Source organism: Streptomyces albiflavescens, assembly GCF_014645835.1.
GTDB lineage: Bacteria > Actinomycetota > Actinomycetes > Streptomycetales > Streptomycetaceae > Streptomyces > Streptomyces albiflavescens.
Map to the genome: position 1 here is coordinate 341,967 of NZ_BMMM01000003.1, position 111,261 is coordinate 453,227.

At 69.6% G+C, this 111,261-nt stretch carries 112 protein-coding genes, 2 tRNA genes and 6 pseudogenes (2 of these 120 running past the window's edge); 55 read left to right on the top strand and 65 right to left on the bottom strand.

Features of this window, described 5'->3' with window-relative positions; translation table 11 throughout:
* The 7 genes from IEY95_RS10845 to IEY95_RS10875 form a co-directional block, all read right to left on the bottom strand.
* Positions 1-137 carry the start of a TcmI family type II polyketide cyclase gene (locus IEY95_RS10845; protein ID WP_189185726.1) on the bottom strand. It extends 196 nt beyond the left edge of the window, so only the first 137 of its 333 coding nucleotides appear in the window; its start codon is at positions 135-137; its stop codon lies beyond the left edge, outside the window.
* 24 nt (positions 138-161) lie between these two features.
* Positions 162-641, bottom strand: a complete 480-nt coding sequence (locus IEY95_RS10850) for an SRPBCC family protein (RefSeq protein ID WP_189185727.1) — start codon at positions 639-641, stop codon at positions 162-164.
* A 1-nt stretch (position 642) separates the two neighbouring features.
* Positions 643-900, bottom strand: a complete 258-nt coding sequence (locus IEY95_RS10855; RefSeq protein ID WP_189185728.1) for a phosphopantetheine-binding protein — start codon at positions 898-900, stop codon at positions 643-645.
* A gap of 23 nt (positions 901-923) precedes the next feature.
* On the bottom strand, positions 924-2,171 hold the full coding sequence (locus tag IEY95_RS10860) for a ketosynthase chain-length factor (RefSeq protein WP_189185729.1): 1,248 nt from the start codon (positions 2,169-2,171) through the stop codon (positions 924-926).
* Positions 2,168-3,436: a beta-ketoacyl-[acyl-carrier-protein] synthase family protein gene (locus IEY95_RS10865; RefSeq protein ID WP_189185730.1), complete on the bottom strand. Its 1,269-nt coding sequence runs from the start codon at positions 3,434-3,436 to the stop codon at positions 2,168-2,170. Before IEY95_RS10865 ends, IEY95_RS10860 begins: the two co-directional genes overlap by 4 nt.
* Positions 3,433-3,915 (bottom strand): cupin domain-containing protein, encoded by a 483-nt coding sequence (locus tag IEY95_RS10870; protein ID WP_189185731.1) that lies wholly within the window; start codon positions 3,913-3,915, stop codon positions 3,433-3,435. Before IEY95_RS10870 ends, IEY95_RS10865 begins: the two co-directional genes overlap by 4 nt.
* Before the next feature lie 71 nt (positions 3,916-3,986).
* Entirely contained in the window at positions 3,987-5,111 is a 1,125-nt protein-coding gene (locus IEY95_RS10875) for a SchA/CurD-like domain-containing protein (RefSeq protein ID WP_189185732.1), read from the bottom strand.
* A 234-nt stretch (positions 5,112-5,345) separates the two neighbouring features.
* Between IEY95_RS10875 and IEY95_RS10880 the strand changes: the two genes are divergently transcribed.
* On the top strand, positions 5,346-7,055 hold the full coding sequence (locus tag IEY95_RS10880; RefSeq protein ID WP_189185733.1) for an FAD-dependent oxidoreductase: 1,710 nt from the start codon (positions 5,346-5,348) through the stop codon (positions 7,053-7,055).
* 369 nt (positions 7,056-7,424) lie between these two features.
* Here IEY95_RS10880 and IEY95_RS10885 read toward each other — a convergent pair whose 3' ends face one another.
* The 3 genes and pseudogenes from IEY95_RS10885 to IEY95_RS10895 form a co-directional block, all read right to left on the bottom strand.
* Entirely contained in the window at positions 7,425-7,904 is a 480-nt protein-coding gene (locus tag IEY95_RS10885; RefSeq protein WP_189185734.1) for a pyridoxamine 5'-phosphate oxidase family protein, read from the bottom strand.
* A gap of 1 nt (position 7,905) precedes the next feature.
* Positions 7,906-8,364, bottom strand: a complete 459-nt coding sequence (locus IEY95_RS10890) for a hypothetical protein (protein ID WP_189185735.1) — start codon at positions 8,362-8,364, stop codon at positions 7,906-7,908.
* A 26-nt stretch (positions 8,365-8,390) separates the two neighbouring features.
* Positions 8,391-8,630, bottom strand: a pseudogene (locus IEY95_RS10895) (hypothetical protein); the annotation flags it as partial.
* Between the two features lie 125 nt (positions 8,631-8,755).
* Between IEY95_RS10895 and IEY95_RS10900 the strand changes: the two are divergent.
* The 3 genes from IEY95_RS10900 to IEY95_RS10915 all read left to right on the top strand — a co-directional run bounded on the left by IEY95_RS10900 (position 8,756) and on the right by IEY95_RS10915 (position 11,624).
* Positions 8,756-9,553, top strand: a complete 798-nt coding sequence (locus tag IEY95_RS10900; protein WP_189185736.1) for a GntR family transcriptional regulator — start codon at positions 8,756-8,758, stop codon at positions 9,551-9,553.
* 9 nt (positions 9,554-9,562) lie between these two features.
* Positions 9,563-10,849, top strand: coding sequence for an MFS transporter (locus tag IEY95_RS10905; protein ID WP_189185737.1), 1,287 nt, complete (start codon positions 9,563-9,565; stop codon positions 10,847-10,849).
* Between the two features lie 298 nt (positions 10,850-11,147).
* The gene (locus IEY95_RS10915; protein WP_189185738.1) at positions 11,148-11,624 is read left to right on the top strand and encodes an SRPBCC family protein; all 477 of its coding nucleotides are present in this window, start codon (positions 11,148-11,150) and stop codon (positions 11,622-11,624) included.
* Here the strand turns inward: IEY95_RS10915 and IEY95_RS51035 are convergent.
* From IEY95_RS51035 to IEY95_RS10925, 3 genes and pseudogenes are all read right to left on the bottom strand, one after another.
* On the bottom strand, positions 11,591-11,977 hold the full coding sequence (locus IEY95_RS51035; protein WP_444544762.1) for a 2-oxoadipate dioxygenase/decarboxylase family protein: 387 nt from the start codon (positions 11,975-11,977) through the stop codon (positions 11,591-11,593). The genes IEY95_RS10915 and IEY95_RS51035 overlap by 34 nt on opposite strands.
* 16 nt (positions 11,978-11,993) lie before the next feature.
* Positions 11,994-12,247 (bottom strand): annotated as a pseudogene (locus IEY95_RS51040) (2-oxoadipate dioxygenase/decarboxylase family protein).
* 22 nt (positions 12,248-12,269) lie between these two features.
* Positions 12,270-13,442, bottom strand: coding sequence for an NAD(P)/FAD-dependent oxidoreductase (locus tag IEY95_RS10925; RefSeq protein ID WP_229702809.1), 1,173 nt, complete (start codon positions 13,440-13,442; stop codon positions 12,270-12,272).
* A 769-nt stretch (positions 13,443-14,211) separates the two neighbouring features.
* On the opposite strand from IEY95_RS10925, the gene IEY95_RS10930 reads away from it, so the two are divergent.
* A complete protein-coding gene (locus IEY95_RS10930; RefSeq protein ID WP_189185740.1) occupies positions 14,212-15,216 on the top strand; it encodes a substrate-binding domain-containing protein in 1,005 nt (334 codons plus the stop codon).
* A 19-nt stretch (positions 15,217-15,235) separates the two neighbouring features.
* Here IEY95_RS10930 and IEY95_RS10935 read toward each other — a convergent pair whose 3' ends face one another.
* Entirely contained in the window at positions 15,236-16,237 is a 1,002-nt protein-coding gene (locus IEY95_RS10935) for a LacI family DNA-binding transcriptional regulator (protein WP_189186010.1), read from the bottom strand.
* 402 nt (positions 16,238-16,639) lie between these two features.
* Here IEY95_RS10935 and IEY95_RS10940 point away from each other — a divergent pair, with 402 nt between their 5' ends.
* Genes IEY95_RS10940 through IEY95_RS10955 form a run of 4 tightly spaced genes read left to right on the top strand, consistent with a single transcriptional unit; the run spans position 16,640 to position 20,942 of the window.
* Positions 16,640-17,590: a TIM barrel protein gene (locus IEY95_RS10940; RefSeq protein WP_189185741.1), complete on the top strand. Its 951-nt coding sequence runs from the start codon at positions 16,640-16,642 to the stop codon at positions 17,588-17,590.
* 9 nt (positions 17,591-17,599) lie between these two features.
* Positions 17,600-19,033: a sugar porter family MFS transporter gene (locus tag IEY95_RS10945; RefSeq protein WP_189185742.1), complete on the top strand. Its 1,434-nt coding sequence runs from the start codon at positions 17,600-17,602 to the stop codon at positions 19,031-19,033.
* Positions 19,034-19,056: 23 nt separating this feature from the next.
* Positions 19,057-20,076 (top strand): Gfo/Idh/MocA family oxidoreductase, encoded by a 1,020-nt coding sequence (locus IEY95_RS10950; protein ID WP_189185743.1) that lies wholly within the window; start codon positions 19,057-19,059, stop codon positions 20,074-20,076.
* Positions 20,073-20,942, top strand: a complete 870-nt coding sequence (locus tag IEY95_RS10955; RefSeq protein WP_189185744.1) for a sugar phosphate isomerase/epimerase family protein — start codon at positions 20,073-20,075, stop codon at positions 20,940-20,942. Before IEY95_RS10950 ends, IEY95_RS10955 begins: the two co-directional genes overlap by 4 nt.
* A gap of 179 nt (positions 20,943-21,121) precedes the next feature.
* Here the strand turns inward: IEY95_RS10955 and IEY95_RS10960 are convergent.
* The 3 genes from IEY95_RS10960 to IEY95_RS10970 all read right to left on the bottom strand — a co-directional run bounded on the left by IEY95_RS10960 (position 21,122) and on the right by IEY95_RS10970 (position 23,944).
* Positions 21,122-21,195 (bottom strand) — tRNA-Pro (locus IEY95_RS10960).
* A 289-nt stretch (positions 21,196-21,484) separates the two neighbouring features.
* Entirely contained in the window at positions 21,485-22,252 is a 768-nt protein-coding gene (locus IEY95_RS10965; RefSeq protein WP_189185745.1) for an NPP1 family protein, read from the bottom strand.
* A 258-nt stretch (positions 22,253-22,510) separates the two neighbouring features.
* Entirely contained in the window at positions 22,511-23,944 is a 1,434-nt protein-coding gene (locus tag IEY95_RS10970; RefSeq protein WP_373294460.1) for a hypothetical protein, read from the bottom strand.
* 264 nt (positions 23,945-24,208) lie between these two features.
* Here IEY95_RS10970 and IEY95_RS10975 point away from each other — a divergent pair, with 264 nt between their 5' ends.
* Positions 24,209-24,958, top strand: a complete 750-nt coding sequence (locus IEY95_RS10975; protein ID WP_189185746.1) for a hypothetical protein — start codon at positions 24,209-24,211, stop codon at positions 24,956-24,958.
* A 78-nt stretch (positions 24,959-25,036) separates the two neighbouring features.
* On the opposite strand, the gene IEY95_RS10980 is transcribed toward IEY95_RS10975, so the two are convergent.
* From IEY95_RS10980 to IEY95_RS11000, 5 genes are all read right to left on the bottom strand, one after another.
* Positions 25,037-26,119: a maleylacetate reductase gene (locus IEY95_RS10980; protein ID WP_189185747.1), complete on the bottom strand. Its 1,083-nt coding sequence runs from the start codon at positions 26,117-26,119 to the stop codon at positions 25,037-25,039.
* The gene (locus IEY95_RS10985; protein ID WP_189185748.1) at positions 26,116-26,979 is read right to left on the bottom strand and encodes an intradiol ring-cleavage dioxygenase; all 864 of its coding nucleotides are present in this window, start codon (positions 26,977-26,979) and stop codon (positions 26,116-26,118) included. The genes IEY95_RS10980 and IEY95_RS10985 overlap by 4 nt, the downstream gene beginning before the upstream one ends.
* 66 nt (positions 26,980-27,045) lie before the next feature.
* Positions 27,046-28,086, bottom strand: a complete 1,041-nt coding sequence (locus IEY95_RS10990; protein WP_189185749.1) for a ComEC/Rec2 family competence protein — start codon at positions 28,084-28,086, stop codon at positions 27,046-27,048.
* Positions 28,087-28,194: 108 nt separating this feature from the next.
* Positions 28,195-29,496 carry a hypothetical protein gene (locus tag IEY95_RS10995; protein WP_189185750.1) on the bottom strand — a complete coding sequence of 434 codons (1,302 nt, stop codon included), beginning with the start codon at positions 29,494-29,496 and terminating at the stop codon, positions 28,195-28,197.
* Positions 29,493-30,665, bottom strand: coding sequence for a caspase family protein (locus IEY95_RS11000; protein ID WP_189185751.1), 1,173 nt, complete (start codon positions 30,663-30,665; stop codon positions 29,493-29,495). Before IEY95_RS11000 ends, IEY95_RS10995 begins: the two co-directional genes overlap by 4 nt.
* Before the next feature lie 127 nt (positions 30,666-30,792).
* Between IEY95_RS11000 and IEY95_RS11005 the strand changes: the two genes are divergently transcribed.
* The 3 genes from IEY95_RS11005 to IEY95_RS11015 all read left to right on the top strand — a co-directional run bounded on the left by IEY95_RS11005 (position 30,793) and on the right by IEY95_RS11015 (position 33,548).
* Positions 30,793-31,917, top strand: coding sequence for a T6SS phospholipase effector Tle1-like catalytic domain-containing protein (locus tag IEY95_RS11005; protein ID WP_189185752.1), 1,125 nt, complete (start codon positions 30,793-30,795; stop codon positions 31,915-31,917).
* Between the two features lie 24 nt (positions 31,918-31,941).
* On the top strand, positions 31,942-32,469 hold the full coding sequence (locus tag IEY95_RS11010; protein ID WP_189186012.1) for an NUDIX hydrolase family protein: 528 nt from the start codon (positions 31,942-31,944) through the stop codon (positions 32,467-32,469).
* Positions 32,470-32,756: 287 nt separating this feature from the next.
* Positions 32,757-33,548, top strand: a complete 792-nt coding sequence (locus tag IEY95_RS11015; RefSeq protein ID WP_189185753.1) for a DUF6445 family protein — start codon at positions 32,757-32,759, stop codon at positions 33,546-33,548.
* Here the strand turns inward: IEY95_RS11015 and IEY95_RS11020 are convergent.
* Positions 33,544-33,984, bottom strand: a pseudogene (locus IEY95_RS11020) (NF041680 family putative transposase); the annotation flags it as partial. The gene IEY95_RS11015 and the pseudogene IEY95_RS11020 sit on opposite strands and share 5 nt — an antisense overlap.
* Positions 33,985-33,996: 12 nt before the next feature.
* Here IEY95_RS11020 and IEY95_RS11025 point away from each other — a divergent pair.
* Positions 33,997-34,470, top strand: a pseudogene (locus tag IEY95_RS11025) (sugar nucleotide-binding protein); the annotation flags it as partial.
* 251 nt (positions 34,471-34,721) lie between these two features.
* Here the strand turns inward: IEY95_RS11025 and IEY95_RS11030 are convergent.
* A complete protein-coding gene (locus tag IEY95_RS11030; RefSeq protein WP_189185754.1) occupies positions 34,722-35,159 on the bottom strand; it encodes a DUF6325 family protein in 438 nt (145 codons plus the stop codon).
* 345 nt (positions 35,160-35,504) lie between these two features.
* Between IEY95_RS11030 and IEY95_RS11035 the strand changes: the two genes are divergently transcribed.
* Positions 35,505-35,969, top strand: coding sequence for a nitroreductase/quinone reductase family protein (locus IEY95_RS11035; protein WP_189185755.1), 465 nt, complete (start codon positions 35,505-35,507; stop codon positions 35,967-35,969).
* A 57-nt stretch (positions 35,970-36,026) separates the two neighbouring features.
* Here the strand turns inward: IEY95_RS11035 and IEY95_RS11040 are convergent, their stop codons facing one another.
* Genes IEY95_RS11040 through IEY95_RS11065 form a run of 6 tightly spaced genes read right to left on the bottom strand, consistent with a single transcriptional unit; the run spans position 36,027 to position 41,219 of the window.
* Positions 36,027-37,475: an aldehyde dehydrogenase gene (locus IEY95_RS11040; protein WP_189185756.1), complete on the bottom strand. Its 1,449-nt coding sequence runs from the start codon at positions 37,473-37,475 to the stop codon at positions 36,027-36,029.
* Positions 37,475-37,696 carry a tautomerase family protein gene (locus IEY95_RS11045; protein WP_189185757.1) on the bottom strand — a complete coding sequence of 74 codons (222 nt, stop codon included), beginning with the start codon at positions 37,694-37,696 and terminating at the stop codon, positions 37,475-37,477. The genes IEY95_RS11040 and IEY95_RS11045 overlap by 1 nt, the downstream gene beginning before the upstream one ends.
* Before the next feature lies 1 nt (position 37,697).
* On the bottom strand, positions 37,698-38,477 hold the full coding sequence (locus tag IEY95_RS11050) for a 2-keto-4-pentenoate hydratase (RefSeq protein WP_189185758.1): 780 nt from the start codon (positions 38,475-38,477) through the stop codon (positions 37,698-37,700).
* A complete protein-coding gene (gene dmpG, locus IEY95_RS11055) occupies positions 38,474-39,526 on the bottom strand; it encodes a 4-hydroxy-2-oxovalerate aldolase (RefSeq protein ID WP_189185759.1) in 1,053 nt (350 codons plus the stop codon). Before dmpG ends, IEY95_RS11050 begins: the two co-directional genes overlap by 4 nt.
* Positions 39,523-40,428, bottom strand: coding sequence for an acetaldehyde dehydrogenase (acetylating) (locus tag IEY95_RS11060; RefSeq protein ID WP_189185760.1), 906 nt, complete (start codon positions 40,426-40,428; stop codon positions 39,523-39,525). The genes dmpG and IEY95_RS11060 overlap by 4 nt, the downstream gene beginning before the upstream one ends.
* On the bottom strand, positions 40,425-41,219 hold the full coding sequence (locus tag IEY95_RS11065) for a 2-keto-4-pentenoate hydratase (RefSeq protein WP_189185761.1): 795 nt from the start codon (positions 41,217-41,219) through the stop codon (positions 40,425-40,427). Before IEY95_RS11065 ends, IEY95_RS11060 begins: the two co-directional genes overlap by 4 nt.
* A 271-nt stretch (positions 41,220-41,490) precedes the next feature.
* Between IEY95_RS11065 and IEY95_RS11070 the strand changes: the two genes are divergently transcribed.
* From IEY95_RS11070 to IEY95_RS11135, 14 genes are all read left to right on the top strand, one after another.
* Positions 41,491-42,441 (top strand): fumarylacetoacetate hydrolase family protein, encoded by a 951-nt coding sequence (locus IEY95_RS11070; RefSeq protein WP_189185762.1) that lies wholly within the window; start codon positions 41,491-41,493, stop codon positions 42,439-42,441.
* The gene (locus IEY95_RS11075) at positions 42,438-43,634 is read left to right on the top strand and encodes an oxidoreductase (RefSeq protein WP_189185763.1); all 1,197 of its coding nucleotides are present in this window, start codon (positions 42,438-42,440) and stop codon (positions 43,632-43,634) included. Before IEY95_RS11070 ends, IEY95_RS11075 begins: the two co-directional genes overlap by 4 nt.
* Positions 43,631-44,530, top strand: coding sequence for a VOC family protein (locus IEY95_RS11080; protein ID WP_189185764.1), 900 nt, complete (start codon positions 43,631-43,633; stop codon positions 44,528-44,530). The genes IEY95_RS11075 and IEY95_RS11080 overlap by 4 nt, the downstream gene beginning before the upstream one ends.
* A gap of 62 nt (positions 44,531-44,592) precedes the next feature.
* Entirely contained in the window at positions 44,593-45,054 is a 462-nt protein-coding gene (locus tag IEY95_RS11085; protein ID WP_189185765.1) for an SRPBCC family protein, read from the top strand.
* Between the two features lie 110 nt (positions 45,055-45,164).
* Positions 45,165-45,596, top strand: coding sequence for a nuclear transport factor 2 family protein (locus tag IEY95_RS11090; protein WP_189185766.1), 432 nt, complete (start codon positions 45,165-45,167; stop codon positions 45,594-45,596).
* Complete coding sequence (locus IEY95_RS11095; protein ID WP_189185767.1) at positions 45,593-46,336, top strand: SDR family NAD(P)-dependent oxidoreductase; 744 nt, start codon at positions 45,593-45,595, stop codon at positions 46,334-46,336. The genes IEY95_RS11090 and IEY95_RS11095 overlap by 4 nt, the downstream gene beginning before the upstream one ends.
* Entirely contained in the window at positions 46,333-47,025 is a 693-nt protein-coding gene (locus IEY95_RS11100) for a class II aldolase/adducin family protein (protein ID WP_189185768.1), read from the top strand. The genes IEY95_RS11095 and IEY95_RS11100 overlap by 4 nt, the downstream gene beginning before the upstream one ends.
* An 88-nt stretch (positions 47,026-47,113) precedes the next feature.
* Positions 47,114-48,019: a VOC family protein gene (locus tag IEY95_RS11105; RefSeq protein WP_189185769.1), complete on the top strand. Its 906-nt coding sequence runs from the start codon at positions 47,114-47,116 to the stop codon at positions 48,017-48,019.
* A 206-nt stretch (positions 48,020-48,225) separates the two neighbouring features.
* Positions 48,226-48,981 (top strand): SDR family NAD(P)-dependent oxidoreductase, encoded by a 756-nt coding sequence (locus IEY95_RS11110; RefSeq protein ID WP_189185770.1) that lies wholly within the window; start codon positions 48,226-48,228, stop codon positions 48,979-48,981.
* A gap of 55 nt (positions 48,982-49,036) precedes the next feature.
* Positions 49,037-49,480 (top strand): nuclear transport factor 2 family protein, encoded by a 444-nt coding sequence (locus IEY95_RS11115; RefSeq protein ID WP_189185771.1) that lies wholly within the window; start codon positions 49,037-49,039, stop codon positions 49,478-49,480.
* A 100-nt stretch (positions 49,481-49,580) separates the two neighbouring features.
* On the top strand, positions 49,581-50,162 hold the full coding sequence (locus tag IEY95_RS11120; RefSeq protein WP_189185772.1) for an SRPBCC domain-containing protein: 582 nt from the start codon (positions 49,581-49,583) through the stop codon (positions 50,160-50,162).
* A gap of 129 nt (positions 50,163-50,291) precedes the next feature.
* Complete coding sequence (locus tag IEY95_RS11125) at positions 50,292-51,059, top strand: SDR family NAD(P)-dependent oxidoreductase (protein ID WP_189185773.1); 768 nt, start codon at positions 50,292-50,294, stop codon at positions 51,057-51,059.
* A gap of 111 nt (positions 51,060-51,170) precedes the next feature.
* Entirely contained in the window at positions 51,171-51,572 is a 402-nt protein-coding gene (locus IEY95_RS11130; protein WP_189185774.1) for a nuclear transport factor 2 family protein, read from the top strand.
* A gap of 482 nt (positions 51,573-52,054) precedes the next feature.
* On the top strand, positions 52,055-52,504 hold the full coding sequence (locus IEY95_RS11135; RefSeq protein WP_229702842.1) for a MarR family winged helix-turn-helix transcriptional regulator: 450 nt from the start codon (positions 52,055-52,057) through the stop codon (positions 52,502-52,504).
* A gap of 34 nt (positions 52,505-52,538) precedes the next feature.
* Here IEY95_RS11135 and IEY95_RS11140 read toward each other — a convergent pair whose 3' ends face one another.
* From IEY95_RS11140 to IEY95_RS11165, 6 genes are all read right to left on the bottom strand, one after another.
* Entirely contained in the window at positions 52,539-52,682 is a 144-nt protein-coding gene (locus tag IEY95_RS11140; protein WP_189185776.1) for a hypothetical protein, read from the bottom strand.
* Between the two features lie 25 nt (positions 52,683-52,707).
* Positions 52,708-53,469, bottom strand: a complete 762-nt coding sequence (locus tag IEY95_RS11145) for a GntR family transcriptional regulator (protein ID WP_189185777.1) — start codon at positions 53,467-53,469, stop codon at positions 52,708-52,710.
* 201 nt (positions 53,470-53,670) lie between these two features.
* Positions 53,671-54,312, bottom strand: coding sequence for an FMN reductase (locus tag IEY95_RS11150; RefSeq protein WP_189185778.1), 642 nt, complete (start codon positions 54,310-54,312; stop codon positions 53,671-53,673).
* Positions 54,309-55,427, bottom strand: coding sequence for a CE1758 family FMN-dependent luciferase-like monooxygenase (locus IEY95_RS11155; RefSeq protein ID WP_189185779.1), 1,119 nt, complete (start codon positions 55,425-55,427; stop codon positions 54,309-54,311). Before IEY95_RS11155 ends, IEY95_RS11150 begins: the two co-directional genes overlap by 4 nt.
* Before the next feature lie 112 nt (positions 55,428-55,539).
* Complete coding sequence (locus tag IEY95_RS11160) at positions 55,540-56,127, bottom strand: isochorismatase family protein (RefSeq protein WP_189185780.1); 588 nt, start codon at positions 56,125-56,127, stop codon at positions 55,540-55,542.
* A 195-nt stretch (positions 56,128-56,322) separates the two neighbouring features.
* Entirely contained in the window at positions 56,323-57,198 is an 876-nt protein-coding gene (locus IEY95_RS11165) for an LLM class flavin-dependent oxidoreductase (RefSeq protein ID WP_189185781.1), read from the bottom strand.
* Between the two features lie 122 nt (positions 57,199-57,320).
* Between IEY95_RS11165 and IEY95_RS11170 the strand changes: the two genes are divergently transcribed.
* A complete protein-coding gene (locus tag IEY95_RS11170) occupies positions 57,321-57,827 on the top strand; it encodes a MarR family winged helix-turn-helix transcriptional regulator (protein WP_189185782.1) in 507 nt (168 codons plus the stop codon).
* A gap of 106 nt (positions 57,828-57,933) precedes the next feature.
* On the opposite strand, the pseudogene IEY95_RS48870 reads toward IEY95_RS11170, so the two are convergent.
* From IEY95_RS48870 to IEY95_RS11180, 3 genes and pseudogenes are all read right to left on the bottom strand, one after another.
* A pseudogene (locus IEY95_RS48870) lies at positions 57,934-58,047 on the bottom strand (Gfo/Idh/MocA family protein); the annotation flags it as partial.
* 105 nt (positions 58,048-58,152) lie between these two features.
* On the bottom strand, positions 58,153-59,283 hold the full coding sequence (locus tag IEY95_RS11175; RefSeq protein WP_189185783.1) for an ABC transporter permease: 1,131 nt from the start codon (positions 59,281-59,283) through the stop codon (positions 58,153-58,155).
* A 121-nt stretch (positions 59,284-59,404) separates the two neighbouring features.
* A pseudogene (locus tag IEY95_RS11180) lies at positions 59,405-60,060 on the bottom strand (SDR family NAD(P)-dependent oxidoreductase).
* Positions 60,061-60,315: 255 nt separating this feature from the next.
* On the opposite strand from IEY95_RS11180, the gene IEY95_RS11185 reads away from it, so the two are divergent.
* Both IEY95_RS11185 and IEY95_RS11190 read left to right on the top strand, forming a co-directional pair.
* Positions 60,316-60,981 (top strand): TetR/AcrR family transcriptional regulator, encoded by a 666-nt coding sequence (locus IEY95_RS11185; protein WP_189185784.1) that lies wholly within the window; start codon positions 60,316-60,318, stop codon positions 60,979-60,981.
* Between the two features lie 298 nt (positions 60,982-61,279).
* A complete protein-coding gene (locus IEY95_RS11190) occupies positions 61,280-62,353 on the top strand; it encodes an alkene reductase (protein ID WP_189185785.1) in 1,074 nt (357 codons plus the stop codon).
* Between the two features lie 203 nt (positions 62,354-62,556).
* Here IEY95_RS11190 and IEY95_RS11195 read toward each other — a convergent pair whose 3' ends face one another.
* Positions 62,557-62,748, bottom strand: coding sequence for a hypothetical protein (locus IEY95_RS11195; RefSeq protein ID WP_189185786.1), 192 nt, complete (start codon positions 62,746-62,748; stop codon positions 62,557-62,559).
* 200 nt (positions 62,749-62,948) lie between these two features.
* On the opposite strand from IEY95_RS11195, the gene IEY95_RS11200 reads away from it, so the two are divergent.
* The 8 genes from IEY95_RS11200 (at position 62,949) to IEY95_RS11235 (ending at position 70,753) form a co-directional block, all read left to right on the top strand.
* Positions 62,949-64,739, top strand: coding sequence for a glycoside hydrolase family 43 protein (locus IEY95_RS11200; protein ID WP_189185787.1), 1,791 nt, complete (start codon positions 62,949-62,951; stop codon positions 64,737-64,739).
* A 211-nt stretch (positions 64,740-64,950) separates the two neighbouring features.
* The gene (locus tag IEY95_RS11205; protein ID WP_189185788.1) at positions 64,951-65,571 is read left to right on the top strand and encodes a TetR/AcrR family transcriptional regulator; all 621 of its coding nucleotides are present in this window, start codon (positions 64,951-64,953) and stop codon (positions 65,569-65,571) included.
* 752 nt (positions 65,572-66,323) lie between these two features.
* Positions 66,324-66,935 carry an NAD(P)H:quinone oxidoreductase gene (gene wrbA / locus IEY95_RS11210; RefSeq protein ID WP_189186013.1) on the top strand — a complete coding sequence of 204 codons (612 nt, stop codon included), beginning with the start codon at positions 66,324-66,326 and terminating at the stop codon, positions 66,933-66,935.
* A 305-nt stretch (positions 66,936-67,240) separates the two neighbouring features.
* Positions 67,241-67,543 (top strand): muconolactone Delta-isomerase family protein, encoded by a 303-nt coding sequence (locus IEY95_RS11215; protein ID WP_189185789.1) that lies wholly within the window; start codon positions 67,241-67,243, stop codon positions 67,541-67,543.
* 168 nt (positions 67,544-67,711) lie between these two features.
* Positions 67,712-68,083 (top strand): YybH family protein, encoded by a 372-nt coding sequence (locus IEY95_RS11220; RefSeq protein WP_189185790.1) that lies wholly within the window; start codon positions 67,712-67,714, stop codon positions 68,081-68,083.
* Positions 68,084-68,455: 372 nt separating this feature from the next.
* Entirely contained in the window at positions 68,456-69,169 is a 714-nt protein-coding gene (locus IEY95_RS11225) for an SDR family NAD(P)-dependent oxidoreductase (RefSeq protein ID WP_189185791.1), read from the top strand.
* A gap of 82 nt (positions 69,170-69,251) precedes the next feature.
* Positions 69,252-70,112: an oxidoreductase gene (locus tag IEY95_RS11230; RefSeq protein WP_189185792.1), complete on the top strand. Its 861-nt coding sequence runs from the start codon at positions 69,252-69,254 to the stop codon at positions 70,110-70,112.
* Positions 70,109-70,753 (top strand): mycothiol-dependent nitroreductase Rv2466c family protein, encoded by a 645-nt coding sequence (locus IEY95_RS11235; protein WP_189185793.1) that lies wholly within the window; start codon positions 70,109-70,111, stop codon positions 70,751-70,753. The genes IEY95_RS11230 and IEY95_RS11235 overlap by 4 nt, the downstream gene beginning before the upstream one ends.
* A 286-nt stretch (positions 70,754-71,039) precedes the next feature.
* Here IEY95_RS11235 and IEY95_RS11240 read toward each other — a convergent pair.
* Positions 71,040-71,113: transfer RNA gene (locus IEY95_RS11240), tRNA-Pro, on the bottom strand.
* 100 nt (positions 71,114-71,213) lie between these two features.
* On the opposite strand from IEY95_RS11240, the gene IEY95_RS11245 reads away from it, so the two are divergent.
* Both IEY95_RS11245 and cobF read left to right on the top strand, forming a co-directional pair.
* A complete protein-coding gene (locus IEY95_RS11245) occupies positions 71,214-71,738 on the top strand; it encodes a DUF309 domain-containing protein (RefSeq protein WP_189185794.1) in 525 nt (174 codons plus the stop codon).
* A 79-nt stretch (positions 71,739-71,817) separates the two neighbouring features.
* Positions 71,818-72,588, top strand: a complete 771-nt coding sequence (gene cobF / locus IEY95_RS11250) for a precorrin-6A synthase (deacetylating) (protein WP_189185795.1) — start codon at positions 71,818-71,820, stop codon at positions 72,586-72,588.
* Between the two features lie 27 nt (positions 72,589-72,615).
* Here the strand turns inward: cobF and IEY95_RS11255 are convergent, their stop codons facing one another.
* Entirely contained in the window at positions 72,616-73,362 is a 747-nt protein-coding gene (locus IEY95_RS11255; RefSeq protein WP_189185796.1) for a cobalt-precorrin-6A reductase, read from the bottom strand.
* 237 nt (positions 73,363-73,599) lie between these two features.
* Here IEY95_RS11255 and IEY95_RS11260 point away from each other — a divergent pair, with 237 nt between their 5' ends.
* Positions 73,600-74,466 (top strand): HAD-IIA family hydrolase, encoded by an 867-nt coding sequence (locus IEY95_RS11260; RefSeq protein WP_189185797.1) that lies wholly within the window; start codon positions 73,600-73,602, stop codon positions 74,464-74,466.
* Positions 74,467-74,469: 3 nt separating this feature from the next.
* On the opposite strand, the gene IEY95_RS11265 is transcribed toward IEY95_RS11260, so the two are convergent.
* From IEY95_RS11265 to IEY95_RS11275, 3 genes are all read right to left on the bottom strand, one after another.
* Positions 74,470-75,243 (bottom strand): sulfite exporter TauE/SafE family protein, encoded by a 774-nt coding sequence (locus IEY95_RS11265; RefSeq protein ID WP_189185798.1) that lies wholly within the window; start codon positions 75,241-75,243, stop codon positions 74,470-74,472.
* Between the two features lie 97 nt (positions 75,244-75,340).
* Positions 75,341-76,849, bottom strand: coding sequence for a long-chain-fatty-acid--CoA ligase (locus tag IEY95_RS11270; RefSeq protein WP_189185799.1), 1,509 nt, complete (start codon positions 76,847-76,849; stop codon positions 75,341-75,343).
* Between the two features lie 193 nt (positions 76,850-77,042).
* A complete protein-coding gene (locus IEY95_RS11275) occupies positions 77,043-78,230 on the bottom strand; it encodes a thiolase family protein (protein ID WP_189185800.1) in 1,188 nt (395 codons plus the stop codon).
* A 258-nt stretch (positions 78,231-78,488) separates the two neighbouring features.
* On the opposite strand from IEY95_RS11275, the gene IEY95_RS11280 reads away from it, so the two are divergent.
* From IEY95_RS11280 to IEY95_RS11295, 4 genes are all read left to right on the top strand, one after another.
* Positions 78,489-78,752, top strand: a complete 264-nt coding sequence (locus tag IEY95_RS11280; RefSeq protein WP_189185801.1) for a WhiB family transcriptional regulator — start codon at positions 78,489-78,491, stop codon at positions 78,750-78,752.
* A 30-nt stretch (positions 78,753-78,782) separates the two neighbouring features.
* A complete protein-coding gene (locus IEY95_RS11285) occupies positions 78,783-79,595 on the top strand; it encodes an SAM-dependent methyltransferase (RefSeq protein ID WP_189185802.1) in 813 nt (270 codons plus the stop codon).
* A 113-nt stretch (positions 79,596-79,708) separates the two neighbouring features.
* On the top strand, positions 79,709-80,077 hold the full coding sequence (locus IEY95_RS11290) for a thioesterase family protein (RefSeq protein WP_189185803.1): 369 nt from the start codon (positions 79,709-79,711) through the stop codon (positions 80,075-80,077).
* A gap of 338 nt (positions 80,078-80,415) precedes the next feature.
* Positions 80,416-81,750, top strand: a complete 1,335-nt coding sequence (locus IEY95_RS11295) for a S28 family serine protease (RefSeq protein WP_189185804.1) — start codon at positions 80,416-80,418, stop codon at positions 81,748-81,750.
* Between the two features lie 128 nt (positions 81,751-81,878).
* Here the strand turns inward: IEY95_RS11295 and IEY95_RS11300 are convergent, their stop codons facing one another.
* Together IEY95_RS11300 and IEY95_RS11305 are read right to left on the bottom strand one after the other, a co-directional pair.
* Positions 81,879-82,784 carry an NAD(P)-dependent oxidoreductase gene (locus tag IEY95_RS11300; RefSeq protein WP_229702811.1) on the bottom strand — a complete coding sequence of 302 codons (906 nt, stop codon included), beginning with the start codon at positions 82,782-82,784 and terminating at the stop codon, positions 81,879-81,881.
* Entirely contained in the window at positions 82,781-83,470 is a 690-nt protein-coding gene (locus IEY95_RS11305; protein ID WP_189185806.1) for an SDR family NAD(P)-dependent oxidoreductase, read from the bottom strand. Before IEY95_RS11305 ends, IEY95_RS11300 begins: the two co-directional genes overlap by 4 nt.
* Before the next feature lie 227 nt (positions 83,471-83,697).
* On the opposite strand from IEY95_RS11305, the gene IEY95_RS11310 reads away from it, so the two are divergent.
* On the top strand, positions 83,698-84,927 hold the full coding sequence (locus tag IEY95_RS11310; RefSeq protein ID WP_189185807.1) for an RNA-guided endonuclease InsQ/TnpB family protein: 1,230 nt from the start codon (positions 83,698-83,700) through the stop codon (positions 84,925-84,927).
* Between the two features lie 60 nt (positions 84,928-84,987).
* On the opposite strand, the gene IEY95_RS11315 is transcribed toward IEY95_RS11310, so the two are convergent.
* From IEY95_RS11315 to IEY95_RS11345, 7 genes are all read right to left on the bottom strand, one after another.
* Positions 84,988-85,869: a cupin domain-containing protein gene (locus tag IEY95_RS11315; protein ID WP_189185808.1), complete on the bottom strand. Its 882-nt coding sequence runs from the start codon at positions 85,867-85,869 to the stop codon at positions 84,988-84,990.
* On the bottom strand, positions 85,866-87,218 hold the full coding sequence (locus IEY95_RS11320) for an amidohydrolase family protein (protein WP_189185809.1): 1,353 nt from the start codon (positions 87,216-87,218) through the stop codon (positions 85,866-85,868). The genes IEY95_RS11315 and IEY95_RS11320 overlap by 4 nt, the downstream gene beginning before the upstream one ends.
* A 22-nt stretch (positions 87,219-87,240) precedes the next feature.
* Entirely contained in the window at positions 87,241-88,251 is a 1,011-nt protein-coding gene (locus IEY95_RS11325) for an alpha-ketoacid dehydrogenase subunit beta (RefSeq protein WP_189185810.1), read from the bottom strand.
* Positions 88,239-89,207, bottom strand: coding sequence for a thiamine pyrophosphate-dependent dehydrogenase E1 component subunit alpha (locus IEY95_RS11330; RefSeq protein ID WP_189185811.1), 969 nt, complete (start codon positions 89,205-89,207; stop codon positions 88,239-88,241). Before IEY95_RS11330 ends, IEY95_RS11325 begins: the two co-directional genes overlap by 13 nt.
* Positions 89,207-90,544, bottom strand: coding sequence for a M24 family metallopeptidase (locus tag IEY95_RS11335; protein ID WP_189185812.1), 1,338 nt, complete (start codon positions 90,542-90,544; stop codon positions 89,207-89,209). Before IEY95_RS11335 ends, IEY95_RS11330 begins: the two co-directional genes overlap by 1 nt.
* Positions 90,545-90,591: 47 nt before the next feature.
* Positions 90,592-91,269 carry a helix-turn-helix domain-containing protein gene (locus IEY95_RS11340; RefSeq protein WP_189185813.1) on the bottom strand — a complete coding sequence of 226 codons (678 nt, stop codon included), beginning with the start codon at positions 91,267-91,269 and terminating at the stop codon, positions 90,592-90,594.
* An 85-nt stretch (positions 91,270-91,354) separates the two neighbouring features.
* A complete protein-coding gene (locus IEY95_RS11345; protein WP_189185814.1) occupies positions 91,355-92,266 on the bottom strand; it encodes a LysR family transcriptional regulator in 912 nt (303 codons plus the stop codon).
* A 143-nt stretch (positions 92,267-92,409) separates the two neighbouring features.
* On the opposite strand from IEY95_RS11345, the gene IEY95_RS11350 reads away from it, so the two are divergent.
* Positions 92,410-93,345, top strand: coding sequence for a DMT family transporter (locus IEY95_RS11350; protein ID WP_189185815.1), 936 nt, complete (start codon positions 92,410-92,412; stop codon positions 93,343-93,345).
* Between the two features lie 9 nt (positions 93,346-93,354).
* On the opposite strand, the gene IEY95_RS11355 is transcribed toward IEY95_RS11350, so the two are convergent.
* Positions 93,355-93,885 carry a MarR family winged helix-turn-helix transcriptional regulator gene (locus IEY95_RS11355; RefSeq protein WP_189185816.1) on the bottom strand — a complete coding sequence of 177 codons (531 nt, stop codon included), beginning with the start codon at positions 93,883-93,885 and terminating at the stop codon, positions 93,355-93,357.
* Between the two features lie 231 nt (positions 93,886-94,116).
* Here IEY95_RS11355 and IEY95_RS11360 point away from each other — a divergent pair, with 231 nt between their 5' ends.
* Positions 94,117-94,668 carry a YceI family protein gene (locus IEY95_RS11360; RefSeq protein WP_189185817.1) on the top strand — a complete coding sequence of 184 codons (552 nt, stop codon included), beginning with the start codon at positions 94,117-94,119 and terminating at the stop codon, positions 94,666-94,668.
* A gap of 557 nt (positions 94,669-95,225) precedes the next feature.
* Complete coding sequence (locus IEY95_RS11365) at positions 95,226-95,798, top strand: MarR family winged helix-turn-helix transcriptional regulator (protein ID WP_189185818.1); 573 nt, start codon at positions 95,226-95,228, stop codon at positions 95,796-95,798.
* 122 nt (positions 95,799-95,920) lie between these two features.
* Here the strand turns inward: IEY95_RS11365 and IEY95_RS11370 are convergent, their stop codons facing one another.
* Both IEY95_RS11370 and IEY95_RS11375 read right to left on the bottom strand, forming a co-directional pair.
* Positions 95,921-96,646 (bottom strand): gamma-glutamyl-gamma-aminobutyrate hydrolase family protein, encoded by a 726-nt coding sequence (locus tag IEY95_RS11370; RefSeq protein ID WP_229702813.1) that lies wholly within the window; start codon positions 96,644-96,646, stop codon positions 95,921-95,923.
* Entirely contained in the window at positions 96,643-98,133 is a 1,491-nt protein-coding gene (locus IEY95_RS11375) for an aldehyde dehydrogenase (RefSeq protein ID WP_189185819.1), read from the bottom strand. The genes IEY95_RS11370 and IEY95_RS11375 overlap by 4 nt, the downstream gene beginning before the upstream one ends.
* 123 nt (positions 98,134-98,256) lie before the next feature.
* Here IEY95_RS11375 and IEY95_RS11380 point away from each other — a divergent pair, with 123 nt between their 5' ends.
* Positions 98,257-98,967: a type 1 glutamine amidotransferase gene (locus IEY95_RS11380; RefSeq protein ID WP_189185820.1), complete on the top strand. Its 711-nt coding sequence runs from the start codon at positions 98,257-98,259 to the stop codon at positions 98,965-98,967.
* Positions 98,968-99,105: 138 nt separating this feature from the next.
* Here IEY95_RS11380 and IEY95_RS11385 read toward each other — a convergent pair whose 3' ends face one another.
* From IEY95_RS11385 to IEY95_RS11420, 8 genes are all read right to left on the bottom strand, one after another.
* On the bottom strand, positions 99,106-100,563 hold the full coding sequence (locus tag IEY95_RS11385; protein WP_189185821.1) for an APC family permease: 1,458 nt from the start codon (positions 100,561-100,563) through the stop codon (positions 99,106-99,108).
* 219 nt (positions 100,564-100,782) lie between these two features.
* Complete coding sequence (locus IEY95_RS11390) at positions 100,783-101,448, bottom strand: TetR/AcrR family transcriptional regulator (protein ID WP_189185822.1); 666 nt, start codon at positions 101,446-101,448, stop codon at positions 100,783-100,785.
* Positions 101,449-101,542: 94 nt separating this feature from the next.
* Positions 101,543-102,388, bottom strand: a complete 846-nt coding sequence (locus tag IEY95_RS11395; protein WP_189185823.1) for a fumarylacetoacetate hydrolase family protein — start codon at positions 102,386-102,388, stop codon at positions 101,543-101,545.
* 10 nt (positions 102,389-102,398) lie between these two features.
* Positions 102,399-103,334, bottom strand: a complete 936-nt coding sequence (locus IEY95_RS11400) for a 3,4-dihydroxyphenylacetate 2,3-dioxygenase (RefSeq protein WP_189185824.1) — start codon at positions 103,332-103,334, stop codon at positions 102,399-102,401.
* The gene (locus IEY95_RS11405) at positions 103,327-104,796 is read right to left on the bottom strand and encodes an aldehyde dehydrogenase (protein WP_189185825.1); all 1,470 of its coding nucleotides are present in this window, start codon (positions 104,794-104,796) and stop codon (positions 103,327-103,329) included. Before IEY95_RS11405 ends, IEY95_RS11400 begins: the two co-directional genes overlap by 8 nt.
* Positions 104,797-104,920: 124 nt before the next feature.
* A complete protein-coding gene (locus IEY95_RS11410; protein ID WP_189185826.1) occupies positions 104,921-105,733 on the bottom strand; it encodes an acetoacetate decarboxylase family protein in 813 nt (270 codons plus the stop codon).
* A gap of 11 nt (positions 105,734-105,744) precedes the next feature.
* Entirely contained in the window at positions 105,745-106,953 is a 1,209-nt protein-coding gene (locus IEY95_RS11415) for an NAD(P)/FAD-dependent oxidoreductase (RefSeq protein WP_189185827.1), read from the bottom strand.
* A gap of 5 nt (positions 106,954-106,958) precedes the next feature.
* Entirely contained in the window at positions 106,959-107,147 is a 189-nt protein-coding gene (locus tag IEY95_RS11420) for a ferredoxin (protein ID WP_138044410.1), read from the bottom strand.
* A gap of 358 nt (positions 107,148-107,505) precedes the next feature.
* Between IEY95_RS11420 and IEY95_RS11425 the strand changes: the two genes are divergently transcribed.
* The 3 genes from IEY95_RS11425 to IEY95_RS11435 form a co-directional block, all read left to right on the top strand.
* Positions 107,506-108,861, top strand: a complete 1,356-nt coding sequence (locus tag IEY95_RS11425; RefSeq protein ID WP_189185828.1) for a glutamine synthetase family protein — start codon at positions 107,506-107,508, stop codon at positions 108,859-108,861.
* Positions 108,862-108,881: 20 nt separating this feature from the next.
* Positions 108,882-110,180, top strand: coding sequence for a cytochrome P450 (locus IEY95_RS11430; protein ID WP_189185829.1), 1,299 nt, complete (start codon positions 108,882-108,884; stop codon positions 110,178-110,180).
* 203 nt (positions 110,181-110,383) lie between these two features.
* On the top strand, positions 110,384-111,261 hold the 5' portion of the coding sequence (locus IEY95_RS11435; protein ID WP_189185830.1) for a hypothetical protein. The gene runs 424 nt beyond the window's last position; 878 of the gene's 1,302 nt are visible here — the first part of the coding sequence; it begins with the start codon at positions 110,384-110,386; the stop codon falls past the right edge of the window.

A 111,261-nucleotide genomic window follows, 5' to 3' on the forward strand; every position in this document is an offset into this window, starting at 1 on the left:
TCGCCGAACTGGAACAGGCTGCGCCGGTTGACACCGATCAGGTGCGGGAGTTCGCCGCGGTCGGACGCGGCGAAGACGTCGGCGATCGCCGGCGCCGAATCCGGCGCCATGCGGGCGACGATCAGGGCCTGGTGCATCGGGTGTCCTTCCTGGAACGGCGATCAGCTGGGCATGACGGGGGCGGTCTGGCGGTCACGGGCGGCCTGCTCGATCCGGTCCCGGATGAGGGCCATCTGGACGCGCGAGTTGCGGTTGATGTTGTCCGTCATCCACGCGTCGTCGACCGGGGCCTCGGGCTTCATCGCGAAGTCCTGCACCCAGCGCATGTGGGTGCCCTGCGGGGTCTCCTTGTACTCCCACAGGATGTTCATGTGGGCGAAGGGGCCGGTCTCGACGCGGCGGGCCCGGACGGTGTGCTTGGCGCGGTCCATGGTCCGCTCCGAGACCCAGCTCCAGACCTTCCCGTTCTCGTCCGGGTGCATGGTCAGGCGGAACGTCGTCGTGTCGCCTTCGCGTGAGAGCACCTCCAGGGACGCGTATTCGCTGAAGAGCTGGGGCCAGTTCTCGATGTCGTTGGTCATGTCCCAGACGAAGTCGAGAGGGGCGTCGATGGTGATGCTGTTCTCGGTGTGTCCTACCACTTCAGGCTCCAGCCTTGAGGGTCGTGTTGACGAGGTCGAGGAATTCACGGGGGGTCTTGCAACGCTCCGCGTCGGGGGGCAGCGGCTTGCTGTACCGGTTCTCCAGCTCCCCGACGATGCCGAGCAGGCCGAGCGAGTCGAGGCCGAGGGTGCCGAAGGGCGAATCCGACGAGTGGGCGAGGTCCGTGGGGTCGACGCTGACGCCGGCCGCCTTCTTCATCAGCTTGGCCAGTTCGTCGACAGTCACTTCGATGATCATGTTGTTCTCCTTCCCGCCCGGTCCTACCGGGCGGAGTCGCCGCCGCGGCGCACGACCAGCGCCGCGTTGGAGCCCATCAGTCCCCTGCTGAGGACCAGGGCCGTGTGCAGTTCGGCGGGACGAGCGCGCGACATCACCAGGTCGAGGTCGTGGCAGATGTCGAACACGTTCGGAGTGGGGGGTACTTGGCCGTGTTCCATGGCGAGCACCGCGGCCGCGGTGTCCAGCACGGGCGCCCCGCAGTAGGCCCGCCCCATCCCGGTCTTGGGTGCCGTGACGGGTACGCGGGTACCGTGCGCCCCCAGCGCGTCGGCGATGGCCAGCGCTTCGGCGCGGTCCGCCTCCGGTACGCCCAGGGCGTCGGCGAACACCACGTCGATCTCCTCCGGGGCGCAGCCGGCCTCGTCGAGGGCGCCCCGGATCGCGTGGGCGAGCCCCTCTCTGGACCGCTCCCATCGGGAGGCACCCGTGAACGTGGCGGAATGGCCGGCCACCATGGCCCGGACGGCCGCTCCGCGGTCGCGGGCACGGTTCTCGTCCTCCACGACGAGCATGGCACCGCCCTCTGCGGGCACGAAGCCGCAGGCTCCCGCGGTGAACGGGCGGTAGGCGCGATCGGGCTCCTCGACGGTGCTCAGCTCGGGGTAGCCGAGCTGACACACCATCGAGTACGGGGCGAGGGGCGCCTCGGCGGCTCCGACGAGCAGCGCGCCGGTTCCGCGCCGTACTCCCCGGGCCGCGTGCGCGATGGCGTCGAGGCCACCCGCCTCGTCACTGGCGACCACTCCGCACGGCCCCTTGAAGCCGCCCCGAATGGAGATCTGTCCGGTGCTGGCGGCGTAGAACCAGGCGATGGACTGGTACGGGCCGACGAAGCGGGATCCCTGTCCCCAGAGCTTCTGCAGTTCCCGCTGCCCGAACTCGCCGCCGCCGGATCCGGCGGCGGTGACCACTCCGATGTCGTAGGGCTCCGCGGGGTCACCGCTGCCGAGCCCGGCGTCGTCGAGGGCGAGGACGGTCGCCGCCATCGCGAAGTGGCTGAAACGGTCGGTCTGGACGAGGAAGCGCTCCTCGATGAGATCGGCGGCGTCGAAGGCCCGGACCTCGCCCGCGACACGGAGCGGCAGATGATCGCATCCCTCACGGGTGATCCGGTCCAGAACGCCGAGACCTTCTTTGACGGACTTCCAGTAGGCGTCGGCGCGCAATCCATTGGGCGCGATCACACCGATTCCGGTGATGGCCGCGCGCCGGGGGCGCTGAGTGCTCATCGTGTCCTCCCATCCGGCCCGGTCAGGAGCACCGCGGACTGGAAACCGCCGAATCCGCTGCCGACGGACAGCACGTTCCTCAGCTTCCGCGGGCGTGCGGTGCGCGGCACGTAGTCCAGGTCGCACTCGGGGTCGGGAGTCTCGTAGTTCGCCGTCGGCGGCACCACTTGGTGCTGCAGGGCGAGGACGCAGGCGACGACCTCGATCGCGCCGATCGCGCCCAGCGAGTGCCCCACCATGGATTTGATGGAGCTCATGGGCGTCTCGTAGGCATGGTCACCCAGGGACCGCTTGACCGCGGCCGTCTCGTGCCGGTCGTTCTGCCGGGTGCCCGAGCCGTGCGCGTTGACGTAGTCGATCAGTGTGGGGTCGAGGCGGGCCTGGTCGAGCGTGGTGTCGATCGCCCTGGCCATCTCCAGCCCCTCGCTGGTCAGACCGGTCATGTGGTACGCGTTGCCGTAGGTCGCGTACCCGCTGATCTCGCAGTAGATCTCCGCGCCACGGGCTCGGGCGTGCTCGTACTCCTCGAGGACCAGCACCGCCGCGCCCTCGCCCATGACGAAGCCGTTGCGGTTGGCGTCGAACGGCCGGGAGGCGTGCTCGGGATCGTCGTTGTTGGGCGACGTCGCCTTGATGGCGTCGAAGCAGGCCATGGTGATCGGGGATATCGGCGAGTCCGAGGCCCCGGCTATGCAGACGTCGGCCCGGCCCTCTTCGATGGTTTGGAAGGCGTAGCCGACCGCGTCGAGTCCGGAGGTGCAGCCGGTGGAGACGGTCTGCACCGGGCCCTGGGCGCCGAACTGCTCGGCGACCACCGAGGCGAGCGTGCTGGGCGCGAACGCCAGGTGCAGTTTCGGATCGGCCGCGCGGTGGTCCACGTCCCACCGCCGACCGTGCTCACTGACCTGGACGTAGTCGTGTTCCAGGCGGGTGGTGCCGCCGACCGCGCTGCCCAGCGAGACTGCGACGCGCCAGGGGTCTTCCCGGCCGGAGTCGAGGCCTGAGTCGCGTACGGCTTCTCCGGCGGCGACCACGGCGAACTGTATGTACCGGTCGGCGTGGTCGCGCAGCTCGGGGTCCAGACCGTGCGCGAGCGGGTCGAAATCGCATTCGGCGGCTATCCGCGAGCGCAGGCCCGCCGGATCGAACAGCGTGATGCCGCGGGTCGCGGTGCGGCCATTGGAGAGCAAGTCCCAGAACGCCGTCGCCCCGGTGCCGCCCGGAGCGACCACACCGATACCGGTGACGGCCACCCGCCGGGTCACTTTATGGCCCCACTTCGCTCGGACGGCTGTCCGTGGTCCGGCGCGGACAGGTCCGACCCCGCGGTGGCGAACTCACGGCTCGGTACGGCGTCGTCGTTGCCCTCCGTGTCCACGTGGCCGAGGCTCGGACGCGGGGCGAGCGGGCCCAGGTGGAAGACCATGCGGGCTTCCGTGTCGCCGACATTGCGGAAACGGTGCCGCATGTTGATCGGGATCAAGAGACCCTGATCGGGCTTGAGCGCGTGCGGTTCGTCGTCCAGGTCGACCTCGAGCGCGCCCGCGACGACGTACACGAACTCCTCGGAGTACGGGTGGTAGTGCTCGCCGATGCGCTCGCCGGGCTGGATGATGGCCAGGCCCATGAAGCCGCTGGTGGAACCCGCCGTGGCGGGCGTGAGCATGGCCCGGATGTCACCTCCGCGCCTGCGGTTGGGTTCCGTCTCGCTCAGGTCCACGATGCGTGGATGCTGCTTGATCATGGTTGATACCTCCGGGTGTGGCAGTGACGTCCGGGTGGAGCGGCCGCGGGCCGGGGCCCGCGGCCGTTCCGTCAGGAACCCGCCGAGCTGCGGTCGGTGATGGGCATCATGTCGGCGTGCGACAGGAGGCGGTTGATGTTGCGTTCCGTCTCCAGGGAGCCCTCGACGCCGATCGCGGCACCGTCGAGCAGGCGCTCCAGCTCCGCGGCCTTCTTGGGACCCTTGAGGCCCAGCGAGGCGACGGGGTCCGCGTCGAGTTCGCCCACCATGTCGACGAGGCGCACCACGGTGTCGTCGCGCTGGAAGACGGTGCTTCCGTACACCGGGCTCTTCGGGTCGTCGGCCGCGGCCTCGTCCTGGTGGGCGAGCAGCCGGGCCAGCTCCATCCCGCAGCCCCGCTTGGCCGGGTAGTACAGCGCGTGCCGCCGCAGGTCGGCCGGTTCCGGCCGACCGGCCACCACGTGGTGCACGGCCGGCAGCGCCGCCCGGGTGAAGAAGACCCGCGCGGAACCGTCGTCGGTCAGGTCCCGCTCCTGCTCCAGGTACGGGTTGATGGCCTCCTCGACCGCTCGCACCTCGGGCTGACGCGCGACGTGGCGCAGCGCCGCGAGCAGGTCGCCCTCCACCTCCACCGCCCGCACGACGCGGTTGCCGTGCATGAACAGCGAAGTACGGCGAAGCCGCGTGGTGTCGTCCACCTGGGCCTGGGGTGACCTGTACCCGGCCAGGATCTCGGCGACCTTCGACTCGGAGCCCGGCTTGACGGTGAAAGTGAGAGCGTGGCGTGCCACACCGTCACCCACGCGGGCCTCCACCTGCCTGCTCGCCTTCGCCGACTCCGACGTGTGCGGCTGAGCCGGGCTGGTCTCCCGGAGGATGCTGTAGCGCATCGACCGAGTGTCCCGGACACAGTCGTGCATCGGCCGGACCGTCTCAACGTGCTCTTCGCTGTTCACCCAGGCCAGGAAGGGCGGAGCGCTCTCCCACTCGCTGGTGATGAGCCACTGCGAAGGGTTCTCGATCGACTGGCAGAGCTGGTCACTGAGGTGACCGGGAACCGACGCGACCTGATTGCGCATGTGCTCATACGCGTCGAGGAACTGCTGCTGGGCTCCTTCGTACAGATCGAGCAGCAGGATCACCCGCAGTCTGGAACCGTCGAACGCCGACTGCGATATACGTCCCGTGGTGGTCATCCGGCACACCTCTCCTCTTCATTACGGAAGGTCAGGAACGACCGCCGTGTCCCGAAAGGCCGGGGTCGCCATGAGCCGATCGTTGACGGGACCTCCCAAGTGCGCGAGCCCCACGGTGCGGACGAGTGAACCGCGTGCCATCCGGGTGCCCCGAGCGAGCGAACCGGTCAGCACAGGGCATGGAAACTGCATCCCATCCCTGACTCACCTCGCAGGTGACGCTGGAGGCATTCAATGAACCGATCGGAAGAGGCCGGCGAGGTCGGTCACCACACGCCCGTCCTCATCGTCGGCGGCTCTCTGGTGGGCCTGTCCACCTCTCTGTTCCTGGGACGTCTCGGCGTGCCGCACATCCTCGTCGAGCGTCACTCGGGTACGTCGATCCATCCGCGCGGACGTGGAAACAACGTGCGCACCATGGAGTTGTTCCGGGTGGCGGGGGCTCAGCAGCGCATCCAGGAGGCCGCTTCGATCCTGGCGGAAAACCACGGCATCATGCAGACGCCCACCCTGGTGGGCGATGCCGGCGAGTGGCTCTTCAAGGAGATCGACCCCGGTGGCGGGCTCGCGCGCTTCAGCCCCAGCGCGTGGTGTCTGTGCAGCCAGAACGACCTCGAGCCGGTGCTGCTGGAGTGCGCGCGGGAGCTGGGCGGCGATCTGCGCTTCTCCACGGAGCTGTTGTCGTTCGATCAGGATGCCGACGGGGTGACCGCACAGGTCAAGAGCCGCGACACCGGCGAGCACACCACCATCCGCGCGGACTATCTCGTCGCCGCGGACGGTCCGCGCAGCCCCATCCGCGAGCGGCTCGGCATCGGGCAGACCGGACCGGGCGACCTGTTCCACAACGTGAGCCTCACGTTCACCTCCCGCGGCCTCGCGGACGTCGTCGGTGACCGGCGCTTCATCTGCTGCTACCTGACCAATCCGGAGGCCGACGGGGCGCTCCTGCCGGTCGACAACAAGAAGCACTGGGTGTTCCACGCCCCCTGGCACCCCGAACACGGCGAGGCCCTGGAGGAGTTCACCGACGAGCGGTGCGTGGAGCACATCCGGCGGGCCGTGGGAGTGCCGGATCTCGATGTGGAGATCACCGGCAGAGCTGCCTGGCACGCCGCCGAGCGGGTAGCCGAACGGTACGCGGACGGCAGGGTGTTCCTCGCCGGGGACTCGGCCCACGAGATGTCCCCCACCGGGGCGTTCGGCTCCAACACCGGTATCCAGGACGGGCACAACCTCGCCTGGAAGCTGGCCGCCGTGCTGGGCGGCTGGGCCGGTCCCGGGTTGCTGAGGTCCTACGACGCCGAGCGTCGGCCGGTCGCGGAGGCGACCAGCGCCCGCGCTTCCTCACGTTCGGTCGAGCACAGCCACCCCGGGTACACCCCCGGCCCCGGCGTCGGTGGGCCTGGCGGCCGCGGCGGTCCCGGCGGTCCTGGCGGCCGCGGCGGCCCCGGCGGTCCCGGCGGGAAGAACGGAGTCCTCAACGTGGCGCTGTGCTACCGCTATCCGCGGGGCGCGGTCCTGGGCGCCGACCAGACGATGCCCCTCGTGCCGGAGGGCATGCGGCTGATCGGCGAGCCCGGGAGCAGGGCGCCCCACATGTGGCTGAACCGCTCCGGCACCCGGGTCTCCACCCTCGACCTGTACGAGCGGTCCATGGTGCTCCTGAGTTCCGCGGACGGCGCCGGTGGGTGGCACTCCGCGGCGAAGGGCGTCGCGCAACAGCTGGCCATGCCCCTCGACTCGTACCGGATCGGCAGCGGGCCTGACGCGGAGCTGTCCCCCGCGAGCGACACGGACTGGGCGGAGGTCCACGGCGTCACCGCGGACGGTGCGGTGCTGGTCCGCCCCGACGGGTTCGTCGCGTGGCGGTCGGAAGGGCCGTCGGCGGACCCGAAAACGGCCTTGGAACAGGCCCTCATGGCGGTCCTGGACCGGGGCTGACCACCCGAGCCGGGCCCTGAAGCGGCGGACTCCCGGCGCCCCGTGCCGAGCGCGCCGGCGCCGGGTCCGTCGCCTGGCGATGATCTGCGCCAGGCGCGGCGGGAAGGTGCGGGTGGCCGCGCTCCGGCCCTCGGGCAGCCGCACCTCGCGAACGGCAGTCGAGCACGTCCGCCCCGCCGAAGCGCGAGTTCGGCCGCCCTCACATCGCGGAAGACGCCGCCGTAGCCGCCGACGGGGGTACGCAGGGGTTCGCAGATCAACGCGTCGCACGGGACAGCGGAACATCCTCGCGGAGAAAGTGCTGGGTCTGCCGCGCGAACCCGGGGTGACAGCCGGGTAGGCCGACCCGGACGGCCCGTACTGGCGGCGTCAGGTGAGCTCGACCGGGATGCGGTGATCCGGCCGGCCGTCCTTGGCCAGGATCGAGTGGCCTTCAGGCACCGCACGATACAGGCGGAGTCCGGAGACGCCTCGCACATCGTCAGCTGTCCACACCCGACCGCCGTGTGTGACCGAGCGACGGGAGAAGACTGCGATGGCGTGCGCCATCCCCGGGTCGTCCACTGGTGCGGCGACGGCGGGCATGTACACACCTTGTCCGGTGCCGATCAGTACCGACGAGTCGAAGACCACGATGCCCACCTGGGGTCGCAGCGCGATGTTGCGCGAATGTGCGGCCTCCGGCGAGGAGACCCAGAAGAACTCGCGACACTCCAGGTGAGCGAAGTAGACCGGAGAACTCCACGGGCGTCCGCTTCGGTCGGCCGTGGCGAGCACCATGTACAGGCTCGCGTCGACGATGCCGCGAGCGATTTCGGCAGCTGATCCGGATGATCCACCGGGGTTCATCTCACCGGCTCCTGCGGTAGGTGAGGGTGAAGTCCTGGTCCCACGTGCTCGATCCGTCGTGCGAGATCTCCCAGATGCCATGGATGGTGTTGCCGTCGTCGCTGAGCCGCCCGGTGAACCGCTGCCGGAACGCCAGTGGCGAAAAGTCCGGTTTCTCGCGCAGCAACCGCCACACCCCGTCGGTGAAGCTCATCGCGTACAGCCGGACGACGCCCCGCGAGTCGAAGTAGTGCTGTGTGTACTCGCCCGTCTCCGGGTCGACCGCGACGATCGCCAGGCTGTCCGGGGCCTCGACGATCGGGACCTCGCTGCGCTGGACCAGGAATTGTCCGTCCAGGCTCCACTCGAACACGCTGCGTGCGACGGGCGCGGCCAGACCGGGAAAGTCTGCCTCCACCACCCACTCTCCGACCAGAACGTCCAACCTCTCCCGGGCTTCCTGCCGTGCCGGTGCATCCATCGCGGGTACCTCCTCGTCGTCCACCATCACCCCTTGTCGGAGTGAGGACGACAGCGGCAAGGGAAACTCATCGATCCCGCCACGACGTTCGAGAACAGGTGCTCAGCTTGTAACGCTTCGTGGATGTCCGCTCGGCGTTCCCATCGGATGCTCAGGAGCTGGAAGCCGTGCAACCAGGCGAAGGTCCGTTCGAGCATTCAGCGGTAGGTGCCCAGCCCGGTTCCGTGCCGGGTGCCGCGGCGGGCGATCGCGGGCACGCTGCCGCGAACCTCTGTGGGCGCACGAGCGCCGAGCGTATTTCTACTCCAGCAGCTTTCACCTGGTGCAGTAGCTTGCCAACGCCGCCTGGAATCAGCGGCTGCCGTACAGCAGAACAACCGGAGAGTCGCCCATGCCCCGAGAGGCGCCGTACCTTGCAGTAGCCGACGCGCTGCGCGCACGGATTCTCGCGGGAGAGTGGGAGATCGGGGACCGCCTGCCGTCCCGGGCGCGGCTCGCCGAGGAGTACGGGGTCGGGCGCAACGTCCTGCAGAGGGCCATGGACCGTTTGATCATCGACGGTCTCCTCGAAGGGCGCGCCGGCTCGGGCACCTTTGTCCGCATGCCGCGCGAGCGCCTGCGGCTGATCCGCTCGCGGCACCGTGAACGCCGGGGTGGCTCTCCCTCCCGCGCCGGTATGAGGGAACGGGGCAAAGCCGACGCCTGGGATTCGCACAGTCGGGCACGCGTCCCCGCCCGTGAGGAAATCGCCGAGCGGCTCGCCATCAGCCCCGGAGACCTCTGCGTCAACACGCACTACGAGTTCCTCGCCGACGGGCAACCCGTCCAGCTTTCCGACTCCTGGGAGCCGATGGCCATCACGGATGGAACGCCGATCGTGCTGCCCGAGATGGGACCCCTGGCGGGAAAGGGGGTGGTCGAGCGCATGCGCTCGATCGGCGTGGTCATCGAGACCGTCGTCGAGCTGCCGCGCCCGGCTCGTGCCACCCAGGCACAGGCGAACCTCCTGGGGATCAGCGTCGGTGACCTCGTGCTCCAGATCGAGCGGACCATCTACGACACCGACGAACGGCCGGTGGAAACCGCCGACATCGTCATTCCGGACGTGCGGCGGGAAGTGGTCTACGAGTTCGGGGTCGACATTCCGCAACCGTTGACATCAACAGAGCGACCTTCCAACCGACAGTAGGTGACTCGAGTGTCAGCACCCTCCCGGCTCGGACTCTCACGCGATCCGGACTTCGGGCGTTTGTTTGCCGCCACCGCGCTCGGCCAGCTGGGCGATCGCATCATCTTTCTGGCGTTGCCCCTGGTCGCGATCGTGGCATTGAATGCTGACGAGTTTCAGGTCGGACTACTGACCGCGATGACCACGGGGGGCTCGCTCCTGGTCGGGCTACCGGCGGGCGCGTGGGTGGACCGCATGCGGAAGCGATCGGTGATGATAAGTACCGATCTTGTGCGGGCATTTGTCCTCTTGACCATACCGACGGCATGGTGGGCGGACCTTCTGACGATCTGGTGGCTTTACGCAGTCGCATTGGTCCACGGAGTGCTGACCGTCTTCTTCGATGTGGCGTACGTCAGCTATCTGCCGCACGTGGTGGGACGCGGCAACCTTGTTGAAGGAAACTCAAAGCTCTCGGCAATACGCTCGGTGACCAGCATCAGCGGGCCGGCGGCAGCAGGGCCACTGATCGGTCTGGTCGGCGCCCCTGCAACGCTTTTGGCGAGTTCGGTCGGGATGGCTGCATCGGGTCTGCTCGCGATCAGTATCCGCAAACGCGAACAGAAGCCAGAGCCGAGTGAGCGCCCTCAACTGGGTCGAGAGATCAAGGAGGGATTGACGTTCGTTCTCAAGCATTCCGCCCTACGCGCCATCATGCTGGGCGATGCGATATTCAACCTCTTCCTGGTCATGTACCAAACCATGTTGCTGGTCTTCTTGGAGAGGGAGATAGGCCTCCAGTCCTTCGGTATCGGCCTCGTTCTGTCCGGAATGGGCTGTGGTGCCTTGCTGGGCGCGCTGTCGGCAACCAGGGTCTCGAAGCGGGTCGGACAAGGCCCGGTCATCTGGCTCGCGCCACTTGTCACCTGCCCGCTGACAGTCCTGATGCCGTTGGCGCGACCGGGTTGGAGCGTGAATGTGGCCGCGATCGGACTCGCGGCTCTCTCACTGGGTGGAGTGGTCCGCTTTGTGACTCAGGCAAGCTTCCAACAGGCCCTCACACCGGATCGACTCCTGGGCCGGATGAGTGCGACAGCCCGATTCGTGTCCTGGGGTGGCATTCCTCTGGGCGGGCTTTTGGGTGGAGCCTCGGGCTCTGTTTTTGGAGCAACAGTCACCTTGTGGATCGGTGCAGTCGGCATGACGCTGAGCGTCCTCCCAAACTTCCTGTCACCACTTCGAACCATGCGCGAATTACCCAAGGAAAAGGACCCCGAGCCCGAACACAGTAATCACGAGATCGTGTCTTCGGAATGAGGCCGGACACTCCGCGAAACCGTTCCTGGATCGCCCGGTTGTATCCGGCGGCGACACCGAGCCCGACCAGGCCGTCGAAGGCCGGGGTGATCAGCGGGCACTCGGCAGGTCCACGGCGACGCGGGCCAGGCGGCCCGCGGCTGACCGGGGTGGCGAGTACGGTCGCCGTCCTCATCCGATCGGACGAGCAGGCGGATGCTCGACGGGTACCGCGTGGCTAGTGTCGAAGAGCACGATGCGCAGCTCACGAGGCGTTCCGTGCCTGACACCGTGCTCGTCCGGAAGGAGCGTGGTCGGCGTGGCCCGGAACCGCCGTCTGATCCTGAGCTCGCCGTCCGAGGTCTGGAGCCTGCTGGCCGACGGTCACCGCTACGGGGAATGGGTGACGGGAACCCAGCAGGTTCTCGCCGCGGACCCGCACTGGCCAGACGTGGGCGCCCGTCTGCGCGTCCGAGTCGGCGTCGGCCCCCTGGCCCTGGACGACACCTGCGTGGTCCGCATCTGCGATCCGCAGCGCCGTCTGGAACTTGAGGCGAAGGCGGACCCCTTCGGCGCGGCCCGGATCGCCATGACCCTGATCCCCTGGGGCGAGAACACTCTCTTCGTCCTCGACTGGCACCCCCTCCGGGGCCCTGGCACCCGGATGCACGGACTGCCCGTCGACTACTTCGTCGCGATCCGCAACGGCATGATGCTGACGAAGCTGGCCCGGATCGCGGTGCGCGAGCATGGCGCAAGCCCTCACGGCACCCCACAGGACACCCGGAGCGGGTGAGTGCACGTCGGACCACACGCTCGGTCGGATGCCGAGTCGGTGCAGCAGTCGCTCGTGATGGACGGCCCGGCCTCCGAGTAGCAGTAGAGCGCGAAGGGATCCAGTACGTCGCGGCCGATGGCGCCCGATAGCCAGGCGGCGTCGTAGGCGGTGCCCTCCTGGTCGTTGTGGCGGGTGCCCTCGCCGCTCAGGTTGGACTGGAAGATGCCGGCGGCGGAGCGGGGCAGGAAGTCCTCGTAGACGATGGGCTCGACGCGCACCCAGCCCTGCCGTACCAGTTCGCTGATGGTGGTGGGCGGCCTGCTGCCGTCGCGCTTCCGGCCGGGGCTGGGCCGGTAGGTGAAGTAGGCCAGGCCGTCGGTGGCGAGTTCAGGCCGCGAAGACGCGGGCGACCTGCTCCAGTTCCTGAGGTGTGCCGACGCGGATGGCTCCGTGCCGCTCGGCGGTCACCCGGCTGATGGACCCAGCCGTTCGGCATCGGCTCCTTGATCGCGCAGGGCGTCCTCGTTGACCTCGCGCGAGACGTCCACGAGCGTGCGGTAGGCGGGAACCTCCTGTCCGTACATCTCCGACAGCCGCGCCGCGAACGCGGTTCGCAACTGCCACTGACTGATCGTCGACATGGTCCGGCCTTTCGATCTGGGTTCACACCACGTGGGCTTCGGGACGGATCGCGGCGCCGTGGTGGAACCGTTCGGCGCTGAGCGGGGAGATGTCGGTGAACGGCTCGCGCTCCAGGTACAGGTCGCGCACGACTTCGCCGACCGCGGGCGCCTGGAGGAAGCCGTGGCCGGAAAACCCGGCGGCGTACAGGAAGTTGGGCAGCTCGCCGGAACGGCCGATCAACGCGTTGTGGTCCGGTGTGACCTCGTACAGGCCGGCCCATCCGCCGACGGTCTTCATGTCAGCCAGTGCGGGGGCACGATGGCGAGCGACGGTGCGGAACCGCTCCAGCCATTCCGGGGTCCAGGTGACATCGAAACCGTCTTCCTGGTCGGGGTCGGCCAGCCCGAACAGCAGCCCGTCGTCGCTGTTGTGGAAGTAGGCGGTCGAGGAGAAATCGATGGTGAACGGGATGCGTGGCGCGGGGGGCGTGAGCGGCTCCGTGAACGCCAGCTGCCGCTTCACGGGCCGGACGGGAAGGTGGACGCCGGCCATGTCGCCGATCTGTGCCGACCAGGCTCCTGCCGTGCAGATGACGGTGCCGCACGCGATGCGGCCGTGGCTGGTGTGCACACCGGTGACGCGGTCCCCGGCCGTGTCGATGCCGGAGACCGCGGTGTGCGTGGCGATGGTGACGCCGGCCCGAGCCGCCGCCTGCGCATAACCCTGCACGACCAGTGCGGGGCGGGCATGCCCGTCGGCCGGGGAGTACGCGGCGGCCACGAGGCCGTCGGTGCCGATGTAGGGACACAGACGCCGGGCCTCGGAGGGGCTGATCATCCGGCTCGGCACGTCCAGGCTGTTCTGGACGCCGACGCTGGTCTCGAAGTCGCTCGCCTGCCGTTCGCTGTCGAGCAGGAAGAGGTAGCCGACGGTGTCCAGCTTGATGTCGGCGCCGGGCCGGTGGGGGAACTCCTGGTAGGCGCGCAGGCTGCGGCTACCGAGTTCGATGTTGAGCGGATCGGAGAACTGGGCGCGCACGCCGCCGATCGGCTTGCCCGAGCTGCCGCGGCCGAGGTCGCCGCGCTCGACGACGACGATGTTCGTCACCCCGGCCTCGGCGAGGTGGAAAGCGGCGCTCGCACCCATCACGCCGCCACCGATGATCACAACATCGGCACAGGCCGGAACGGTGCGGAAGGCGGAGGAGGACAACGGGCCACTCCCTTCCAGAGGCCACCCCGCCGGATGTTGACGGGTCCTCCCCACTCGCGGCTCGGCTCGAGCGGGGGGGACCCCCATCCAGGGGACGGCGGGGCTGTCAGTACAGAGCGCTGCCGATCATCTGTCTGTGCGTCATCGTGCAGCATCCCAACCGTTGACGTCCATCAGCGGCCTCCGCAGGCCGACGCCCGCCGAGCCCGGCCCAGACATGAGCAGGAGGGCGGGAGCGGGCTCCTGACCCTGGCGGCCAGGGCAAGAAGTGGCATCAGCGCGCTCCGGAGAAGGGGGCCGGATCTCCGTCCCGCGCCGGAGGCAGAGGCACCCGACCCGGCCGAGCAGCCGCCGTTCGACGACCCGGAGCCGTGCCCGATCGGCCGACGGGCCGACCACCCCGAACTTTGTTGGAACGTCCTGACAAACCGATTGACATCCCTTGAGGGCGGCCGCATAGTACGTGCTACTAGAGCGCGCTAATAAAGCGCTCTAGAAGAGGAACCCGCCAAGCGGTCGGCACCCATGACCGCCTTCACGGAGCTCCGTCCATCCGCGCAGGGCACCGGTCGGCCGCCGGCCCGCCTCGCCGGAACCAGCACGCCTTCACCCTCCGTCGCCAGGGGCCTCACGCCACGGTGACGACGCGGTGCGGCATCCCGGTACACCGCCGGAGCCACGACATCGGCGGCAACGGTGCGATCCCCTGCATCCGACCGCCCCCTCCCCCTGACACGAACCCCGACGAGCACAGCGAGGTGCAAGGGACATGCACATTCACCACCGAGCCGTCAGAGTGGCCGCCACCGTCCTGGTGGGCACCCTGTTCGCCGCCGGCTGCTCCAGCAGCTCCGGCGGCAAGAAGTCCGAGGAAGGCGGCACGAATGCCTCGGCCGGCAAGGCGAGCACGCCCCGGATGACCGTGGCCCTCATCACCCACGCCGCCCCCGGCGACACCTTCTGGGACCTGATCCGCAAGGGCGCCCAGGCCGCCGCCGCCAAGGACAACGTCAAGCTCGTCTACTCCAGCGACCCCAACGCCGGCAACCAGGCCAACCTCGTGCAGAACGCCATCGACCAGAAGGTCGACGGCATCGCGCTCACCGCGGCCAAGCCCGACGCCATGAAGGCGGTGGCGGCCAAGGCCAAGGCAGCCGGCATCCCGGTCGTCGGCTTCAACTCCGGCCTGGACGACTGGAAGCGGCTCGGGATGCTCGAGTACTTCGGCCAGGACGAGAACATCGCCGGCCAGGCCTTCGGCCGCCGGCTCAACGATCTCGGCGCCAAGCACGCTCTCTGCGTCGTCCAAGAGCAGGGCCAGGTCGCGCTTCAGGCCCGCTGCGCGGGCCTGAAGAAGGGCTTCAACGGCAAGACGGACACGCTCTACGTCAACGGCACCGACATGCCCTCCGTGAAGTCGACACTGACCGCCAAGCTCCAGCAGGACTCCACCATCGACCAGGTGGTCACCCTAGGCGCGCCGTTCGCCCTGACCGCGGTGCAGTCGGTGAAGGACGCGAGCAGCAAGGCCAAGGTCGCCACCTTCGACCTCAGCAAGGACCTCGTGAACGCCGTCCAGGACGGGTCGGTGGAGTTCGCGGTCGACCAGCAGCCCTACCTCCAGGGCTACCTCGCCGTCGACGCCCTGTGGCTGTACAGGACCAACGGGAACTTCAGCGGCGGCGGTAGCGCCCCGGTGCTCACCGGCCCGGCGTTCGTCACCAAGGACAACGTCGACACCGTCGCCAAGTTCGCCGCCAACGGCACCCGCTGACGGCGAGGACCGCCCTCGCTCAGGCCGCCCCCACCGGGGGCGGCCCGCTCGTCCCCCGCACCACCAGCTTCGGGTCCAACACGGCTTCCCTGGGCTCAAGTCCCGGGTTCTCCAACCGCTCCACGGCGAACCGCACCGCATGCTCCGCCATGAGCCCCGCGTCCTGGCGGACGGTGGTGAGGCCGATCGGCATCAGATGGGAGAGATGGCTGTCGTCGTAGCCGACGACGGACAGATCGCGCGGCACCTCGACTCCCGCCCTCGTCATGGCTATCAACACGCCCATGGCGCAACGGTCGTTGCCCGCGAGGACCGCCGTCGGCAGCGGCCGGCCCCGATCGCGCTCCGCCAGCAGCAGCCGGCCGGTCTCGATGCCCGACTGCTCCGCGTGCTCGCCGGGAATGACCCGCACCTCGGCGTCCAGGCCGTGTCGGCGCATCGCAGCCCGGTAGGAGCGCCTGCGGTCGGCCGAGCCGGGGCCCCGGCCGCCGTCGATGTGCACGATCCGCCGGTGGCCCAGCTCCACCAGGTAGTCCATCGCCTGCCGTACACCCTTGCCCTCGGCGCTGTGCACGAAGTCCACGCGGGCTCGCGGCACGCGGCGGCCGACCGAGACGGTGACCGTCCGCTGTCCGAGCTCGTCGAGGTACGCGGGCTCCGCGTCGGGGCCGAGCAGGATCAGCGCCTCGCAGCGGTGCCCGAGGAGCGCCTCGACGGCCTTGGCCTCGCTGCGCCCCTGGGACGCCGCGGACAGCAGCACGTCGTAGCCGAGCCGCTCGGCCTCGGGGTAGATCCCTTCGATGAGGTCCGTGTGGAAGGTCTGGTGCACGGTGAACATCACGCCGAGCGTGCGACTGCGGCCGCGCGCGAGCAGCCGAGCCGCGCTGTCCGGGCGGTAGCCGATCTCGTCGGCGACCCTCAGCACCCGCCGCCGGGTCTCCTCGCTGGCCCCCGGCTGGTTGCGGAACACGATCGAGACAAGCGCCCGGGAGACGCCCGCCTTCTCGGCGACGTCCGCCATCGTGGGCCGCTGCCTGCCCGATCCGTCCACCTGTGAACCCACCCTCCAACGGCGGCCACCTTAGCGGGCGGTCGCGAAATCTCCCGGCAACAAGCTATTGACATGACATTTGGACAGGGGTCATCGTACTCCTACTAGAGCGCGCTAGTAGTGCGCGACAGCGAGTCTTCCGTGACGGCTCCCCGGCGGCGCGCTCCGACGCGATGCCGACGGAGGCCGAAGTGACCGCGAGGCTCATGGCCGCCCACCCCGACGACTTCCAGCGAGAGGTGTGACGACGTGCCGTCCGACATCGTGAGCCGGACCCTGGCCGTCCGGGTCGACGCCCCCGGCGCCCTTGCGGTCGCCGCACGCCGCATGAAAGCCACTTCGCCCCTGTCCCCTCTCCCCCAAGGACACGCCATGGCAACGGCGCCATCCTCACTCCGCACCACCGCGGGCAACCTCTGCCTGGGCTCCGCCCCCGATTCCTGGGGCGTCTGGTTCCCCGAGGACGAGCACCAGGTCCCGCACACCCGCTTCCTCGATGAGCTGGTCGCGGCCGGCTACCAGTGGCTCGAACTCGGCCCGTACGGCTATCTCCCCACCGACCCGCAGCGGCTCAAGGAGGAGCTGGGGTCTCGTGGGCTCCAGGTCTCCGGCGGCACCGCCTTCGGCGCCCTGCACCGCCCCGAGGCCTGGGACGAGATGCTCGCCCACGTCCGGCAGGTGGCCGAGCTGACCGCCGCCACAGGCGCCCATCACCTCGTCCTCATACCGCCCATGTACCGGGACGAGAAGACCGGCGCCTTCACCGAGTCGCCCGAGCTGACCGCCGAGCAGTGGGCGGGCTTCGGCCGGGCAGCCGACCGGCTCGGCAAGCTGCTCCTCGACGAGTACGACGTGCGTCTGGTGATCCATCCGCACGCCGACAGCCACCTCCAGACCCAGCCGGAGATCGAGCGGCTGCTCAACGAGTCCGACAGCCGCTACACCAACCTCTGCCTGGACACCGGGCATGTGGCGTACGGCGGCGGCGACAACGTCGACCTGATCCGCCGCTTCGGCGAGCGCGTCGGCTACGTCCACATCAAGCAGATGGACCCCTCCGTGCTCGCCCAAGTCGCCGCCGAGAACCTGTCGTTCGGTGAGGCAGTCAAGCGCGGGGTGTGCGTCTCCCCACCCGCGGGCGTGCCGAACCCGGCCGCCGTGGTGTCCGAACTCGCCAAGCTGGACGCCGAGTTGTTCGTGATCGTCGAGCAAGACCTGTACCCGTGCCCTCCCGACGTGCCGCTCCCCATCGCCGTACGCACGCGTGAGCACCTGGCCGGCTGCGGCCTGACCGGAACCCGACGCCCGAACCACAACCGGTAGGAGGCGGCCATGGACGTCAGGGACGACGCGGTACGGGCACGCACCACCGCTTCCACGCTCATCGACGACGCTCCCCCGGCGGTGTCGCGGCGGCTGCGGCGCATCACCGTCATCGCCACCTTCGGCGGACTCCTCTTCGGCTACGACACCGGTGTCATCAACGGCGCCCTGCCGTACATGACCGACGACCTCGGCCTGACCCCGGTCACGGAAGGCATGGTCACCAGCTCGCTCCTGCTGGGGGCCGCGCTCGGCGCGGTCACCGGCGGCCGGATCTCCGATGCGCGTGGAAGGCGACGCAACATCCTCCTGCTGGCCGTGCTGTTCTTCATCGGCGCGGTCGGCTGCACGCTCGCACCCACCACCGCGGTGATGGTGGTGGCGCGGTTCGTGCTCGGCCTCGCGGTCGGCGGTGCATCGGTGACGGTGCCGGTGTACCTCGCGGAGATCTCGCCCCCAGAACGGCGCGGCGCGCTGGTCACTCGTAACGAACTCATGATCGTCAGCGGGCAGTTGCTGGCCTTCACCTCCAACGCGATCATCGCCGACGTGGGCGCCGAGTCCGGCGGCGTCTGGCGCTACATGCTGGTGATCGCGACGATTCCGGCCGTCGTACTGTGGTTCGGCATGCTGGTGATGCCGGAGAGCCCGCGCTGGCTGGCCTCTCAGAGCCGCTTCGGCGAAGCCTTCGAGGTGCTCAAGCAGGTCAGGTCCGAGGCCCGCGCGCAGGCCGAACTCAGCGAGGTGAGCGCGCTCGCCGTCAAGGACGAGCAGGAGAAGCTCGGCGGCTGGAGGGACATGCGGGCCACGCCCTGGGTGCGCAAACTGATGGTCGTCGGCTTCGGCATCGCCATCGTGCAGCAGATCACCGGCGTCAACACGATCATGTACTACGGCACCCAGATCCTCACCGACGCCGGCTTCGCCGCCGACAGCGCCCTCACCGCGAACATCGCCAACGGCGTGATCTCGGTACTGGCCACCTTCGTCGGCATCTGGCTGCTCGGCCGCGTCAGCCGCCGCCCGATGCTGATGACCGGTCAGATCGGCACTACCGTAGCCCTGTTGCTGATCGGCGTCTTCTCCCTGGCCCTGCCCTCGGGTGACGCCCGGGCCTACGCGGTACTCGCCATGACCATCAGTTTCCTCGCCTTCCAGCAGGGCGCGATCTCGCCGGTGACCTGGCTGATGCTCTCGGAGATCTTCCCGATGCGGATGCGCGGCTTCGGCATGGGCGTCGCGGCCGTCGTGCTGTGGCTGACCAACTTTGTGATCGGCCTGGTCTTCCCGTCCCTGGTTTCCGGGATCGGGATCTCCAACACCTTCTTCCTCTTCGTGGTGGCGGGGATCTTCTCCCTCACCTTCGTCAAGCTCTACGTCCCCGAGACCAAGGGCCGCACCCTCGAAACCCTCGAAGCCGAACTCCGGGCGCGTTTCTCCTGATCAGCTCTCTCAAGGAATCGACCATGACCGTACGTGTAGGTGTCATCGGCGCCGGAATGATCGGCCAGGACCACATACGACGACTCACCGAGGTCGTCACCGGGGCCGCCGTCACCGCGGTGACCGACATCGACGCGGCCCGTGCGGCGGAGGTGGCAGCCCGCGTCGGCGCCACCGCCCTGCCGACCGGCGCCGACCTGATCAACTCCCCCGACGTGGACGCCGTCCTCGTCACCTCCTGGGGTCCCACCCACGCCGAGCACGTCCTGAACGCCGTCGCGGCCGGCAAGCCCGTGTTCTGCGAGAAGCCCCTCGCCACCACCGCCGAGGACTGCCTGCGCATCGTCGAGGCCGAACGCGCTCACGGACGCCGCCTCGTCCAGGTTGGCTTCATGCGCCGCTTCGACGCCGGCTACCGGCAGATGAAGGAGGTCATCGCCTCCGGCTCCCTCGGAGCCCCGCTGATCGTGCACTGCGCCCACCGCAACCCCACCGTCCCGGACGGCTACACCTCCGCCATGGCCGCCCAGGACACGGCCGTGCACGAGATCGACGTCCTGCGCTGGCTGCTCGACGACGAGATCGTCACGGCCCAGGTGATCACACCGTGCGCGACCAGCAAGCGGTTCGAGCACCTCAAGGACCCTCAGATCATGTACTTCGAGACCGCGAACGGCGTCCGTATCGACCTCGAGGTCTTCGTCAACTGCCAGTACGGCTACGACATCCAGTGCGAGACCGTGGGCGAGGAGGGCCTCGTCCGGCTGCCCGACCCGGCCGCCGTCGGCGTCCGCACCGCCGGGCGGCACGGCACCGCCGTACTCCAGGACTGGAAGGGCCGTTTCGTGGACGCCTTCGACACCGAGTTCCGCGAGTGGATCAACGCCATCGCCTCCGGCACCGGGCCCACCGGCCCGTCCGCCTGGGACGGATACGCCGCCACCGTCATCACCGACGCCGCCGTCCGCTCCCTGGAGTCCGACGGCACCGTCGTCACCGTCGACATGAAGCCCCGACCGGCCTGCTACGGAGGCACCGCATGAAGATCGCCCTCGACCCGTACATGTTCCGCGCCCTGCCGATCGACGACATGGTGCGCACGGTCTCCGAACTCGGCTACGAATACATCGAGTTGTCGCCCCGCGACGACTTCATGCCCTTCTTCCTCCACCCGCGGGCGGACGACGAGCGCATCGGCGAGCTGAAGAAGTCCCTGCGCACACATGGCGTCCGGCTGTCCTCCGTGCTCCCGCTGTACAAGTGGTCCTCGCCCGACGAGACCGAGCGGCAGGCCGCCGTCCGCTACTGGAAGCGCATGATCGAGATCACCGCCGACCTCGAATGCCCGCTGATGAACTCGGAGTTCAACGGACGCCCCGAGCACGCCGCCGAGAGCGAGGCCGCCTTCTGGCGCTCGCTCGAGGAACTGCTGCCGCTGTTCGAGCGCGAGGGCATCGCGCTCAATCTGGAGGCCCACCCGGACGACTTCTGCGAGGAGAACACCCCCGCGGTCGACCTCGTCCGCGCCATCAACAAAACCTGGGTGAACTACCTCTACTGCGCCCCGCACAGCTTCCACCTCTCCGGGCCCTCGGAGGTCGGTGCGGACATCGCGGCCATGATGCGCTACGCGGGCGACAAGCTCCGGCACGTGCACATCGCGGACTCCTTCAACCACAAGGGTTCCAGCGGCCTGCGGTACATCCTCAACCCGCCCGGCACCCCGGCCCGTATCCACCAGCACCTGGACATCGGCCAGGGCGAGGTCGACTGGGACGCCTTCTTCGGCACCCTGCGCGAGATGGACTTCGACGGCGTCGCCACCGCCTGCGTCTTCGCCTGGGAGGAGCGGGCCCGAGAGTCCTCGGCGTTCATGCTCGACCGAATCCGCAAGGAACTCGCCTCGTAGCAGCGGGTTTCCGCCCGGCTCATGGGTCTGGCTGGAGCGCACTGCCGAGGACCGGCCACTCGTCATCGCCGGCCTCGGAGGACAGGAGCCAATGAGCGGCATGCTCAACCCGAAGCCGGAAACACCCACACAGAAAAAGGGCCCTCACAGGCTCTCGCCTGCGAAGACCCTTCGCACCGTCGGGACGACAGGATTTGAACCTGCGACCCCTTGACCCCCAGTCAAGTGCGCTACCAAGCTGCGCCACGTCCCGATGCGTCCGAACCGCGGTGACCCGCGTGATCGTGCAGGTAAACCCTACCTCACGCAGATGGATGGCCGTGCACGGGCAGTCATCGTCCGCGTGTACGAGCGACGCCGTTCCTCGGGGCCGCCGTGTCGCGCCCTGGCAGGAGGGCAGGCTGCCGCGCCACCAGGAACGGCGGTTCGCCCGGCAGGCAGGGCGGGCGAGGCACTTACGGGTCGACCCACCCCGGGTGGGGACTCACGGGTCGACCCGGGGTGGGTGAGACTCACGGGCCACCCACCCCCGGCCGCACCGATCAGGCGTTGGGGTCGAAGGAGATACCGGCCGGCTTGGCCTTCTCCAGGTGGTAGTTGAAGTTGCCGTCCTTGAGGCCGAAGACGGCGCTGCCGAAGTCGTACGCGCTCAGCTTGTCGCGCAGCCCCGCCGGGTAGCCGTTCCAGCCGACCAGGGTGGGGAACTGCCACGTGTGGTAGTGGTTCTCCGGGGGTTCGTCGTTGGAGTTGGCCGGGCGGAAGCAGTGCGTGCTGATGCCGTCCTTGTGGTAGACGACCTTGGGGTGCGTGCCGTCCCAGCGGATCTGGTCACGGCCGTAGATGTTGAAGTTGCCGTGGGCCGAAGTGGACACGTACTTGGCCTCGTTGTCCTGCACCCACACCACGACGTGTTCCCAGTCGTTCCGGTGTCCGCCCAGGCCACTGCCGGCGACGGCCTGGTCCTTCTCGAAGTAGAGGCCGTACATGATGGCGCACCAGCCGTTGTTGCACTTCTCGCGCGAGTAGCCGTTGGTGTTGTCCAGGTCCCAGGAGTCGTGGCACTGGCCGTTGAGAGCGCCGGACGGCTTGAGGCCGCCGTTGACGGTGCCGTCGGGGCCGATGGCGGGAGTGGGGTAGCAGCCGTCCGTGTCGTAGTCGTAGGCGGGCTGGAACGTCTGCTCCAGCCCGTCCGCGTTCGCGGGCAAGGCCTTCGGCGGGTCGGCGAGAGCGCTGCCGGGGAAGGCGACGACGAGCGCGACGGCGCCCCCGAGGATGAGCGAGACCCTGCGGATCCGCGAGCTTTTCTTCACTGCGTCCTCCTGATCGACCGCGGCGTGGGGGCAGGGCAGACCAGGCGGTCGTGTTGGCATGCCCAGCTCAGCTTTCCCGGCCGTTGTCGAGAACACCAGCGTCTGGAGGTGTCAGAGCGATGAAGGATCAACCAATTGGCGGAACGGGGTTGCCCGTTGGGCGTCGAGGGCACGCTCGCCGCCCAACTTCCGGGCCCGGAGGGCTGGTTGCCACTGGGCCCGGAAGGGTGACGCGACGGGGCGCGCCCGCTCGGGCGGCTACACCTTGCCGTCGGCGAGCTTCCACTCGCGGTGCAACGTGCCCAGCGGGATGCTGTGTTGGAGAACGGGTGTACCGAAGATGGACAGCTGAATGCGCAGGGTGCCGGTCAGGTCGACGCCGCCGTAGACGGCCCAGGCACCTGACGCTCCCGCACCGGTCTTCGCCGTGGCACCGGTCGTGGACGTGGCGTCGAGCGAGCCCGCCGCCTCACCGCGGAGATACGGGGCCAGGTCCGCGGTGACGCCGACGGTGCCGTACAGACCGACGGTGGCCTCCGCACCGAGGGACGCCTTCACGCCCCCGGCCGCGGTGACGGCGGTGCGCACCGGGGAGCTCGTCATGTGCGACTCGTTGACCGGCGTCCAGCCCTTGGCCGGGCCGAAGGTGCCACCGGCCTTGAAGTCACCCTTGAGGTCCTGCTCGATGTCGACGGTCACGCTTCCGTCGGCACTGATCTGGAAGTAGCAGGTCAGATCGAGGTTCACCACAACGGGAATCGGGCCGACCTGAAGCACGGGGTCGGCGTGCAGCTTCGCGAACGGCACCCGCACAGGCTGGGCCGAGGCCGCCGCACGCCCCTTGACCGCCCACCGCGAGGTCCAGTCGCCGGACACGCCGAGGTACGCCGCCCCCGGTCCGGAGCCGGCCGAGTCGCCGCCGTAGGAGAAGTCGACCTCGGGCGCGACCTGGACGAAGCCGGAGACGGACGCCGTCGCCGAGGCCGGTGCTCCCGCCGCCGTGCCGACCTTCGCCCCGACATCGACCCGCAGGCTCCCGAGCGGGACCTTCGTACCCTCGGGTCCGGAGTGGATGTCTCCCGTCTTCGCCCAGGAGACCTTCACGTCGGGCAGCAGCCGCTCGACGTCGAAGGAGGCGGGATCGACGGGGACGGAGCCCTTCGCGTCGTCGTCACCGAGCAGCGTGTCCAGGGTCGTCGGCGCCGTCTGGACCTCGGTGCCGTCGCCACTCTCGCCGATCACCTTGGTGACCTTGGCGAGGAGTCCGTCCGGGGCGCCGGGCGCGGGGGCGCTGGCGATGACGTCGCCCACCGCGGTGCCGTGCGGCTTCGCGGTGTTCCCGGGGGACGGTGCCGCGGTCCTCGTCTCTCCGGAAGTCCCTTTGCTGGTAGGTGATATGACGGCACGTCGGGTATGGCTGTCGTACGACTTCACCTTCAGCGCGGTCTTCCGTGCCTTGCCGCCCGCCGCGCCCGGCCGTGCGACGGCGGTCGAGGTGGCTGCCGCCTCGGGGGCGGCGGCGACGGCGAGCGGTTGGCCGGCGTCGGTGGTGCCGGAGGTGGCTTCGGCGTCCTGAGCCCGAGTGGCGGTGGAGGAAGAGTGCGCCTCGGGCCCCGCGGAACAACCGGCGGCGAGGAAGAGGGCGGATGCGGCGAGCGCGGGCATGACGGCGCGCAAGGGCCGCTTGCGGATACGCAAGGTCAGTCCTGAGGGGGGTGGGGGTGGCAAGGGATTACCAGCGGGTAACCGGGAGTGAGCCTGTCATGAACCTGTGAAACCTCGCTCCACATTCCCGCACAGTCCGAGCGTGATGTGCGCCACGCGCACGAGTGAGGAGCGATTCGAGGTTCTTCTCCAACTCCCCCGGGAAACAACACAACTGATGGCCCATCGGTGTGCCGCGGGTTGACGAGCATGCCCAGGCTTCCAGGCTGCTACAGGCGGAGGTTCGGCCTCATGAGCGAAGACCCGAAGGGCCCCGGAGTCCTCGACTGGATCGCGGAGAACTCCTCACGGCATCAGCGTGATCCCGAGCGCACTCAGGACGACAGAACCATTGGCCGTCTGCGCCTCGGGGTCGGAGCCATCGGCATCATGCTGCCGCCGGCAGTGCCGTTGGGCAACGAGATCCTCCGTGCGTGGGGGTCCAAGACCCTGATCATGCCCGGGTCCATCAGCGGCTCGTACTACACCGGCACACGGAATGTCTTCGTCGGGAGCCTCTGCGCGCTGGGCGTCTTCCTCATCTGCTATCGCTACAACAAGCGTGAGGACTACTTCAGTTCGGCGGCCGGAGTTTTCGCCCTCGCCGTCGCCTTCCTGCCGACGTCACCAGACCATCCCACCCCACGACAGGACGCGATCGGCATCATTCATCTCGTGTGCGCGGCGCTTCTGCTCCTCATGCTGGCGACGTTCTGCATCCTGTCCTTCTGGGACCCGGCACCGACGGACAGGCGATACGTGAATCGCCTCTATCTGATCGCCGGTGCGTCCATCGTCGTCTTCACGGCCGTCGCCGGAATCGCGCAATTGACCAAGTGGGGTACTCACTGGACCTTCACGTCCGTATACATCTGCGAAACGCTGGCCGTCTGGGCGTTCGGCATCGCCTGGCTGACCGCGGCCCTCGAAATGGGAGCACTCAGGCGAACCAAGGAACGCACCGAAGAGCTCCTGAACCTCCCTGACCCGGCCGAGCAGTAACCAGCGCGTTCACCGGAAACCGGTTCCCGGAGTCCCGTACTCCACCTGTGCCTCCGGGGCTGTCCGGGAACCCGGGACCTAGGCGGCGTCCCTCCGGGGCTCCCACCCCTCGTACGCGGCTGTCAGCAGACCCAGTACGCCGTTCGCCGTGACCTCGCGGGGGTTGGGGTACGACTCCTTGGCAGTGAGCGCGGCCGCGACCGGCAGGTCGGGTTCCTTCAGGCCGAGTTCGGCGAGCGTGCGGGGAGCGCCGAGGCTTCCCGCCAGCTCACGCAGGGCGCGGGGGACGTCGTCGGTGTTCAGGGCGCGTGACAGAGCGGTGATCGCCTGGGGCGCGGCGGACGCGTTGTAGGCGAGGACGTACGGGAGGACCACCGTGTGGGTCTCCGCGTGCGGCAGGCCGAAGGTGCCACCGAGGACATGGCAGAGCTTGTGGTGCAGGCCCATGGTGGTGGCGCCCAGGCAGGCACCGCACAGCCAGGCGCCGTACAGGGCGCGGCTGCGGGCGTCGAGGTCGCCGGGGGCGGCGGCCACCTGAGGCAGGGCCGCGGTCATCGCCCGTACACCTTCCTCGGCCATGAGGGAGACGAGGGGCGAGGCATCGGGCGCGTAGAGGGCCTCGGCCGCGTGCGCGACGGCGTTGATGCCGCTGGTGACGGAGAGCGGGACCGGAAGCGCGAGGGTGAGCTCGGGGTCGTAGACGACGCTGCGGGGCTGGACGGCCAGGTCGCGCCCGGTGCGCTTGGCGCCCTGCTCGGTGAGGCCCCAGACGGGGGTCATCTCGGAGCCGGAGTAGGTGGACGGAACGGCGATCAGCGGCAGGCCGGTGCGCAGCGCGATCGCCTTGCCGAGGCCGATCGCGGAGCCGCCGCCGACCGCTACGCATCCGTCGGCGCGCAGCTCGCGCGCCACCTCGACGGCCCGGTCGGCGACCTCCACGGGCACATGCATACGGGCCTCGGCGTGCAGTCCCGCGCACGCGTCCCCGAGCGCGTCCGCGACCGCCCGCGCGGTGGCCTCGCCCCGGCTGCCGCAGACCACCAGGACCCTGTGCAGACCGAGCCGCGCGGCTTCGCCGGGCGTCGCGGACACCGAGGCGCCGGGGCGGAAGACGACTCGCGCGGGCCTGGTCTCGTACGAGAAGTCGAGCGGGGTGCTCATCGGGACTCCAGTACGAGGTCGAAGCGTGCGTGCCGGAAGGGGCTGGGAATGCCGAACTCCCGCGCCAGGGAGGGGTCGTCGGTCTCGGCGAAGTCGTGGACGAGGCTCTCCTTCACGGCGAACACCGCGTCGGAGTCGAGGTAGGGGCTGCCCGCCACAAAGATGTGGGTGGTCACGGGGACATGGCCCTCCGCCGACGCGATGAAGTGGATGTGGGCGGGGCGGTAGGGGTGGCGACCGGTGGCCCGCAGGAGGTCACCGACCGGTCCGTCCGTGGGGATCGGGTACGGGCTGGGCACGCAGGTGCGGAACCAGAAGCGGCCCTCGGCGTCCGCCGTGAAAAGCCCGCGTCCGTTGCCGGGTGGCTGGACGTCCGGCCGCTGTACGTCGTAGTAACCCTCGGCGTCGGCCTGCCACACATCGAGGACCGCGCCGGGCAGCGGGGTGCCGTCCCGGGACAGCACCCGGCCGCTGACCACGCACGGCTCGCCGCTGCCCACCAGGTCGATGTCGGCGCCGAGTTCACGTACCGGCGACTCGGTCATGTGGAAGGGGCCGAGGACGGTCGACTCGGTGGCGCCGGGAGCACGGTGGCCGCCCAGGGTCTCCACGAGCATCGAGATGCCCAGGACGTCCGACAACAGGATGAACTCCTGACGGGTGTCGGTGCACATCTGCCCGGTCACCGTGAGGAAGCCGATGGCGCGCTCCCACTCCCGCATCGTCGGCTCCGTCTCGCGTACGAAGTCGTGGAGGTGGCGGGTGAGTGAGCTCAGCAGCTCGCGCAGCCGCGGATCGGCCGTGTCCTCGAGGCTGTCGACGACTGCGCCCGTGATGTCCGTCGTGAATTCCGTGGTCATGCCGCTCCCCTGGTCACGCTGGTCATCCTGCCAGGCATGCGCCTTGAGCCACGAGGTCGTCGGAACTCATAGTTCGAAGCTGACGAACCCGTCCTCGGCGTCCCGCTCCGGCGCCATGACGGTGTAGCCGAAGCGGTTCTTGAGAGCGCTGACGTCCCACGTCGCCGCGCGGTCACGGTAGTTGAAGACGATCTCCTTCTCGTCGCCCCCGTGTTTGAGGATGCGGGCGACGGCGATCTCGTGGGGATGGTCGTGCCGGGCGCCGCTCGTGGATATCAGATAGCGGTCGCAGTCGATCAGGCCGAGCAGCTCGTTCGAGAGGTTGTGATCACTGCCGTGGTGGGCGACCTTGAGGACATCGACGTGGAAGCGGCCTCCTTCCTCCTCGGCCCGGGGCCGTATCGACTCCACGAGCCTGCGGTCGTCGGCGTCGCCGGTGAGGACGACGCGCTTGTCCTCGAACTCGAAGAGCAGCCCGATGCTGGTGAGGTTCGTCTTCGAGGTGTCCGGCTTGAAGGGCGACGCGGCGAGCTGCTCCACGTTCGGGGCACCGAAGTGCTCGAATCCCGGCACCGGAGGGAGTTCGTCGGGGTCCCGGCCCGGAATCAGGCCGTTCTTGGCACACTCCGCGCTCCAGACAGGGGCCAGCCGCTCCAGTTGCCCCCGGTCGGGCGAGAGCACGCCCATCGTGGAACCGTCGTCGAACCAGGCGAGATCCCGTCCGACTTCGACGCTGCGCCCGCCGAACGCGTCGTTCCACGGCACCTTCTGCGCCAGCAGAGCACTCGTGAGCTTCTCGCCGTCCACCGCACCGAACCCCTCGGCGTCGAGGAGTTGGTCGAAGCCGTTGAACCAGACGTCCCCGAACTCCACCGACCGATCGGGGTCGTCCATCAGCGCGAGTACGCCGAGGATGTGGTCCTGGTCGACATGGGTGACGACGAGGAGGTCGACCAGGCCGTCGAGCCCGGCCAGCGTCGGCTTGATGAGCGGATACGTGCCCGAGCGGCCCCCGTCGACGAGGATCCGGCGTACGAAGGTGTCGTCGCCGTACTCCAGGAGCAGGCAGTCGCCGTCCTCGCCGGGCATCATGGTGAACCTGATCATTGCGGCCTCCCAGGCGGACTGGTCATGGCGATCTCCGGCGCCGTGCTGTCAGGGCGGCCTTGTGCGACCCTCTGCGCCGATCGGTCTGGCCGCCTTCCGTGCCGGCGGTCATGGCGACGTTCTGTAGAGCGCGACGATCACGAACGGCTCGCGCGTGTCGACGCGCCACGACAGGCGGCGGGCCTGATCGAGCCGGTCCACGCACTCCGGGTCGTCGGGGAACTCGGAGAGCCCGTGGATGAGGCGGCTCAGGCCCAGGGTGAAGACCGGCACTCCGCGGTCGAACGCCTCGACGAGCGCGTCGCGTGCCGCCTGCCGCTCCTCTTCGGTGTGCGCCCGGCGCAGATGGCGCATGGCCCACAGCAGGGATCCGTCGCTCATCCAGTCGAACTCGTGCCGCAGCCGGGAGAGCCACGGGTCCCAGCGACGCGGCCGCTCGGCCAGCTCGCTGCCGACCAGGACATAGGCGCCGGCCACCGCCGCGAGCGGGTTCGTCATCTCGCCGTAGAGCATGCTCTCCGCGTCCTTGACGAGGGTCGCCGCCGAGTCGAAGGCGCCTCGGACCATGTAGCCCAGAGCTGGTCCCACCCGGCTGTCGCGCACGGTCACCGAGACGGCGCTGCCGGTCGGGCTCTGGCGCTCGTTGACGAGGACCTCGATCTGCGCGGACCCCCAGGGTGCCGGGAGGGTGACGACGTATTCGCTGCCGGCCAGCGAGACGACCAGGAACTGCCGTGGGCCCGTTGGCCCGCCGCGTGCGGGCCCACCGAGCCGGGGCTCGCCGTGCTCGTCGACCGGACCGTGCGGGCCGAATCGGTAGAGCCGCGCGGCCGCGTCTCCCAGATGGAGACTGGGGACCGAGCGGGGCACCGAGTGGGCGATCTCCAGCACCACCGGTCCCCGCGCGGGCTCCTCGGCGAGCTTGAGCAGGGACGCGAACTGCCAGCTCGCCACCTTGGGGTCGCCGACCCATGCGGCATGGCCGGGTTCGACGACCGAGGACCACTCCCGGACCCCGGAGCTCGACCCACGGGAACGGGGCACCGGCGTCTCCGCGCCGTCGTGATAGGCCCCGTAGGACTCGATGTTGCCCATCAGGTACTGCCAGGAGTGCGACTCGTACGGCGACGGTGGCGTGCACAGCGTCACCGGTGTGTCGGTGGCTTCCCGCGCCTCGGCGTCCTTGGAGAGCAGGACGCCGGAGGGCAGCGTGGCGGACACGATGTAGCGGCCGGCTTCGACCTCGAAGCGCGCCGGCGGAGCCGAAGCCCCGCAGGGGAAGAGGACGTTGCGGAGCGACTCGCCACCGCCGCCGTCGGCCGGGTAGATGTTGCCGACGACCTTCGCCTCGGCCGCGACGTCGGTCTCGTTGAGACTCAGCGCGACCCGCACGCTCAGGACGGCGCTCATGGTTTCACCAGCTGTACGCGGCGGAAGACCGGACGGACGGTGACGGACTTGGTCAGCACGTCGTGGTCGCCGAGTCTCGCCTCGAAGTCGTAGTTGCCGAAGCTGAGTTCGATGGCCCACTCGCTCTGCGGATCCTCCTCGTCGACGTCACCGGGTGGCCGCCGCAGCCGCTCCTGGCCGCCCTCGCGGCAGACGAATTCGGCCGCGGCGTTGTCCTCCGCGCACTCACAGCTCACATAGACCGGGACGATGGGCGGATCGGCCAGCTCGTGCAGCACGAACACGGGCAGTTCGCCGACCGAGGGGACCTGGACACCCGCGACCGCTCCGGCGAACTGCGGCTGGTGCATGAAGTGGTCGATCGCTTCGAGGAGATGGGAGGTGTTGACCCTCCAGTCGCCCTCTGGATCGTCGCTCGCCGCACCGGCGAGGCTCTTGAGCAGCGCCTCGGTGAACAGGCTCACCTGCCCCGGCCGGGCGTGCGAGCGGTCCCCGGCCAGGGTGGCGTAGTACGGAATGTGGAAGCGTCTCGGTAGATCGAGCGGACGCGTCCCGGCCCCGAGCGGCGTCCGCCCGGCGAACCTCGCGCCCGAACACTCGATCAGCACATCGGAGTTGGACCGGCAGGCGTCGACGAAGAACACCTGCTGGGAGGCCTTGCACCGCTTGAGTCCGTTCATCAGCCCCGCGAAGTCCAGCGCGTCGTTGAGGGGGTTGTGCTCGTCGGCGAAGATGTCGGCGGCAAGGAGCGCCATGTCCTCGCCTTGCGAGACGCCGTGTCCGCAGAAGTAGAAGACGAGCCGGTTGTCGACGTGGCTGTCACCGCGGTCGTACCACTCCGTGATCGCGACGAGGATGTTGTCGATGGTGGCGACGTCGACGTCGTGGGGGGTCCCGGTACGGGGGTCGACGAACGGGGCCGGCTGCTCCTCGCTCAGCAGCAGGGCCAGGCTCCCGAGTGGCCGCTGCGGATCGTTGTACTCGGACAGGAGCCAGGTCGCGAGGGCACGGGCGGAGACGGGGGGCGAGCTGAGCTGCCGCATTCCGTCGGAGTCCGCCACCGGCGCCTCGCCACCTGCGAGATGCGGGTACTTACCGACGCCGATGACCAGCGCGTGGGTGCGCGGAAGACCGGTGTCCTCTTCGAGGTGAATGACGGAACCGGCCATGGATCCTCCGGAACCCGACTGCGCCGGGGACTGCCCGCGACTGGAGACCACCCGCGAGCAGCATTTCCCTTATTATATTTCTACGAGCCCGATATGTCATGGTATGTCAGCGAACGCGAGGACCGACATGCCCAAGAATCTCGTCATCTGCCTGGATGGCACAGGCAATCAGTTGAAGGCGAAAGGGAACACCAACGTCGTCCGGCTCTACGAAATGCTGGACCTCTCCGATCCCGCCCGGCAGATCGCCTACTACGACCCCGGCGTCGGCACCTTCTCCGCCGCGGGCGCCTGGACACCCGTCGCCCGACACCTGTCAAAACTCCTCGGTCTCGCCGTCGGCTCCGGAATGAAGGCCAACCTCGCCGAGGCGTACACGTATCTGATGGAGCATTACCAACCGGGCGACCGGATCTACGTGTTCGGCTTCAGCCGCGGCGCGTACACGGCCCGCGCGCTCGTGGGCATGCTGAAGGCGGTCGGGCTGATGCGGCCCGGCATGGAGAACCTCGTCCCGTACGCCGTGTCCGTGTACGCCAAGAACAAGGACTGGACCCGGCAGGACTGGGACCAACTCCACCATTTCGCGGGCGCCTTCAGCAACGCGGTCGAGGGGCGCGTCGGCATCTCCGTCGCCTACCTGGGGATCTGGGACTCCGTGAAGGCGTCCGGTGTGCTGCGCTGGAACCTGCGGTGGCCGTACACCCGTCAGCTCCCGAACGTCCGCCGTGTCCGCCATGCCGTGTCCATCGACGAGAAACGCAGGCCCTACCGCGAGTATCTGGTCACGCCCGACAAGAAGCATGACGCCCCCGGCTCGGTCGAGCAGGTGTGGTTCGCCGGGGTGCACTCCGACGTCGGCGGGACCTTCGACGACGATCCCCGGCTCCCGACCGTCGCCCTCAAATGGATCGTGGACGGCGCCCTCGACGAGGGCCTCCTGCTGAAGGCCGGGGCGTACGCGCGCGAGGTGCCCCTCGTGCCCGAGGACGCGCTGGGGAAGGTGCACCGGATGGGCTGGATCTGGGCCCTGCTCACCTACCGGCGCCGGAGACTTCCGCGGGACGCGCAGGTGCACGCGAGTGTTCGGACGCGGCTGGAGAAGGATCGGGAGTACGCGGACCGGATTCCACCCGAGGTGGTCTGGTCCGACACCGAATGGCTCACCCCTCGATGGCCGCACGTACTGCCGCCGACAGCCCCGGGGGCTACGGTCGACCTGATGCGACACGCGCGCGGCAGCCGACACTGAAAGTATGATCAACCAATGTCTGACATGACCGAAACCACGCCCGGCTGGCTGAGTTCCGACGAGCTGGAACTGGCCCGCGCACGGATGCCGATCCTGTACGTCGAGGCGGTACCGGTGCGCGTCGACGACAGCGGCGAAGTCACCCACATCGGACTCCTGCTGCGCATCGGTCCGGACGGGACGGTCAGCCGCACCCTCGTCTCCGGCCGGGTGCTGCACCACGAGCGGGTCCGGGACGCCCTCCTGCGCCACCTGGAGAAGGACCTCGGCCCGGTGGCACTCCCCCAAGTCCCGGCCTCCCTGCAGCCCTTCACCGTCGCCGAGTACTTCCCGACACTGGGGGTCACGCCCTTCCACGACCCCCGCCAGCACGCCGTGTCCCTCGCCTACATCGTCCCGGTGACCGGCGACTGCCGTCCCCAGCAGAACGCTCTCGACCTGGTCTGGGTCAGCCCCGAGGAGGCTTCGTCACCCCTGGTCCTCGACGAGATGCCGGGCGGGCACGGGGTTCTGCTCAAGCAGGCCCTGGCGCATGTCGGCTGTCTGTCCTGAACTCAGGCACCGAACAGGTACGTGCACAGCTCCGGGGCGGATCCTGCGGGGCGCTCACCACGACCGGGGGCATTCGCGAATGTCCTGTACGTCGTACTCGGCGAAGAGTTCGTCGACGTAGCTGCGCCATCGACGGCTGCCCCGTCCCGCGGCCCTGGACCGAGGTCGGCGCGATCTGACCGACCACTGCGCCGATGTGGGTAATTATGCGGCGAAACTTGGCAATTGCGAGGAACCGGCCGGTAATCTTCGAGCGTCAGTCAGAGCACAACGAAGGAAGTCTGGCCATGCCGTTCAACCTGGGGGAGCAGGTCAATTTCGGCGGTGAGGTCGCCGTCGTGCTGGCGGACCACGGAGACGGTGGCTACCTGATCTCCAGCGGCCCGGCGCAGTTGCCGATCGTGGTCCCCGCCGACACCCTCGAGGACGCCCAGCACAAGCCCGCCGACAAGCGGCTGTTCACCCCCACCGCACCGCACCTGCTCTCCGTGGACGACTTCCTCGACGACCCGGACGAAGTGCGCAGGATCGCGCTCAACGCCGAGTACCACACCAATCTGGCGTACTTCAAAGGTCTGCGCAGCGACAACCGGTTCCTCTGGCCCGGCCTACGCGAGGAGTTCTCGCGGCTGCTCGGTACCCCGGTCACCGAATGGCTCGGGCACAACGCCAACGGCGTCTTCCAGCAGACCGCGCACGACGACCCGCTGGTCTGGCACCACGATTCGCAGAGTTACGCCGCCGCGATCTACCTGAACCCGAACCCGCCCGCCGGTGCCGGCACCAGCTTCTGGCGCGACAGGACCTACGGCTGCCGGCGCGCACCCAGCCATCCGAAGGAAAAGGCGCGCCTCGGCAGCCCCGAGGCCTTCGAGGCCGCGCGCTCGGTCGTCTACGACCCGTACAACATCGAGCACGAGGACAACTGGGAGCTGATCGAGTCGGTCTCCGGCCAGTACAACCGGCTGGTGATCTGGGACGCGAAGCTGATGCACTCGGCCACGTCGTACGAGCACTTCGCCGGGGAGCACGGCACCCACCGCCTGGTGCAGCTCTTCTTCTTCGACATCAACACCTGAGGCGGGCGGGGGTGAGCCGACCCAGTAGGGTCGGCTTCTCCCACGGATGCCGTAGATCCTGGGCAAGCGGGCGGGCGGGCCTGAGCTGGGTGTATACGGCGATGATCAGCCAAGGCCACCGGTCGGCCGCTTCCGGCTCTCACAGCCGGGGCTTCGTCCGGCCCAGGGTCTGCTTGAGCAACCGGAATGTGTGCTCCAGATCGAACCGCCGCAGGAACGCCTGCCAGGCCCGGTCGACGTCCGCGTCGGTAGTGCCGGTCTTCGAGGACCGCAACCACACTGCCGGCGCCTCGCGGTCCTTCGACAGGTGCTCGACCTCCAGTCGGATCAACGCGCCTTCGATCAAGGGGAGTTCGCCCTCATCGTCCAGCCAGGCGGCCCTGTGGATCAGTCGCGGGTGGACCCGGTCCCATGCCTGTGTGACGGCCTTGCCGTAGAAGTTTGAGCACCCGACCCTGTCACCCCCTACGGCGCGGCGAAGGCCGCGGCGGAGACAGGGGTTCGCCTCGCGCACCCCGATGCCGTCATCGCCCGCACCTCGCTGATCATCGGCGACCGGCGGTCTGCGCACGTACGCATGGTGCATGACCTCGCGGCCGGTACCCGAAACGGCGTGCTGTTCACCGACGACATCCGCTGCCCCGTGCATGTCGCCGACCTGGCCGCCGCCCTGCTGGAACTCGGATCCGGTAAGGCGAACGGCGTTCACCATCTGGCAGGAGCCGACGCCGTGAGCCGTCACGAGCTCGGAATCCTCATCGCCGAGCGCGACGCGCTCGACGCCTCCCGACTGCCTACGGGTCTGCGGGCCAATAGCGCACTTCCCGGGGCACTCGATGTCCGCCTTGACAGCCGCGCCACCCAGCACAAGCTCCACACCACGTTGCGCGGTGCTCGCCAGTTCCTCGCCCTGGGTGCCTAAGCATCTTCTTGCAGCGGCGCGATCGACCACGATCAGACTTCGATGAGGCAGGACAGCCGGAGGTTGAAGAACACATGGAGAAGCTGTTCCAGATCCCCTTGATCACGCTGAGGGATCACGCTGCGGCCTCCATGTCTCCACATGGGTGACGCTCTGCTGAAGCGACAGCACCCTCATCTCCCACGATGCGTGCGGGCCGCCGTCGCGGACACGGTCCGCAACACGCCGCTTCGGTCGGCGACCTGTCTCCGTCACGGGGTCGCTTCGACCATGTCCAACGAGGCCAGCAGGTCCTGGACGGGAATGCGCCCGCTCGCCACCAACTGGGCACCGCTGCGCCGCATGGCGCGGGCGAAGGGTGCCGCCCACACGTTCTCGTACACGAGGATTCCGGCGGAGCTGTTCGGCTCCAGCGCGTTCCCGGCCTCGTCGATGTCGTCCTGGCCCAGCAGCCCGGACGAGGCGCCCTCGAAGACGGTCAGGTCCACCTCGTCTCCGAGATCCGTCAGTTCCAGCGCGGCAACCGAGCCGTCGCTGTCCTTCCGGATGAAGACGAGGTCGAGGATGCGGATGATGCCGCGGTCGACCAGATCGACGAGCAGCGGGAAGCCCTCGCCCGTCATGCGGTTGCCGGGAAACTCGACGACCAAGTAGTCGACGGGGCCCATCTGCTCCACGTCGTCGCTCATGGCCACTCCTCACGAGGGGCTCGGGTTCGGGGAGTCCGGGCCTCGCCCGCCGCCCATCTCCGGCGGCGCTCGCCTCGAGAGACGGCGACGAAACGGACCTTCCCACCATTGCAGCACCCTGCGAAAGCCTTCGCACGTCCGAACAGCGAGCCACCCATGGAAGCCGGCTGCCGAGCGTGGTCAGCGCCTCGCCGTGACCCATGGCGCCACGATCAACCGGGTGACCGACCCGGCGTACGCGGCCGCCGAGCGCCGGCCGTCGACCGTCGGATTCGGACTGTCCAGAAACACAATATTGGTTGACCAATAATTGGCAGGCAAATATTTTCCTTGCCAGGAGGTCACATGAGTTTCGATACGCCTTCGGGCACCCGTGGTACCCGTCAGCCCGGCCGCGCGGTCAAGTGGTTCAACAAGTGGTCCATGCGCCGCATCCGCCGCAAGGGTGGCGCCAAGCTGATGGGCATGGACGCGCTGGTCCTGACGACCGTCGGCCGCAAGAGCGGGGAGCCCCGGTCCACACCGGTGGCCTGGTTTCCGAGCGAGAACGGCGGCTGGCTGATCGTGGCCTCGGCGGCCGGTGCCGCGAAGAACCCGGCGTGGTACTACAACCTCGCCGCTCATCCTGACAGGGTGCGGGTGGAGATCGGCAGCGTCACGACGAATGTCGTCGCCGTGCAACTTCAGGGCGAGGAACGCGAGAAGGCATGGCGGCAGATCACGACCACCATGCCTCGTTTCGCGGAGTACCAGGTGAAGACCGACCGGGAACTGCCCATCATCCGCCTGACGCCACGCTCCCTCAACTGAGGGATACCACCACGTCGTTGGTGCCTGCCCCGCTCGGCGCGGGGCAGGCTGTCCTGTTCAACGACCGTCCGCGGCAGCGTCGATCTGCATCACCACCGCCTTGGGCTCGGTGAAGAACTCGCGGCTGAAGGTGCCCCCTTCCCGGCCGATTCCGGAGTCGCCGGCGCCACCGAAGGGCGCCCTCAGGTCCCGTACGAAGAAGCAGTTGACCCAGACCGTCCCCGCCCGGAGTGCCGCGGCGACCCGGTGCGCGCGGTGCAGGTTTTCGGTGAACAGCATCGCGTTGAGGCCATACGTCGTGTCGTTGGCCAGTTCGATCGCCTCGGCCTCGGTGCTGAACGGGATCACCACGACGACCGGGCCGAAGATCTCCTCGCGGGTGTGCCGGGCCTTCTGGTCCATGTCGGTGATCACCGTCGGGCGGATCGTCCAGCCGTCGCCGCGCCCACCGGTCCTCAGGGTGCCGCCCTGTTCCGTGATGGTGTCCACGTATCCGGCGACCTTGGCGTGATGCTCCTCGGATGCGAGGGGTCCGATCTGGGTGGACTCCAGTCTCGGATCGCCGATGACCATGGCGTCCGCAGCGGCGACGAAACGGGTCAGGAACTCGTCGTACACCTCCTGCTGGACGTAGAGCCGCGAGCCGGCCAGGCACACCTGGCCCGAGTTGGTGAACACGGCCCTGATGGACCAGTGCACCGCATTGTCCAGATCGGCGTCGGCGAAGACCACGTTGGCGCCCTTGCCGCCCAGTTCGAGGCTGACCGGCGTCAGGTTGCGCGCCCCGGCCCCGGCGATGATGCGGCCGGTGCCCGATTCACCGGTGAAGGTGACGCGATCCACGGCGGGGTTCTCGGTCAGGGCCTGGCCCGCCGAGTCGGGGCCGTAGCCGTGGACGACGTTGAACACGCCCGGGGGCATGCCCGCTTCCAGGGCCAGCCGGGCCAGCAGGGTGGCCGAGACCGGGGTGTCCTCGGCGGGCTTCAGTACCACCGTGTTCCCCCACGCGAGGGCCGGGGCGACCTTCCAGGACTCCAGCATCATCGGGAAGTTCCACGGGGCGATCGCCGCGACGACGCCTGCCGGGTCGAAGCGCGTGTAGGCGTGGTGTCCCGTGTCCATGGGGTAGGCCTCGGACGTGGACAGCCTTGCGTGGTCGGCAAAGAAACGGAAGTTCGCCGCCGTACGAGGGACGTCGTTGCCGCGGGACTGGGTGATCGGCTTGCCCATGTCCCGGGTGTCCGCCATGCCGAGGTCGTCGGCGTGGGCCTCGATCAGATCGGCCAGGCGGTGCAGGATGCGCCCGCGCTCGGCCGCGCCCATCCGGGGCCAGGGTCCGGTGTCGAAGGCACGGCGGGCCGCGGTCACCGCGCGGTCGGCGTCGGTACGGTCGCCGAGGGCCACCTCCGCCCACGGCTCGCGGGTGTAGGGGTCGATCGAGGTGAAGGTGGCGCCGGAGAGGGAGGCCACCTCCTCGCCGTCGATCACATGGCCGTAGAACTCCATCAGTTCGCCCCTCCCCCGGCCTCGACTGCCGCCGCCTCCCGTTCGGCGATGGTGACGTCACCTGCCGCCCAGTGAGTCTTCGGCAGTTCCCGGACGGCGACGCGCACGCTCTGCTGCGGTACGTCCAGCGCCTTGACGACCGCTCCGGTCACCTCGTGGATCAGCGAGCGGAGCTCGTCCGGCGTACGGCCGTTGACGAGCGTGACTTCGATGAGCGGCATGTCAGCCTCCCGTGAGGTGGAGTGAACCGAGGTGGGTGAAGTGGACCGCGACGGTGGTGCCGGGCGGTACGGGTACGGCGTCCGTCATGCCGCCGGTCAGGACGAGCCAGCCGGGCTCGATCGCCAGGCCCCGGCGGCCGAGTTCGTTGGCGGCCAGGGCCAGTGCCTCGGCCGGGTGCCCTTGTACGGCGGCGCCGGTTGCACTGTCGGCGACCTGGCCGTCGACCTCGACCAGGCAGGCCTCCATCGCGAGGTCCAACTTCTCGGGCGGCAGGCCGACGGGGCCGGTGACGAAGCGACCGGAGGACGAGTTGTCGGCGACCACGTCGGGCAGGGTGAAGCGGAAGTCGCGATAGCGGCTGTCGATGACCTCGATGCCTCCGTGCACCGAGCCGACCGCGGCCAGCGCGGTGGCCGCGGTGACACCGGGACCGGCCAGCCGGTCCTTCATGACGAACACGATCTCTGGTTCCGCACGCGGGTGGATCAGCTGGTCCTGCGGGACCGGCGCGTCGGCCGGGAGCAGCATGGCGTCGGTCAGCCATGCGGTCAGCGGTACGTCGATGCCCATACGCTGCTGCTTGGCCCGCGAGGTCAGACCGAGCTTGATGCCGACGATGTGCTCGCCCCGGTTGAGCCTGCGCTGCAGCGTCTCGTCCTGCACCGCGTAGGCGGTGTCCAGGTCGAGGTCGGGCCACTCGTCGGTGATCGGACCGCGGTCGGTCCGGGTGTCCTCCGCCTCCAGCAGAGCCCTTGCGGCACGTACGAGATCCCAGGTCATCGGGCGGCCTCCGTCTTCTCGCGCTGTTCGGCGAGCCGCAGCGCGATGTCGATGATCATGTCCTCCTGGCCGCCGACGTAGCCGGCCTCGCCGACCTCCTGGAGGATTTCGTGGGCGGGGACGCCGTAGCGTTCAGAGGCCCGTTCGGCATGCAGCAGGAAGCTGGAGTACACGCCCGCGTAGCCCTGCACGATCGAGGAGCGGTCCATCCACGGCAGCCGGGGGATGAACGGCTTGACCACGTCCTGCGCCGCGGCGAGGGCCAGTTGGACGTCGACGCCGGTAGGGACGCCCATGCGCTCGAAGGTGGCGGCAAGCACCTCGGTCGGCGAGTTGCCCGCACCCGCGCCGAGCGCGCACAGGGCGCCGTCGATCTGCTGGGCCCCGCCCTGGTAGGCGAGAACGGAGTTGGCGACACCGAGGGAAAGGTTCTGGTGGCCGTGGAAGCCGACCTGGGCCTCGTGCCCGATCTCCTTGACCAGGGCCTGGACCCGGGCCTGCGCGTCGGTCAGCACCAAGGCGCCGGCGGAGTCGACGACGTACACGCACTGCGCGCCCGCGTCGACCATGATCCGCGCCTGCTTGGCCAGTTCATCCGGGCCGATGCGGTGCGAGAGCATCAGGAAGCCGACCGTCTCCATGCCCAACTCGCGTGCCGCGGTGAAGTGTTGGACGGATGTGTCGGCCTCGGTGCAGTGGGTGGCGATGCGGGCCACGCTCGCGCCGACGGAGTGGGCGCGCTTCAGCTCGGTCACCGTGCCGACGCCCGGCAGCATCAGGACGGCGATCTTCGCGTGGGTGGCCTCGTCGACGGCCGCGCCGATCAACCGGATCTCGTCGACCTTGGAGAAGCCGTAGTTGAAGCTGGAGCCGCCGAGTCCGTCGCCGTGGGCCACCTCGATGACCTCGACACCGGCCTTGTCGAGGGCGTGGACGACGCCGCGCACCTGTTCCTCGGTGAACTGATGCCGCATCGCGTGGGAGCCGTCCCGCAGGGTGGAGTCGGTGATGCGCAGCTTGCGCGGCACGTTGTTCCTTTCGGGGGTCATGAGGTCACCGCCGTGGTCTTCGCGCCCGCCAGCAGCTCGCCGACGCGAGCGGCCGCGGCCGTCATGATGTCCAGGTTTCCTGCCCAGGGCGGCAGGTAGTCCCCGCGGCCGCGCACCTCCAGGAAGACGGCAACCCGGGCCTGGTCCTTCCACTCGGGGCGCGGGTCGTCGAACTGCGGGTCGGCGCGCAGCGTGTAGCCGGGCACGTACTCGGCCACCTCGGCGACCATGCGGACGATCGACTCGCTGATCGCGTCGGGGTCGGCCTCCTCGGGGATCGCGCAGAACACGGTGTCCCGCATGATCATCGGCGGCTCGACCGGGTTCATGATGATGATGGCCTTGCCCTTGCGGGCGCCGCCGACCTGCTCGATGGCCTGCGAGGTGGTCTCGGTGAACTCGTCGATGTTCGCGCGGGTGCCTGGTCCGGCGGACCGGGAGGCGATCGAGGCGACGATCTCCGCGTACTCCACCGGCACCACCCGGGAGATCGCGTGCACGATCGGGATGGTGGCCTGTCCGCCGCAGGTGATCATGTTGATGTCGGGGGCGTCGAGGTGTTGGCCCAGGTTCACCGGCGGGCAGACGAGCGGGCCCAGAGCCGCAGGCGTCAGGTCGATCGTCTGGATGCCGGCTTCGGCGTAGCGCGGCGCGTTGGCGATATGCGCCTTGGCGGACGTGGCCTCGAACACCAACTCCGGCAGCTCGTCCCGGGACAGCAGCCAGTCGACTCCTTCCGCGGACGTCTCCAGGCCGAGCTTGGCCGCTCGGGCGAGTCCGTCCGAGGTCGGGTCCACGCCGACCATGTACCGCACGTCGACCGTCTCACTGTGCAGCAGTTTGGCGAGCAGGTCGGTGCCGATGTTGCCGGGGCCGACGATGGCCGCGGTGGCCTTGCTCATGAGGTCTCCTCGGTGAAACGTGCCGTGACGCCGCCGAGTCCGGCGTAGGCAGCGGTGACGGTGTCGCCCGCAGCGACCGGCACGGAAGCGGTGATGGAGCCGGGCAGCACGACATGCCCGGCCTCCAGGACCACGCCCCGCGAGCCGACGGTGTTGGCCAGCCACACCAGTGAGGTCAGCGGCGAGCCGAGCACGGCGCCGCTCGCACCCGTGCCGACGAGCTCACCGTTGCGGTGCAGCGTGCATCCGGCGAGGCGAAGGTCGACGTCGGCGAGCCGGGCCGGGGTACTGCCCAGGACGACTCCGCCGGACGAGGCGTTGTCGGCGATGGTGTCGACGATGCCGATGCGCCAGTCGCGGATGCGTGAGTCGATGAGTTCCAGGGCCGGCAGGACGAAGTCCACGGCCGCGGCGGCCTCCGCGACGGTGACCCCCGGTCCGGCCAGGGGGCGCTTGAGTACGAAGGCGATCTCCGGCTCCACCCGGGGCTGCAGGAACCGGGAGGCCGGCACGGGCGCGTTCTCCAGCCAGAACATGTCGTCCAGCAGGTGACCGTAGTCGGGCTGGTTCACGCCCATCTGGCGCTGCATGGCCGGGGACGAGAGTCCGACCTTGTGCCCCTTGACCCGCGCGCCGTCGGCCAACCGGCGGCGGATCTGCAGCAGTTGGATCTCGTAGGCGTCGGCGAGCGTCAGGTCCTGGTACTTGTCGACCAGGGGTTCGATCGGAACCCGGGTCTCGTAGGCGGCCAGGAGGACGTCCGCCGCCTCGGCCAGGGTCACGGCGGTCATGACGGCACCTCCTCGTCCTGCTCCGCCGGGCGCGCGGTCGAGTCCGTCATGGTGATCTCCGATCGGGTCGGTCGAGTGCTCGCCGTGCCTCGTCCAGGCAGGCGGTTCACCTCCAAACTGTGTGCACTTTCGTCTATCGAAGTCAACCCTTGGTCGACCTATTGACTGGGGCTGAAACTGTATGCACTGTGGACCCAACAGCCGCCCAGCAAGGCACTGCAGCCAACTCTGCCAATAGTGGGACGGCCAATAATCGAGCTCGGGAGTTCGAATGTCCGTATGGAGCCTGGTGACCTGCCGCCCCGAGGACCAGGGAACCGCCTCGTTCGTCGCCATCGCTGACGCAGAGGGGCGTGTACGACGCCACCCGGTCCTGGCACGCTATACCGACGTCGGTGCGGCGCTGCGGGACTGGGCGGACCTGGAGCCGGTCCTGCGCGGCCGGCAGCCCACCGAGGGTGAGCCCCTCGAAGGGGTACGAGTGCTGGCGCCCGTACCCGCGCCCGGCAAGCTGGTCTTCGCCGGCGCCAACTACCACGATCACCTGCGGGAAATGGGCGTCGGGGACGTGCCGGACGGCATGGAGCCGTTCTTCTTCCTGTTGCCGCCGACCTCGATCATCGGCCCGGACGACGCGATCGCCGTCCCGGACGACGCGGGCGCCCGGGTCGACTGGGAGGCCGAACTCGGCGTGGTGATAGGCCGACGCGTTCACGACGTACCGGTGGAACTGGCGCTGGAGGCGGTCGCGGGCTACACGATCGTCAACGACATCTCCGCCCGCGGTCTGCACGCCCGGACCAACCCGCTGGCCCCGCCGTTCGCCTACGACTGGCTCGCGTCCAAGGGGCGCGACACCTTCAGTCCGATCGGTCCCGGCGTGACGCCGTCCTGGTTCGTGCCCGACCCGCAGACGCTGCCGGTCCGGCTGTGGCGCAACGGCGTGCTGGAGCAGGACGGAAACACCAAGGACATGATCTTCAACGTGGCGCAGCTCATCTCAGCCGCCAGCAAGCTGATGACCCTGGAGCCGGGCGACGTCCTCGCCACCGGCACCCCGGCCGGCGTCGGTGCCGCCAAGGGCCTCGCGCTCGAGGCCGGTGACCGGCTGCGCATCGAAATCGAACCGCTGGGCGCGCTGGCCAACGACGTGCGGCGAGCCGATCAGCCCGCTGCCCTCTCGACCGCCCGGGCGGCCCTGAACACCCTGGAGCAGGGATGACCTCCACCACGAGCGCGAGCCGCGCCACCAGCTCGGCCGAACTCGCGCCTCTGTTCACACCGTTGAATCTCGGCAGGCGCAGCGCCCGCAACCGGATCGTGCAGGCCCCGATGTCGGTCGGCTACGCCAACCCCGACGGCACGGTGACCGACCGGGAGATCGAGCACTACGCCCGGCGCGCCCAGGGCGGCGTCGGTGTCGTGATCACGGAGAACTTCGCGATCAGCGTCGCGGGGCGGCAGATGCCTCTGCAGACGCTGGTGAGCGACGAGGAGCAGCTGCCGGGGCTGCGCCGGCTGGCTTCCGAGATCCGCCGGCACGGCGCCCTGGCGATCGTCCAGATCGTGCACTCCGGCCGATACGCCGGTCCCTGGGAGGAGTACGAGAGCCGTCCCCGGCTCTCCCCCTCCGCGATTCCCTTCGAACTGACCCCGGGCCGCGTGGTCACTCCGCAGGAGATCACGCCAGAGGAGATCGAGGAGGCCATCGAGGACTTCGTCCGCGCCGCTCAGCTGGCGAAGCGCGCCGGCTTCGACGGTGTTGACGTGCATGTCGCGCAGGGCTTCCTGCTCTCAGGATTCCTCTCGCCCCGCACCAATCGGCGTACCGACGAGTGGGGCGGCGACTTCGAGGGACGCACCCGGCTGCCCCTGGAGGTGGTGCGGCGCATCGTCGCGGCCACCGGTCCTGACTTCGTGGTCGGCGTGCACCTGCTCAGCGACGAGCGCGTGGAGGACGGCTGGAGCCTCGACGACGCCGTCCGGCTCGCTCCGCTGCTGGAGGAGGCGGGAGCCGCGTTTCTGTTCGCCATCCCGGCCACGTTCGAGACCATGCGACTGCCGCACAACGCGGGCATGCTCAACAAGCCGGGCTATTCGCTCGACGACACGGCGGCGCTGCAGCGTGCGGTGAAGATCCCGGTGGTGGCCAACGGCGGCCTGGGCGATCCCCAGGAGGCGGTGCGGGTCCTGGAGTCGCACCAGGCACAGGCGGTGGGCCTGGCCCGGCCACTCTTCGTCGATCCCGACTGGCCGCGCAAGGTGGAAACCGGCGCGAAGGACACCCTCCGCACCTGCGCCTGCGACACGTCCCTCTGCCTGCGGACCCAACTGACCGGCTCCCTCTGCGAGTCGTGGCCCGACAGTGCCCGGTCGCACGGCTACCTCGGCTACGACGAAGGGAACGCCCCGTGATCACCCTGACCGACATCGCCTACGTGCGCTCGGGCGTCGAGGATCTCCAAGGCGCCGTCCGGTTCGCCAGTGAGATCGTCGGACTCGAAGTGGTCGACTCCGACGAGCCCGGAGTGGCACATCTGCGCGCCGACGCCCGGGGCCACTGCCTCACCTTCGTCCAGGGCCGCTCCGGAGTGATCTCCTCCGGCTTCACGGTCGCGGGCCCCGAGGCCCTGGCCGAGGCGGAGACCGAACTGGAGAAGCAGGGCCTGCTTGTGGAACGCGGCGACCGGGCGGGGGCTCGTTCGCGCGGTGTGTCGGAATACATCGCCTTCGACGACCCGTTCGGCAACCGTGTCGAACTGGCCGCGGCGCAGTTCCGTTCCGCCGATCCCGTACGGCTGACCCGGGGGGCGGGGATCACCGAGTTCGGGCACCTGTGCCTGGACGCCCCCGACGTGCACGAGGCGTACCGCTTCTGGTCCACGACCTTCAACGCCCGCGTGTCGGACTGGGTCGGCGACGGCGCCTGTCTGATGCGCATCGACCCGGTCCACCACAAACTCGCCGTGTTCCGCGGCGAGGAGGCGGCGCTCTGCCACATCAACTTCCAGGTCGACTCCCTGGACGACCTGATGCGCAACTGGCACTTCCTGGTCGACCAGGGCGTGGAGATCGTCATGGGTCCGGGGCGGCACCCCACCTCCGGCTCGGTGTTCCTCTACTTCCGGGGCCCCGAGAACCTCACCTATGAGTACGCCGTCGGCGGCCGGCTCATCGAGGACGACTCGGCGTGGACCCCACGCGTCTTCGACCTCGAGCAGCCCTCGTCCATCGACATGTGGCGCGGCCCGGTGGCGCCCACGACGCGGCAGCGTCAGCTGCCCCAGACGGTGCCCGCCGCAACGTCGTAGCCGGCCCGGTACCGCATACAGCCAACACGAGGCCGGCAGTGCCGCCGGCCGAAGGAGTATCGATGATCTTCGTGAGCCACGTGATCCCCGTCAACGAACCGGGGGAACCCCGGCTCGACCGCGCCGCCGTCTGGGAGGGTCTGGTCCTCAAGGCCAACAACGCCCTGCCGTTCGTGCCCGCGATGAGCGACTGCAAGGTCGTCGAGCGCTACGACGACGCCTGCTTCGACCGGGACATCCGCATCCGGGGCGATGCCTTCCGCGAGCGGATCACCCTCGAAGAGCCCCACCGGGTGGTGTTCACCCGTCTGTCCGGACCGATCCTCGGCACGATCGCCAACGAGATCGAGGGCGAGGGCGACGACATGCAGCTGCGTTTCAGCTTCGCCCTGGTCCTCGCCGGCACTCCGGGCCACTCCGGGGCCGAGGAGAAGTACGCCAAGACCATGACCGGCGACTACATCCAGGCCCTCACCGCCACCCGCGACGCCATGCGCCGCATCGCCGTCAGCGACGCCGCGTGACACGAGCACGTGACCTGACCGGTCGCACCTATTGCGGCCGCACCCCTCACTGAGCTCGGACCCCTTACTGAGTACGGACGAATTACTGAGTACGGACGAAAGGGACAAAGATGTCTGATATGTCCGACTGGATCGACTCCTTCTACGCCGATGTCGACGCCCAGCTGACCGAGCGCGTCCTCGACCGCTTCACCACGGACGGGGAGTTGGTCTTCGGCAACAACCCGCCCGCCATAGGCCGCGACGCGATACGTGAAGTGCTGGAGAACCTGCGCGCGGCGCTCTCCGGCATGCGGCACGAGTGGTGCAACCGCTGGACGGTCGACCAGAAAACCCTGGTCCTCGAGGCCCGCGTGCACTACACGACGCGCGGCGGCACCGAGGTGGTCCTCCCCTGTGCCACGGTCGTCGACCGCGACTCCTCGGGTCTGATCACCTCACTGCGGATCCACATCGACGCCGCTCCGCTGTTCGCGGCCCTGGACGCCGAGTCCGTGACCGCACAGCCGGAATCCGTGGCCTCCCACGAGGTGTCGGGATGACCGGTGGATTCGCCGGGCGCACGGCCGTAGTCACCGGCGGTGCCGGTGGCATCGGCGCGGCCTTCGTGCGACGGCTGGCCACCGACGGCGCGGCGGTCGCAATACTGGACCTCGCCGACGCGACCGAGGTGGTGGACGAGGTCGAAGAGGCCGGGGGCAAGGCGATCTCCGTGATCTGCGACCTCACCGATCCGGATTCCGTCCGGGCGGCGCAGCGCAAGGTGAGGACCCGTGTGGGACCGGCCCACATCCTGGTCAACAACGCCGGCGTCTATCCCCACCAGCCGTTCGACACCCTCACCTTCGACGACTGGCGGAAGGTGTTCTCGCTCAACATCGACGCGTTGTTCCACACCTGTCAGGCGTTCCTGCCGGACATGCGCGCCGACGGCTGGGGACGCATCGTCAACATCACCTCGAACTCGGTCGGCCTCGTCTTCCCCGGGGTCACCCACTACGTCGCCAGCAAGATGGCGGTCATCGGGTTCACCCGCGCGCTGGCCACAGAGGTGGCCGGTGACGGGGTCACCGTGAACGCTCTGGCCCCCAGCCTGGTACGTACGCCGACGACGGAGTCCGGACCGGAGGAGGCCTTCGAGGCGATGGCCCAGATGCAGGCCATCAAGCGAAGTCAGGTTCCCGAGGACCTCGCGGGGGCGCTCGCCTTCCTCGTCTCCGATGACGCGGCCTTCGTCACGGCCCAGACCCTCACGGCCGACGGTGGACTGGTGCGGTCATGACCATCCGCTCGACGACCCGAGCACAGGCGCGCAGCGCGACCGAAGCGGCCGAAGTGGTCGCGGCGGCACGCACTCTCGCGGCGCTCGGCCTGGTGGCAGCATTCGGGCACGTGTCGGCCCGCCGCGGCGACCGGATGCTGATCACACCCGCGATCGACCTCGGCCAGGCAACCGAGGAAACGCTCCTCGAGATCCCTCTGGACTCGACGGCGCTGCCGGCGAACGCACCGGGCGAGGCATGGATCCACCTGGCGGTCTACCAGGCACGACCGGACGTACACGCCGTCGCCCGCGCCATACCGGAGTCCGCCTTCGCGGCCGGCGCGGTCATCTCGCGCAGCATCCCGCCCCTGCACGGACAGGGCGCCATGCTCGGCGAGGCGGTGCCCGTCCACGACGACGCGCGCCTGATGCGCTCGGCCGAGATCGCCGAAGGGGCCGCCCGCACACTCGGCGCCGCCGACGCGCTCGTCCTGCGGGGCAACGGTGCCGTCACCATCGGTGCCGGCCCCGGCCATGCCGTCGCCCGCATGTGGCTCCTCGACACCGCCTGCCGGCTGCACCTCGCGGCACGGCAGGCCGGGGCGGTCCACACCCTCACCTCCGAGGAGATCACGGCCTGGCGGGCAGCCGCCCCGCCCCTGCTCGACCGGCTATGGGCACACCTGCGAAGAACCGACGACCCCTGAGCCCTGCCCGCCGCCACCGTTCACCGACGAGTGACGTAACCGTCCGCCCCGTATCCCTGGGGAGGACCGACCGACGAAGGAAAGCACCATGCGCGTCAGCGGCCTGCTGCACTACGGCCTCCAACTGCCCGACCTGGCCCAGGGCAAGGACTTCTACACCGACTTCGGCCTGAGCGTCGACGAACGCGGCGACCAGCTGGTCGTGCGCTGCGACGGCCGGGACCAGGACCAGACACTGCTCGTCGAGGGACACGACAAGCGGCTGCACCACGTCGCGTTCGCGGCGCCCGACGGCTCGCTGCCCGAGCTGCAGCGTCACCTCGAATCGCTCGGCATCGCCCTGCAGGACGCGCCGGCAGGCGGCCTCGAGGGCGGCCTGTGGTTCCGCGACCCGGACGGCAACGCGGTCAACGTGCGCGAGCGGGAACTGGCCGCGCCGCGCCCCACGGAACCGGTCAAGCAGAACGTGGCCGGTGACTACCAGCGGGTGGACGACGCACGCTGGCTGAGCGCGAACACCGCGCCGCGCCCACGTCGGCTGGGACACATGCTGATCTTCTCCTCGGACGTGAACCGCTCGCAGGACTTCTACGAGCGCACCCTGGGCCTGAGGCTGTCCGACCGGATCACCGGCAAGGCCGTGTTCATGAACTCCGGGCCCGGCGACCACCACGTGTTCGGGTTCATCCAGAGCAGTCACCCTGGTCTGCACCACTCCAGCTGGGAGGTCGACAACCTCGACCAACTGGCGATGGGCGCCCAGGTCATGGCCGACAAGGGACACTCCGTCGGCTGGGGTCTCGGCAGGCACAGCCTGGGCTCGAACCTGTTCCACTACCTGCGGGACCCGTGGGGCAGCTGGATCGAGTACTTCTCCGACATCGACCAGATCAGCGAGAACTGGAAGGGCCAGGACTGGGACGTCCCGCCCGCGGTGTGGTGCCCGATGATGCCGGACGAGTTCCTGCAGAACTTCGAGCCGAGGCCAAAGTGACGCGTACCCGCCGGCGGGGGCCGGCTGCCCGCGCGATCTGAGGCCGGCCCCCTACGACAGCCGGGAACGTGCTACGTGCGCGTTCCGGCCGTCTCACACTCCTGGCGCTCGAGGACCGGCGCCAGGTCCCTCTCTCCGACACACGCACCTGCGCGATCGGCCTCACTAGGCCCTCGCACGTATCCCCCTGGCGAAAAGAGGACGACATGACAACATCCGAGCAGTTCGCCGGACGCGTCGCGATGGTCACAGGCGCCGGATCCGGAATCGGCAGGGCCTCGGCCCTGGCGTTCGCGGCCCGCGGGGTGGCGGTGGGCGTGTGCGACGTCAACGCCGAGGGCGGCAAGGAGACCGTGTCCCTCATCGAGAGCGTCGGCGGAAAGGCCCTCTTCCTGCACACCGACGTGGCGTCCGGCGACGCGGTCCGGGAGGCCGTGGACACGATCGTGGCGTCGTACGGCGGGCTGCACTTCGCCCACAACAACGCCGGTACGTTCGCCATGGCGCTTACGGGTGAGCTGTCGGAGGCGGACTTCACCCGGGTGCTGAACGTCAACCTGCTCGGCGTGTTCCTGTGCATGCGCCACCAGATCCCCCGGATGCTCGAGGCCGGCGGCGGCGCCATCGTCAACACGGCCTCGATCTGGGCCCACACCGGAATGCCGACCCAGGCGGCGTACGTGGCCAGCAAGCACGGCGTCGCGGGCCTGACCAAGACCGCGGCCATCGAGTACGCCGCCCAGGGCGTCCGCGTCAACGCGGTGTCCCCCGGCTACATCGAGACGCCGATGACGGCGGCCAATCCGCCCGACGCCGTGGCCGCCATCCTGTCCCGGCAACCCATCGGCCGAGCCGGGCAGCCGGAGGAGGTCGCGGCCGCGGCGGCCTGGCTGTGCAGCGACGAGGCGTCGCTGATCACCGGAGCGGTCCTCAACGTGGACGGCGGTTATCTGGCCCACTGACCGGTCCCCCATCCACGACGGACCACCACAACCACCTTTCAGGGAGGCAGATCGCATGGCGGACTCTGCGAACGTCACCACGATCAAACGCTTTTACGACATAGCCGACGGCAGAATCACGGGCGACCCCACCGGGTTGTTCACCGAGGACGTCAAGATCTACACCCCCAAGTTCGGTGTCGCAGCCGGGCTCGACGCGATGGTCGCGGCAGGCAAGGGCCGCGCGATGTTCCGTCACATGAAGCACCACCTCGACGAGTTCCAGATCGTCGAACAGGGCGACCGAGTCGTCGTCGAAGGCACCACGGAGGGCGAGACCGCCACGGGCCGGACCTGGGACGGACGCAAGGACATCCCTGGGCACTTCTGCGCCGTCTTCGACTTCCGTGACGGGCGAATCTGCAGGATGCACGTCTACTTCGATCCCGACCTCGGCCACGAGGACGCGGACCGCTATCCGTGGTGGCAACAGCAGGCCACCCCGACGGCGAACGCCTGACTACGCCGACCAGCGACCCTCTCAAGTACCCGCCGCACAGGGCGACTTCGCGCGCCCTGCGGCGCATCGCATCGCATCACGAGACGAAAGACGGGACACCATGCCTGAGAACGTGGATGGGACCATAAGGCACACCCTCGATATGAACGAGGTGGAGTTCCAGCGGCGCTTCGACGCACCCCTGGAGCAGCTGTGGCGCTTCGTCTCCGAGCCGCAGCTGCTCGCGAAGTGGCTGGGCGGTCCGGTCGACAAGCTGGAGCCGTCCGTGGGCGGTGAGGTCGTCATCCAGATCGCGCCGAAGATGGGCGCGACGGTCTACGGCAAGGTCCTCGAGTACGTACCGCAGCAGGTCCTGGCACTGACCTGGGAGGTCCCCGCCTGGGGCCACACGCCCGACCTCATGGGCACCACCATGAGGTGGGCTGTCGAGGCCGACGGCGACGGCTCGAAGCTCACCCTGACCCACGCCCTGCCCCACTCCGTCTTCCGCGAGCACCTCCTGAGCGCCGCCTGGCACCTGCACATGGACCAGCTGCGCCAGCTGCTCGCGGGCCACGACGAGCACTACACCATCCAACAGGACGAGATCTACGCCCTTGTCCTGGCTTACCTCGAGAAGGACCAGGCCGAGAAGCGGGCGTACTACGAGCACCTGCTCGGCATCCAGAAGTCCGAGGCCTGACCTGACCGCACGGGGGCGCTCCCGCCGCACCGGAAGCGCCCCCCTCAGCCCCACCCCCACACGACAAGGTCGATCGAGAGTGCCCTTCCCAGCAACGCCCGCCACATCACCGTACGAAGGAGAGCCGACATGGCATCCGACACCACCGAGACAGAGAGAACCAAGAAGGTAGCGGTCGTCACAGGCGGCGCCGCGGGTATCGGCCAGGGCTACGCCCTCCGGCTCGCGCGCGACGGCCACAACGTCGCCGTGGCCGACCTCGGCCCCGCCGACGAGACCGAGAACCTGATCCGCGAGGCAGGCGTCGAGGCGTTCTCCGCCCGATGCGACGTGTCGGACGCCGACAGCGTCACCCGTTTCGCCGCGGCCGTCACCGACCGCTTCGGTGACGTCGACATCCTCGTCCACAACGCCGGTATCTACCCCATCGTCCCCTTCGAGGACACCGACTGGGCGACCTGGCGCCGCATCATGGACGTCAACCTCGACTCGCTCTTCCACCTGACCAAGGCGTTCCTGCCCGGCATGAAGCAGCACGGCTGGGGACGCATCGTGGTCATGGCCTCGGCCACGTTCCACTCAGGGCCGCCCGGCATGGTCGCCTACACGGCGAGCAAGGGCGGAGTGATCGGCTTCGTCCGCACGCTCGCCGCCGAGGTCGGCGAGCACGGGGTCACTGTCAACGCGATCGCGCCGGGCCTGGTCCGCACACCGGGCACCCTCTCCGGGCCGCAACAGGAACTGGGCATCTTCGACGCGATCCTCACCACCCAGGCGATCAAGCGCACCGGTGTCCCGGAGGACCTGATGGGCACGGTGTCGTTCCTGACCTCCGACGAGGCCGCCTTTATGACCGGCCAGACGCTGGTCGTGGACGGGGGATTCGCCCGGGGCTGAGCCCCGATCCACTCGGGGTGAGCCCGAGTGATCCGACCAAGACCGCACATCGCACGGCCACGGGGACGGCAAGCGCACGGCCAAGGGACGACAACACTTCAGGGAGAGATCGTGACCGAGACCCCACTGCACACCGCTCAGAACACCGGCGAGACACCCACTTGGGTGACCGAGTTGTACGCGTGCTTCGACAGTCTGGACATGGAGGCGATACTCGCCCGATTCAGCGAGGACGCCCGCATCCGGTTCGGCAACGCGGAGCCGACTGTGGGCCTGGACGAGTATCGAGCCACGTTCGACGGGTTCCTCGGGACGATACGAGGCACGACGCACCGCTTCACCCAGGTGTGGGAGTGCGGCGAGTCAGCGGTACTGGTCGCCGAAGTCGAGTACACCTGCCACAACGGCAAGGTGATGTGCCTGCCGGCGGCGACGGTCCTGCATCGCCGGTCGGACGGGCTGATCGACGCCATGCAGGTCTTCGCCGACGTCACCCCGCTCTTCACACCCTGAACACTGTGCGGTGAAGGACGGTCAGCCCATCGGTGGCTGCGGATGCCTGGTATGTGCCTCCGACCGGGCGGCCGGCCGGAGGCACACGGGGATCCTGCGACTGGTTGTCAGTCGAGGGTGGGGTAGTCGGTGTGGTCGCCGCTCATCCTTGCTCATGAAAGAGGCGGGCCGCGTGCGGCGACCCCTTGCCGACAGAGCTCGGTGCTGCCGCGCCCGAGCCATTTACTGTTCGAACAAGTACATCCCATGGACCCATCCCACCCCACACGTGATCCAGGTCATCCAGGTCATAAGAAGAGGAGGACCCCGACTTACGGCAGGGCAGGACGCGGTGGAGCAGCAGGCCACATCCCACTCCGCGCTGTACCCTTTACCTGTTCAGTCAACTGCACAGGCCACCCGAGGAACCCATGAGCCAGCCGGAGAACCCAGACGCCCGTCGGCCGACCACAGCCGACACCACGGGACCGGCGAATGTGCGTATGCCTGACTCCGTCGAGGCCGGCGCCATGAATCACGCGATCTTCCGCGTGGCCCGCCTCCACCGCATGCTGGCCGGCCAACTGCTTCGCCGCGTCGGGCTTCACCCCAGCCAGGAACTGGTCATGATGCAGCTGTGGGATCGCGGACCCCAGCGGCAGACCGACCTCGTGCGCTTTCTCGGCTCCGACGCCGCCACTATGACTCGCACCATCCGGCGCCTGGAGAACGCGGGCTTCGTCCGTCGCCGCCCCTCCACCACCGACAAGCGGGTCACCATCGTCGAACCCACCGCGGCCAGCAACGCCCTGCGCAACGAGGTGGAACAGGTGTGGATGGACCTCGAAACCAGCGTCACCGAAGGCATGACACCGGCCCAGCAGGCCGAGGCAATCGAAGTCCTCGACCTGATCGAGAAGAGTCTCGCCCGCGCCACGTCGCAGGACATCTGAACGACCGGATGGTCTCCCGAGGCCGGGCAGCGGCTCAGCCCCGCAGCAGGACAGGCAGGACGGACACATCCATGTAGGTGTCCGACACGGCTCCCGCCGCCCAGTAACCGATGCCGTGCGCAGGTGGCCCGTGTCGAAGGACCTCCCATTCCCTGAGGCGGGCCTTCGGTACGGGCATGGGATCACCACGCACGCTCGCCGGTTCATGTCTCCCAGGGCGACGGGCCGGCGTTGACCAGACTCATCGCGTTGGGCACGGCCGCCGGCACATAGTCGGGGGCGTGATCCCGCAGCACCCGCAATGCCGTCCGCTCCAGGTGGTGGGCCAGGCACGACACCGCGGCCTCGCGGTCGCCCGCGACGACCGCGTCCAGAATCGCGGGGTGCTCGACATTGCCGGGTTCGGACCAGCTCTTCGGGTCGAAGAGCTGGGTGATGCGGATGTAACGAACGCTGCGGTCGGAGAGCGCCCGCAGTTGACGCTGGAGGGCCGCACCCGCGCCGGCGGTGAGGAGGCGGTGGTACTCGCCGTGCGCCGTGAACCAGCCCTCGATGTCCTTCGCCCGAGCGGCCCGGCGCATCGCCGTCACCTGGGCCTTGGCCTCGCGTCTCGCCCGGGCGCCGAAGCCGTCCAGCGTCATGGTCATCGCCAGGGTCTCCAGCATGATGCGCATCGCGTAGTCGGCGTCCAGCTCGGCCGGATCGATACCCGTGACCCGCATCCGCTGGTTGGGTTCGGCCTCGACGAAGCCCTCCTCCTGGAGCATGCGCAGCGCCTCGCGCACCGGCGTACGGCTCACTCCCAGCTGCCGGCCCAGTGCCACCTGCGACAGCACGGTGCCCGGCGCCAGCCGACCGTCGAGGATGCATTCGCGCAGGAGCGCGTGCAGCGGGGCGATCGACTGCCGGGCACCCGGCAGATCAAGCGGCTCGATGCCGTCGATGACGATGGTCGGCTGAGGCATGCCATCCATTATTGCGTATCTGCATACACATTTAGTTGCGGCCAGGTGAAACCCCGAGGGGAAGCCGCACCTGGAGGCGGGTGTCACCGACCCCCGGGTCGTCGTCCACGGTCAGAATGACGGTCCGCCCCGGACTATCCGGCTGTGCCATGCCTCTCCCCCGTTCGATCAGCTCGCTTCGCTCCGCCGCGTCTTCGCGGTCTACTCGGGCCGCAGGGCGCTCAGTTGCTCCGCGAAGGGCACGACGCTCGCGTCATCGACCGCTTGACCGCCACCGCCGGGGAGGTCGCGCAGGAGACCGGCCAGTTCGCTGCCGGCACGGGTGATCCGGCGGGGCAGCGTGTCGGTGAGGGAATCGCCGTTGCCGCCCCAGTCCTCCGATGCCGCGTACACGGCGGTGGGTACGACCACCGCGCGCAGGTAGGCGAAGAGGGGGCGCAGCGCGTGCTCCAGGGCGAGGGAGTGGCGTGCGGTCCCGCCGGTGGCGGCCGCCAGTACGGGCTTGCCGGTGAGGGCGTCGTTGTCGATGACGTCGAAGAACGACTTGAACAGGCCGCTGTAGGAGGCCGTGAACACCGGCGTGACGGCGATCAGGCCGTCGGCCGAGGTAACCGATTCGATGGCTTCGGACAGCTCGGGCGAGGGGAAGCCGGAGGCGAAGTTCTTGGCGATGTCGACGCCCAGGTCGCGCAGTTCGATGATCTCGACCTCGACCTCGCGCTCCGCGGCGGCCAGTTCCGAACGGACCGTCTCGGCGAGCCGGTCGGCGAGCAGCCTGGTGGAGGAGGGAACACTCAGGCCGGCCGAGACGACGGCCAGGCGCAGGGGCTTTCGGGTGCTCACTTGGCCGCCTCCTCGGAGCTCTCAGAGGCGAGGGAGACCAGGGTGTCGCGATCGGCGAGCAGGGAGGCGTGGGTGGGCGCCTGCGGAACGGTGCCGGGCCGCCGGGTGGCCGTCTCCTTGCGCAGAACGGGGATGACCTCTTCGCCGAGCAGGTCGAGCGTGTCCAGGACCGACTTCTGCGGCATGCCGCCGGTGTCGATGGCGAAGAGCTGGCGCTGGTAGTCGCCGTAGTGCTCGCGGAAGGTCAGCGCCTTGTCGATGACCTGCTGCGGGCTGCCCACGATGAGCGGCGTCTGCTCCATGTACTCCTCCATCGTCGGACCGTGCCCGGACATCGGGGAGTTGTCGAAGTACGGACGGAACTCGCGCACGGCATCCTGGGAGTTCCGGCGGAGGAAGACGAGCCCGCCGGCGCCGACGATGGCCTGTTCCGCGGCGCCGTGACCGTAGTGGGCATAGCGCTCGCGGTAGATGCCGATCAGGCGGCGGAAGTGGTCCTTGGGCATGAAGAGGTTGTTGACGAAGAAACCGTCGCCGTAGAAGGCGGCCTGCTCGGCGATCTCCGGGCTGCGCACGGAACCGTGCCAGACGAACGGCGGTATGCCGTCCAGCGGCCTCGGAACCGAGGTGAAGGACTGGAGCGGGGTGCGGAAGCGACCCTTCCAGTCAACGTACTCCTCACGCCACAACTGGTGCAGCAGCGCATAGTTCTCGATGGCGAGCGGGATGCCGTGGCGGACGTCCTTGCCGAACCAGGGGTAGACGGGCCCGGTGTTGCCGCGGCCCAGCATCAGGTCGACGCGGCCGTCGGCGAGGTGCTGGAGCACCGCGTAGTCCTCGGCGACCTTCACCGGGTCGTTGGTGGTGATCAGCGTCGTCGACGTGGACAGAATGATCCGGCTGGTCTTCGCGGCGATGTGGGACAGCAGGGTCGTCGGCGAGGAGGAGACGAACGGCGGGTTGTGGTGCTCGCCCGTCGCGAAGACGTCGAGGCCGACCTCTTCGGCCTTGACCGCGATCGCGACCATCGCCTTCAGCCGCTCCTGCTCGGTCGACGGCCTTCGGGTGGTGGGGTTGGGGCTGACGTCACCTATGGAGAACGTACCGAACTGCACTGGGGGCTCCGGAAGTTGGGAGGGCGATGAGATTCTGGGGAGGGCGGCGGAACAAGGCCGCGAGGCGCATCGGTGAGGGGCGGGCCGACGGCCTGCCCCTCACTCCGCCCGGTCACTGCTGCGGCATGAGGCCCATGACGAACGGGATGATCTTGCCGCCGCGCTCACTGGTCCAGTTCTCGGCCAGTTCGGCCAGAAGCTGGACGGTGGAGGTGATGGTGGCGCCGGCGTTCTCCATGCGGCGGATGGCGATGTCGTCGGCCATTTTCGTCGGGGAGCCGCCCGCGTCGGCGACGACCTGGACCTCGTATCCCAACTGCAGGGCCGTCAGGGTGGGGTAGACGGTGCACACATCGTTGGTGACGCCCGCGATGATCAGCTTCTTGCGTCCGGTCTCCCGCACCGCGGTGGCGAAGTTCTCGTCGTCCATGGCATTGACGACACCGAGACGCTTGATGCGCGCCTCGAACTCCTTGGGGGCGATTTCCGCGAGCTCGGCCAGCAGCGGGCCCTGGGCGTACTCCTCCATGGAGGAGGTGAGCACCAGCGGGATGTCGACGGCCTTGGCGCTCCGGGCCAGTGCCAGGGCGTTGGCCTTCATCTGCTCGAAGGGGATGGACCGGACCCATCCCATGGTGCCCACCTGGTGGTCGATGAGCAGCATCGCCGTGTTGTCGGCGGTGAAGGGCTGTGCGGACATGAAGGGAACCTCTCTGAACGGGTGGATCAGCCGTGCCGACTGATCCACGGATTGGCCGGGCCGAATTAGTTGGCCGGCCAAGTGTTTCCCTCAGCGTACGCCACGCGGCATCTATTCCCGGAAGACGGAACACTGGTATTCCCGGGAGACGGAACACTGGAAAACAGACCCACCGGCGCCCACCGGCGGCCTGCCTCAGAGCGTCGCGAGAGCCCGCCGGACGGCCGGAACCACCTCGTGGGCGAACACGCTCAACTGACGTTCGTGGTCCCGTTCCGGCCAGTAGGCAAACCCGTTCATGCCGTGCTCGCGGTACACCTGCGTGATCTGCTCGACCCACTGCCCGACCGGGCCGTGGAAGTCTCCGCCGGAGGTCGGTTCGATGAGGCCGTTGAGGTTGTAGACCTTGCGGATCGAGCCGGGATCGCGACCCGCCCGCGCCGCGGCGTCGTCGATGCGGGCGACGGCATCACCCAGGCGGTCCAGCCCGAGAGAGAAGAGCGAGGGCATCCAACCGTCGGCCCTGGCGCCGGTCAGCTCCAGCATGCGGGGCCCGTAGGCGCCCAGCCAGATGCCCAGCGACGGCGACGGCGTGGGTCCCGGGTGGATGCCGGCCACGCGGTAGTACTCACCGCCCGCCCGCGCGGTCCGCTCGCCGCTCCACATGGCCCGGATCACGTCGATGGCGTCGACCAGCGCGTCGACGGACTCCTTCTTGCCCCGGCGCGGACCGCCCATGGCCGCGATCGGCTCCCAGAAGGCCCCCGCACCCAGGCCCAGTTGCAGACGTCCGCCCGACAGCAGGTCGAAGCTGGCCGCGGCCTTGGCCAGCATGGCGGGCGGTCGCAGGGGCAGGTTGGCCACCGTGGGGACGAAGGTCACCCGTTCGGTGCGGGCCGCGAGGAACGCCATCAGGGTCCACGTGTCGTGGAACGCCTGCTGATAGGGGTGGTCTTGGACGGTGACGAGGTCCAGGCCGTCACGGTCCGCCTGCAGGGCGTACCGCAGCGGTTGATCACCCTCCCCCCACACCGGATCAACGTTCGCACCAAAGAGCACGGGCAGGGTCATGGGTTTCACTCCGCAGGCCAGGGCTTGCCGCCACACACCATTCTATTGGCCGACCAATTTAGTATAGGTGAGATGATTCCACGACGAGCGACTCGCTCGCCACGCAAGGAGGAGCTGCAACCATGCCGCCAGCGTCCGAATCGGTCCAGGGCAAAGACGACGCGGTACCGACCGTCGCCGACGCTCCGATGAGCGAGGCCATCTTCCGCGCCGCCCGTGTGCATCGGATCATGGCCGGCAATCTGCTGCGCGAGACCGGCCTGTACCCCGGGCAGGAACTGCTGATGATGCAGCTCTGGGAACAGGGCGAACAGCGTCAGGCCGATCTGATCAAGACGCTGGGCCTCGATCCGTCCACCGTCACCAAGATGCTGCAGCGCCTGGAGCAGTCCGGGTTCGTCACCCGGAGCCCCTCCCCCCACGATCGCCGAGCGGTCGTCGTGAACACCACTCGCGCGGGCCAGGCACTGCGCGACCGGGTTCTGCAGGCCTGGCGCGAGCTGGAATCGATCACCGCCGCGGGGTTCTCGCACGAGGAGTACGTGCAGGCGATGCGCGTCCTGACGCGGATCGAGGCGAACCTCACCGGCACATCCGCCGACAACGGCGACCCCTCGGTCGTCTGCTGATCGCCGACGCGGGCGGACACGGCTGTCCGCGATCTCATTCGTCCGGGTAGCGGACCCCGATGCTCTCGCGTACGGCGTCCAGCGTCGCCATGACCGCCAGCCGGTGCGCCCAGGCGGAGATGGCGTCGGGGACACCGAGCAGCAGGTGCGCGAAGGAGACGGGGTAGACACCGAGGTCGAGCAGGGCTCCGCCGCCCCGCAGCGGGTCGTGCAGCCGGTGCCGGCGTCGAAGGGCAGGCAGATGCTGAAGTCGGCTCTGCGAGCCCTGTTGCCGGAACGCGTGCTACGCCGCGTGACGCCGGGCGAGACGGCGCCAGTGGCGACCTCAACGCGCAGCGACAGTGGCGGGAACCCCGGTCTGCGCACGGCCGGCGGCGACGCGGTCCAGCACGTACTGGACGGTGAGGCAGCCCAGACCCCAGGCGGCCAGGGTGACTATGGCGCCGGTGAGATGCACGTCGTGGAAGTACGCGGCGCCCCGCAGACCACGCACGGCGGCCGCCGGCGGCATGACCGAAGCGAGTGGCGAGAGCCATGCGGGCAGGAAGGTGGCCGGCAGGATGCCGCCGGACGTGGCGTTGCCGAGGATCAGCAGGACCACGGAGGCGACCGGCATGCCGAGCGGCCCGAACAGACGAAGCAGGAGCCCGGCCGCCGCGGCGGACGCCCACGCCAGCAGGCCCACCACGACGGTGACCACGGCGAACGAGGCCGGCAGCGCGCTGAAGGCGGTGTGCGTGAGCAGGGCCACCACCACGCCGGAGGCGGCGGAGAAGACCAGCATCGAGGCGACGCGGACGGCCAGCCGCAGGCGCGGAGCGATCTGGTAGGAGGACACCGCGAAGAGGAAGCCGGCGAGCACCACGCCGAAGGCGGCGTAGAACACCGACAGGCCGCGGGAGTCCCCCGCCGCCAGGGGAAGCACGTCCTTGACGGGAACCGGCTTCCCGACCGCCGCCGTCATCGCCGTGGCGAGGCTGGAGACCGTGGACGGCCCCTGCGCGCCGGCCACCAGAACACGCGTGCCTTGGCCGTCGGCGACCAGGGCGGCCGGGACCTCGTCGTGGGTGACGGCCTGGCGGGCGGCCTCGGCGTCCGGGTAGCGGTAGAAGGTGTATCCGTCGGGGGCCGCGTTGTTGAGAGCGAGTTCCGTGTGGGCGGCGACCCTGTCGGATGCGGCGATGCCGACGGGCTGGTGCCGCGCCGACGGTGCGTGGAAGGCCGCGAGGTACACGGCGACGAACACGGTGCCGATCGCCAGGGCGGTGATCACCGGCACGAGTATCGCCTTGCGGGCGCCGGCAGCCGCCGCGAGCACCGGGGCGGGAAGGTCGGGCTCGGAGTCGACCAGAGCATGCCTGGCACGTCTCCCGTGATCGGCTGCGGGGTCCGCATTCGGATCCTGCGGGGCGAGTCCGGACGGGGCGCCCGGTGGGTACGTCGTGGCGTGGTGCATGAAGTGAGGAACTCTCCGATGTCGCGGGGCCGCAGCCCCCTTGGGTGGTGTGCTCCCGACGAGGCTGCGGGCCGGACGGGGCAAGGGGCGGTTCGCCGCCCCTTGGTGGTCGTACCGTTCGCTAGAACATCCCGCCGTCGAACTGCAGGGTGCGGCCGGTCATGTAGGCCGCGTCGTCGGAGGCGAGGAAGGCGTATCCGGCGGCGATCTCCGAGGGCTCCGCGAGCCGCCGCAGCGCGACCGCGGTGTCGAGCCACTCGGACAGCTCCTGCTTGCCGACCAGTTCGGGGTGCTGGTAGCTCGCCCCGTGCTCGGCGGCCATGTCGGTGGCGGTGCCGCCCGGGGCGATGGCGTTGATGGTGATGCCCTTCTGGCCGAGTTCGGCGGACAGGTTACGGCGAACAGCTGCCCGCGCGTGTTGACCGCGAAGACACGGTCGAAGTCGGCCGGCGTGATCTTGTCCAGCGCGTCGAAGTGCTCGATGCCGGCACAGGACGCGAGCACGTCCAGCCGGCCGAACTCGGACACCGCCCGCTCGATCAGCTCCCCGGTCTGCTCCGGATCCGCGGCGTCGGCCCGAACGGCGATCGCGCTATCGCCGTCGTCGCCGAGTTCGGCGACGAGAGCGTCCGCTGCCTCCTTGTTGCCGCGGTAGCCGATCGCCACCGCCGCGCCTTCGTCGGCCAGCCGCCGTGCGACGGCCGCACCGATCCCACGGCTGCCGCCGGTGACGACTGCGACCTTGCCTTCGAAACGTGTCCCCTGCACGGATGACATGACTTCTCTTCTCTCGGGACAAGTGGGGGAGTCGCTGCGGGCAACGGCTGCGGCGCCCGAACGGAAGGCCGACCGCCACGGGACACACCAGAGGTGCGCTCGCAGTGCATGTTCCCTGCCGACTCAACCACCGTAACATCTAACCGCAGGAAATCCTTCACTTAAGCGCTGCGGTGGACTCGGCTGACGTAGTCTCATGGCGTCGGCGGGCAGGGATCAGGTCGGTCGGCACGGTCGCGAAAGGACAGACCCACAGTGACTTCCCGCACCAACGGCGAGGACAGGAAGCCGCGACTCAGGGCCGACGCAGCCCGCAACCGGGCACAGATCCTCGCCGCCGCACGCACCGCCTTTCGCGAACTGGGCACCGCCGCGCCGCTGGACGAGATTGCCCGCCGCGCCGGAGTGAACATCGCCACGCTCTACCGGCGCTTCCCCGATCGCGAAGCCCTCGTGCAGCAGGTCGTGATCGACGGATTCACCCTGGTGATCGAGGCTGCGCGCCACGCACTCGACGCCGCCCCGCAGGACTCCTTGGCCGCCATCGAGGGGTTCCTGCTGCGCCTGGTCGACGCACGGGACATCCTCGTACTCCCCCTGATCGGCGGCCCGGTTCCCACCACCCGTGAAGCGGTCGAGCTCCAGGCTCAGACCGCCCTCCTACTCGAGCAGCTGATGTCTCGCGCCCGCTCCCAGGGGACCATCCGGCCCGACGCCACCCACATGGACCTGATCACCACCGCAGCCCTGACCTGCCGCCCGATGCCCTACCTCCCCACGGAACAGGCCGCCACCCTCGCCACCCGCCACGTGCACATCTTCATGGACGGACTGCGCCCGAACGGCACCCGGCCGCTTCCCCCGTCCCCGACGCACGAAGAGCTCAGCGTCCACCTGCACGCAGGCCCTGCGGAGAGCTGAAGCCCCACCGCCCCGAGTAGGTCGATCCGGTCACCCTCGGGATTCATGAAGAACATCCAGTGGTCGACCAATTAGCGAGCGACCTATCGCTGGAGATCAAGCTTCATATCCAACAGCCTTGCCCCTAATGCCCTGTATCACCCCCACGTGACGGGGGTCACGTGTGCCGTGGGATGGATCCATGAGGTTTACTTGTTCGGACAGTAAACGGGCTCGGGTGCGGCAGCACCGGGTCCTGTCGGCAAGGGGCCGCCCCGTACGCGGCCTGTCTCTTTCTCATTGAGCAAGGATGATGATCATGTCGAAGGCCTTCGAAACGTACGACCTGGGCGCGACCCGCCTGGCCAACCGCATCGTGATGGCTCCGATGACCCGCTCCCGCGCCTACGGCGAGGGCAACAGCCCCACCGACCTGGTGGCCGAGTACTACGCCCAGCGCGCCAGTGCCGGTCTGATCGTCACCGAGGGCACCCAGCCGTCGGTGATCGGCCAGGGCTACCCCAACACCCCCGGCATCCATACGACCGAGCAGATCACCGCCTGGCGCAAGGTCACCGACGCCGTCCACGCACGTGGCGGCGTCATCTACCTGCAGCTGATGCACACCGGCCGCGTCGGCCACCCGAGCCTGATGGGCCTCACCCCCGTCGGACCCTCCCCCGTCCAGGCCAAGGGCCAGGTCTACACCCACGAAGGCCCCCAGGACTTCGTCACCCCGAAGGAACTCACCGAAGCCGAGATCCAGCAGACCATCGCCGACTACGCCTCGGCTGCCCGCAACGCGATCGAAGCCGGCTTCGACGGCGTGGAACTGCACGGCGCCAACGGCTACCTCATCCACCAGTTCCTCGCCCCCAACTCCAACACCCGCACCGACACCTGGGGCGGCACCCCCGAAAACCGCATCCGCTTCGCCGTCGCCACCGCCAAGGCCGTCGCCGACGCCATCGGCGCCGACAAGACCGGCTTCCGCATCAGCCCCGCCAACCCCTACAACGACATCGACGAAAGCGACCGCACCGACGTCGACGCCACCTACACCGCCCTCGTCGACGCCCTCGCCCCCCTGAACCTGGCCTACCTCCACCAGATGGAAGCCCCCGAGGTCCGCGACCTCACCCTGCGCCTGCGCAAGGCCTGGCCCACCACCTTCATCCTCAACCCCTTCACCGGCATGGAGCCCACCGGCCCCGACGAGCTGCAGTTGATCGAGGACGGCACCGCCGACCTCGTCGCCTACGGCGGCCTCTTCCTCGCCAACCCCGACCTCCCCACCCGCCTCAAGCAGGGCGGCCCCTACAACACCCCCGACCGCGCCACCTCCTTCGGCGGCGACCACACCGGCTACACCGACTACCCCACCCTCGACTGACAACCGGCCAGTAATCACCACTGGCACACCGCGGCGCCCAACGGCCCAGGGCCGGGGCGCCGCGACGCTTTCCGGACGGAGCGCCGAAAGCGCCGGCTGGAGGACCGATACGCATGGAGACAACGTCAGGGAGTGAAGACAGGGACGTCACGTCGGCCGCGCACCACGGCGCCGTCAGCTATGCGATCTTCCGTATAGGCGGACTACATCGCGTGCTCGCCGGCCAGTTGCTGCGGGAGGTCGCGCTTCACCCGAGCCAGGAGCTGCCGCATCACCGCGTCGGTGGTCTTCACCAGCAGGTCGACCAGGGCCCGCTGGTTCTCCGGCTTGACGGTGAACACGTTGATGAGCGTGGTCACTTGAGCGTGTGCGGTGATGGTGGCTGTGGTGTCCATGCGCCCTCCTCCGTCTGTGTTCGCTGTTGTCATGCCGTCGTGTTGGCGGGGCGCTCGATGACGAGGTCGCGCGTACTCCAGGGGTGGCTCACGGGACATCCGCCGGGGCGTTGCGTGCGAACGTGTTCGACACTACGGTCCTCAACGATCAACAACCTTCGCGCATATGGCCGTTCGGGTTTGGGAGGCGGACGAAGCGCATGCGACGGCAGACCGCGCAGGTCATTCACAATCCGGTGCTGGCCGGCTCACACCCCGACCCGTCCGTGCTGCGGGTGGGCGACGACTTCTACCTGGCGACCTCGACGTTCGAGTGGCACCCCGGCGTACGCCTGCACCACTCCCGGGATCTGGTGAATTGGCGACCGCTCAGCGGTGTCCTGGACAGCGCACGGCTCCTGGACCTCACCGGCTGCCCCAACTCGGGCGGCGTCTGGGCGCCCAACCTCAGTCACGCGGACGGCCTGTTCCACCTCGTCTTCAGCAACGTCTCCACGTACGCGGGCGGCTTCACCGACAGCCCCAACCACCTCACGACGGCGCCCTCGATCAACGGCCCCTGGTCCGACCCGGCGCCGCTGCACGCGCGGGGCTTCGACGCGTCACTCTTCCACGACGGCCCCGACAGCCGGCTGCTGAACCTGGTCCACGACTGGCGGCCGGGCCACGGCGGTTCGGCCGGCCTGGAGGCAACCCGCTACGGCCGCGACGCGCGCCGCCTGGTCGGCGACCCGGTACGGATCGCGCTGCCGCCGCAGGCCGGCTGGATCGAGGGGCCCAACCTCTACCGCCGTGGCGACTGGTACTACCTGGTGACCGCGGACGGCGGCACGGGCTACGACCACCAGGTCGCCGTCGCCCGCTCCCGCACCCTCACCGGTCCCTACGAACGCGACCCGTTCGGCCCGTTGCTCACCGCCCGCCACCACCCGGACCTGCCCCTGCAGAAGGCCGGGCACGGCAGCCTGGTCGAGACGCCGAAGGGTGAGTGGTACCTGGCCTACCTCGTCGCCCGGCCCCACGGCGGCCGAGGACCGTGCGTGCTCGGCCGCGAGACCGCACTGGCACCCGTCACCTGGACTCCCGACGGATGGCCGCGCGTCCGCGGTGGTCTGCCCGCGCTGGAAGTACCCGCCCCCGACCTGCCCGCCGAGGACGCCGCTGCGCCCTCGACCAACGCCGACGACTTCGACCAACCGGTGCTCGGGTCCCAGTGGTCCACACTGCGCCGCCCCGCCACACCGGACTGGCTCACCCTCACCGCCCGCCCGTCCCACCTCCGGCTGCACGGCGGCCGCTCCCCGCAGAGCCTCATCGGTCCCAGCCTGGTCGCCCGCCGAGTGACGTCCCCCCACGGCGCGTTCGAGTACCGGCCGCGGTCCTTCCAGCACCTGGCCGGGATCACCGCGTACTACAACACGCGCAACTGGTACTTCCTGCACATCACCGTCGACGACCACGACCGGACGGTCCTCCGTGTGGCGCGCTGCGACCGCGGCGCACTGACGGTGGACGAAGCCGACGGAGTAGCGCTCGGCGATACCCGCCACCTGCGCCTCGGCTTCGACCTGCACGGCCCCGTCCTGCGTTTCCGCTACGACACGGGGGGCGGCCGGCACCCCCTCGGCCCGCCCCTCGACGCCACCGTGCTGTCCGACGAACACGCCGAGGAGTTCGAGAACGGACAGATCCGCTCCCTCGGCTTCACCGGCGCGTTCCTCGGCCTGTGGGCCTGGGGTGACCGGAGACGGCCTGGCGGCCGACTTCGACGAGACGGTCTGGCACAGCGGCCTCTGAACCCGTCGGGCCCAACGGCCATCCCACGTCGGCCGGGAAGCTCGGGTGCTCGCGGCACATTGCGTGGGGGCCATCGGCCTGGTCGTTCGCGCCAGATGATCACCACCGCGGCGGGCACCGTTTGTCATGGACCACTGCCATCCGTGACCAAGGTCAGCCACCGCGGGTTCGACTCGCCCGGCAGGTGCCGATGAGCGGCATGCTCAACCCTGAGCCGGGAACGACCCACGCGAAAGGGGCCCCGCAGACTCTCGCCCGCGAAGACCCTTCGCACCGTCGGGAACGGGGTCCGAGACACCCGCCACCCTTCCAGCGAGCTTCTCCCCCTCAGTGACACCACGATTGGCCGAAACAACTAACCGACCGGTCTATTAATCATAGGCGATCGGTCGTATACTCAGGGCCATGGGACGCACCAGTGATGCGAGGGAGAAGATCCTCACCGCCGCGCAGTCGCTCATCGAGCTGCGAGGCTACTCAGCGTTGGGCGTGGCTGAGATCTGCAAGGCCGCCGGCGTGCCGAAGGGCAGCTTCTACTACTTCTTCGAGTCCAAGGAGGCCCTTGCCCTGGCCGTGCTGGACGAGCACTGGGCAGCCCAGCGTGGCGGCTGGGTCCGGGCCCTGCAGAACGAAGCGGAGCCGCTCTTGCGGCTGCGCCGGCTCTTCGAGGAGACCGAGGCCGACCTGCGCACAGGCCAGCAGAGCTGCGGGACTGTCTCCGGCTGCATGTTCGGCAACCTCACCCTGGAGCTGAGCAACCAGACCGAGCCCATCCGCGAACGCCTGCAGCAGATCTTCGAGGCCCAGGTGGACATGGTCGAGAAGGTCGTCACCGAAGCCCGGCAGCGCGGGGACGTCACCGTCGGGGACACCCGGGAGGCCGCCCGGTCGGTGGTCGCCCAGCTCGAGGGCCAGGTGTTGTTCGCCAAGCTCTACAACAACACCCAGCACCTCGAAGCCCTGTGGGACAACTGCCTGTCGCTGCTCTCCGCACGCCGTCCGGACGTAGCGGCCGTCAGCTACTGACCAGCCCCGGCCCCGGATCACTGGGGTGCTCGATCAGCGGCATCGTCTCCATGAAGGCCCACGGTTCCAGGGGGTGAGCCCGGGACTGTCTGCACCTCGGTAGGACCCCCGGCGCCACGGGCCGAGCGCACGGCCCTCGCCGGGTGACTGCCACAGCGGCGTCCGACAGTGCCGGGGAGGCCGCGGCCTCGGGCGCGGCCGGGGCGAAGGCCACCCGGAACTCCTGGCAGCATCCGGTGCGCCGGTGAAGGTCGGTCCCCGGTCGTTCGGGTGCGGCGTCAGGTGTGTGACCTCGTCACTCCGCCACACAGGCAACGGCACCGAAGCCTGGACATCCGGCGCGGCGAGCAGCCCGAGCGGCGCCACTCCACCGGATGCGAAGGCGGGCGCCAGCTGCAGCAGTTGCCCCTGTCCGGCAGGCCCGCGAGAGCTCGCGGCCTCACCGGCGCAGACATCGTGGGATTCGGCCGCCGGCCCTCGTCGGCCAGTGAGTTGCGTTCTTCGGCGTGCTCTCCAGCGTCTTGGTGACCACCGCGGCGACCTGTTCGTCGGTGACCGTTCTGGGGCCGCCCGCGGCACCGGTCAGCGCGGCGACCCTGGACTACGTCGCCCGGGCGACGGGCCGCGATGGCCCGGCATCCCGACCTGTCTCGCAGGACCTTTTTGACACTAGCCGACCGGTCTACTAACGTAAGCGACCGGTCGACTTTCCGACCGTGCGTACCAAGTTCCCCATGAAGTGGAGAGCCCCCGTGGCCACCCCCGTCAAGCTCGCTGTTGTCTACTACTCGTCAACCGGCACCATCGCCGAGATCGCCAAGGAGCTCCGTGACGCCGGCGTCAAGGCCGGCGCCGAGGTGCGCCTGCTCAAGGTCGCAGAACTCGCGCCCCGGGCGGCCATAGACTCCAACCCCGCCTGGGCCGCCCACCACGCCGCCACCGCGGACATCCCCGAGGCCACGCCCGAGGACATCGAGTGGGCCGACGCCGTCCTCTTCGGCACCCCCACCCGCTTCGGCAACGTCTCCGCCCAGCTCAAGCAGTTCGTCGACACCCTCGGCGGCCTCTGGGCCCAGGGCAAGCTCGCCGACAAGGTCTACAGCGGCTTCGTCTCCAGCGCGACCGCTCACGCCGGCCAGGAGTCGACCCTGCTCGCGCTCTACAACTCCATCCACCACTTCGGCGGCATCACCGTCAGCCCCGGCTTCACCGATCCCGCCAAGTTCATTGACGGCAACCCGTACGGCACCTCTCACGTCGACGCCCAGGGCAACAACCCCGTCGACGACACCACCCGCACCGCCGCCCGCATCCAGGCCGAGCGCGCCGTCAAGATCGCCGCGGCTCTCAAGGCCGCTGCCTGATCAGCCCGCTGGACACAAGCCTGTCGGCGCCGCCCCTGCGGCGCCGACAGGGCGCATCAGCACCGCTGCGTGCCACACCGCGAACGCTCTGCCGGTGCCGCCGCCCCAGCGACTCCTCCCCTTCGCCGGAGGTGTGTGTCCTCCGGCGCAGCGCCGGCGCCAAGGATGACAGGCGGCTTCGCTTCGCCGTTCGGCTGAGCAGCCTGCAGCGGGACGGCACCGCCACGCCACGCCGTCCGTGCGCGACGGGCCGGCGATATCCCCATCAGAAGCCGGCCCTGCAGAACCGAGAGAGGAAGAGGACCATGAAAGAGTTCCTGGTCGAGCTCACCACGACCGTGCCCGAGGGCACCGATCCCACCGAAGTGGATCGACGTCGCGCCGCCGAGGCTGCCCGGGCGAAGCAACTCGCCTCCACGGGCCATCTGGTCCGGCTGTGGCGCCCGGTGGGCGAGCTCCGCAGCATCGGCGTGTGGCGCGCCGACGACGAGGCGGATCTGCGTGAGAAGGTCCTTGGCACCCTGCCCCTGTGGCCCTGGATGACCGCAGTGGTCACCGCCGTCCAGTCGCATCCCAACGACCCGGGCCCGACCGGCCGCACGGCCTGATCGAGCCGCCTCATGCCCATGCTTTCTGCGGCCGCGGCGGCCACGGGAAGCAACGTTGATTCCACCGCCTGCGCGATGCCGCGCCCCGGCGCCAGACAGGTTCCATGAGCAAGGAACACCCACCACCGGGCGCCGCCCGTGCCGCACCTTCATGCGAGGAGAACCCTGATGACCAGCACAGCAGCGCAGGAAGCGATTCTGCGTGGAGTCATGGACCGGTGGAAGGCCGCGGTCGATGCACACGAGCCGCAGGAAGTCGCCTCATATTTCACCGAGGACGCCGTCTTCCAGGGACTTCGTCCCTACACCGTCGGCCGTCAGGGAGTCGCCGAATACTACGACTCCCAGCCTCTCGGGTTGACGGCGGACTACCAGGTGCTGGAAACACGTCAGTGGGCTGAGGATGTCCTGTTCGGCTACCTGCGTGTCGACTTCTCGTTCACCGACCGGCCGACTATCCGAGTCACTCTCAGCGTGGTCCTCAGGCATGTCGCCGACGAGTGGCACATCGCTCACTATCAGGTGTCGAAACTGGATTGACGGGCCCGTCGGGAGTGACAGTCCGACCCTTGGCCGACGTACGGGCTCCTCTCCCCGACTGCGTACAGACGAACGCCCCCAGCCGTCAGGCCACTTCGTTCGTAAGCACTGCGCAAGCTCCACAGGCGCCCCGCACCTGGCGACCGTCACCGTACGCCGGGACAGCCCACTCGCTCGGGTGACAGCGGCGCGCACCAGGACCCGTTCCCTTCCACCTGGTAGGCACAGGCTCCCATCGCAGGTGGCAGGCGTGCCGCGCCATGACCGTACCAGGCGCCGAGCTGGAATATTGTCGACCGGTCGACTAGTTTCGCTGTAGGCCGGCCTCGAGAAGTCGGCCCCTCACCCTCACCCTCATTGGAGAGAACCACCATGAACACTCCTGACCAGAAGGTCGCCGTCATCACCGGTGCTTCGCAGGGCATCGGCGCCGGCCTGGTGGACGCCTACCGCAAGCTCGGGTACGCCGTCGTCGCCACCTCCCGCGGCATCGCCGCCTCACAGGATCCGAACATCCTCACCGTTCAGGGCGACATCGCCGACCCTGCCACCGCCGAGCGTGTCATCGCCGCCGGGCTCGATCGCTTCGGCCGTATCGACACCCTGGTCAACAACGCCGGCATCTTCATCTCCAAGCCGTTCACCGAGTTCACGCAGCAGGACTACGACGCGGTCACCGGCGTCAACCTGACCGGGTTCTTCCGCATCACCCAGCTCGCCGTCGAGCAGATGCTCCGTCAGAGCGGTGGACACGTCGTCCAGATCACCACCAGCCTGGTCGACCACGCCAGTTCCGCGGTCCCCTCGGTGCTGGCCTCCCTGACCAAGGGCGGCCTGCAGTCGGCCACCAAGGCGCTGGCCATCGAATACGCCACCCGCGGCGTCCGCAGCAACGCCGTCGCACTCGGCACCATCAAGACGCCGATGCATCCGGAGGAGTATCACGACATGCTCGCCGCACTGCACCCGGTCGGCCGGATGGGCGAGATCAGCGACATCGTCGACGCGGTCGTCTACCTCGAGAACGCCCCCTTCGTCACCGGAGAGATCCTCCACGTCGACGGCGGCCAGAGCGCTGGCCACTGACCCCGGACGACTGCCCGGAGGGGCCTGCCCGGGCGCCGCGTCCGGCGCCCGGGGCGCCCGCGTCCCCCACACAGGAGTTCCCGTGAGCAAAACCTTCCTCATCACAGGCGTCAGCACCGGCCTGGGGCGCGCCTTCGCCCGCGAGGCGCTGGCGGCAGGCCACCAGGTCGTCGGCACGGTCCGCAAGCCGGACCAGATTCCCGAGTTCGAGGCCATGGCCCCGGGCCACGCCACGGGGATGCTGCTGGACGTCACGGAAGAGCACGCGGTGACCGCCGTGGTCGACCGGATCGAACGAGAGGTCGGTCCGATCGATGTGCTGATCAGTAATGCCGGCTACGGAGTCGAGGGGACCGTCGAGGAATCCTCGATGGACGACCTGCGCCGTCAGTTCGACGTCAATGTCCACGGGACGGTGGCGGTCATCAAGGCCGTCCTCCCCTTCATGCGGCGGCGCCGCCGCGGACACATCGTCACCCTGTCGTCCATGGCGGGTCTCACCGCGCTGCCCGGAGTCGCCTTCTACGGCGCCAGCAAGTTCGCCGTCGAGGGCATTTCCGCCTCCCTGGCCCAAGAAGTGGCCCCGTTCGGCATCCACGTCACCTCTCTCGCGCTCGGCTCGTTCCGCACGGACTGGGCAGGACGCTCCATGGTCCGCGTCCCGCGCACCATCCCCGACTACGACACCGTCTTCGACCCCATCCGCGCCGCCCGCAAGGCCAAGGACGGCAACCAGACCGGTGACCCCGCCCGCGCCGCCAGGGCCCTCATGACAGTGCTGGACGCCGAGGAGCCTCCCGTGCACCTGGTGCTCGGCAGCGACGCGCTGCGCCTGATCCAGCAAGGCCGGCAGCGGCTCCAGAACGACATCGATGCCTGGGCCCCGCTGACGGCCTCCACCGACCACCCGGCCGACGACACCATCACAGGACCCCGAACATGACCACCGCCTCCGCGCCCCTGCCCGTCGACTTCTGGTTCGATCCCGTCTGCCCGTGGACCTGGCTGACCTCCCGCTGGATGCTGGAGGTCCGTGCGACCCGGCCGATCGGCATCACATGGCACGTCATGAGCCTGGCCGTCCTCAACGAGACGCGCCTCGACCAACTGCCGGAGAACATCCGCGATCTCATGGACCAGGCCTGGGCGCCCGTCCGCGTCCTGACAGCCGCGCAGACGGCCTTCGGCTCCGAGGCACTGGAGCCCCTCTACACCGCGCTCGGTACGCGCTACCACCTCGAGCAGCAGCCGAAGACCCGCGCCACCATCGAGGCCGCCCTCCGCGAAGTCGGGCTGCCCCTCCACCTCGCCGACGCCGGTGACTCCCACGCCTATGACGAGGCGCTGCGCCAGTCGCACCGCGAGGGCATCGACCACGTAGGTTCCGAGGTCGGCAGTCCGATCATCGCCGTGCCGGGTCCACAGGCTCCGTCGGGCAAGGTGGCCTTCTTCGGCCCTGTCGTCACACCGGCGCCCAAGGGGGAGGACGCGGCACGTCTGTGGGACGGCACCCTCGCTGTCGCCTCCACGCCCGGCTTCTACGAGATCAAGCGCGGTCGCAGTGTCGGCCCGCTCTTCGACTGAGAAGTCAATCCGCTCACCGATCAACGGACTTGTCCGGTCGGACAAGGGTTCTGATGGGGTGATCGTGGTGCGGGCGGCGGATGACGGCAGGACCTCGCGGTAGCCCGGGGTCGGGTTCGGCAATGCGTCGGACGGCCCCGACCGCGCTCCTTGGCGCACCCCGACCCGGTCGAGGTGCGCTATGCGGCCCTCCCCAGCGGGCTGGTCCCGCACCGGTCCCCGAGAATGATCGAAGGGCCGTTTCAGATCTCCTCTGAAACGGCCCCTGACCTGCGACTTTCACAAGTCGGGACGACAGGATTTGAACCTGCGACCCCTTGACCCCCAGTCAAGTGCGCTACCAAGCTGCGCCACGTCCCGATGCGTTCACCCGCGGTGACCCGCGTGATCGTGCGAACAGAACTTTACCCCACGTCGTGGGCTGCTCCGAAGCGGGCGCGGGGCGCGCGACAATCGGCGTATGAGCGGGACATCTGAGGCTCGGCGGGGCGGCGGGCGTGATCGGGACACGGCGGGGCGGGCGCGGAATGCCCGGCCGCGCGACGGGCTGGGGCGACCCCTGCCGTACGGCGCGGACGGAGTGGAACGGCAGCCGGAAGGCGTCGTACGGGGCCCCGAGGAGACCGTCGCCGAGGCGCAGACGCTGCTGGAGGCGGGGAAGCCGTTCCACGCGCACGAGGTCTTCGAGGACGCCTGGAAATCCGGGCCCGAGGACGAACGCGCGCTCTGGCGAGGTCTGGCCCAGCTCGCGGTGGGGCTCACCCACGCGGCCCGGGGGAACGCGATGGGCGGCGCGAGGCTGCTGCGGCGCGGTGCCGGCGCGGTCGGGGAATGGGCGTCGGGAACCGGCCGGGAGCGGCCGTACGGGATGGACCTCGCGGAACTGACCGCCTGGGCACGGGAATTGGCGGGGGTCGTGGAGCAGGAGGACAAGGCGATCAGCGCGGAGGCGTGGGCACCACGACTGTGCGGGCGTGCCGACTGACCGGGCAGCGCCGCGGCGGGCCAAGGCCGAACCCGGGTGCGGTGCGTCCACTGTCAGTGGCGTACGGCAGACTCTCGGTGTGCGAAAGATTCATGTCATCGGGATCGGGGCGGGCGACCCCGATCAGCTCACGCTGCAGGCGGTCAAGGCGCTGAGGAGCACCGACGTGTTCTTCATCCTGGACAAGGGCGAGGTGAAGTCGGACCTCGTCCAGCTGCGCCGTGACATCCTCGACGCGCACATACCGCAGGGGGCATATCGACTGGTCGAGGCCCGCGACCCGGACCGCGACCGGTCCGCGGGGGGCACGGCGTACTCGCCGGCCGTCGGGGACTGGCGCAGCGCCCGCGCGGACATCTACGAGCGGCTGATCGCCGAGGAGCTGGGCGAGGACGAGAGCGGCGCGTTCCTGGTGTGGGGCGACCCCGCGCTGTACGACAGCACGCTCGGCATCCTGCAGGAGATCCTGGAGCGGGGCGCGGTGGCGTTCACGTACGACGTCGTGCCCGGCATCAGCAGCGTCTCCGCGCTCGTCGCCCGGCACCGCACAGGGCTGAACCGGGTCGCCCGGCCCGTACAGATCACCACGGGCCGCCGCCTCGCGGAGGGCTTCCCCGAGGGTGTCGACGACGTGGTGGTCATGCTCGACGCCCACCAGACGTTCCGGCAGTACGCCGACGAGGACATCGACATCTACTGGGGCGCCTACATAGGCACGCCCGACGAGATCCTCGCCTCCGGTCCCCTCGCCGAGGCGGCTCCCCGTATCGAGCGCCTGCGGGCCGAGGCCCGGGAGCGCAAGGGATGGATCATGGACACATATCTGCTGCGCAGGCATCCGAGGGGGTAGCGCACGCGCCGGCGACGGTACGAGCAGCTAGTGCGGGCCGAGGTCCAGCAGGGTCAGGGCAGCCGTCACATCCGGTACCGCGGTCACGCCTTCCGGGAGGTGGGGGCGGCGTACGACGACGACGGGAAGCTGCAGGTCGCGGGCGGCCGTGAGTTTGGCCGCTGTCGCGTCTCCTCCGCTGTCCTTGGTCACCAGGACGTCGATGCGGTGCTCGCGCAGAAGCGTTTTCTCGCCGTCCACCGTGAACGGGCCGCGCGCCAACAGTACTTCGGTGTCGGGGGGCAGCGGGGGCTCGGGCGCCTCCACCGAGCGTACGAGGAAGTGGAGTTCGGCGAGGACCGCGAAGGCCGCGAGGCCCAGGCGGCCCGTGGTGAGAAAGACGCGGCGGCCCAACGCCGGGAGCAGCGCGGCGGCTTCGGTGAGGGAGGCCGCCGAGTGCCACCGGTCGCCGGGCCCGGGGCGCCAGCCCGGGCGGCGCAGCACCACGGCGGGGACTCCCGTCGCCGCCGCGGCCCACGCGGCGTTCGCGGTGATGCCGGAGGCGAACGGATGCGTCGCGTCGACCACGGCGTCCACGCCGTGCTCGCGCAGCCACTCCGCCAGCCCCTCCGCTCCGCCGAATCCTCCGATCCGTACGTCCCCTGCGACCGCCCCCGGCCGGGACACGCGCCCCGCCAGGGATGTCGTCACCCGCACGCCGTCACGCGCCGCCAGCTCGGCGGCGAGTTCGCGCGCCTCGGTGGTGCCACCGAGGACCAGGACGTGGGGGGACATGGGGTCGAGGGTACGGGCGCGTGGTGGGAGCGTGGCTTCGGGTCCCACCCCGGGGGAGCAGGACGTGAGCAGGCCGGCCGCTCAGGCGCTGCGCCTCCCTCTGCCACCGGGTCGTGCGACCTGGTCGGAGCCCTGGGGCCGACGCGTAGGGCGTACTCCGGGTCCGGCAGGGTGAGCTGTCGGCGCAGGAGCCCCGCAGGCATGCGCGGCGCGGGCGCTGCTCGGTATCGTCCGGGCATGGAGTCGGTACGTGCGGTCCTGATCGACATCGACGGTGTGCTCACGGTCTCGTGGCAACCGCTGCCCGGCGCGGTCGAGGCCTTGCGGGAGATCCGTGCGTCCGGGCTCGGGGTCGCCCTCGTCACCAACACGACGTCCCGGACACGCGCGTCGATCGCCGCGACCCTGGGCGAAGCAGGTTTCCCCGTGGACGCCGAGGACATCCTCACCGCACCCGCCGTCACCGCCGCCTATCTCGCCGACCGCTATCCGGGCGCCCGGTGCTCCCTGCTGAACAGCGGCGACATCGCCGAGGATCTCGCGGGCATCACGCTGCTCGACGACGGCGACAGCGACACCGACAGCAGCACCGACAGCAGCACCGACAGCAGCACCGACAGCGACGACGACAGCCACGCGGACACCGTGCCGGATGTCGTCGTGGTCGGCGGCGCCGGGCCCGAGTTCGACTACGCCGCGCTCAACCGGGCCTTCGGTCACCTCCAGCGCGGCGCCCGGCTGATCGCCATGCACCGCAACCTGTACTGGCGCACCGACCGAGGGCTGCAACTCGACAGCGGTGCGTTCCTGCTCGGCCTGGAGCGGGCAGCCCGTACCGAGGCGGAGATCACGGGCAAGCCGGCGCCCGCGTTCTTCGAGACAGCGCTGGCGCGTCTCGGGGTCGGTCCCGGTGAGGCGCTGATGGTCGGCGACGACATCGAGTCGGACGTGCTCGCCGCGCAGCGCACGGGAATCACCGGGGTTCTGGTGAAGACCGGCAAATACCTGCCCGAGAGCCATCGGGCGGCGAGCGCTGAGCCCGACCACGTCCTGGACTCCTTCGCGGATCTCCCCGCCCTGCTGCGCTCGGCCGCGCCTCGGTAGGGCTCAGCGCAGCAGTAGTTGCACTCCACCCACCACCGTCGCCGCGATGACCAGCCGCTCGAAGAGCAGTTGGTTGATCCGGTTCACGGCCCATTTGCCGATGAACGCCCCCGGCACGACGAAAGCCGCCAACGCCGCGTCCAGCAGCAGCGAGTGGCCGTCGATCAGACCGAGTCCCACGCTGAACGGCACCTTCGACACATTGACGATCAGGAAGAAGAAGGCCGACGTGCCGAGGAAGCCCAGCTTTCTGAAGCCCGCCGACAGGAGATACATCGACATCACCGGGCCCCCCGCGTTGGCGACCATCGTCGTGAAGCCGCCGAGCACACCGTACGAACGGGCCTTGACCCGGCCCGTGCGCGTCGCCACCGAGTCGGGTTCGTCGTCCTGGGCCGCGGCCCGGCGGCGCCACACGGTGACCGCCGCCATCAGCAGCAGGATCGCCCCGATCGAGGTCCGTACGACCTCGTCGTCGGCCCACACCAGGAACAGCGTGCCGAAGACGACGCCCGCGGCGACGGCCGGGAACAGCCGCCACAGCGTCGGCCAGTGGGCGTGCCGCCGATAGGTGAGCACGGCGAGCACGTCCCCGACGATGAGGATGGGCAGGAGAACCCCGGTCGAGGCGCGGGCGGGCAGCACGGCGGCGAAGATCGCCAGACTGACCGTGTTCGCCCCGCTCACGGCGGTCTTCGAGAAGCCGACGAGCAGTGCCGCGGCGGCGAGAGCGGCGAACTCCCAGATGGATATGTGCCAGAGCGTCATCGTGTTCATGCGGGGACCGATGCTAGGCCCACGCATCTCTTCACGTAAGGACCGTCTCGCCAGTTGGCCCCTTCACCCGGACCGTCGCGCGAGGTGACCCGGTGCGTCAGCCCGTGTAGCGCGCCCGCAGTTCCCGCTTGAGGACCTTCATGCTCGGGCCCAGCGGCAGCGCATCGGTGAACTCCACGCGGCGCGGGTACTTGTGGCGGCCCAGGTGTTCCTTGGACCAGTCGGTGATCTCCACCGCGTCCGACGCGGTCCCCGGGGCGCGTACGACGATCGCGCAGACCTCCTCGCCGTGCAGCTCGTCCGGCAGGCCGATCACCGCGACCTGAGCGATGCCGGGGTGACGCATCAGCACCTCCTCGACCTCGCGCGGGTAGACGTTGTAGCCGCCCCGGATGATGACGTCCTTCTTGCGGTCGACGATCCTGAGGAACCCCTCGTCGTCCTTGGTGCCGAGGTCACCGGTGCGGAACCAGCCGTCGACCATGGCCTCCGCGGTCGCCTCGGGCCGGCCCAGATAGCCGGAGAAGACGTTGTGGCCGCGGAGGACGACCTCGCCCAGCTCCCCCGGCGGCAGCAGCTCGACGCGCCCCTCGATCTCGGCCCGCGCGATCTCCACGTCCACGCCCCAGAGCGGGTGTCCGATGGTGCCCGCCTTCGTGCCGAACACGGGCTGGTTCACGGACGCGGCCGGCGAGGTCTCCGACAGTCCGTAGCCCTCGTAGATCTTCGCCCCGAACGCCTCCTCGAAGCGTTCCAGAACGGCGACCGGCAGCGAGGCGCCGCCGGAGACGCACACACGCAGTTCGGGCAGCAACTCCGCCGTGCCGGCCGCGGCCGCGAGACCCACGAACATCGTGGGCACCCCGTGAAAGGTGTTCACCTTCTCTTCGACCATCAACTCGATGGCCCGCGCCGCGTCGAAGCGCGGCAGCAGCACGAGCGTCGCCCCCGCCCGCCAGGTCGAGTTCATGGACACTGTCTGCCCGAAGGCGTGGAACAGCGGCAGCGCGCCCAGCGCGATGTCGTCGGGACGGATGTCGTTGGCGTCGAATGCGTTGACCGTCGCGTTCATCACCAGGTTGAAGTGGCTGAGTACGGCGCCCTTGGGGACGCCGGTCGTGCCGCTGGTGTAGAAGACGACGGCCGGGTCGTCCGCCTCGCGGGTCACGTACGACGGCAACGGTTCGGCGTCGGCCGCGAGCTTCTCGAACTCGGCGCCCAGCGTGACGACCTGGACGCCGAGGGCCCGTGCGGCGGCGGCGCCAGTGTCGGCCTGCGCCGGGTGGCAGAGCAACAGGCCGGCACCGCTGTCCTTCAGGACGTGTTCGACCTCGCCCTGCGACAGCAGCAGATGGACGGGGACGATCACACCGCCGGCCGCCGCGATCGCGTAGTAGGCGTGCGGGAAGTCGGCCGTGTTGGGCGCCATCAGCGCCACCCGGTCCCCCGGCCGCACGCCCAGGCCGACGAGAGCGCCGGCCTGGGCCCGGGCGCGCTGCCACACCTCGGCGAAGCTGAGGCGCAGCTCGCCCTCGACGAGCGCCGTCCGGTCCGGACGGCGGCGGGCGTTCTCGGCGAGGATCGCGGCGAGGGACAGGGTTGCCATGGAGGGATGCTCCGTTTCCTTGCTGGTACGGCTCTGAACCGGATGTCCTTGCTGGCGCGGCTCTGAACCGGATGGGGGTGTCAAGGTCTGGCGACACCCCCGGCTACGTACTCGGGGACAACTGGCGGACGCCCCCGTTCACGTTGAGCGTCCGTCCGCCGACGTACGACGTGTCGTCGCTCGCCAGGAAGTTTCAGCCGCGCTCGACCAGGACGGCGCTCCCCTGTCCGACGCCGACGCACATCGTGGCCAGGCCACGCGCGCCGCCCGTGCGGCGCATGCGATGCAGCAGGGTGGTGAGGATGCGGGCGCCCGAGCAGCCGAGCGGATGGCCGAGTGCGATGGCGCCGCCGGTCGGGTTGACGAGGTCCGGGTCGATGCCCAGGCGGTCCACACTGGCGAGGGCCTGCGCCGCGAACGCCTCGTTGAACTCGGCTTCCTCGATGTCGCCGATGCTCCAGCCGACGCGCCCGAGTGCCTTCTGTGTGGCGGGGACGGGGCCGATGCCCATGACGTCCGGATGGACGCCGGCCGAGGCGCCGGCGACATAGCGCCCGAGGGACTCCAGCCCCAATTCGTTCAGGGCCTCCTCGCTGACCAGCAGCACTCCCGCCGCGCCGTCGTTCATCGGCGAGGCATTGCCGGCGGTGACCGTGCCGCCCTCGCGGAACACCGGCTTGAGGCGGGACAGCTTCTCGAGCGAGGTGTCCTCCCGTACGCATTCGTCACTGTCGACGACGACGCCGTCGGGGCGCTCGACGGGAAGCAGCTCGGCGTCGAAGTGCCCGTTCTTGCGGGCGTCCGCGGCGCGCTGGTGGCTGCGCAGCGCGAACGCGTCCTGGCGTTCGCGCGAGACGCCGTACCGCTCGGCGACCTCCTCGGCGGTCTCCCCCATCGACAGGAGTCCGTGCAGTTCCTTCATCGCGGGGTTGACCAGACGCCAGCCCAGCCGGGTGTCGACGGTCTCGATGCGGTGCGGCAGCGCTTCGTCGGGGCGGGGCAGGACGAAGGGGGCACGGCTCATCGACTCGGAACCGCCGGCGAGCACGATGTCGGCCTCGCCGGAGGCGATCGCGCGGGCGGCCGTGGTGATCGCTTCGAGGCCCGAGGCGCAGAGCCGGTTGACCGTGGCGCCGGGCACGGACTCGGGCAGCCCGGCGAGCAGCACGGCCATGCGGGCCACGTTGCGGTTGTCCTCGCCCGCCTGGTTGGCGGCGCCCCAGTAGACGTCGTCGATACGGGCCGGGTCGAGCGCGGGCACCTCGGCGACCAGACCGCGGACGATGGTCGCGGCGAGGTCGTCGGGCCGCACGGAGGACAGGGCTCCGCGCAGCTTGCCGATGGGGGTGCGGCGGGCGGCCGCGAAGTGGACGGGACGCACGGCAGGACTCCTGACGGACACCGGATCACAGGGTCACCGGCTCACGCGACCGCGGGATCACCGGATCACGGGAACCGAACGATTGATCACCGAACTATTGATCACGAAGGGTTGATCACGAAGGGTTGATCACGAAGGGTTGATCAGCGAACAATTAATTAGCACTGCTAGTTTTGGACTATAGACCGACCGTCGGCCTCTTGGGAAGATCCACCGGCGGTCGGTTTGCCCACATCCGTCCAGGGCACCCGCGCCCGCATGGAGTGGCTACGGAGTGCTGCCTGCGCGGAAGCGGACCCGGATCTGTTCTTCCCCGTGGGCACGAAGGGGCCGGCGCTGGACGACATCGCCGCGGCCAAGCGCATCTGTTCCCGCTGCCCGGTGCGCAGTGAGTGCCTGGACTGGGCGCTCGGCAACGGGCAGACGTCGGGAGTGTGGGGCGGCACCTGCGAGGAGGAACGCGCCGTGATGATCCGGGATGACAGACTGCTCGCACACCTCGAAAGCAGGCCGACGGGGTGAACAGGCCTTGTCGAGCAGAGGAGTTGTCGAATGACCGGGACCGAGTCCGCCCGAGACCGGATCGACACCAGCAAGCCGCATCCGGCGCGCGTGTACGACTGGTACCTGGGCGGCAAGGACAACTACCCGGTCGACGAGCAGCTCGGGCAGCACATCATGTCGATCGATCCCGGTGCCCGGCGGGCGGCACGCAGCAACCGCTGGTTCATGCAGCGGGCCACACGGCACCTGGTCCGTGCCGCGGGAATCCGCCAGTTCCTCGACATCGGCACCGGTATACCCACGGAACCGAACCTCCACCAGATCGCGCAGATCACCGCACCGGACGCGCGGGTCGTCTACGTCGACAACGATCCGATCGTCCTCGCCCATGCCGAGGCTCTGTTGCGAGGGACCCGGGATGGCGTGACGGAGTACCTCCAGGCCGATGCCCGTGAACCGCGGAGGATCCTCGAAGAGGCAGGGCGCATCCTCGACTTCGACCGGCCCGTGGCCCTGTCGCTCATCGCCCTGATGCACTTCATCGCCGACGAGACCGGCGCCTACGAGGTGGTGGACACCCTGGTCGACGCGCTGGCACCGGGCAGCTGCCTGGTCCTGTCCGCGATGACCGCCGACTTCGAGCCGGAGAACGTGCGGCGGGGCATCGAGACGTACGCGAAGGGCGGCGTGACCCTCGTCGGCCGCTCGCACGACGAAGTGAGCCGCTTCTTCAAGGGACTTGACCTGGTCGAGCCAGGGATCGTCTCCGTGAAGGACTGGCATCCGGACCTCGCGGAGGGCGAGACCCCGATCGGCGACGGGCCCGTCTCCCTGTACGGCGGTGTCGGCTTCAAGGCCTGATAGTGCCGAGTTGCTCAGGCACTATCGGCGCCGGAGTCACTGGGGGGCGACACGGACCTTGCTGTTCTTCATCAGGGACAAGCGCACGCGTTCCGGTTCAGTAGCGTGGTGGCATGTTTCATGAGGTGACCGATGCCGATACCGCCGTGACGGTGGGCAGCGGTGATGTACCCGTGCTGTCCACCCCAAGGCTCATCGCGTGGATGGAAGCGGCAACCGTGCACGCCTCCGCGCCCTTCACCGGAACGGGCCAGACCACGGTCGGGACCGCGGTGCGCATCGAGCATCTCCGGGCGGTGCGCGTGGGCGGTCGGGTGGACGTCATCGCCGAGTCGCCCGCCGCCACAGGTCGGCGGCTCACTTTCCTCGTGCGAGCACTTGGCGGCTCCGGAGAGCTTGTCGCGGCGGGAGAGATCGACCGGGCGATCGTCGATCGGCAGCGGTTCCTCGCGGTGGCGCTCGGCCCCGATACCGGCCGCTGAACCTCGTCGGCTCCGCGACGTGCAGAGGGGGATGCCGGCTCGTGAGGGCAGACATGCGCGGGATCTACTCGTCGCGTTCGAAGTCTGCCTCCCACTGGCCTTTGTGAAGTCGGCCTCCCACCAGCCCTTGTCCAGTGCCCGCCGAGTGCCGAAGGGCGGATCGAGGACGACCCCCGGACCTGTTCATGTCTCCCCCCGTCGGGGGAGACGGTCCCCCCGCGCGCGGGATCTTCCCGCGCCGCCCGGCAGCTGTACTGAAACGGTCAGCGATCCATGGCAGGGACCGCCGCGACGGCGCACGACGTCGCCGGTGCGGCCATGACAGGGGAGGATTCACCATGCGTACCTGGACGAGACGACGTCTGTTGCTTTCGGCAGCCTCGGCGGCCGGCCTCGCCGCCACGGCGGCCGTACCTGCGAAGGCCGCCGGCCCAGCCCGGCCCGGGCGTGACGATGTCGTGGAGCGCCTGCGCAGTCTGCCGGGGCTGAGGGTCGTCGAGGAACGGCCGGGTGCCGAGCCGGGGTACCGCTTCTTCGTGCTCGGGCTGCGCCAGCCGGTCGACCACAGGAACCGGGCGGCCGGCTCCTTCGAGCAGCGCCTGACCCTGCTCCACACCTCTGCCGACCGTCCCTCCGTCCTGTTCACGACCGGTTACGAGGCGGCGCTCACGCCCCGGCGCGCCGAACCCACCCTGCTACTGGGCGGCAACCAGATTCAGGTCGAGCACCGCTTCTTCGGCACCTCGCGCCCAGCGGTGGTCGACTACACACACCTCACGATCCGTCAGGCCGCCGACGACCACCACCGCGTCGTCCGCCTCTTCCGTGGGCTGTATCCCGGCGCGTGGATCTCCAGCGGCGGCAGCAAGGGCGGCATGGCCAGCGTCTACCACCGCCGTTTCCACCCGCACGACGTGGACGGCACCGTGGCGTACTCCGCCCCGAACAACGTCGACGACCGGGAGGCCTCCGCCTACCTCCGCTTCCTGGACACCGTGGGCACCGCCGCCTGCCGCGACGCCCTCAGGGCGGCGCAGCGGCAGATCCTGCTCCGCCGCGCCGACATGGCCGCCCGCTACGAAGCCTGGGCAGCCTCCACCGGCACCGCCTTCGGCATCATCGGCAGCGCCGACAAGGCGCTGGAGATTGCCGTGCTCCGCGCACCGCTCATGTTCTGGCAGAACGGCACCGCCGCGGACTGCGCCGCCATTCCCGGCCCGGATGCCACCACCGACGCGTTGTACACATGGCTGGACGACACGGCCGCACTGCCCGTCTACGCCGACTCCGTCGCGCGGAACTACATCCCGTACTTCTACCAACTCGGCACGCAGCTGGGCTACTTCGATGTCCCCACCGCCCACCTGGCCGGACTCCTGCGCTACCCGGACGCCATCGAGCCCCGTACCTTCGTCCCCCGCGACATCCCGATGCGTTTCGACTCCGCTGCCATGCCCGACGTCGACCGCTGGGTCCGCCGCCGCGGCAGCCGTCTGCTGTTCATCAACGGCTCCCAGGACCCCGCGGTCGCCGAATCCTTCCGCCCGGGCTCCCCGGACTCCCGCGTTCTGTGGGCTCCCGGCACCAACCACCACGCCACCATCGCCGGCCTCTCGTCCACAGACCGCGCCGATGCCGTCGCCACCCTCACCCACTGGGCCGGCGGCTCATGAAGCCTCCAGGCGGTTCCCTTCGGGCCGTCAGGCGACCGTGAGGACGAAGACCAGGGTTCGGCAGCCGCCGGATGCACCAACGTCGTCCGTCCTCTGTCGATCGCCCGGTTCCGCGGCCTGTTGTGTGCCTAGCAGGGCTCAGGAACTTCGGGCCCGCCCGACCTGAGGAACTCCGCCATCGCGCTCAGATCCCGACCGCCGAAGCCTCCTTCGGCGGCTGTATGGACCAACCGGCGGTTGAGCCGGGCCTGGTGCATCGAGGCGCCGACCCGCTCGGCGAGGTCCAGGATCAAGTCAAGGTCCTTGGCGACGAGTTCGAGGGTGAAGGCCACGGGCGTCTCGTCCGGATGCAGATACGCGTCCCGCTTGTACCGCACGAAGGGTGCCGCCACGGCGCTCGCGGCGAACACCTCGTACGCGGACTCCCTGGGAATCCCCGCCCGCTCGGCGAGCACCAGGGCTTCGGACAGGGCCTGATTGAGCCCGTGGACAACGGAGTTGACCGCCAGCTTCATCGCCGCTCCGGTGCCGCCGGCGCCCACGTGGAAGACCCGCTCGGCCAGCGTGTCGAGCACGGGCCGCACCTGCTCCAGTGCCTCGCGGGAGCCACCCGCCAGCACGGTCAGCCTGCCCTCTTCGACGAAGCTCACGCTCCCGGAGACGGGGGTGTCGAGGAGTGTCGCGGCCTGCTTGTCGACGAGGGTGTGCAGGACCGCGACCGTCTCCGGGGCGATGGTGCTCGTCTCCAGCACCACGCTGCCCGGGCGGAGTCCGGCCGCGATCCCGTCCCCTCCGCCGTACGCCGCGCTCACGGCCGAGTCGTCGGCGAGCGAGACCAGTACGACGTCCGCGGACGCGGCGGCCTCGCGGGCGGTGGCCGCTACGGTGGCTCCCGCACCGGCGGCCACCGCCTCGGCCTTGTCGCGCGAGCGGTTGTAGACCGTCACCTCGAATCCCGCGCGCCGCAGCCGTCCGACCATGGCGCCGCCCATGCGTCCGGTCCCGATCACCGCGAGCCGCATCGTCATCGTCATCGGAGCAGCCATCCTCCGTCGACGGCGAGATCGACCCCGTTGATCGAGCTGTTGCGGAGCAGGAAGTCCACAGCGTCCACCACGTCGCGCATGGTGGCGAGTCGCCCCGTCGGGGTCCGCGCGCGCAAGCCCGCGAGCACCTCGTCGGGTTTGGCCGACCAGAACGGGCTGTCGCCGACCACCCCCGGGTGGACGGCGTTCACCCGGATCGGAGCCAGTTCGTTGGCGAGGGTGTGCACCAGACCGGTCACCCCCGCGTTGACGGTCGCCACCGTGGTCGCTCCGGGGTACGGCCGCTCCTTGGCCTGACCGCCGAAGAGCACGATCGCGCTCCCGTCGTGCAGTCGCGGCCGGAGCGTGTGCACGGCCTCCGTGTAGCCGACGAGTTTGAGGGTGACCAGGTGGAGCGCCGCGTCGATGTCGTACTCCGCGACGCTGTTGTCGTCGCGGGAGATGCCCGCCAGCACCAGGTGGTCGACCCTCCCGACGCTCGCGAGGGCGGCGGCGATCTCACGCGGCCTGGAGAGGTCGAGGGCGAGCCCGCGGGCGGCACCGATCTCCTTGGCCACCGTGTCGGCCCGGTGTGCGTCGCGGCCGGTGATGACGACCTCGTCGCCGCGCTCCGCACGACAGCGCGCGACCTCGCGGCCGATTCCCGACGTACCGCCGATGACGACCACGGTCATGGCCTCTCCTTCAGCCACGTTCGGGGCCTTCTCTCCCACCACATTCACCGGGTTCCTCCGAGGATGCTCCGGCCTTCGGGCCGGGGAGGAATCGGACTCGTGCGGAGCAGGGCAGAGGTGGTCGTTTCGCCGCCAGGGCGAAACGGTGTCCACTCCGCGGCGGGGTGGGCGAGCCCACCAAGATCAATTGTTCTCAACTGTCAGTCCTCCCCAATAGGTTGATGTTCATGACAACGCGAGCGCGGACGGAGGACGACGGGCATGCCCGGTGGACGTTCCGGCTGCGGGTGTCGTCCACCGCTCGCGCGGCTCTGATGGGTGAGTGGGACCGGTGCCGGTGGCTGTGGAACGAATGCGTCGCGAAGTCGAAGCAGACCCACCTGTGGAACAAGAACCGGCCCGCAGGCGTCGCGAAGCAAACGTGCGGTCCGGCGCAGCTCGACAAGATGCTGACCGAGGCCCGCACGCGTATGTCGTGGCTGCGTGAGGGCTCCTCGGTTGTGCAGCAGCAGGTGATACGGGACTTCGGGAAGTCGAAGGCCAAGGCGCACAAGGACATCCGTGAGCGGCTGCCGATGCGGCAGCGGGCCGGGATGCCGCGCTGGAAGAAGAGACGCGAGGCGCGTCCGACCCTGAACTACACCCGGCGCGGATTCCGCCTCAAAGACGGCCGTCTGCACCTGGCCGGGGGCATCGTGCTGACGCCTGTGTGGTCGCGGAACTTTTCCGCCGACCCGTCCAGCGTGCGCGTGTACCAGGACAGCACCGGGGCGTGGTACGCCTCCTTCGTCGTTGCCGCCGAGACCGAACCGCTGGCCAAAACCGGGCGCGTGATCGGCATCGACTGGGGCGTGAAGGAGACCGCGACCACCACATCCGACGAACACGACCTTCCCCATGCCCAGCACGGGAAGACCGCCGCGCACAAGCTCGCCCGGTATCAGCGGATGATGGGCCGCCGCAAACCCGCGAAGGGTCAGGCCGGATCGAAGGGCTACCGCAAAGCCAAGGCGCAGACGGCGAAGCTGCACCAGAAGGTGGCCCGGCAACGCCAGGACACCGCTCGCAAGTGGGCCAAGAAGGTTGTCCGCGACCATGACGCCCTGGCGGTGGAGGACTTCCGGCCCAAGTTCCTCGCCAAGACCACCATGGCCCGCAAAGCGGCCGATGCCGCCATCAGCGCCACCAAGACGGCGCTGATCGAGATGGGCCGCAAGCACGGGCGGGACGTCCGCCTCGTGCACCCCGCGCACACCACGATGGACTGCGCGCAGTGCGGAGCGAGAACCAAGCACGCACTACCTCTTTCCGAACGAACCTACGCCTGCACCGCGTGCGGAGCTGTCTCTCCTCGGGACAAGAACTCCGCCCGCGTGATGCTGGTCCGGGCAGGTCTAGACCCGGCTAGTGCTGATCGTGGAAGTCCACACGGGGCGCTGCCCCGCCTGGCAGCGTGAGCTAGGAATCCCCGCTCAGCCCTGAAGGAGAGAACCCCCTCCCTTCAGGGAGGGGAGTAGTCAATGCTTCTCCTCCAGCGCCTCGCGCAGATAGTCCCAGTCCCGGGTGAAGCGATAGGAGTGGCGGGGCGGCGGCTGCGGAGCCTGTGTCTCCAGCCAACGCACCGGCCCTCGACCGGCGTTGGTGAACCCGTGGACACAACCGGCGCCCGCCCAGGCGGCGTCGCCGACGCCGAGCCGATGGCGTTCACCGTCGAAGGTGGCGTCCACCGTGCCTTCGAGAATCAGATACGTCTCCTCGAAGGGATGGTCGTGCGTGCCCGCCACGCCGTCGGGCGCGTACTGCACCATGAACATGGTCGAGGCCACCGCTCCGAGGTCGCCGTCCACCATCATCTTCACGGTGATACCGCTGTAGACCAGCAGCGCCGTGCGCATGCTCGCCGAGACGGCGAGGAGGTCCTGGGACTGCTTGCCGGGATCCATCAGGTCGGGCTCGACGTGCCCGAACGACCGGGTGCGCGGATCGCGGACGTCGATCCGGACCGGCTCCCGCTCAGGCAGCGCGGGCACCGCCCGGGTGTCGTGCCCGTAGCGGGCCCGCGGGACCGGCGCGAGCATGTCGGCCCAGCGCCCGACGGTGTCCCCGGCGCCGCGCCAGGCGTGCGGCACGCCGGTCGGGAGCAGCCCGTAGTCCCCCTCTTCGAGGAGGTACGAGCCTTCCGGCACATCGAGGAGGACCGTGCCGGAGAGTATGTGGAAGGTCTCCTCGTACGAGTGCACATGGGCGCCCACCACACCGTCGCGCCGCAACTCGCAGATGCCGAAGCCGGTGTGCACGCTGCCGTCCGCCTCGCCGACGACCGTGCGTCGCCGGAAGCCATGCGGGTCGTACGCCACCTCTGGGGCGTCCTCGGCCCGCCGCACCAGGAAGTTCGTCATGCCTTCGCCCTCGCCGCCTTCGCCGCCACCAGGCGGTCGCGCGACTCCTCGACCAGTCGCCGCGCCCGTTCGGCATCGGCGAGCAGCCGGCCGTCCCGTTTGCGGATCACGCCGTCGACGATGACGGTGTCCACGTTGGACACGTCCGCGCTCAGCGTCACGGCGGCCGCGGCGTCGTGCACCGGGGCCACATTGAGCGCCGTCGCGTCGATCGCGACGACGTCCGCCCGCTTGCCCGGGGTCAGGGAACCGGTCCGGTCCTCAAGGCCCGCGACGTGCGCCCCGTTGAGCGTGGCGATCCCCAACATCTGACGTGCTGTCAACATCGTTTCGGGAATGCCCACATCGGCCTTCCAGCAGTCGGCGTTGACGCGGGCCCGCTCCGCCCCGAAGGCCGCACGGATCTGGGTGAACATGTCGCCGGGGACCGTGGTCACGACGTCGATGCTGAGCGAAGGTCGCAACCCGTGCTCGATCGCCTTCATCACGGGCGGCCAGCCGTGCCCCATCTGCGTCTCCACCTGCGGCGCGATCGAGACCGTACCGCCGCTGTCGGCGACCATGCGCCACTCCTCCTCGCTGAAGTAGCAGCAGTGGACGTAGGTGGTGTCGGGGCCGAGCAGGCCGAGGTCGTTCAGCTGCTTGACCATGCCGAAACGGCCGGCCAGCCGGCCCATGGCCACGTGCACGGTGATCGGGACGGCCAGCTCGCGGGCGAGGCCCCACTCGGCCAGGACGACGTCGTTGATGCAGAAGCCGGGGCCGCGAGTGGCCAGCGCCATCGTCAACAGCCCGTCGTCGGAGGCGAAGTAGCGGTCCCGCACGCGCCGTACGTCGTCACCGGGTATCGCGATCTTGCTGTCGAACCAGTAGTCGGCGAGCGAGGTGTTGGCGCTGCCGTACGCGTACTGCGCGCGGATGCCCGCCTCGGTCAGTGCCTGGAGCGCGGCGTCGGGATGCTCCGGTGTGTTGTTGATGTGCGACCAGTCGACGAGCGTGGTGATGCCGGCGTTGAGGCATTCCAACGAGCCCGCGAGATTGCCCGCGTACACGTCCTCGGGCGTGTAGACGGGGGCGAAGGTGTCGAGGACGTCGACGAAGTAGTCGTCGAGTGTGGCGTCGGGCGCGCAGCCGCGGATCGGCGCCTCCCAGGTGTGGCGGTGGGTGTCGACGAAGCCCGGGACGACGATGCGGCCCGTCATGTCGAGGACTTCGGCGTCGGCGGTGATCTCTCGTTCCACCGCCGCGATCTTCCCGTCCTCGATGAAGACGTCTCCCCGGGGCAGGTCCCCGATGTCGGGGTCCATCGAGACGACATGGCCCGAGCGCAGAAGCATCCGATTGGTCATCGCCCTTCCTCCCATGGGGTGTTCAGTACGCCGCGAGCTCCCTGACCCTTGCCACGACCTTGTCGACCGTGGGGATCACCCGCTCTTCGAGTGCGTCCGCGAACGGCAGCGGGACGCACTCCCCCGCCACCCGGCACACCGGTGCGTCCAGCAGGCCGAAGCCCTCATCGACGACGACCGAGACGAGGGTGCCGCCCCAGCCGCCCTGGTACGGGTTCTCCTCGACGGTGACGAGCCGCGAGGTCTTCGCGACGGAGGCGAGAACGGCCCGGGTGTCCAGCGGCACCAGGCAGCGCAGGTCGATCACCTCGGCCGAGATGCCCTCCGCGGCAAGCCGTTCGGCGGCCTCGAGGGCCACGGGCACCATCGAGGCGAGCGCCACGAGCGTGATGTCGCCGCCTTCGCGGACGACGGCCGCGCGCCCCAGCTCGACGACGTGGTCCGGCGGTGCGGGCGGCCCCTTGGTCGCGAGCAGTCCCTTGTGCTCGAAGAAGACCACCGGATCGTCGCTGCGGATGGCCGCCGCCATCATGCCGATCACATCGGCGGGTGTGGCCGGTGCCGCGATCTTCAGCCCGGGAATGGCGAACGCCCAGTTCTCGGTGGCCTGCGAGTGCTGGGCACCGAAGCCGAGCCCGCCCCCGTTCGCCGTGCGGACGACCAGTGGGACAGTAACCTGACCACCCGTCATGTAGCGGACCTTCGGGATCTCGTTGGCCAGGTAGTCCCAGCAACAGGCCAGGAAATCGGAGAACATGATCTCCGCCACCGGCCGCATTCCGGTCATGGCGGCGCCCATGGCCGCACCCACGATCGCCTGCTCGGATATGGGCGTGTCCCACACCCGCTCGGGCCCGAACTCCTCGTAGAGTCCGGCGGTTGTCTTGAAGACTCCGCCCGCTGCGCCGATGTCCTCGCCCAGGCACACGACCGTCGGATCGCCGCGCATCTCACGAGCGATACCCTCGGCGACCGCCTCGCGATAAGTGATCCTGCGGCCGGTGGTCATCCGCTCTCCCGTCACGTCCGCCATGCCGCACCCCCGTCCGCCCATACATCGGTGAGCGCCTCGCCCGGATCGGGCGCGGGCGCGTTCTTGGCGGTCTCGACAGCCGCCTCCACGGTCTTCTCGACACGTGCGTCGGCCTCCGCCGTATCGGCGCCGAGGGTTTCGAGCCGGGCGCGGGCGAGATCGAGCGGGTCGTGCTTGAGCCAGCGCTCGACCTCCTCGGCCGGACGGTACGTCGCCGGATCGGCCCGGCTGTGCCCGAAGTGACGGTAGGTCAGCGCCTCCAGTACAGCGGGCCCCTTTCCCGCACGGGCTCGGTCGGCCAGCCCCGCCACCGTCTTGCGGACGAGCACCACGTCGTTGCCGTCGACGACCTCGCCCGGGATTCCGTACGCGGACGCCCGGTCGGCCGCGGGACGGGCCACCGCCGTGACCTCGGAGATGGGCGTGTACTCCATGTAGAGGTTGTTCTCGCAGACGAAGAGCACGGGCAGCTTCCATACGGCGGCCAGGTTGAGCGCCTCGTGGAAGGCACCGATGTTGGTCGCGCCGTCGCCGAAGAAGGCCACCGCGATCTGCTCGGTCTCGCGCAGTCGGGCCGACCAGGCGGCGCCGACCGCCATCGGCAGATGGGCACCCACGATCGCGTACGAACCGAGCATGCCGGCGGACGCCTTGGTGAGGTGCATGGAACCGCCCTTGGCACGGCACAACCCCGTTGCCCGGCTCATGAGTTCGGCGAGGCACTCCTCGGGGGTCGCGCCGCGGGCCAGGGCGTGGTGGTGGCCGCGGTAGGTGGCGAAGACGTAGTCGTCGGGACGCAGCGCCGCGCTCGCGCCGACCGCGATCGCCTCGTGTCCGGCGGCGAGGTGGGTGGTGCCCTTGACGTGTCCGGACATGAACAGGTCGTGGGCGGCCTTCTCGGTGCGGCGGATCAGCGCCATCCGCTCATACAGGGAGAGGAGTTCGGTCGCGTCCATCAGCGCGCCCCGTTGTCGCGGCGGGAGTTGAGATGGGACTGCGCTTCGCGCCGTGTGTTCAGCTCTCCGCCCACGGTCCAGTACTTGCGGCCCGCGACGAGCAGTTCCTCGGCCGGGAACTTGGTGATCACCTCGCAGCCGTCGGCGGTGACGACCAGTTCCTCCTCGATGCGCGCCGCCGACCAGCCGTCCTTGGCGGGCCAGTAGGTCTCCAGGGCGAACACCATGCCCTCTTCGAGGACTTCGGGGTGGTCGAGCGAGACGAGGCGGCTGAAGATGGGCTTCTCCCAGATGGACAGACCGACCCCGTGGCCGTACTGGAGGGCGAAGGCGGCGGTCTCGTCGGGGAAGCCGAACTCCTCGGCGCGCGGCCAGACTCGGACGATGTCGGCGGTGGTCGCGCCCGGCCGCACCAGGGAGATCGCCTCGTCCATGTATTCCCGGCATCGCAGGTACGCCTCGCGCTGCGCGCTCGACGCGCTGCCGACGGCGAACGTGCGGTAGTAGCAGGTGCGGTAGCCGAGATGGCTGTGCAGGATGTCGAAGAAGGCCGGGTCGCCCGGGCGGATGAGCCGGTCGCTGTAGACGTGCGGGTGCGGTGAACAACGCTCGCCCGAGATGGCGTTGACGCCCTCCACGTACTCGCTGCCCAGATCGTAGAGAACCTTGCTGACGAGCCCGACGCACTCGTTCTCCCGCACCCCCGGGCGCAGGTATCCGTACAGCTCCTCGTACGCCGCGTCGACCATCGCGCAGGCCTGGGCGAGGAGGGAGATCTCGTCGGGGGTCTTGGTGCGGCGGGCCTGGAGGAAGACCTGTTGTCCGTCGACGACGTCGATGCCCTGGGCGCGCAGCGCCATGAGGACGGGCATCTCGCAGAGGTCGACGCCCAACGGCTCGTCGGCCAGGCCGTGTTCACGCAGCTCGGTGGCGATCTTCGCGGCGACGTCCTCGGCTATCCCGGCCTCCGGGTGGAAGGCGCCGCGCAGGGTGGAGATGCCGGCGCGGGCGCCGGTGGGCGGGCCGCCCTTGCCGTCGCTGTAGTCCAGCCAGGGGTTGTGGAGCTGGTGATGGCGAGCGGCGGAACCGAAGTCCCAGACGATCGGTTCGCCGCCCCGCACGAGAAGCGCGAAGCGAATCAGCTTGTCCATGGCCCACGTGCCGATGTGGGTGGAGGACATATAGCGGATATTGGCGAAGTCGAAGCTGAGCAGCCCGCCCAACTCGGAAGCGTTGAGGACCTCGTTCAGCCGGGCAAGACGCTCCTTGCGCAGCCGGTCCAGGTCGACGCGCTCTTCCCAGTCGACGGCGTTCGGCCCGAATGTGCGGATCGCCATGGCGACCACCTCCGTCATCCGGAGTGAACGACCGCTCGGAGGAAGTGTCAAGTACTACTGAACACGAACCACACCCCAACGGCAGGTTCATCACCGTCGTTGCGGTAGCGGTGCGGGGTCGTCGACTCGAAGCACACCGCGTCGCCGGGGCCCAGTGTGTACTCCTCGAACCCGAGGGTGAGGACGAGTTCGCCGGAGGTGAGATAGCCGTACTCGGTGCCCGCATGCCGCATCAGACCACCGGAACTGGACGAGGTGCCGCCGGGCCGGTAGGTCACCAGCAGGAAGTCGACGTCGGTGCCCGGAACATGGCCGAGACGCTCCCACACCACACCCGAGTCGAGCTCCAGCGTCTCGCGCTGCGCGGCGCCGACCAGCGGCCCGATACGGCGGCCCGGATCGGCGGCGAAGGCGGCGAGGGCGTGCAGAACGGAGGCGGGCGGTACGGAGCCGGGCGGCGCGGACCCCGAGGGGAGGGACCCCACCGCGAGCGGGGCCCGAACACCCGTGTCCTGCGCGTCGAAGAGCGACTCCACAGAGATGGCGAGTGCCGTCGTGATCGCGTACAGCGTGCTCACCGACGGCTGGCTCTTGCCGGTCTCGATCTGCGAGATGAGGCTCGCGGAGACCCCGATCTCCCGCGCGAGACCACGCAGGCTCACCCCCCGGTCGAGGCGCGCCCGGCGAATGCGCGCCCCGACGGGCGGCGCGGGCTCAGGGGACACGGGCGGCTCCTCTCACGGGCCGGTGATGTGCAGCTCCATTGAACAGGAGCGCGGTCCGGCCGGTCCGCGGAACCGGGCAAGCAGCTTATGCCGCACGTGCGGTGGCGGTCTCCCGGAGCAGCTCGATCAGCTGTCGGATGTCGGGGCGGCGGGCCGTGCCGGACAGGCTCACGGTGAAGACGGTGCGGCTCACCGGCTGTGCGAGCGGATGCAGCCGGACGCCGTCGAGACCTTCGGGCAGCGCCAGCCGGGGCGCCAGGGCGACGCCCGCACCCGCGGCCACCAGCGCCGCCAGGACGGAGAAGTCGCTGCTGCGTACGCGGATGTCGGGGACGAACCCGGCCGCCCCGCAGGTGCGTTGGATCATCTCGTAGCAGGAGGTGTCCGGACTCGGGGTGAGCCAGTCGGCGTCGGCGAGGCGCGCCAGGTCAACGGGCTCGCCCTCCAGCAGGCCGAGCCGGTCCGCGTGAGCGGGGTGCAGTACGAGCAGTACGGGGTCGTCCAGCAGCACGGCCTGCTCACAACCGGCGGGGAAGTCACGGGGCAGGACGGTGTAGCCGTGCACCACGGCGAGGTCCACCTGGCGCTTGCGCAGGGCCTTGAGCGCCTCGTCCGGCTCCTGCTCCACCAGCCGCAGCGTCAGCGGCCGGTCGGCCAGGCGTCGCCACACCGCGGGCATCAGCGTGCGGCACGCGGAGGCGAAGGCCGCGACGCGCACCTGACCGTGCATACCGCCGCGCAGAGCGGCCAGATCGGACTCGGCGGCGGCCAGGTCACCGAGGACGACTTCGGCGTGCGCGACGAGCAGCTCACCTGCGGCCGTCAGCCGAAGGGTGCGACCCTGCTTCTCGACGACAGGCAGCCCGGCCTCCCGTTCGAGAACGGCGAGTTGCTGGGAGACGGCGGGCGCGGTCAGATGGAGCGCGTCGGCGGTCGCGGCGACGGTCCCGTGGGTGGCCAGGTGCTGGAGGATCCGCAGACGCCGCACGTCGAGCATGGGGAACTCCTCCTCCTGGCCGCGCGCCGCCCTCGCGGTGCCACGCCGTGCCGGGCCGGATGGGCCAATCATTAAGATCCATTGTGGTTTCGGCGAAGAAAGACTAACTGGATCTTTCGTATCTCCGGGCCAAGTCTAGAGGTGTGAACCAGCACCTCGCCTCCCCCCGTTTCCTGGCTCTGGCCGGCACCGTCATCCTGTGGGCCTCGGCCTTCCCCGCCATCCGCGTCGGTGTCGACGGACTGGGAGTGGCCGCGCTGTCCTTCCTGCGCCTGGCCGTCGCGGCTGTCGCGCTCGCCGTCGTCGCGCCCTTCGCGCGGGTACGCCGGCCCCGGCGCCGTGACCTCCCGCTGATCGCCCTGTGCGGCGCGACCGGCATGACGGCCTACCAGGCGCTGCTGAACTGGGGCGAGGTGCACGTCGAGGCCGGCACGGCAAGTCTGCTGATCGCCGCCGCGCCCGTGTTCAGCGTGCTGCTGGGCAGCACGTTCCTCGCGGAACGGGTGACGCGCAAGGTACTGGTCGGCGGCGCCGTGGCGCTCGGAGGCACCGCGATGGTCACCCTCGCCGACGGTGCCTCCGGCTTCACGGCCGCCTCACTGGTCGTCCTGGCCGCCGCCGTCGTCCAGGGCGTCTATCACTTCGCGAGCAAGCCCCTGCTGCGCCACTACACGGGCCTCGAAGTGGCCACGTACGCCATGATCGCCGGGACGGTGCTGGCACTCCCGCTGCTTCCGGCCACCGCCCGCGCCCTCCCCCACGCCCCCTTCGGGGCGCTGGCCTCGACGGTCTTCCTCGGGCTGCTGCCGTCCGCGCTGGGCTTCGTCATCTGGGGGTACGCGGTGGCCCGGCTGCCGCTGGCGACCGCGACGGCCGCCCTCTACCTGGTGCCGCTGGTCGCCCTGCTCGTCTCGTTCGCCTGGCTCGGCGAAGCACCGCATCCCGTCGCGCTCGTCGGCGGTGCGGTCACGGTGCTCGGCGTCGCGCTGATCAACCGGTCGAAGGGTGCCGGCGCGGATCGGCGCCGACCCGCGGCCGACCGGCCGGAGCCGGTCCGTGCCGAGGTCCGTACCCCCTAGGCCCTGGCGTCAGCCGGACTCCGCGGGACCGGGACAGGACTCGTCCACGATGCCCAGGGTGGCGAAGGCGCGGGCGAAGGACACGAAGCCCTCCTCACCCAGGGGTTCCACGACGCGGCGGCGGACCGCGTCGGCGAACACCTTGGCCGCGGTCGTCGCGGTCTCCCGGCCGAGCGGCGTCAAGACCGCGTATGTCACCCTGCGGTCCGAACTCGACGGGCGGCGCTCGACGAGCCCGGCGTCGGCCAGCCGGTCGACCACTCCGGTCGTCCCCGCGGTGGAGAAGCCGAGCGTCTGGGAGAGCAGCCGCATCGGGGCGGCCCGATCCGGCGAGGCGACCAGGAAGCACAGCACTTCGAGCGACGAGGGAGGCAGGCCGACCTCACGTTGCGCCTCGGCGAGGAGCTCGTCCGTGAGCTCCCGGAATCCCGTCGCCAACGCGTTCCAGCGCTGCAGCAGGTCGGTCTCCTCCGCGCTCGGGCACTCGTCCGCCGCACCGGGGCACTCGCCCCACTCCACTGTCCGCTGGGGCTCCCCCATGCACCGGCTCCCGTCGTCCATTCCCACGTCTTGGCCCGCTCGATCCTGAGTCCTGACCACTTGCCGAGGATACCCCGCCCAGCTATTATCTCGCGAGCTACCTAATAGCTGCCGATGTAATAGCTAGCGGTGTATTGATCCTTCAACCGATCACTCCACCACCGACGGCCCGCTCCGGCGCCCGGATCGCCTCCGGCTCCCCCCGACCGCTCACGAAAGGCACGAACGACCATGTCCCACACCACCTCGAACTCCCCCCACTCCGGCTCGCTCTCGGATGTCGCCGCCGGTCGTTGGACCCTCGACCCGGCGGGCACCACAGTCGGAATCCGGCACAAGACGTTCTGGGGCCTGGTCAACGTCAAGGGCGTCTTCACCAAGGTCAGCGGCGACGGCGAGGTACTCGCCGGGGGCGGTACGCACGGCAGCGTGACGATCGACGCCGCCTCCCTGGACACCAAGAACGCCAAGCGCGACACGCACCTGCGCTCCGCGGACTTCTTCGACGTCGACAAGCACCCTTCGCTCGTCTTCACCGCCACCGATGTCACCCCGGCCGGCAACGGAACCGCCCGGGTCACCGGCGATCTGGCCGTCATCGGCGTGAGCCGCACGCTCTCCTTCACCGCGGAGGCGTCCGAGGTCTCGGCGGACGCGGTCACCCTCACCGCCGAAATCCCGGTGGACCGCAAGGAGTTCGGCATGACCTGGAACCAGGCCAACATGCTGAAGCCGCTGACGTTCGTCACGATCACCGCGCGCTTCACCCATCGGTCCTCCTGACCCGAGGTACGACCGGGCGACGACCCCGCCGCGGGTCGTCCCGCCCGGTCCGCCCGGTCCGTGCCCGGCCGTGCTCCCGCGGCCGCCGCACCGGAGCGCTCCAGCAGGGGGAGCGTCCACGCAGGTGCGCGGTGACGGAGGGGAAGCCAACGGCGGCCAAGAAGGCGGCGACCTCGCCCCAGGGCGATACGTCGACGGTGCGAGACGTCGCGGCCCGTGCGCGCGTGTCCGCGTCCACCGTCTCCCGGTACTCGGCGGCACCCACTCGGTGGCCAAGGCCACGTCGGTCACGGACGACGGACAGATCACGGGCAGCACTTCGGCCTCGACCACTGACCCCGCTCCGGGCCGGAGCATCGGTGCCGTCGCCCGGAGGCCGGCGCGCTCATCACCGCGATCAGCTGCGCCGCAGGTAGGCGCAGGCCAGGCCGCCGTCGATGAAGGGGGCTCGGCGGCGACCGAACGGGTGGCGTCCATCCGGTCGGCACTTCGTACAATTTGAGTCCGAACGATATCTTCGATTCCACGCGCCCCCGCGTCGTCGAAGGAGTGTGCCCGTGCCTGGCCAGCGATCCATCACCGAAGCCGAGAAGCTCGCGGACGCGAAACTCGGCGGCTTTCCGATCCGTCACGAGCAGATGGCCGTGGTCGCCAACATCTATCGCGCGGCCTCGGCGGTCCGGCAGCACTTGGAGAACTCCGTACTGCGCGGGTCCGATCTGACGTGGACGGCGTTTGTCGTGCTCTGGGTGGTCTGGATCTGGGGCGAGTCGGAGACCCGGCACATCGCGGAGGAAGCGGGCATCTCCAAGGGCACGCTCACCGGGGTCTCGCGCACGCTGGAGGCGCGGGGACTGATCCGGCGGGCGAGCCACCCCACCGACGGCAGGCTGGTGTTGCTCAGCCTGACCGACGAGGGCGAGGAGCTCATGCGGCGGGTGTTCCCGAAGTTCAACGAGGAGGAGGCCTTCGTCGCCGGGCAGCTCAGCGACGAGGAGTGCCGCAGCGTCGCCGAGGGGCTGCGCCGAGTCGTACTCCAGGTCGAGGAGCACGGCGAGGAGCGCCGCCTCACCCTCCTGGACGGAGCCCAGCCCGCCCCGCGCCGCAGCGGACGCCGCCCCAAGGCCTGAGCGGGCGCGACGCGCAAGGCCCTGGACGACGTCGCTTCGGAGCGAGGACTCCGCGGCCGTGAGGAGCCCCGGTATCTCGGGCCGGCCTCAGGGGCACCTCCCGGCGCGGACCGTCCGGCCCGTCACCGGCAGAGGCGTTCGCGGGCCGCGCGTACCAGGGCGTCGAACAGTCCCTGCTGGGCGGGGTCCTCGTGCGCGGTGTCCTCCGGATGCCACTGCACGGCGGTGAACCAGCCCTGGACACCGGGGAGTTCGAGTCCTTCCACGGTGTCGTCGGCGGCCCGCGCGGTGACCGCGAGTCCGGCCCCGGTGCGGTCCACTCGCTGATGGTGGTAGCAGGAGGCCTCCACCTTCTCGGCGCGGACGGCCTGTTCGAGCAGGGTGCCGCGTCGGACGGTCACCGGGTGCACGACGTGGCGGTGTTCGCGCTCCGGCCCGCCCATGTCCTGGTGCAGGGTGCCGCCGAGGGCGACGTTGACGGCCTGGAGTCCGCGGCAGACGGCGAGCAGGGGCAGGCCCAGGTCCAGTGCCTGCCGGGCGGCTTCGAGGTCGAAGTCGTCCTGCACGTCGTCGACGTCGTAGACATTGTCGTGGGTGTCGGTCGCGCCGTAACGGTGCGGGGCGAGGTCGCCACCGCCGGGGAGCAGGACGCCGTCGAAGCGGGCGAGCCGTGCCGCCACATCGGTGTCCGCGGAGCCGGTCGGGTGGATGGTCGCCGGCTCACCGCCGGCCCGCCACACGGCCTCGATCAGCGCGCGGGCGTTGACCTCGGCCGCGTACCGCAGGGCCGAGGTGGAGGCGGCGAACCGGGCGGGAATGGCGATGAGCGGTCGCGCGGGCGTCGTCACAGCTGGATCCAGGTGGTCTTGAGTTCGGTGTACTTCTCCAGGGCGTGGGCGGACTTGTCGCGCCCGTTGCCCGACTGCTTCATGCCGCCGAAGGGCACGGTCAGGTCGCCCTCCTCGTAGCAGTTGACCCAGACCGTGCCGGCCTTCAGCGCGCGCGAGACCCGATGTGCGGTGGACAGGTCGCTCGTCCACAGGCCTGCGGCGAGTCCGTACTCGGTGGCGTTGGCGAGCGCGACCGCCTCGTCGACGTCGTCGAAGGTGAGGACGGACAGGACGGGGCCGAAGATCTCTTCGCGGGCCAGCCGCATCCCGGGGGCGACGCGGTCGAAGACGGTGGGCAGCAGGAAGCTTCCGCCCGACTCGGCCCGTGTGCGGCCGCCGCCGACGCGCAGCCGGGCACCCTCGTCAAGTCCCGTACCGATGTGGTCGAGTACGCGCTCCAGATGGCTCTCGCCCACGAGCGCGCCCATCTCCGTGGCCGGGTCGAGGGGATCGCCGACGCGTAGGTCCCGTGCCCGCGCCACGACGGCCTCGGTGACGCGTTCGGCGATCGAGGAGTGGACGAGCAGGCGGGAGGGGGCGGTGCACATCTCGCCCTGGTTGAAGAAGATGCCCCAGGCGGCGGTCGCGGCGGCCTTCTCCAGGTCGGGGGCGTCCGGGAGGACGATGTTGGGGGACTTGCCTCCCAGCTCCAGCCAAACCCGCTTGAGGTTGGAGTCGGCGGCGTAGCACAGGAAGTGCCGCCCCACCGCGGTGGATCCGGTGAAGGCGAGAACGTCGACATCCGGATGCAGGCCGATCGCGCGGCCGGCCACCGGGCCGTCGCCGGTGACAACGTTCAGAACACCGGGCGGCAGCCCGGCCTCGGTCGCCAGCCGCCCCAGCAGCAGCGCGGACAGCGGGGAGTTCTCCGACGGCTTCAGTACGACGGTGCAGCCCGCGGCGAGCGCGGGTGCGACCTTCCAACTCGCCAGTGTCAGGGGGAAGTTCCAGGGCACGACCGCGCCGACGACGCCTGCGGGCTCCCGGGTGACGAGCGCGAGCGCGTCCGGGGCGGTGTGCGGGGACTCGTCGGTGAGCTTGTCGGCCAGCTGCCCGTACCAGCGGAAGGTGTTGATGGCCGCGCGCAGTTCGATGTCGTACGCGTCCGTGATCGGCTTGCCCATCTCCAGGCTGACGGTGAGCGCGAGCCGGTCGCGCCGCTCCTCCAGCAGGTCGGCGATGCGCAGCAGAACGCGCCCGCGGTCGGCAGGGGACAGGCGGGGCCAGGGCCCGGAGTCGAAAGCGCGGCGGGCCGCGGCGACGGCGAGGTCGACCTCGGCCTGCTGTGCGTCGGCCACGTCCGCCAGGACCTCGCCGTCGCGGGGTGCGACAGCGGCGAACGACGTACCGCCTCCGGGCTCGTCGGCACCGTCGATGTGGTGGGCGCCGGACAGGTCCAGCTCCTTGGCTCGGCGCAGCCACTCCTCGTGGGTGACATCCGACATGCGTGGCCTCCAGGTCACCGAATACGTTTGGGTTCAAACGGTATGATGTTCCGCGGGCCTTCACAAGGGCCTCCGCCGACACCGCGGAATGGCCGACACAACGGAATGAGGGGAGCGCCCGCGATGCGAGCACTCGTCGTCCGGCACGAACACGTCACGGAACCGGGGCTGGTGGGAGCCCGGCTCACCGAGCGTGGATACGACCTCACCACGGTCACGGTCGTGCCCGAGCGTCATCACCACGCGCCGGACGTGGCGTTCGACTTCCCCGACCCCGCCGACTGGGACCTGATCGTGTCGCTCGGCGCCCCCTGGTCCGTGTACGACGAGTCGGTCATAGGGAGCTGGATCGGCGGCGAGCTCGCGCTGCTGCGCAAGGCTCACGACCTCGGTGTCCCGGTGCTGGGCGTCTGCTTCGGCGCCCAGGCCCTGACCACCGCTCTCGACGGGTCGGTGCAGCCGTCCCCGCGCCCCGAGATCGGCTGGACGGACATCGAGACCGACCTGCCCGCCGTGGTGCCGCCGGGACCGTGGTTCCAGTGGCACTACGACCGGTGCGTCCTGCCGCCCGGCGCGGTGGAGTTGGCCCGCAATGCCGTGTGCCCGCAGGCCTTCCGGGCGGGGCGCAGTCTCGGTGTGCAGTTCCACCCGGAGATCACCACGGCGATGGTGCGCGGCTGGCTCGACCTCGGCGGTGCGGAACAGTGCGTTCGGCACGGTGTGGACCCGGAGGAACTGTTCGCGCGAAGCCGTGACATGGAGCCGACGGCGCGGGTCAACGCGGGCCGCCTGGTCGATGGATTCCTCGACCTCGTGGCAAACGCGAGCAGCTGATCCGCTGCCGCCCGATGGCCATGACCGCACCGGACAGGACCGGTGCGGTCACCTCGTCGGCGAGTCGGCACCACCCCGGGAGTCGGCGTCGCGACCTCGGGCGGCCAGGCCGGAGCCGGGCCGCCCGGGCGGTACGCGTCAGCCCCTGAGCGCCGCCCTGCCACGGGTCAGCCGGGCCGCGACCACGCCGAGGACGAGGACCGCCGGGACGGTGAGTTCGAGCCAGAGGGCGGTGGTGGGGTCGCCGCCGATGAGCGTGGTGAAGTTCTCGATGATCAGCCAGATCGCGCCGCCGATGCCGAGCGCGCCCAGGACCGGTGCGATCAGCGTGTTCCAGGGCCGCGTGTCCTGGCGCCCCCGGCGGAAGAAGACGATCACCGAGACCGAGGTCAGGAAGTAGAGCAGCATGCAGCCCAGCACCGCGACCCCGCTGAACCAGGAGAAGAGGGTCAGCACCGGGTCCTTGCCCAGCAGCGCGAAGGGCATGACCAGCACCAGGGCGATCGCGGTCTGCACACCGCCGGCCACCCAGGGCGAGTGACGCCGGTTGATCGCCGTCAGCCCGTGCGGCAGCAGGCCGTCGCGACCGAGCGAGAACAGATAGCGGTTGGCGGAGTTGTGGAAGGCGAGGATGCCGGCGAAAAGTGAGGTCGCCAGCAGGAACGGCAGCACGTCACCCACCCACGCGCCGAACTGGGCGGTGATCGGCACGAAGACGAACGTCGTGGAGTCACCGCTCGCCAGGGCCTTCCCCGCGGCCTCGGGAGCCTTCGACGCGCCGTAGGCGGAGACCAGCATCCAGGAGGTGAAGGCGAAGAAGCCGGTGATGACGGCGACCGACAGATAGGTGGCCCGGGGAACGGTCCTGCGCGGCTCGCGGGCCTCCTCGCCGTAGATGGCGGTGGCCTCGAAGCCGAACATCGACGCCACGGCGAACATCAGCGCGACGCCCGGAGCGCCCTGGAGCGCCGCCTTGGGCGAGAAGCTGTCCGTGAAGCCGAGCCCCTCCGGTCCGCCACCCTTGAAGAGGGTGACGAGCGCGAAGACGAGCAGGATGCTGAACTCCGCCAGCACGAAGACGGCCAGGAGTTTGGCACCCATCTCGATGCCCGCGGCACCGAGTATCTGGACCACGACCATGGTGCCCAGCACCCAGATCCACCACGGGACACTGACGCCCGCGTAGTGCTCGATCAGGCCGTTCATCGTGGCGCCGTAGAGCCCGTACATGGCGGCCTGGACGGCACAGTAGGCGAAGAGCGCGACGCCGGCGCTGCCCGAGCCGGTCGGGCGGCCGAGCCCCTTGCCGATGTACGTGTAGAAGGCGCCGGCGTCCACGACATGGCGGCCCATCGCCACGAAGCCGACGGAGAACAGCAGGATGACGACCCCGGCCGCGGCATACGCGGCGGGCGCGCCCGTGCCGTTGCCCAGGGCTACGGCGATGGGCACGGCTCCGGCGATGCCGGTGAGGGGCGCCTGGGCGGAGAGGACGAAGAAGAGGATGCCCAGGACGCCGAGGGAGTTGGGCTTGAGCTTGCCTGCGGTGGGCGCGTCCTGCGCGGTCGCTGTTCTGACGACCGTCTGACTGTCCACTCGGATCACCTGCCATGAGAGGGGGACGTTTTCGTTTCAGGCCAAACGAGTTGCCTCATGGTGGGCTGGAACTATCCGTTTGGCAAGGGGTGGCGCCGAGAAATCCGCTCCACACGGGGAGCCCTTGCTCGTACGAAACGGGGAGCCCTTGCTCGTACGAATTCAAACGAAGCCCTGGACGCGACGCGCCCAGGGCTTCCAAAGGTGCAGGTCAGCGCGTCAGTCGCCAGGATCCGTGGCCGCATCGGCACCGGCGTCGGCCACGGCGCCCGCGTCGCCCTCGCCGCCGTTCGCGTGGAGGAGCCGCAGCAAGGTGCGCAGCTCCTCCAGAGCGGCGTCGGTGACCTCGGGCTCGCCCATCACCAGCTGGTGCAGGACGAGACCGTCCAGCGCGGCGAAGACCAGCCGGGTCAGGGAACGGCTCGCGTCACCGGGGATCATGCGCGACAGTTCGCGCTCGGTGGCGTCGAAGTACTCGTCGTAGAGCACGCGGATCTGCGGCAGCAGCTCGGGACGGCGACGCGACTCGAGCAGCAGCTCGTACTGGAACGCCTGGGTGTCCGGGTCCGCCGTGACCATCTCGGACAGGCCGACCGAGAAGTCCGCTACCTTGCCCGTCCCCGTCTCGAGCGCACTCCGGTTCAGGCTGTCGCGCACGGAGTGGGCCAGCGCCTCCTCGATCAGCGCGTCACGTGAGCCGAAGTGGTGGACGACCAGACCGTGGGTGGCCCCGGCCTCTTCCGCGACCGCCCGGTAGGTGAGCTTGCGCAGACCGCCTCGGGCCACGACCCGTACGGCCGCGTTGAGGAGCGCCTCCCGGCCCTCCCCGTAGCTCATCCGCTTGCGCGGCCTGCGGCCTTCAGGGGTCTCGGCGGATTCGGTCATGGTGGCGACCCTACCCGCCGGGCCCCGCACCGCGGCACCGCGCCGGTGACCTCCCGTCGAGCCCGGCACGGTGCCGTTTCCGGGCTGCGCCATGTCAGCGCCTGGGCGGCCTGATGCCGCGGAACTCCCAGTCGCCGCCGAGCGCGGTGGACAGGACCTCCTCCGACTCGGTGGGCCGGGCGCCGACATCCGTACGGATCGGAGTCGGGCCGGTGACGATGTGGTTGGTGAGCCTGCCCAGGCCCTCGACCTCGACCTCGACGATGTCGCCGGGCTGTACAGGCCGGGAGTTGGCCGGGGTGCCCGACAGCAGCACGTCGCCGGGGTAGAGGGTGATCGTGCGGGCGATGTCGGCGACGAGATAGTGCATGTCCCACTCCATCTCGTCGGTCGAACCGTCCTGCACCACTTGCCCATTGACGTACGTCCGCAGGCTCTTGCCGTGGAAGTCCCAGTCCGTGACAAGCCCCGGGCCGAGCGGGCAGAGCGTGTCGGAACCCTTCACGCGGAGCATCGAACCGGCGTCGGTGTCCCGGAAGTCGTGCAGGCCGTAGTCGTTGGCGACGGTGTATCCCGCGATGTACTCCCCCGCCTCGCCGGGCGAGATGTTGCGCGCGGTCTTCCCGATGACGATCGCGACCTCGCCCTCGTAGTTGAGCCACGTGCACCCCTCGGGGCGGACGACGGCGCCCCCATGGGAGTTGAGGGCCGAGGTCGGCTTGTGGAAATAGGTCGGGGTCGGGGTCAGCTCGATCTGGAACTCGTCCACCCGGCTGCGATGGTTGAGGTGGACCGCGACGACCTTCGAGGGCACGACCGGCGGAAGGTGCTGCGCGTCCTCGATCTTGACGCGGCGGCCGTCTCCGGCGACGAGTTCGTCCCCGTCGACGGTGACCTGCACGGCGGTGCCGTCGAGGAGGATACGGCGGTACTCGGGCATGGCGGGGCTCCTAGATGCGGCTGTGCGGGGTGCGCGGGGCGGTGGGTGCGGGCAGGCCGGTGCCGGTCCAGCCGTCGGCCGGGCGGTCGAACCAGAGGTGAACCTGGCCGGTGCCGATGGAGTTCTCGTACGCGCCGTACTGGCGGGCCTTGGCGATGCAGGCCTGCTCGCCGAGCGCGCCGGCCATCATCAGGTAGTGGAAGAACTTCGCCTCGGGCTTGTACTTCCAGAACGCGTCCATGGTGTCGAGGACCTTGTCGTGGCGGCCCTCCTTGAACCAGGCGATGCGCTCGTGGTCGGCCTCGCGGGCCTGCGCGGTGAAGATGTGGCGGGGGTCGCTGGACTCGTGGTCACGCAGCTCCCGCAGCGGCCAGAAGGTGTGCGAGAGGGCGCCGGAAGCGATGAGCAGGACCCGGCGGCCGGGGGTGGCGGCGATGCCGTCGGCGAGCGCACGGCCCAGGCGCAGATGGTCCTCCATGTCTCCGGTCTGACAGACGCCGATCGTCACCCATCGCTTGTCGGGCAGCCCCTCCCCCAGGAACTTCCACAGATTGATCGTCGCGTAGTAGATCGGCAGGTAGTCGTCCTCGATCGCGGTGATCCAGGTGCCGTGCTTGTCGGCGAACGAGGCGATGTTGTGGGCGAGTTCGGGGTCGCCCGGGAAGTCGTACGGCATCCGGCACATGCCGCGCGGGAGTTCTTCGGAGGTGAAGAGCCCGGCCCGGCGCTGCTGGGCGGTGACGACGAACTCGACCGTGGTGGCCCAGTGCGAGTCCAGGACGACGACGGTGTCGTAGTCGTCGCGCTCGAAGACCTCCTCGCGGAGCTGTCGGAGGCCGGTGACGAGGGTGATTTCCTTGCCCTCGTTCAGCTCCAGCCGGTCGGCTTCCGGCAGGACGATGGTGGGGACGTGCGCGAGCAGCCCGGCCCCGACGATCTCACCCATGGTTCTTCCATCCGTTCGGGGCGGTGACGGTGTTCTTCAGGTCGCAGTAGAAGTCGAAGCTCCAGGTCCCGCCCTCGCGGCCGACACCGGAGTGCCGGGAGCCGCCGAAGGGTGCCTGAAGGTCGCGTACGAAGAAGCAGTTGACCCAGACCGTGCCGGCGACGAGCCGGGCGGTGACGCGCTCGGCGCGCTCGTGGTCGCCGGTCGCCAGGGTGGCCGCGAGGCCGAAGCGGGTGTCGTTGGCGAGGCGGACGGCCTCCTCCTCGGTGGCGAAGGTCTGGAGCGTGAGGACCGGGCCGAAGACCTCCTCCTGCACGATCTCCGAGTCCTGCGCCACGTCGGTCAGCAGCGTCGGCCGGTAGAACAGGCCGCCGAGCCCGGTGTCGGGGGTGCCGCCGATCACGGCCCGGGCCCCCTGCCCGATCGCCCGCCGCACGAAGCCGTCGATCTTCTCCAGCTGGCGGGGGTGGATGTTGGGTCCGAGGTCGGTGGCCTCGTCGCGCGGATCACCCTGCTTCAGCCGCGAGGCCTTGTCGACGAAGCGGCGGGTGAACTCGTCCGCGATCGACTCCTCGACGAGGATCCGGGTCGCCGCGAGGCACACCTGGCCGGCATTGTCGTACTGCTCCACCGCGAGGTCGACCGCGAGGTCCAGGTCGGCGTCGGCGAAGACCAGCAGCGGTGACTTGCCGCCGAGTTCGAGGCTGAGCGGGGTGAGTCGGGCCGCCGCCGACTCGGCGATGCGCTGGGCGGTGGGAACCGACCCGGTGAAGCTGATGCGGCGGACGTCCGGGTGCGAGGTGAGGGCGTCCCCGATCTCGGCGCCGAGGCCCTGGACGACGTTGAGGACGCCGGCCGGCAGCCCGGCCTCGGCGGCGATGTCGGCCAGCAGGGACGCGGTGAGCGGGGACCACTCGGCGGGCTTGAGGACGACCGTGTTGCCGGCGGCCAGCGCGGGGGCGACCTTCCACGTCGCCAGCATCAGCGGCGCGTTCCACGGCGTGATCAGCACGGAGGGGCCCGCCGGGTCCCAGCTCACGTGGTTGGTGTGACCGCGCGTCTCGAAGTCGTCGTGGTCCAGGGTCAGCAGCCAGTCGGCGAAGAACCTGAAGTTGTGCGCCACGCGCGGCATCACGCCACGCCGGTGCGAACGTAGGAGCGCGCCGTTGTCGTGGGTCTCGACGATCGCGAGCTCTTCGATCCGCTTCTCCACGCCGTCGGCGATGGCGTGCAGGATGCGGGCGCGTTCGGCGCGCGAGGTGGCCGCCCAGGCGGGGAAAGCGGCCTTGGCGGCGCCGACGGCGGCCTCGGCCTCCGCCCGCCCGCCCCGCGCGATCTCGCCGAGGACGCTGCCGTCGATGGGTGAGGTGTCCGTGAACGTCTCGGCGGAGGCGACACGTTCAGCACCGATGAAGTGCCGGGTGTCGACGGCGACCCCGGCGACGGTGATCTTGTCAGTCATATGGAGGGCTCCCTGTGTACGAGGGTGAGGAGTTGCGCCCGACAGGGGCGCGGGGCTGTATCGACGTGCGGCTCCGCAGCGTGGGCGCGCCAAGCCGCAGACGGCCCGCACGGGCCCGGCGGCCTTACCGGGCGGACGCTTCCGAAGTACCGGACTCCAACAACCGCCCGCCGTCCCAAACCACCCCGACCTGGCGGTAGTACGCGGCGATCGGCTCTCGAATCTCCAGCCGGGCAAGCTCCTCCGTGGGTGCCTCGAACAGCTCCAACTCCGCGTCGCCGACCCACGGCTGCCCGGCCTCGAACGACGCCGCACCGGTCTCGATCAGCTCGTCCAGCGCCAGCCCCTTGCCCTTCTCGATGGAGGGCAGCCAGCGGTGATGCGCCATGGGGTGCCCGTTGACGAACCCGTTGGTCTCCGAGGGCTCCCGCAGAGTGACCACGGTCTGGGCCAGGCGACGGTCGGCGGCAGCCAGAGTCGCACCGAACCGCGCCCCCGCCTCGATCCGCGGCGCGGGCCCGTACGGGTGCGGACGCGTCTGGTGGATGGACCCGAGCTTCTTCGGGTAGCCCTGGTGCAGCCCGCGGGCGATGGCGAAGTCCTTGTCCACCCAGATGTGGACGCACCGCGAGTACGTCTGCCCCTTGTACGAGCAGCGGACGACGGCGAAGGCCTCCTTGTACTGGGAGAGGACCGGGTCCAGCAGTTCGTCCTCGCCGGAAGAGCAGGACTGCCAGTCGGCCCAGATCAGGGCCACCGCGCCCGGGTCCTCGGCCGCCAACTCCAGCGGCTCGGGGAGCAGTTCACGTACCCGGGCCGGATCGGTGCGGTACTCGACGGTGAGCAGGTCACCGGAGTACTTCCAGGGCGGTGCGGGAATCAGCGACGACGAGCCGGTCGCCGTCTTGGGGTGGAAGTATCCACGGACGCTGGCCATGACGTTGGTCCTTACGCGGTGAGGGCGGGTTGCTTGAGCAGCTGGGCGCGGTAGCGGGCGGCGCCGGTGGTGGCCGCGTGACCGCCGAGGGCGACGACGCCGACGAGTCGCCCGTCGGCGTGATAGCCGACGAGGACGTCGCCGTCCGGGGCGCCGTCCAGGACCCGTACGTCGTCCTTGCCGAGCACTGGCGCGCCGAACGACTGCAGCCGGAACTCGTGCTGGTCGCTCCAGAAGGTGGGCAGCGGTGCGAACGGCTCGAAGTCCGCCTCCGCGCCGTCGAGATGCGCCACCAGGCTCTTGGCCGCGTGCTTGGCGGTGTCGGTGGGAATGGACCAGTGCTCGACACGTCGAGGTATGCCGTCGTAGCGGGCGTTGGGGAAGCGGGCGACGTCACCGACCGCGACGACGTGCGGCAGTCCACCGACCCTCAGCTGGTCATCGGTGAGGACGCCGTCGGTGAGGTCGAGGCCGTTGCCGTCCAGCCACTCGGTGTTGGCGACCGAGCCGACGGACTCCACGACCACGTCGGCCGGAAGAACCGTACCGTCGCTCAGGACGACGCCCGTGACGCGGTCCTCGCCCTCGAATCCGGCCACGCCCGCGCCGAGCGCGAAGCGTACCCCCCGCTCCTCGTGACGCCGGAGCAGCGCGCGGCCCAGCAGCTCGCCGAGCGGGCCCACCATGGGCAGCGGCAGTGGATCGACGACGGTCACCTCGGTGACGCCGAGGCCGACGGCGGTGGCGGCCACCTCGCAGCCGATGAACCCGGCGCCGACCACCACGACCCTGGCACCGGGCCGGGTCAGTTCGTCGCGCAACCCCTGGGCGTCGGCGAGGGTGCGCACGGTGTGCCGCCCGTTGAGCGGTCCCTCGCAGCGCAGCCGCCGGGGGCGCATACCGGTGGCCACGACCAGCCCGTCGAAGGCCAGCTCCTCGCCCCCCTCGAGCACGACGACGCGGTCGGCCAGCCGGGCGGAGGTGACCGAGGCACCGAGCCGCCACTCCACATCGGCGGCGCTCGCCTTCGGAGTGAAGGCCAGGGACGCGAACGGCGCCCTGCCCGCCAGTACCTCCTTGGACAGCGGTGGCCGGTTGTACGGCATGTGGGGCTCGTCCCCGATGACGGTGATCGCCCCCGTCCAGTGCGCCGCGCGCAGCCGCTCGGCGGCGCGCAGGCCGCCCATGGAGGCGCCGGCGACGACGATGCGTCGTGTCATGGCGTTCAGGCCTCGATCCGGATGGCCTGGAGCGGACACACGTCGGCGGCCTCCTCGACCTCGTCGCGCAGTGCGTCGTCGGGGTCGGATACATAGGCCAGTCGCCCGTTGTCGTCCAGCTGGAAGACGTCGGGGGCCGCGAAGACGCACTGTCCGTGGTCCTGGCACTTGTTCATGTCGACGACGACCTTCATGGCCGGTCCTCCTGGATGTGAGGGGCGTCGGGGCGCGGAGTGATGGAAGAAGGGGCCCGGCCTGCGAACACTGCGGTCCTGGGGCCGGGCCCCGGCCAAAGGGGTCGGTGGAGCCGAACCACTCGGCCGAACCGAACTCCCTAACTCGTTTGGCTTCAAACAACATAGGAACCCATGGGGCCCTGGTCAATAGCTATCCGGATGGATAAATTTTTCACGGCAACCCCTTGCGGGGAGGTGGCCACGCTTCTTACCGTTTGGCTTCAAACGAGTGGCCGCGATCCTGTTCTCCCCGCCGCACGGCACCCCGGCCACCGTCTTCACTCCGCCACCTTCACGTCCGCCCGAGGAGACATCGGTGAGCGCTCAAGACACCCCTCAACTCCGTCAGCACCTGGAACGGCTCGCCGCCGAGGGCATCGATGTGGTCCGCGTGACCTATCCCGACCTCATCGGTACCGATCGCGCCCGGGACGTCCTGCTCGACCATCTGCCGGCGGCCTGCGAGCACGGTCTCGCCTTCTGCCGCGCCGCGTACCACACCAGCCCGCAGGGTGACGTCGTCCCGGTCGCGGGCGGCCTGGACGCGGGCCTGCCCGACATCGCCGTGCGCCCCGACCTCGACACTCTGGTCCCGCTCCCGTGGGAGCCGGGGGTCGCGTCCTGCCTGGGCGACGTCACGGATCCGGTGACCGGCGCACCCGCCCCGGAGTCGCCCCGCGACCTGCTCCGCACCGTGCTCGCCCGATGCGACGAGCACGGCCTGCGCCCGGTGGTCGGGCCCGAGCTGGAGTACTTCCTCTGTACGGCCGACCCCGAGTCGGCGAGCGGCTGGCGCCGCTACACGGAGGCGTCCGGCGTCGTCTACACCGCGGGCCTGCGCGCAGACCCGGACAACCACCTGCTGCGCACCCTGCGGCAGCTGCGCGACCTGGGCATCGGCGTCACCAACGGCAACCACGAGTTCGACGGCGGGCAGTTCGAGATCAACCTCACCCACTCCGACGCCATGGACGCCGCCGACCGCGCCTTCCGCTTCAAGGCCGCCGTCAAGGAGCTGGCCCGGGCCGAGGGCAAGCTCGCCACCTTCATGGCCAAGCCCTTCAACGACGCGGGCGGCTCCGGCTTCCACCTCCATCTGTCCTGCCAGGACGAGGAGGGCCGCAACGCCTTCGACGATCCCTCGGCGCCCTACGGCCTCTCCGACACCGCGCGTCACGCCGTCGCGGGCGTCCTCACCCACGCGCCCGCCCTTGCCGCGCTGCTCAACCCGACCGTGAACTCGTACAAGCGCTTCGGACCGGACACCCTCGCGCCCTGGCTCATCGACTGGGGTCTCGACAATCGCAGTGCCATGGTCCGCGTCCCGCCCGAGCGTGGTTCCGGTGCCCGCTTCGAGCTGCGCCTCGGCGATGCCGGCGCCAACCCCTATCTGGTGATCGCCGGGACCGTCGCCGCGGCGCTCCTCGGTGTCCTGGCGAAGGAGGAGCCGCCCGCCCCGCTGGAGGGCTACGGCTACGACACGGCCAAGGCCGCCCTGCTGCCCACGACTCTGCCCGCCGCGCTCGACGCGCTGGAGGCGGACACCGCGCTCGCCGACATCCTCGGCAAGGACTTCACCGCTTCGTTCCTCGCCTACAAGCGGAACGAGGTCGAACGCTTCCAACGGCACGTCACCGACTGGGAGTTCACCGAGTACGCCTACCACCTGTGACGTCCAGGAGAGAGCACACCATGACCACCCACCTCCCCACCGTGACCGAAGCCGCGAACGAGCCCCTCCCCCTGGAGGACGTCGACCTCGCCGACCTCGACAACTTCACCGACGGGGTCACCCCCTGGCGGATGTTCCACACCCTGCGCCACGAGGACCCGGTTCACTGGCAGCCGGAAGAGGCGCCCAACTCCGGCTTCTGGGCCGTGACTCGGCACGCGGACATCGCCCGCGTCGACCGCGACGCCGCGACCTTCACCTCCACCAGGTTCGTCAACCTCGAAGAGCTCGACGACGACCAGATCAAGAAGCGCGCCTCGATCCTGGAGCTGGACGGCGTCCGTCACCGCGCGATGCGCAGTCTGCTCCAGCGCCAGTTCGGTCAGGGCGTCATCAACGAGTACACCGACTTCCTGCGCGGCCTGACCGCCAGGACACTCGACGCCGCCCTCGCCAAGGGCACCTTCGACTTCGTCGCCGACGTCTCCGCCGACTTCCCCATCAACGTGCTGGCCCGCCTCCTCGACGTACCGCCGGAGGACAACCAGCAGCTCATCGACTGGGGCAACCGCATCATCGGCAACACCGACCCGGACTACGCCGACGTCCTCCTGCACAGCGCGGAGAGCGAGCAGTACCGCGACCTGCCCTTCCGCTCCCCCGCCTCGCTCGAAGTCTTCGAGTACGGGCGGGAGTTGGCCCGGCAGCGGCGTGGCGGCACCGGCACCGGCACCGACCTGGTCTCCAAGCTCGTCAACGAGACCCCGCGCGACGGAGTCCCGCTCTCGGCCCAGGACTTCGACAACTACTTCCTGCTCCTGGTGGTGGCGGGCAACGAGACCACCCGCCACACCATCTCGCACTCCATGCTCGCCCTCATCCAGCACCCCGAGCAACTCGCCAGGCTCCAGGAGGACCCCTCCCTCATCCCGACCGCCGTCGAGGAGTTCCTGCGCTGGGCCTCCCCCGTCTACCACTTCCGCCGCACCGCGACGCGTGACGTCGAACTCGGCGGCAAGCAGGTGAAGGAGGGCGACAAGGTCGTCATGTGGTACGCCTCCGGGAACCGTGACGAGAACGTCTTCGGCAATCCGTACGACTTCGACGTCACCCGGCAGAACAACGACCACGTCACCTTCGGCAAGGGCAGCCCGCACCTGTGCCTGGGCAATCTGCTGGCCCGCACCGAGATCCGGATCATGTTCGAGGAGCTGATCCCGCGCCTCGCCTCCATCCGCCTCGCCGGCGACGTACCGCGCGTCCGCTCCAACTTCGTCAACGGCATCAAGAAGCTGCCGGTCGAGGTCACCCTCGCCTGACGGCACCACCTCTTCCGGCAGCACCACCGAGCACGTACACCGTGGCCGGGCCGACGGCTTCGCCGGCCCGGCCACGGTGCGTAGCGGTTCGGCGATCCACCGCGGTACAACCCTTCGGTCGCGGCGTGCGTCTGCTGTGGAGGAACTGGCGTTCCCCCACAGTTCGCTCATCCGCCGCCGACGCTTCACCCAGAGGGACCTCCATGCTGCACACCGCTCCCGGTTTCCCCACGCTCCGCAAGACCGCCGGCGCGATCGGCGCTGTCGCCCTGATCGCACTGGGTGCCGCGCCCGCCGCCGCCGATGCCCCCGGCCCCCGACTGGCCCTGGGAGAGATCGCCCCGATCGACGGTCTGAAGCCGGGCAGCAGCGTCGACGTGCCGGTCACCTTCACGAACAAGGGCACCAAGGCAGTCGACAAGATCTGGCTGTCGTACTCCGTCACCCGCGGGCTCAGCCAGGCGGAACTGCCCTCCAACTGCCTTCGCTACGAGGTCTCCTCCTTCGACGAGGCCCCGAGTCACTCCGACGCGGTCTGCGCATTCGATCAGACGGTGGAACCCGGCGTCGTCTACGCGCCCGAGAAGTCGCTGACGCTGAACGTGCTCGACCGAGCGCTGTACGACAGGCTCCGGGTGGCAGTCGCCACCACCGACACCGCCCCCGGTGACGGCGCCTCGCAGCCCGTGCGCGGGACCGGACCCGCGGTGAAGCTGGTCGCGCGGCCCGACGCCACCCCGACCGGCACCGGCTCCGACGCGCACCCCGACTGGGACGCTGCCGATGTGGCCGTGACCACGGCGAACACGGCCGACTTCCAGGTGTCCGGAGCCCGGGTGAAGGGCCGCGTCGGAGACACGGTCGCTCTGGCGGTGAAGTTCACCAACGCCGGGCCGGGCTGGGTGCTCAGGGACGCGGGCACCCCGGCGACCCGGGTTCTGGTCAAGATGCCCGCCGGTACGACGGTCACCAAGGCCCACGGGTTTTGCGACAGCGTGGGGTCCGGCAGCTATGACTGCGGCACCAGCCAGTCCTGGGTCGACGAACAGGGCGGGGAGACCTACACCTTCACGCTGAAGAT

Bases quoted from the DNA above. Each gene is read 5' to 3' on its own strand.
- IEY95_RS11115 (WP_189185771.1), top strand. From the start codon at position 49,037: ATGGCGGACTCTGCGAACGTCACCACGATCAAACGCTTTTACGACATA.
- IEY95_RS11190 (WP_189185785.1), top strand. From the start codon at position 61,280: ATGTCGAAGGCCTTCGAAACGTACGACCTGGGCGCGACCCGCCTGGCC.
- IEY95_RS11225 (WP_189185791.1), top strand. From the start codon at position 68,456: ATGAACACTCCTGACCAGAAGGTCGCCGTCATCACCGGTGCTTCGCAG.
- IEY95_RS10945 (WP_189185742.1), top strand. From the start codon at position 17,600: ATGGACGTCAGGGACGACGCGGTACGGGCACGCACCACCGCTTCCACG.
- IEY95_RS11360 (WP_189185817.1), top strand. From the start codon at position 94,117: ATGTCCCACACCACCTCGAACTCCCCCCACTCCGGCTCGCTCTCGGAT.
- IEY95_RS10875 (WP_189185732.1), bottom strand. From the start codon at position 5,111: ATGACCACCACGGGACGTATATCGCAGTCGGCGTTCGACGGTTCCAGA.
- IEY95_RS11175 (WP_189185783.1), bottom strand. From the start codon at position 59,283: ATGCACCACGCCACGACGTACCCACCGGGCGCCCCGTCCGGACTCGCC.
- IEY95_RS10885 (WP_189185734.1), bottom strand. From the start codon at position 7,904: ATGAACCCCGGTGGATCATCCGGATCAGCTGCCGAAATCGCTCGCGGC.
- IEY95_RS11195 (WP_189185786.1), bottom strand. From the start codon at position 62,748: ATGGACACCACAGCCACCATCACCGCACACGCTCAAGTGACCACGCTC.
- IEY95_RS11420 (WP_138044410.1), bottom strand. From the start codon at position 107,147: ATGAAGGTCGTCGTCGACATGAACAAGTGCCAGGACCACGGACAGTGC.
- IEY95_RS11410 (WP_189185826.1), bottom strand. From the start codon at position 105,733: ATGGCCAGCGTCCGTGGATACTTCCACCCCAAGACGGCGACCGGCTCG.
- IEY95_RS11285 (WP_189185802.1), top strand. From the start codon at position 78,783: ATGACCGGGACCGAGTCCGCCCGAGACCGGATCGACACCAGCAAGCCG.
- IEY95_RS11280 (WP_189185801.1), top strand. From the start codon at position 78,489: ATGGAGTGGCTACGGAGTGCTGCCTGCGCGGAAGCGGACCCGGATCTG.
- IEY95_RS11200 (WP_189185787.1), top strand. From the start codon at position 62,949: ATGCGACGGCAGACCGCGCAGGTCATTCACAATCCGGTGCTGGCCGGC.
- IEY95_RS11270 (WP_189185799.1), bottom strand. From the start codon at position 76,849: ATGGCAACCCTGTCCCTCGCCGCGATCCTCGCCGAGAACGCCCGCCGC.
- IEY95_RS11110 (WP_189185770.1), top strand. From the start codon at position 48,226: ATGACAACATCCGAGCAGTTCGCCGGACGCGTCGCGATGGTCACAGGC.
- IEY95_RS11145 (WP_189185777.1), bottom strand. From the start codon at position 53,469: ATGCCTCAGCCGACCATCGTCATCGACGGCATCGAGCCGCTTGATCTG.
- IEY95_RS11000 (WP_189185751.1), bottom strand. From the start codon at position 30,665: ATGGCCGGTTCCGTCATTCACCTCGAAGAGGACACCGGTCTTCCGCGC.
- IEY95_RS11105 (WP_189185769.1), top strand. From the start codon at position 47,114: ATGCGCGTCAGCGGCCTGCTGCACTACGGCCTCCAACTGCCCGACCTG.
- IEY95_RS11315 (WP_189185808.1), bottom strand. From the start codon at position 85,869: ATGACGAACTTCCTGGTGCGGCGGGCCGAGGACGCCCCAGAGGTGGCG.
- IEY95_RS10935 (WP_189186010.1), bottom strand. From the start codon at position 16,237: ATGGCGGACGTCGCCGAGAAGGCGGGCGTCTCCCGGGCGCTTGTCTCG.
- IEY95_RS11040 (WP_189185756.1), bottom strand. From the start codon at position 37,475: ATGGAGTTCTACGGCCATGTGATCGACGGCGAGGAGGTGGCCTCCCTC.
- IEY95_RS11260 (WP_189185797.1), top strand. From the start codon at position 73,600: ATGGAGTCGGTACGTGCGGTCCTGATCGACATCGACGGTGTGCTCACG.
- IEY95_RS11140 (WP_189185776.1), bottom strand. From the start codon at position 52,682: ATGCCCGTACCGAAGGCCCGCCTCAGGGAATGGGAGGTCCTTCGACAC.
- IEY95_RS11395 (WP_189185823.1), bottom strand. From the start codon at position 102,388: ATGCCCGAGTACCGCCGTATCCTCCTCGACGGCACCGCCGTGCAGGTC.
- IEY95_RS11100 (WP_189185768.1), top strand. From the start codon at position 46,333: ATGACCATCCGCTCGACGACCCGAGCACAGGCGCGCAGCGCGACCGAA.
- IEY95_RS10980 (WP_189185747.1), bottom strand. From the start codon at position 26,119: ATGAGCACCCCGCTCGACTTCTCGTACGAGACCAGGCCCGCGCGAGTC.
- IEY95_RS11125 (WP_189185773.1), top strand. From the start codon at position 50,292: ATGGCATCCGACACCACCGAGACAGAGAGAACCAAGAAGGTAGCGGTC.
- IEY95_RS10990 (WP_189185749.1), bottom strand. From the start codon at position 28,086: ATGATCAGGTTCACCATGATGCCCGGCGAGGACGGCGACTGCCTGCTC.
- IEY95_RS10930 (WP_189185740.1), top strand. From the start codon at position 14,212: ATGCACATTCACCACCGAGCCGTCAGAGTGGCCGCCACCGTCCTGGTG.
- IEY95_RS11070 (WP_189185762.1), top strand. From the start codon at position 41,491: ATGTCCGTATGGAGCCTGGTGACCTGCCGCCCCGAGGACCAGGGAACC.
- dmpG (WP_189185759.1), bottom strand. From the start codon at position 39,526: ATGACCCCCGAAAGGAACAACGTGCCGCGCAAGCTGCGCATCACCGAC.
- IEY95_RS11405 (WP_189185825.1), bottom strand. From the start codon at position 104,796: ATGACTGACAAGATCACCGTCGCCGGGGTCGCCGTCGACACCCGGCAC.
- IEY95_RS11015 (WP_189185753.1), top strand. From the start codon at position 32,757: ATGCCGTTCAACCTGGGGGAGCAGGTCAATTTCGGCGGTGAGGTCGCC.
- IEY95_RS10985 (WP_189185748.1), bottom strand. From the start codon at position 26,979: ATGACCACGGAATTCACGACGGACATCACGGGCGCAGTCGTCGACAGC.
- IEY95_RS10860 (WP_189185729.1), bottom strand. From the start codon at position 2,171: ATGAGCACTCAGCGCCCCCGGCGCGCGGCCATCACCGGAATCGGTGTG.
- IEY95_RS11330 (WP_189185811.1), bottom strand. From the start codon at position 89,207: ATGGACGCGACCGAACTCCTCTCCCTGTATGAGCGGATGGCGCTGATC.
- IEY95_RS11355 (WP_189185816.1), bottom strand. From the start codon at position 93,885: ATGGGGGAGCCCCAGCGGACAGTGGAGTGGGGCGAGTGCCCCGGTGCG.
- IEY95_RS10900 (WP_189185736.1), top strand. From the start codon at position 8,756: ATGCCCCGAGAGGCGCCGTACCTTGCAGTAGCCGACGCGCTGCGCGCA.
- IEY95_RS11030 (WP_189185754.1), bottom strand. From the start codon at position 35,159: ATGAGCGACGACGTGGAGCAGATGGGCCCCGTCGACTACTTGGTCGTC.
- IEY95_RS11005 (WP_189185752.1), top strand. From the start codon at position 30,793: ATGCCCAAGAATCTCGTCATCTGCCTGGATGGCACAGGCAATCAGTTG.
- IEY95_RS11010 (WP_189186012.1), top strand. From the start codon at position 31,942: ATGACCGAAACCACGCCCGGCTGGCTGAGTTCCGACGAGCTGGAACTG.
- IEY95_RS11300 (WP_229702811.1), bottom strand. From the start codon at position 82,784: ATGACGATGACGATGCGGCTCGCGGTGATCGGGACCGGACGCATGGGC.
- IEY95_RS11205 (WP_189185788.1), top strand. From the start codon at position 64,951: ATGGGACGCACCAGTGATGCGAGGGAGAAGATCCTCACCGCCGCGCAG.
- IEY95_RS10880 (WP_189185733.1), top strand. From the start codon at position 5,346: ATGAACCGATCGGAAGAGGCCGGCGAGGTCGGTCACCACACGCCCGTC.
- IEY95_RS10950 (WP_189185743.1), top strand. From the start codon at position 19,057: ATGACCGTACGTGTAGGTGTCATCGGCGCCGGAATGATCGGCCAGGAC.
- IEY95_RS11085 (WP_189185765.1), top strand. From the start codon at position 44,593: ATGATCTTCGTGAGCCACGTGATCCCCGTCAACGAACCGGGGGAACCC.
- IEY95_RS10955 (WP_189185744.1), top strand. From the start codon at position 20,073: ATGAAGATCGCCCTCGACCCGTACATGTTCCGCGCCCTGCCGATCGAC.
- IEY95_RS11390 (WP_189185822.1), bottom strand. From the start codon at position 101,448: ATGACCGAATCCGCCGAGACCCCTGAAGGCCGCAGGCCGCGCAAGCGG.
- IEY95_RS11215 (WP_189185789.1), top strand. From the start codon at position 67,241: ATGAAAGAGTTCCTGGTCGAGCTCACCACGACCGTGCCCGAGGGCACC.
- IEY95_RS11160 (WP_189185780.1), bottom strand. From the start codon at position 56,127: ATGTCCGCACAGCCCTTCACCGCCGACAACACGGCGATGCTGCTCATC.
- IEY95_RS11060 (WP_189185760.1), bottom strand. From the start codon at position 40,428: ATGAGCAAGGCCACCGCGGCCATCGTCGGCCCCGGCAACATCGGCACC.
- IEY95_RS11120 (WP_189185772.1), top strand. From the start codon at position 49,581: ATGCCTGAGAACGTGGATGGGACCATAAGGCACACCCTCGATATGAAC.
- IEY95_RS11325 (WP_189185810.1), bottom strand. From the start codon at position 88,251: ATGGCGGACGTGACGGGAGAGCGGATGACCACCGGCCGCAGGATCACT.
- IEY95_RS11090 (WP_189185766.1), top strand. From the start codon at position 45,165: ATGTCTGATATGTCCGACTGGATCGACTCCTTCTACGCCGATGTCGAC.
- IEY95_RS11235 (WP_189185793.1), top strand. From the start codon at position 70,109: ATGACCACCGCCTCCGCGCCCCTGCCCGTCGACTTCTGGTTCGATCCC.
- IEY95_RS11320 (WP_189185809.1), bottom strand. From the start codon at position 87,218: ATGACCAATCGGATGCTTCTGCGCTCGGGCCATGTCGTCTCGATGGAC.
- IEY95_RS10855 (WP_189185728.1), bottom strand. From the start codon at position 900: ATGATCATCGAAGTGACTGTCGACGAACTGGCCAAGCTGATGAAGAAG.
- IEY95_RS11245 (WP_189185794.1), top strand. From the start codon at position 71,214: ATGAGCGGGACATCTGAGGCTCGGCGGGGCGGCGGGCGTGATCGGGAC.
- IEY95_RS10995 (WP_189185750.1), bottom strand. From the start codon at position 29,496: ATGAGCGCCGTCCTGAGCGTGCGGGTCGCGCTGAGTCTCAACGAGACC.
- IEY95_RS11045 (WP_189185757.1), bottom strand. From the start codon at position 37,696: ATGCCGCTCATCGAAGTCACGCTCGTCAACGGCCGTACGCCGGACGAG.
- IEY95_RS11220 (WP_189185790.1), top strand. From the start codon at position 67,712: ATGACCAGCACAGCAGCGCAGGAAGCGATTCTGCGTGGAGTCATGGAC.
- IEY95_RS11345 (WP_189185814.1), bottom strand. From the start codon at position 92,266: ATGCTCGACGTGCGGCGTCTGCGGATCCTCCAGCACCTGGCCACCCAC.
- IEY95_RS11415 (WP_189185827.1), bottom strand. From the start codon at position 106,953: ATGACACGACGCATCGTCGTCGCCGGCGCCTCCATGGGCGGCCTGCGC.
- IEY95_RS11095 (WP_189185767.1), top strand. From the start codon at position 45,593: ATGACCGGTGGATTCGCCGGGCGCACGGCCGTAGTCACCGGCGGTGCC.
- IEY95_RS11255 (WP_189185796.1), bottom strand. From the start codon at position 73,362: ATGTCCCCCCACGTCCTGGTCCTCGGTGGCACCACCGAGGCGCGCGAA.
- IEY95_RS11170 (WP_189185782.1), top strand. From the start codon at position 57,321: ATGCCGCCAGCGTCCGAATCGGTCCAGGGCAAAGACGACGCGGTACCG.
- IEY95_RS11295 (WP_189185804.1), top strand. From the start codon at position 80,416: ATGCGTACCTGGACGAGACGACGTCTGTTGCTTTCGGCAGCCTCGGCG.
- IEY95_RS11375 (WP_189185819.1), bottom strand. From the start codon at position 98,133: ATGTCGGATGTCACCCACGAGGAGTGGCTGCGCCGAGCCAAGGAGCTG.
- IEY95_RS11380 (WP_189185820.1), top strand. From the start codon at position 98,257: ATGCGAGCACTCGTCGTCCGGCACGAACACGTCACGGAACCGGGGCTG.
- IEY95_RS10870 (WP_189185731.1), bottom strand. From the start codon at position 3,915: ATGATCAAGCAGCATCCACGCATCGTGGACCTGAGCGAGACGGAACCC.
- IEY95_RS11305 (WP_189185806.1), bottom strand. From the start codon at position 83,470: ATGACCGTGGTCGTCATCGGCGGTACGTCGGGAATCGGCCGCGAGGTC.
- IEY95_RS11165 (WP_189185781.1), bottom strand. From the start codon at position 57,198: ATGACCCTGCCCGTGCTCTTTGGTGCGAACGTTGATCCGGTGTGGGGG.
- IEY95_RS11050 (WP_189185758.1), bottom strand. From the start codon at position 38,477: ATGACCTGGGATCTCGTACGTGCCGCAAGGGCTCTGCTGGAGGCGGAG.
- IEY95_RS11290 (WP_189185803.1), top strand. From the start codon at position 79,709: ATGTTTCATGAGGTGACCGATGCCGATACCGCCGTGACGGTGGGCAGC.
- IEY95_RS11400 (WP_189185824.1), bottom strand. From the start codon at position 103,334: ATGGGTGAGATCGTCGGGGCCGGGCTGCTCGCGCACGTCCCCACCATC.
- IEY95_RS11430 (WP_189185829.1), top strand. From the start codon at position 108,882: ATGACCACCCACCTCCCCACCGTGACCGAAGCCGCGAACGAGCCCCTC.
- IEY95_RS11135 (WP_229702842.1), top strand. From the start codon at position 52,055: ATGCCTGACTCCGTCGAGGCCGGCGCCATGAATCACGCGATCTTCCGC.
- IEY95_RS11335 (WP_189185812.1), bottom strand. From the start codon at position 90,544: ATGGCGATCCGCACATTCGGGCCGAACGCCGTCGACTGGGAAGAGCGC.
- IEY95_RS11035 (WP_189185755.1), top strand. From the start codon at position 35,505: ATGAGTTTCGATACGCCTTCGGGCACCCGTGGTACCCGTCAGCCCGGC.
- IEY95_RS11265 (WP_189185798.1), bottom strand. From the start codon at position 75,243: ATGAACACGATGACGCTCTGGCACATATCCATCTGGGAGTTCGCCGCT.
- IEY95_RS11310 (WP_189185807.1), top strand. From the start codon at position 83,698: ATGACAACGCGAGCGCGGACGGAGGACGACGGGCATGCCCGGTGGACG.
- IEY95_RS10940 (WP_189185741.1), top strand. From the start codon at position 16,640: ATGGCAACGGCGCCATCCTCACTCCGCACCACCGCGGGCAACCTCTGC.
- IEY95_RS11075 (WP_189185763.1), top strand. From the start codon at position 42,438: ATGACCTCCACCACGAGCGCGAGCCGCGCCACCAGCTCGGCCGAACTC.
- IEY95_RS11065 (WP_189185761.1), bottom strand. From the start codon at position 41,219: ATGACCGCCGTGACCCTGGCCGAGGCGGCGGACGTCCTCCTGGCCGCC.
- IEY95_RS10975 (WP_189185746.1), top strand. From the start codon at position 24,209: ATGAGCGAAGACCCGAAGGGCCCCGGAGTCCTCGACTGGATCGCGGAG.
- IEY95_RS10890 (WP_189185735.1), bottom strand. From the start codon at position 8,364: ATGGATGCACCGGCACGGCAGGAAGCCCGGGAGAGGTTGGACGTTCTG.